The sequence below is a fragment of the Flavobacterium sp. genome (genome assembly GCF_013822155.1).
Taxonomy (GTDB): domain Bacteria; phylum Bacteroidota; class Bacteroidia; order Flavobacteriales; family Flavobacteriaceae; genus Flavobacterium.
This window is the reverse complement of the sequence record NZ_PNJW01000002.1, coordinates 1-115,343: the sequence shown is the minus strand read 5'-3', so window position 1 is coordinate 115,343 and position 115,343 is coordinate 1. Positions and strand designations below refer to the sequence as shown.

The following is a 115,343-nucleotide window of genomic DNA, read 5'->3' as shown; positions in this document are numbered from 1 at the left end:
TAGAAAACTTCCTTTTTCGAAAGAATTATACATTGAAAGAGAAGATTTTCAAGAAGAAGCAAACAAAAAATTCTTCCGATTGACATTAGGAACAGAGGTTCGATTGAAAAATGCTTACATTATTAAAGGTGAAAATGTAATCAAAGATGCTGATGGAAATATTACCGAAATTCACGCTACTTATGATGTGGATTCTAAGTCCGGAAGCGGAACAGAAGCAAGTCAACGTAAAGTAAAAGGAACTATTCATTGGGTTTCAATTCCACACGCCGTTAAAGCGGAAGTTCGTCTATATGATCGATTGTTTACCCATGAAAATCCGGATGGCGATAAAGAAGTTGATTTTAAAGAATACATCAACCCTAATTCATTAGAAGTAATAACCGGATATGTTGAACCAAGTTTAAAATCTGCTCAACCTGAAGATAAATTTCAGTTTCAACGATTAGGTTATTTTTGTGTAGATAAAGATTCTTCCGCAGAAAAAATAGTTTTTAATAAAACGGTCGGTTTAAGAAATACTTGGGCAAAAGTGGAAGCGAAAGAGTAAAATTACAAACTATAATAATATCTTATACAAATCCCGCTTATTAGCGGGATTTTCTTATTATATGTTTTCCTTATAGTTTTTTATGAAACATAGTTTTTTTATATTAAAAACGACTTTCATATTTTGATTTTGAGCTGTTTTTTTATTTTTCACAATAAAATGTATGGATTGACCTGAATTTGTTTATTAGAAGTGATTTAATTGATTTCTGCTCTCTTCAGAGTCATTTTTATGTGTGTTAGTAATGATGTTTGTTTTTTTTCGTAATTTTAAGGTTAGAAATAATTTAATCGCTAAAGTTATGTCAAATAGAACAGGTGATACTTTTATAGCACTTTTAATTGGAGCTGCTATTGGAGTTGGAGTAGGAATTTTATTTGCTCCTGATAAAGGAGCAACTACCAGACAAAAAATTAAAGAGACTTTTGATGAATCCGGGGATGATGTTATAGAAAAATTCAACGACATTGTTTCAAAAATTCAAAATAAAGCAGCTGACACAAAAATTTCTTTTGAGGAAACACTAGAAGATTTAGTTTCTGAAGGGAGTTATAAAACAGAAGAATTAATAACTCTTTTGGAACAAAAGCTAAAAGCTTTAAAAGAAGAAAACGCTAAATATCAAAAATAAACTATGGCTTTTGAAGAAATAAATGAGAATGTAAATCAAATCCAAGAGGAAACCAAAGCTTATTTAGATAGCAGTGCGGCTTACTATAAACTTTGGGGTTTTAAGGTTGCCATGAAATCGGCTTCAACTATTATAAAATTTTCACTCGTTGCGATTTGTTTGTCAATGGTTTTATTGTTTGGTTCTATTGCCGGAGCAATTGCATTGGGGTATGCATTGGATAATTTTGCTTATGGTTTTTTAATTGTAAGTGGGATTTACTTACTAATTACGCTTGCTCTTTTTTTACTAAAAGATAAGATTGTGGAAGGTCCAGTGATGGCAAAATTTTCGGAAATCTTTTTTAACGATTAAGTATGGAATCTAAACAATATACCACATTTGAACAAATTGAACGGGATTTACAGATTCTCAAGTTAGAACGTGAAATTCATCATAAAAAGATTATTTTACATGTTGAACAAACCAAAGAGAGTCTCACGCCCAGAAATCTTTTATCCGGATTATTACATTTTAGTATTCCAAAAAACTTGGGAAGCATTATCAAGCTATTTGCACCATTGCTTATTCAATGGTTTTTCAATAAAAAAAGGGGCTCGTAAGCCCCTTTTGAATTATTGATTTTCTTCGGTTGTTCCAAATTCATCTTTTGGTTCAACTTTTTTATTTGCTTTTTTGATGGCTCCTTTTTTCATAGCCTCTCCCACTTGATTACTTGCCGTAAAACTGGCAACCATGTTATTCAACATGTCACTACCGGCTTGTGGTGAGTTTGGTAACAAAATTAAGTTTGAATTAGCATCCGCTCCAATGGCTTGTAATGTATCGTAATGTTGCGTAACCACAATCAATGCTGAAGCTTCTTGTGAATTAATCCCCACACGATTTAGAACATCTACACTTTCTACTAAACCTCTTGCAATTTCTCTTCGTTGATCGGCAATACCTTGACCTTGAAGCCTTTTGCTTTCTGCTTCTGCTTTAGCTTTGGCTACGATTCTGATTCTGCCTGCTTCCGCCTCGTATTCTGCAGCTGTTTTTTCACGATCGGCAGCGTTGATTCTGTTCATGGCATTTTTCACCTGAATGTCCGGATCAATATCGGTAATCAATGTGTTGATAATATCATAACCATAAGTAGTCATTGCTTCGTTCAGCTCACGTTTAACCGCTACAGCAATGTCATCCTTACGTTCAAAAACATCATCTAATTTTAATTTTGGAACCTCTGCACGAACCACATCAAATACATACGAAGTGATTTGATCATGTGGATATTCTAATTTGTAAAAAGCATCATATACTTTTTCCTGAATTACTTTAAATTGAACAGAAACTTTCATTTTCACAAATACGTTATCTTTTGTTTTGGTCTCAATGATGACGTCTAATTGTTGAATTTTAAGATTTAATCTTCCGGCTACTCTGTCAATTACTGGAATTTTAAGTTGCAGTCCGGATTGTCTCGTACTACTGAATTTACCAAAACGTTCAATTACTGCCGCAGTTTGCTGTTTTACAGTAAAAAAAGAGGCCAATAGTAAAAATACAGCCAATACAATAATAATGTAAGTGGGAATCATAAAAAATAGTTTTATTTGTTATATGTAATTATACGAAAATTCCCGTACGTTTGTTACAACTTAAAGTACTATTCATGAAAAGATATTTTATTACCCTTGTTTTATTAGGTTTAACGAATTTAGTTTCAGCTCAATACGGAAGAGGAGATTACAACCATATTGGATTAAGCCTTGGAATAAACCAAACAAGTTTATATACCGATAATTTTAATATTACACCTAAAACCAGTTGGACCGGAGGTTTAGCGATGCGAGGGAATTATTATAATAGTTTTGCAATGGTTTATGGAATGAATTTTACGGAAAATAAATTTTCTATAGAAACCAATTCTTCATCGGCAACTAAAGAGGTAGATTTAAAGATGATGGCGGTTCAGATTCATTTATTGTTAAGTTATAGAATCGCAGAGAGTGCTTTTTCCATCGATTTTGGTCCGGTACTGCAAGTTAACAGTGAACTGAAATTTGATGAGGCTGATGAAAATAATTTTATCACCGACAATGATTTGTTGCAAGTAAAAGATTTGGAAAAGATTACACCAATAAATTTTAATGTTCAACTAGGAGTTACCGGCGGATTTGAAAATATTCGATTGAATTTGTGTTATCAATACGGCGTGACTAATATTTTGAATAATCTCAACGATCAAGATGAAGTTGCTTTTAAAGCAGATGGTAAATTAAAAGGGAATTTGGGTGTTTTTGCCGGTAATATTATCTTTTATTTTTAAACAAAATTATTCTACAATTATGAAGAAACTTATTTTAGCCATTTTATTGATGGCTTCTTTTTATTGCACAAGTCAAACGGTTATTGTTGATGAAAAATTTCAGAAAGACGATGTCCCGTTGGCATATATTTCTTTATCAAATAAATTTATTGTCCAAAAAGGAAAACATGATGGCGTTTCTAGAAATAGAGAAGTTCATGAATTGTTATCTTATGACTCTAAAGCTGTTAAAACAAAACTTTTAGAAAATGTAAAAGTGATGAATATTCGTTTTTCTCCATCTGGAAATACATTTAAAACTGATGAGTTCGAGAAAATGAGTTTTTCGGGAGATCATAAATATTACAAAAACGGAAAAAAGATAGCAGATTTACCAAAGACTAATAAATTCAGTCTTATTTTAGATGATTTTTTATTTAATATCGGTAATAAATTAGATGGTAATGATTTAAGTTTTACAATTACAGATTTACCTTCTTTTAAAACACATACAAAAAAGTATGAATCTCCAGGTCTTGATAGAATAGTCAATGAAAACAATGTTGAATATGCTAGAGATGTTGTTACAAGTTCAAGAGCATCAAACGATTATTTTGAGTTAATTTCAAAATCAATTTCAAAAGACTATAAGACAACTACTTTATTCAGAACAAGATATAATTATGATGGAAAGAAAATAAGCGATATTGGATATAAAATTGATATTAAAGAAGATTTTTTAATTTATTCAAATAATGGCGGAGGAGAAACTGAAAAAAAAGGATCTGGCGATACAGCTAAACGTATTTTTTCAGATGATTTAAGCATCAACAACTTTAAAGTTGACCCTATTACAAATGAAGTTTATGTTTACGGATTATATGGTAAAAGAGCTGAAAAATCAAATGATAATTCTAATACACCTTTAGGTTATTATGTTTTTAAATTTAAAGAAGATGGCACAAAAATTTGGGAGGTTATAAATGCTATAGATGACAAAGGTGATTTTACAGATAATCAAAACATGACTTATCTTTACGTAGATTTATTTTTAATGGGTGAATCAGTTGTTTTTAGTGCAGGAGCAAAGGAATCATTAGATGATTATATTCATTATATAAAATTAAATTCTAATGGAAAAGTTGATTCAAGTTCTAAAATAACTTTCAAATCAGAATCCAGTGCTTATAACATTTCAAGTTATGGAGACAAAAAATTTCTTCATGCAAATCTTACTAATAAAGAAGATTTGAAGAATAAAAATTTAGATTACAAAACCATTATTGTTTATAACACAAATCAAAAAATTAAAGAATATATAAAAACAGTTAACAATAAAAATAAAACATCTTTTTGTACTACTGTATACAAAGAAAGTATTTGGCTAGTTGAATCAGATAATGAAACATATTACAAAGTAACTTACTTCGAAAACTAAAGAAAAAGCCCTGAATTTCAGGGCTTTTTCTTTTTTATAAACTAGTAATCGCTTTTTTCAATCGCTTGATTGTTTCTTCATTGCCAATCAATTCAATAATATCAAACAAATGTGGCCCTTTTAAAGCACCCACCAGACTCAATCGAAGCGGTTGCATTACTTTTCCCATTCCTATTTCGTTGACTGTCATCCAATCTTTTAGAATCGTTTCAATGTTTAAGGATGTAAAATCTTCTATCGATTCTAAAACTTTTATCACTTGTTTCATCAAAGCAGGCGTTTCTTCTTTCCAATTTTTGGATGCTTTTTCGTCGTAAGTTGAAGGTTCAACAAAGAAATAATCGGCTAAATCCCAGAAATCAGAAACAAAATTCGCTCGTTCTTTTATAGAAGAAACAATTTTGATTAGTTTATCATTTTCTACAGAAATAGCTTTTTCTGTTAAAATAGGGGTAAAGATTTTTGCCAATTCTTCATCACTTTGTTTTTGCAAATACTGATGATTGAACCATTTGTTCTTCTCAGGGTCAAATTTTGCTCCGGCTTTGTGCACACGATTTAAATCGAATTTATCCGCTAATTCTTCTAAAGTAAATAACTCTTGGTCGGTTCCATCATTCCATCCTAATAACGCTAAAAAGTTAATGACAGCTTCCGGAAAATAACCTTTTTCACGATAACCGGAAGAAATTCCTTCTTCCGTTTTCCATTCCAAAGGAAAAACCGGAAAGCCCATTTTATCACCATCTCTTTTAGATAATTTTCCATTTCCGATAGGTTTTAAAATGAGTGGTAAATGTGCAAATTCAGGTGCTTCCCAACCAAAAGCTTTGTACAACAAATGATGCAATGGAAGCGAAGGCAACCATTCTTCGCCACGAATCACATGCGAAGTTTCCATCAAATGATCATCTACAATGTTGGCTAAATGATAGGTTGGCATTCCATCGCTTTTAAATAATACTTTGTCATCTAACAGGTTGGTGTCAAATTTTATATCACCACGAACAATATCTTTTAATTCTAAAATTTCATTTACTGGCGTTTTAAAACGGATGACAAAATCTTCACCGGCCTCTATTCTTCTGTTTGTTTCTTCTATTGACATCACCAACGAGGTATCTAATTTTTCGCGGTTATGCCAATTATAAATAAATGTTTTTCCTTGTTCTTCGTGCTGTTTTCTGTGTAAATCCAAGGCTTCAGCCGTATCAAAAGCATAATATGCCCAACCGGAATTAATCAATTGGTCAGCATATTGCTTGTATAAATGTTTGCGTTCGCTTTGACGATAAGGACCAAACTTTTCATTTTTTCCAACGGTTTCTGACGGTGAAATTCCCAACCATTCTAAAGCTTCAAAAATGTATTGTTCTGCACGGGGTACAAACCTGTTTTGATCGGTATCTTCAATACGTAAATAGAATACACCGTTATGTTTTTTAGCAAATAAATAGTTAAATAAAGCTGTTCTAACACCACCAATATGTAAAGGTCCGGTTGGACTAGGGGCGAAACGAACACGAACAGGTTTTGACATGATTTTTCAAATTTTGAGCAAAGATAACAAGTTTGAATGAGTGCGGAAGTTATGAGTAGATTTTAATTCATTTTTGTCTATTTTTAAGCGTTTTCATTAGAGAATATTTAACTTTTGACTAAAAAATAAAATTGTACTTTTATCGGTTATAAATAAAGTCCATTTAATGTTGGAAACAAAATCATTGATATATCAAAAGTTAGAAGTATTTATCAAAAAATATTATACTAACGAACTCCTCAAAGGATTAATTTTCTTTGTTGGTTTGGGTTTGATATATATGTTTTTTACGCTATTCATTGAATATTTCCTTTGGTTAAAACCAACAGGTAGAACCATCTTGTTTTGGTTGTTTATATTGGTGGAGTTATTTCTTTTGGCTCGATTTATATTGTTTCCTTTATTTAAATTAATCAAACTTCAAAAAGGGATTGATTATACGCAAGCTTCCAAAATCATTGGCAATCATTTTACGGAGGTTAGTGATAAACTGACTAATTTTTTACAATTAGCGGAAGATAACAGCAAAACGGAATTACTTATTGCCTCGATTGAACAAAAGGCGAAATCTTTACAACCTATTCCGTTTAGTAATGCTATTAATTTTAAAAAGAACACAAAATATTTACCTTGGGCAATTATTCCTTTGTTGTTTTTGTTCTTTTTTATATTAACCGGGAATAGCGATATTATTGCCGAAAGCATGAATAGAGTAGTTCGTTATAATGAAAAATTTTTACCGCCGGCACCATTTTCTTTTGTAATATTAAACGATAATTTACAAACAGAACAAGGTCAAGATTTTATATTACAAGTAAAATCCGAAGGTAAAATTGTTCCCGAAAACGCACTGATTTTTATTGGTGATGAAAGTTATTTTATGGAAAGCACCAAGCCCGGAGTTTTTGAATATATCTTTTCTAAACCAAGTAAAAATGTCACTTTTCATATTGAAGCAAACGCTGTTTCATCTTCAGATTATGAATTAGCGGTTGTGGCTGTTCCAACTATTTCAAATTTTGAAATGACTTTGCAATTTCCAGGCTACTTGAATCGAAAAACAGAAATCATTAAAGGTTCCGGTAATGCTATTGTGCCAGAAGGAACCAAAGTGAGCTGGAAAGTCGAAGCTTTTGCTACTAATCAAATTCAATTTTCTGATGGCCAATTGCTTACTGCTTTTTCAAAAGAGGAGAATTTATTTAAATATACTAAAAACATAAATCAAAATACAGAATATCAAATACTTACATCAAATTCTAAAGTCAAGAATTACGAAAAATTAAATTATCAAATCACAACCGTTAGAGATCAATATCCAACTATTACCGTAAACAATGCTCCTGATAGTTTGCACGTTGACAAAAATGTAATAATTGGTCAAGTCTCTGATGATATTGGTTTACATAAACTTCAGATTGTCTATTATCCTCAAAACAATGATAAAGCAGCCTTAAAAGCTGTTCTTCTAGTTAAGAAGGATGTTTTCGATCAATTCATTTTTACTTTCCCAGGGAATCTTCCTGTGGAAGAAGGTGTTTCTTATGAATACTATTTTGAAGTTTTTGACAATGATGCTTTGCATAATTTTAAGAGTTCAAAGTCATCTACTTTTTCAAACAGAATTAATACGGAAGAAGAACGACAAGATGAGCAATTGAAACAGCAAAATGATAATATTAATAGCCTTCAAAAATCGCTTAAAAATCAAGATAAACAATTGTCCGAGTTGGATAAAATCCAAAAAATGGGCAAAGAAAAAAACAACCTGGAGTTTAAAGACAAACAAAAAATTAACGATTTCATCAAACGACAAAAGCAACAGGAAGAAATGATGAAAGAGTTTACCAAAAAACTCCAAGAAGACCTCAAAAACGCTAAATCAGACAATAAAGATGAGTTTAAGAAAGAACTCGAAAAACGAGCAGAGAATGCTGAAAAAGAAGCTGATAAAAACCAAAAATTATTAGATGAACTCGAAAAATTGGCCGAAAAACTAAATGATGTGGAAATGTTTGATAAAATGGACAAAATCAAACAAAGCACAAAAAATCAAACCAAAAACTTAGAACAGTTGGTTGAGTTGACTAAGAAATATTATGTAGAAAAAAAGGCGGAGCAATTAGCAAGTAAGCTTGATAAATTAGCTGAAAAACAAGATAATTTAGCTAAGCAAGAGAAAGAAAATACAGCTGAAAGACAAAATGATATCAATAAAGAATTTGAGAAGATCCAAGAAGAATTACGTGAATTAGAAAAAGACAACAAAGAACTCAAAAGCCCTGTTGACATTCCTTCTGACGAAAAACAAGAAAAAAGCATAAAAGAAGATATGCAAAAGGCTTCAGATGAACTTCAGAAACAACAAAAAGAGAAAGCTAAGCCAAAACAAAAAAGTGCTTCTCAAAAGATGAAACAAATGAGCCAGCAAATGATGGAATCTATGGCTGGTGGTGAAATGGAACAATTAGAAGAAGATGTAAAAATGATGCGTCAAATTTTGGACAATTTATTAGCTTTTTCTTTTTCACAAGAAGATTTAATGAAACAATTTAAAAGTTTAAAAAAAGGTGCTCCATCCTATAACAAATACTTAAAACAACAACAAGATCTAAAACAACAGTTTAAGCATGTTGATGATAGTTTATTTGCGATGTCTTTGCGAAATGCTATGATTACAGAAAAAGTTACAGAAGAAATCGGCAATGTTCAATACAACGTCGATAAATCCCTAGAGTCATTAGCGGAAGTAATTATTTCAAAAGGAGTCTCACATCAACAATATACGGTTGCGGCTTCTAATCGCTTGGCTGATTTCCTTTCGGATGTTTTAAACAGCATGCAAATGTCCATGTCAGGTGCTGGAGCCGGAAAACCAAAACCCGGTAAAGGTCAAGGAGGAATGCAATTGCCGGATATTATTCAAAAACAAAAAGGATTGTCTGATAAAATGAAAGAGGGAATGGAAAAAGGAGATAAACCTGGAGACAAATCAGGTGAATCACCAGGCGAAAAACCCGGAGATGGCAAAAAAGGTGATAAAGGTGAGAAACCCGGAGGTAAAGAAGGTGAAAAAGGTAAAGGAAATCAAAAAGGGAATAAACCTGGTGAAGGTTCAGGTGGCGGTGGTCAAAACAATAGTGACGGAGAAGAAAATGCTCGTGAATTAATGGAAATTTATCAAGAACAAAGACGTCTACGGGAACAACTTCAAGATGCTTTAGAGAAACAAGGATTGACACCTAGTGGTCAAAAAGTTTTAGATCAAATGAAGGATGCAGAAAAACAAATGTTGAACAAAGGATTCAAAAATGAGGTTTTGCAACGTATGTTAAACATTAATTATGAAATGCTTAAGCTAGAAAAAGCACTACAACAGCAGGGTGAAGACACTAAACGTCAATCTGAAACGAATAAAAAAGAATATAACAACGCCGTAAAACCCCTTTCTCCTGAATTACAACAATATTTAAATAGTGTTGAAATATTAAATAGACAAAGCTTACCTTTGCGGCCCAATTACAACCAAAAGGTTCAAGAATATTTTAAAAAAAATGATTAGCTTTAATTACGAAACAGATTTTGAATTAGGAGACGAAACGTTGTTTTCAAATTGGATAACCAATATTATTACATCTGAAAACAAATTGGAAGGAGAGATTAATTACATTTTTTGTGATGATGATTATCTACATAAAATCAATTTTCAGTACCTAAACCATGATACGTTAACAGACATCATTAGCTTTGATTATAGCGAAGGAAATTTTTTACAAGGCGATATTTTCATTTCTATCGAAAGAGTAAAAGACAATGCAACGGATTTTAATATTTCTTTGTTAGAAGAGCTAAAAAGAGTTATGGCTCATGGTATATTACATTATTGTGGCTATAAAGACAAAAGTCTTGAAGAAGAAAAAGTAATGCGTCAAAAAGAAGAAGAAAAAATGAAGATGTTCCACGTGGAACAACCATAAATATATTTTGTTCTACGGGATGTTTCACGCGGAACAATTACTTTAACTAAAACTATGTTTCAAGAAAAATATGATGTAATTGTTGTTGGAGCCGGTCATGCGGGTTCAGAAGCTGCTGCAGCTGCCGCTAACATGGGCTGTACAACTTTGTTGGTTACGATGAATCTTCAAACTATCGGTCAAATGTCTTGTAATCCTGCTATGGGCGGAATTGCAAAAGGGCAGATAGTACGTGAGATAGATGCATTGGGTGGATATTCAGGCATTGTTTCCGATAAGACGGCAATTCAGTTTAAAATGTTGAATAAATCAAAAGGTCCTGCCATGTGGTCACCACGTGTGCAAAGTGACAGAATGCGTTTTGCAGAAGAATGGCGTTTAATGCTAGAAAACACGCCTAATGTTGATTTTTATCAAGAAATGGTAGCGGGACTTATTATTGAGAATAACGTTATTAAAGGAATTCGAACTTCTCTTGGAATTGAAATTAAAGCCAAAACAGTTGTGCTTACCAATGGGACTTTTTTAAACGGATTAATTCATATTGGAGAAAAACAATTTGGCGGTGGACGAGCTGGAGAAAGTGCCGCTTACGGTATTACAGAAGATTTAATCAAGGTTGGTTTTGAGTCAGGAAGGATGAAAACCGGCACTCCACCTAGAGTAGACGGTCGTTCATTAGATTATTTAAAAATGAGAGAAGAGAAAGGTGATGAAAAACCACATAAATTTTCTTATTTAGATTCATCAAAACCATTAGTGGAACAAAAATCATGTTGGATGACATATACCTCATTAGATGTTCATGCCATACTTAGAGAAGGTTTTGACCGTTCGCCAATGTTCAATGGCAGAATTCAAAGCACAGGTCCAAGATACTGTCCGTCTATTGAAGATAAAATTAATCGTTTTGCTGATAAAGACAGGCATCAATTATTTATTGAGCCAGAAGGGTGGAATACGGTTGAAGTATATGTTAATGGATTTTCTACATCATTGCCGGAAGATGTTCAATTTAAAGCTTTGCGTTCTGTCGAGGGATTTGAAAAAGTAAAATTTTTCAGACCTGGTTATGCTATTGAATATGACTATTTTCCACCTACTCAATTAAAACACACATTAGAAACCAAGTTGGTTGAAGGTCTGTTTTTTGCCGGACAAATCAATGGTACAACCGGATATGAAGAGGCAGCCTCTCAAGGTTTGATGGCGGGTATTAACGCCGCCTTAAAAGTGCAAGAACGTGAGCCTTTTATTTTAAAAAGAGATGAAGCTTATATTGGTGTTTTAATAGATGATTTAATCACTAAAGGAACTGAAGAACCTTACCGCATGTTTACCTCTAGAGCAGAATACCGCACTTTATTACGACAAGATAATGCAGATGAAAGACTAACGCCAAAAGGTTTTGCTCTAGGTTTAGCCTCTCAAGAGCGTTTAACACGGATGGAATATAAGTTTAAAGAAGCTGAGAAGATGGTTAATTTTTTCCGCGAAACTAGTATTACACAAGCAGAAGCTAATCCGGTTTTAGAAGAAAAAGGAAGTGCCTTAATGGTGCAATCTGATAAAATGTATAAAGTATTTTCCCGTCCTCAAATTGAATTAGAAGATATTGTAAAGTTTGAGAAAGTAAAGGAATATATTTCAACAAACCAATTGGATGACGAAACGGTAGAACAAGCTGAAATCCAAGTTAAATATAATGGTTATATTGAAAAAGAACGAAACAATGCAGATAAATTAAAACGGTTAGAAGATGTGAAAATTCCTGAAAATTATGATTTTGATAAAATCAAATCACTGTCATATGAAGCAAGAGAAAAGTTCAAAAAGATTCGTCCGGTAACTGTTTCTCAAGCTTCCAGAATAAGTGGAGTTTCTCCTAGCGACATTTCTATTTTATTAATTTATATGGGAAGGTAAGGAGTAAATAGTTCTCACTTAATTGATAAATTTGAATTTTAATAAAATTGTTCCACGTGAAACTATTTCAATAAACCTAACAAACACAAGTGTTGCAAGTATAAAAATACTTTATTTATTACAATGAATTTTTTAAAAAAAGCCTACATTAAAGTAAAAGATCATTCTGTTTCAGGAGAAGAATTTGAATTGTTATTAGATGAAAATCTCCAATTACTGAAAACCTATCCACAGCCTTCTTTAGAATTGCTTCCTAACTATTATGAAAGCGAGGATTATATTTCCCATACAGATGGACAACGAACTTTGTTTGAAAAAGTTTACCAATTTATTAAAAAGAAAGCTTTAAATGATAAAGTAAAACTTATTGAATATTGGCACACAGGAAAAGGAACGGTTTTAGATATTGGTGCAGGAACCGGAGATTTTTTATTAGTTGCCAAAAGTAAAGGATGGAAAGCTGTAGGGATGGAACCTAATAGTAAGGCAAAGACCATCTCAAAGAAAAAGGGAATATGCATTGTAGATAATTATTCAGCCTTAGAAGACCATTTTTTTGATGTAATTACTATGTGGCATGTTTTAGAACACGTTCCAAATTTAGAATTTCAAATCAAAGAGTTAAAACGATTGCTTAAACCTAATGGTACGATAGTTATTGCGGTACCTAATTATAAATCATTTGATGCAACACATTATGGTAAATTTTGGGCTGCCTATGATGTCCCAAGGCACCTTTGGCATTTTTCTAAAGTAGCGATGGAAAAACTTTTTATAAGAGAAAATTTAAAATTAAAAAAAGTTATGCCTATGTGGTTTGATAGTTTTTATGTCAGTTTACTTTCAGAAAAATATAAAACCGGAAAAATGAATCTGTTCTCCGCTTTTTGGGTTGGATTACAATCAAATCTCAAAGGAAGACAAACAAAAGAATATTCATCCCATATTTACATCTTTAAAAACAATTAAAACTTATTTTAAACGCAAGTAATCAACTTTTTTACAAAAAACCAACAAATCCACAATAGTTTTAAATTTGTTGATTTAATTCAAAACAGGAAGGCTGTTTCTCATCACTAATACTAATCAAAAGTATTAAAAGCATCAAAATTAATTATACTATAAAAATTATTAAAATAAATCAAATTTGTTAGTTCACTTGGAATTACTACTTTTACCAAAATTTAAATATTAGACAAACAGAATGAAAAAATCAATTTTAGTTTTTGGCTTAATTTTAGCCCTAGCATCTTGTGAAAAAGCAGCCGAACAAAAAGATTTCAAAACGGCTTATGTTGATACTTCAAATCTTCTTGAAGAATATACCGAAGCAAAAGATATCGAAGCAAAATATAAATCAAAAGGGGAAGAAATGGGCAAGCAATTAGAAGCAGAAGTCGCTCGTTTTAGAAGTGAAGCTTCTAGTTTTCAAAAAAATGCTCAAACTTACGGACCGCAATGGGCTCAACAAAAAGGAGCTGAATTACAGAAAAAAGAACAAGAGTTGTCTTATGCTCAACAAGCTATCTTACGTCAATTGCAAGAAGAAAGCGGAAAAGAGATGGATAGCTTAGTAAAAGATGTAAAAAAATTCATCAAAGATTACGGAAAAGAAAAAGGATATAACTATATATATGGCACGGGTGATGCTGCTTCTGTTTTGTATGCAAAAGAGGAATATGATATCACAAAAGAGATTATTAAATTGCTAAACGATAAATACAAAGCAAAATCTTCAACTGAAACGAAGAAAGAAGATACTGCTGAAGCAAAAAAATAATTGAAATATTGTTTCAACACTTAAACCTCTCCTCGTCGAGAGGTTTTTTGTTTATTGATGTCAAAAATAATTTCTATTTAGTCAAAAATTTGTATTTTCACATTTCTAAACTCAACGCCAAATGGAAATTACAAACGATGCACGCCAAGTACTTCAATTTATTAATCAAACACAACGGTCTGTTTTTCTGACCGGAAAAGCCGGAACAGGAAAGACTACGCTGTTACGACAAATTATTCAAACTACTCACAAAAACACCGTGGTAGTTGCTCCCACGGGAATTGCCGCGTTGAACGCAGGAGGAGTTACGATTCATTCTATGTTTCAATTACCGTTTAGTGGTTTTATCCCAGAATATATTCCCGGTTCAAGCATCTCTGATTATCAAAAATTTGAAACCAAAAACACGTTGGTCAAGCATTTTCGAATGAGCGGACAAAAGAAAAGTGTTATGCTTAACATGGAATTGTTAATTATTGATGAAGTCAGCATGTTGCGGGCCGATTTGTTAGATGCAATTGATTTTACACTTCGAAAAATAAGAAGAAAAGATTTTCCTTTTGGAGGTGTTCAAGTTCTATTTATAGGTGATTTACTGCAATTACCGCCCGTTGTAAAAAATGAAGAATGGCGGGTTTTAAGAAATTATTACCGAGGAATTTTCTTTTTTAATGCAAAAGTAATTCAAGAAAGCCCACCGCTTTATATTGAATTAACTAAGATTTTCCGTCAATCTGACGAACGGTTTATATCGGTATTAAATAACTTGCGAAACAATATGATTTCATCACAAGATATGATGATTTTAAATGATTTTGTAAATCCAAAATTTGACATAAAATCTAATAAAGGTTATATTACATTAACCACACACAATGCAAAAGCAGACGAAATAAATGCAGCTTCTTTAGACGAAATTAAAGAGAAATGTTTCCGATTTAAACCTGAAATTGTGGGAGATTTTCCTGAAAAAATTTATCCGGTTGAAGAAATTCTGCAATTGAAAGTTGGGGCTCAAATCATGTTTATTAAAAACGATTTGTCTCCTGAAAAAAATTATTTCAATGGCAAAATGGGCTTTGTCAAATCATTGTCTGAAGGAGAAATAATTATTCATTTTCCGGAAGAAAACAAAATCATAGAAGTCGAAAAATATGAATGGAAAAATATTCGGTATTCCGTTAATGAAAACACAAAAGAAATAGACGAAGAAGTACTTGGTACGTTTGTGCATTTCCCAATTAAATTAGCTTGGGCGATAACTGTTCATAAAAGTCAGGGATTGACGTTTGACAAAGCTGTGCTTGATGTCTCGCAGGTTTTTTTGCCTGGACAAGCATATGTTGCTTTATCGCGACTTCGCTCGTTAGACGGGCTGATTTTGCTTAAACCAATTCAAATGAATGGTATTTCAAACGACCAGGAAGTAATGCAATATGCAGAAAATAAAGCCGATGATGAAACCATTGTAAAAACGCTACAAAAAGAAACGCAACGATTCATTCATGAATACATCAAAAACAGTTTTGATTGGACTGAATTAGCACAAGATTGGCGAAATCATCGTTTTAGTTATTTGGCAAATGCGGAAAAATCGGAGAAAAGTAAACATCAAAAATGGGCTGAAATTCAAGAAAATGCAATTAGCGAGTTAGAAGAACCGGCAAAAAAATTCCGATCGCAATTAAATCGTCTTTTCCAAGTGGAAGAAGTTGATATTTTGTTTATTTCAGAACGAATTAAAGCAGCGTTTGATTATTTTTTTCCAAAAACAGATTCGGTTTTGTTCGATTTACTATTGAAAATGGAAGAAGTAAAAAGGAAAAAACGTGTAAAAGAGTACTTTACTGAATTAAGCGAATTGGAAGAAAACCTAACCAAATCAATTCTTCAATTGTTTAAGGCTGTTCGAATGATAAAAATCCTTACGGATGGTAAAGAAATCAATAAGGAAAATTTGTATTCTGAGGCCATTAAAAATTACCGAAGTTTAAAAATGAAAGCAGTTCAAGAACATTTTAAAACCATTAAAGTTGACTTAATTGCTGAAGAAGAGGAAGTTGACCCTTATCAATACCTTAATAAAAAGAAAAAAGCAAACACAAAAGAACCTAAAAAATCAACGGTTCAGGAAACGTTTGAACTTTGGCAACAAAAAAGGACTATTGAGGAAATTGCTAAAATTCGGCTATTAACGCCACAAACTATTCAGAGCCATTTAGCTAAGCTAATTGAAACCAAAACCATATCCATCACCGATGTGCTATCTCAAACCAAAATAGAGGAATTATCAGCTGCATTTAAAGGTTACAATGAAGAAAGTTTGCATGCTTTAAAAGAAGAAGTTGGCGATCAATTTACGTGGGGTGAGTTAAGGATATTTAAGGCGAGTTTGAATCAATAATTTTAATTCAGCCAATAAACTACCAGAACAGCCGGAACAAAGTAAATCACAATAGTTCGTGCACCGTCATAGTCCTTTGCTAATCGTTGTCCGAAAAGTAAAAAAATCAACGTAACACAACTCATCACACCTGCATAAAAACCGTATTCACGTTCACCGTTGTAAAGTAACTGAACCATCCCTGCGATGGCTAAAATTCCTGAAATAAGTTCTAAAACCAGTATTTTAGCCAAAGCTAACGGAACCATATTTTTGAGAATTGTTTTGGAAAAATGGCCTTTCAACCATCCTAAATTATCGTTCCAATAAAAGAGTTTATCGTAACCGGATTGCAAAAAAGTAATCGCTAAAAAAAGTAATATTAAAAAAGAAGCTGGATTGTTCATAGGTTTATTTTTTATGTATTAAACGGGTTAGTTTGATAGATAAATCAGTTAAAATAATTTTTGCATTCCCATTGCGTTCAATGTGGTAAATAGCATCGTTTAGTTCTTTGTAAATGTCTATAATGTTATTGCCGTTTACAAACGGGGCAAAGTTTTCCAATTTAAATTTTTCAACTTTTGGTTCTAAATAAACCAATGAAGTTGCTTGATAGTTTAACAATAAGGCTTGACGAAACATTTCCAAACAATACGTCAAAAATTTCTTTTGCGTTTCACGACCCATTTTTGCTATTTCCTCACTCCATTCAATTAATTCATGAATAGCCGCGGCATTTCCTTTCGCTTTAAAAGCAGCACGAACCCAGATTACAAACCATTGTTCAAAAGGTAAATCCTCGTTGTCTTCACTAATTAATTTCAGAGCTTTATTGTAATTTCCCTGTGCTTGGCGAGCAATTTTTGAAGCAGTATTTTGGTCTAATTTCTCTTGTTTCACTAACGCTTCAGCAATCACTTGTTCAGGTAATCCGTTAAAGTCCAAAACCTGGCAGCGTGAGCGAATTGTTTGAATTAAGTCTTCTTCCTTTTCGGTAATTAGAATGAAAACAGTTCTATCAGTGGGTTCTTCTAAAATTTTCAACAATTTATTGGAGGCTTCAATATTCATTTTATCGGCCATCCAAATAATCATGACTTTATAACCGCCTTCATATGATTTTAGAGAAAGAGATCTAACAATTTCCTGAGCATCGTCAACCCTAATTTCTCCCTGTTTGTTTTTAACATCCAGTATTTTAAACCAATCAAAGAGGCCGCCGTACGTATTCAGATTTAAAAACTCTCGCCATTCCTGAATAAAATCAATACTTTTGGGTTTAGATTTTACCTCTTCAGTAGTAACTGTGGGATAAATAAAATGTAAATCAGGATGAGCAAAATGAAGAAATTTTAAATTACAAGATTCATTTCCGCCAGAATTTTCAACTCCATTATTCGAACATAATAGATATTGAGCATAAGCTATAGCCATAGGCAAAGTGCCAGACCCTTCAGGACCCACAAAAAGTTGAGCATGCGGAATTCTTCCCAATTGAACACTTTGAGTAAGGTGGTTTTTGATATGTTCTTGTCCTAGTATTTGTGAAAACTGCATAAAGCAAATATAAACTATTTTTTTGCCTAAAAAAATGCTGTGTTAAACAGATTCAAACTTTAAAATCTAACTTAAAAAGTCAATTATATAAATAGCTAATACACAAAAACACATCATTTTCTTACTTTAATCTACAAAACAAGCCTTTTTGTCGTTCGTCTTTATTACCTTTGTAACCGTGAATGTTGAACCCCAAAGCTTTATATCATTCAAATATGAGTACGTATATGAATCTAAAAAGATGTAAGAACGCACTTTTTATTGTTTTTTTAATTTTCTCCTCTTGGAGTAACGCACAATTGGCTGTTCCGTTTAAAGAACGTTACAAAGTCAATGTAAAAGGCGATATGACTATTATTGCCAATTCTGTACTGAATAGGATTGATAAAAAAAATTCTACAAATATGCCATTTAATGACAAAACATTTGAAACACTTTCAAATGATGAAATGGATATGGAATATATCGATATTGATACAGATAAGGAAACTTTTTCTTCCAGTAGTGCCGCATTGTTTTTGAAGAATGAAGAATCAAAAAAAATCATTTATGCCGGTCTATATTGGTCTGCAACCTATAAATATGAAAGTGGCTATAAAAAAGGAGAAGATAAATTTGTTGCTTTTGATAAAACAAGAGAGTTTTTTGATGAAGTTTTGGTCAAATTTCCAACGCAAAAAGAATATAAATCGATTAAAGGAGAAATTATTTTTGATGGAATAAAAGATAAAAACCTCAAAGAAGTTGCTCCTTATACTGTATATGCTGACATTACACCCTATGTGAAAGAAATAGAAAACCCATTTGGGTTTTATACAGTTGCAAACATAAAAGCTACGCAAGGCACATTAATTGGAGGTTCAGCTGCAGGATGGACAATTATTTTTGTGTATGAAGATTTATCCATGACCGAAAAGTATATTAGTTCCTACGATGGTTTTGCAGGAGCATCCGGTGAAAGAGTTGACATTAATTTTAAAAATTTTGAAACTCAACCGGAAGGAGATGTTGTTGTAAAACTTGCCTGTTCTGCTTTGGAAGGTGATTTTAATGTGGATGGAGATTTATTAATGTTTAGTTCCTCTACAAATACCAGTCTTTCAAATATTAAAACCGGAACACGAAAATACAGCAACTTTTTCGACAGTTCAATTACAATTGAGGACGAAAATTTTCAATATCGAATTCCGGACAGTAAAAACACGTTGGGTTATGATGCGTTGATTACAACTTTACGCAATCCAAACAATTCTAAAATAGGCAATAATGCTAAAGATGCCAGAGTTAGCTTCAAATCTTCAGGCGATGTTTTTTATATGTTCTTCTGTGCGTTAAACATTGAAATCAAACCTTCTAAAATTCAAATTGAACAACCGCAAGACAATACTAAAGTAGTTTTTGAAGACAAAAAATTCAAATTGGTTGATAAAACCACCAATAAAGAAATTATTCAGGAACCAAGTCCTCAAACAATTGCTGAAAATGCATTTAAGCCAAAAGTTGATGAAACCGAGACAAGTTTGAAACCAGAGGTAAAAGCGGTAACAAAAACAAAGGATAAGTCAGCAAAACCAAACGCAACTTCAGTTCCAAGTACAACTGATATTGTGGCAAACACAAATTCAAAGCCTAAGGAAAAGGAAGTTGCTAAAACATCACCTGAAGCAAAAGTTGTGACCTCATCCGGTACTATAAATTCAGAGAAAAGCGAGAATCTTTCTGCTCAATCAAAACAGAAACAAAAACCGGTTGATCCTAAATTAGTTTCTACTACCGATTTGAAAAAGGAAGATAAAAAATCTAATTTTCCTGAAAATTCAGTCAATAATTCAGTTCAACGATTAAACAACATTGACATGCCAAAAGGCTATTATTTAGTAGCCAATGTTTTTAACGAAAGAGTAAATGCCGCTAAATTTATGATGAAACTAAGGGATAGCGGACTCGACCCTAATTATTTTACCAGTCCTGAAAATAACTTTATGTATGTTTATCTGGATTTTGTAAATACGAGAGCGGAAGCAGACGCATTGCGGGAATCTAAACTAAAAAACACATATTTTGAGGAATTGTGGATTTTAATTGTCAATATTACAGAATAAAACCAAAACATGATTTATATCAAATATAGTTATTTTTTAAAAAATTATATTTGTGAAAATTTGACATAACAACTAAAATTTATAAAAATGAAAACCCTTTTTGATTTTAATTTCAACAACAAAAAAGCATTAATTAGAGTTGATTTTAATGTGCCTTTAGATGAAAAATTTAATGTAACGGATGCCAACAGAATTGAGGCTGCTAAACCTACGATAGATAAAATTTTAGCAGATGGCGGAAGTGTCATTTTAATGTCACACTTAGGTCGTCCAAAAGGAGTGCAAGACGAATTTTCTTTACGTCATATTGTGGCAAAAATTTCAGAAGTTTTAGGTGTTCCGGTTCAATTTGCGTCAGATTGTATTGGTGAAATTGCTGAAAAAGCGGCTAATAATTTAAAAGCAGGCGAAGTATTACTTTTAGAAAATCTTCGTTTTTATAAAGAAGAAGAAGCGGGAGATTTAGAATTTTCAAAAAAATTAGCTTCTTTAGGTGATATTTATGTGAATGATGCATTCGGAACTGCTCACAGAGCTCATGCTTCTACGACCATAATTGCTCAGTTTTTTCCAAATCAAAAATGTTTTGGCATGTTGTTGGCTAAAGAAATTGAAAGTTTAAATAAGGTTTTGAAAAATAGTGTAAAACCGGTAACAGCAGTACTTGGTGGTTCAAAAGTTTCATCAAAAATTACGGTCATCGAAAATATTTTAGACAAAGTTGACCACATGATTATTGGAGGCGGAATGACTTTTACTTTTATCAAAGCATTAGGCGGAAAAGTAGGAAATTCAATTTGTGAAGATGATAAATTACAATTAGCATTGGATATTTTACACTTGGCTAAAGAAAAAAATGTACATATCCATATTCCGGTTGATGTAGTTGCTGCAGATGCTTTTTCAAACGACGCTAACACACAGATTGTTGATGTGCGTGAAATTCCGGACGGATGGCAAGGATTGGATGCCGGACCAAAATCATTGGAAAATTTTAAAGCCGTGATCATGAATTCAAAAACCATTTTATGGAATGGTCCTTTAGGTGTTTTTGAAATGGAAGCGTTTGCTCATGGAACGATTGCTTTAGGAAATTATATTGCAGAATCAACCGCTCAAGGTGCATTTTCATTAGTAGGTGGAGGCGATTCTGTCGCTGCGGTTAAACAATTCGGATTAGAAGATAAAATGAGTTATGTTTCTACCGGTGGTGGAGCAATGTTGGAAATGCTTGAAGGAAGAACCTTGCCGGGAATTGCGGCAATTTTAGATTAAAGAGCACTTTTAACAATAAATAAACAGTTTTTATCGTTGTATATAATTATGTTTGCAAGAACAGATAATCATCTGATAAATAAAAGATTACCAATAACAATGAATTTACGAAATACCACACTCGCCACCGTTTTACTTTTTTCTACTTTGTTTCATGCTCAAGATTCTACAATTGTGAGCATTAATCAAAAAGTTGAACCTAAAATTTCTTATTTAGATTCTATTAAGCAAAGCTTTGTTAAGCATGAAGTTGCTTCTTGTGTAGACGAACGTTGGATGAGTGAATTAAGCAATCAGGATTTGTTTAACGAAATGATTGCAGATATCCAAAATGTAAATCCGGAAAATAATGTAGACTATGATTTATCAACCGATTTATTGAAAGAACGGTTGAAAATTTTAGATTCTAAATCGGCTTTTCACATTGAATACAACAAGGGTTTAGAGAATATCATTAAGCACTATCTTAAAAATAGAAAAAAAGCATACGAGCGATTGATGTCATTGTCTCAATACTATTTTCCAATTTTTGAAGAGTCATTAGCTAAATACAATGTTCCCCTAGAAATTAAATATTTAGCCGTTGTTGAATCAGCTTTGAATCCATTAGCTGTTTCTAAAGCCGGGGCTACCGGTTTGTGGCAATTTATGTACGGAACCGGAAAGCAATATAATTTAGATATTACAACCTATACAGATGAACGAAGCGATATGTTGAAAGCTACAGAAGCGGCTTGTCAATATATGGTGAATATGTATGCCATCTTTGGCGATTGGGATTTGGTTTTGGCGTCTTATAATGCCGGCCCGGGAAATGTAAGTAAAGCAATTCGCCGTTCCGGTGGAAAACAAAATTATTGGAACATCAGACCCTATTTACCTCAAGAAACTCAAGGTTATGTACCGGCTTTCATCGCAACTATGTATGTGTTTGAATTTCACAAAGAACATGGTATAAAACCCAATAAAGCAGTTGTAAATCATTTTGAAACAGATACCATAATGGTTAAAAACAAAATGACTTTTAAACAACTATCGGATTTATTGAGTATTTCAGTAGAGCAATTGCGATTTTTAAACCCACAATACAAACGCGATTATGTGCCTTATATGGTTGATAAAAAGCATTTTGTGAGATTACCAATTGATAAAGTGGCAGTTTTTACTTCAAATGAAAGTAAAATTTATGCTTACACTGAGTATGATTTTAATAAAAGAGAGAAACCTTTTACTTCAAACCAAGCATATGTTTCAGAAGGAATGGTTTCTAAAACAAAATACCACAAAGTAAGAAAAGGAGAATCATTAGGAGGAATTTCTAAAAAATATGGTGTTACTATTTCTGAATTAAAAAAATGGAATAAATTAAAATCAAATAAGGTAGCAACCGGTAAAAGTTTGAAAATTATAACGGATGAAGCTGTGGCAGTAGCTCCTAAGAAAGCAGCTGATAAATCAGTAGCTATTTCAAACGATACCATTAAATCAAAATCTGAAAAAGAAAAGGATTCCACTAAATTTCATTTAGTAGAAAGAGGAGAAAATTTATATAGCATTGCTCAAAAATACAGCGTTACTAAAGAGGATTTAAAAGAATGGAATAACCTAAAAGATGAAAATATTCAACTTGGTTCAAAATTATTAGTTTCGGCGGATATAAATCAAGAAAAAACCGAAAATTATGTTGTACAAAGCGGAGATAATTTAAGTACAATCGCCAAAAAATATGGAGTAGGTATAGATGATATCAAGAAATGGAATAATTTAGAGGATTATAATGTAAAATTAGGGTCAACTTTAAAAATTATCGTTCCGGAAAAAGAAGAAATAGTAGCCGAGGTTAAAACTCAAAAACCTGAAAAACATTCTACTTTTAATAAAGAAGATATTTATATTGTGAAAAAAGGCGACTCTTTGTTTAGTATTTCTAAAAAAATAAAAGGTGTTACAGTCTCTGATTTAAAAAAATGGAACGGTATTAGTGGTGGAAATATTAAACCGGGAATGAAACTAAAAATCAGCGGATAAAAATTGCCCATTCCTATTAAAATACTATCATGAAAAATATTTTTATTCTCCTTTTTTGTACCACTTTTATAGTGTCTTGCAAAGAGGAAAAGTCCGGAACGGTCTATAAAGAATCATCCGGTAAAATTAATCACCTTTCTGTGATTATTGATAATCAATTGTGGAATGGCGAAGTGGGTGACAGCATTCGTAATAAATTTGCCGCTCCGGTTGATGGTTTGCCTCAAGAAGAACCTTTGTTTACAATCAAACAATATGCTCCCAATTTATTTGAAGGTTTTATGACCAACAGCAGAAATATTTTGGTGGTTTTAAAAAAGGAGAACAACGCTTTTGAACTAAAAGAAAACGAGTTTGCACAACCTCAAAATGTGGCTCATATTTCTGGGGGTTCTGTTTCTGAAATTATCAAATTATTAGAAACTCATTCGCAGGAAATAATTAAAAAATTCAAGAAAACAGAAATAGCTGAAAACCAAAAACGTATTGCAAAATCGTTATTAAACGATACGAAAATAAAAACCAAATTTAAAGCGAGTTTAAAATTACCTTCGGCGTACCGTTATATTATTGAAGAGGAAAAGTTTTTTTGGATTCGAAAAGAGCTTACCTCCGGAAATGCTAGTCTATTGATATATGAAGTTCCCCTGAGCACTATTCAGAAAGATTCGAATACAATGACCAATATCATTCAAATGCGTGATTCTATTGGTCAAAAGCACATTCAGGGAACATTGCCAAATACGTTTATGGTTACTGAAGCAGCGTATTCACCCTATTTTTTTTACACAATTTTAGATGGTAAAAAAACCTATGAAACCAAAGGAACCTGGGAATTGAAAAACGATTTTATGGCCGGACCGTTTATTAACTATGCGATAAAAGACGAAAAAAACAATCGTTATTTAATTATTGAAGGGTTTTGTTACAATCCATCTCAATCAAAAAGAGATTTAATGCACGAATTAGAATCGATAATTAAATCGATTAAACTATTATAAATTTACGGGAAGTTTTAGCTTCCCTTTTTTTATGCAATTAACATTCCAAATAAAGCGTTTTAACGAGCTTTCGCTAACTGAACTTTACTTCGTGCTACAATTGAGAAGTGAGGTCTTTGTAGTGGAGCAAAATTGCGTTTATCAGGATATTGACGGGAAAGATGAAAAAGCCATTCATCTTATCGGAACATTTAACAATGAAATCGTTGCTTATGTCCGAATTTTTAAACCCGGTGATTATTTTGAAGCCGCCTCTATTGGCAGAGTAGTTGTCAAGCAAGCTTATCGCGACAGAAAATGGGGTTATGATTTGATGCAGGAAGCCATTGAGGTGACAAAAACGGTTTTAAATGAAACTAATATCACGATTTCAGCTCAATTGTATTTGAAAAAATTCTATGAAAACTTGGGATTTGTTCAAACCAGCGAAATGTATCTCGAAGATGATATTCCGCATATTGAAATGAAAAAAAGCTAAAGTTTCGTTATCACTAATTCTACCCGACGATCCAATTCCGGACTTTTACCTAACGAAACCGTATTACCATATCCCTTAAAAGTTAATCGGTCTTTGGCAATTTTTTTACTAATCAAGTATTTATAAACGCTTTCAGCTCGGTTTTGAGATAATTTTCTTTTTTTAGTGGCTTTATCAATTGCTTCTTTATGGTTGGGAGGGGTACAACAAACATGCCCTTGTATTTCGATATGGAGATTTTTGTATTTATTTAGAAGTTTGGCCATTTTGTCTAATTCATTTTTGCATTTCACTGTTAAAACACTGCTTCCTCTTTCAAAAAGCATATCAGAAAGCACAATACGATCGCCAACAATATTGTCTTTAGTAAACGTTGGATAAACTCCCGGAATTTTTAAATCTTCCTTAGGCAACGGCTTTAAATTTAGTACCACATCAACACGTCTGTTTTTTGAACGAACAGCCGGAAGGTTATCAACAATATCATCCTCAATTAAGATTCTTCCTTTCCCTTCTATGGTGACAATGATTTTATTGGTAATACCGTTGTCGATAATTTTCGATTTTACTTTATTGGCTCTTTCAGTTGATAATTTTCTGTTATAATCATCTTTTCCAACATCGTCGCAATAACCAAAAATTTGAATACTTTCAATCCGTGTACTGTCAATTTTTTTAATGAAATCAACCATTTGTGAAGTTTGTTTTAAATCAACATCCGATTTATTCGTATCAAAATAGATGGATTGTACCATTTCCTCTTGAGCATAAAGTGAGAAACTGATGAAAAGCAGAAAAAATGCAAACCCGTGTTTTATCATTTTTTAAGTATTTTGTTATACTCTGTTTGATTGGCTAAAATCGAAGTTGCTTTTTTAACCTCACTATTATTTTGAATATAGTATTGATAAAGTCCTTCTTTATATTGGTAACGTTTTATCAATTCGTCTAGTATGAGTTTTTTAATTTCAGTCTGATTTTTATTCAATTGAATTTCTTCACTTTTGTGTAAAGCGGTCAATAAATTTTGATATTCAACCTTAATGTTTTCGTCTATTTTTTCCTTTTGAGCCGTTTCTAATGTTTTTTTCAATTGTTTTTCAGTCTCGGTATCAAAAGAGAAATTTTCTTTCTTTAAAAAGGTTTTAAAATCTATAAAATCTGCATCAGAAACTGTTGGAATTTTATTTCCTAAAGCAGGATTTTTATAATAATAGGAAGTCGCAAAATTAAATATAGCATCGTTTTTTTGAAGTGCTTCCGCAATGGAACTTAATTTAGTTTCTTCTAATTCCACATCCGGCTGAATACCTCCGCCATCATAAACCGTTCTTCCCTTTTTGGTTTTAAAAGCATTAAAGTTTTTTGCTTCCGTTTTTATGGCTTTTCCTTCTGCATCTTTTTTGGAATAATCCAATGCTTGAATACATCTTCCGGAAGGTGTATAATATCTGGAAATAGTTACTTTTACTTGTGTTCCATAGGTTAAATCTAATGGGCGTTGAACTAATCCTTTACCAAAACTTCGACTTCCAACCACAACTGCACGATCCAAATCTTGTAAAGCACCGGAAACAATTTCACTGGCGGAAGCACTTTTTCCATCCACTAAAATAACCAATGGAACATCTAAATCAATTGGATCACGGGTCGTTTTATAGGTTTGATTGTGTTTTTCAATTTTTGATTTAGTCGTCACTATAATTTCGCCTTTGGGCACAAAAAGATTACAGATATTTACGGCTTCTCCTAATAATCCGCCGGGGTTTCCTCGAAGGTCTAAAATGATTTTTTCGGCTCCTTGGGTTTTTAAATCCATTAGAGCAGCTTGGGTTTCAAAAGTGGCTTTTCTGTTAAATTGAGAAAGCACAATATAACCCGTTTTTTCATCAACTTTCCCATAAAATGGGACCGCTTTTACTTCTACTTCATCTAAAATTAAGGTGGCAGTATTCATTTTGCCTTGTCGAATGAATTTTACTTCCACTTTTGCATTTTTTGCTCCTCGCATTAAAGCCGAAGCATCTTCTTTGTAATCTTTTAATTCTACGTCGCCAATTTGAATAATTTCATCGCCTGCTTTAAGCCCTGTTTTGTCGGCAGGATAATTTTTATAAGGTTCTTTAATAATGATTTTTCCTTCTTTACGGGTAATCATTGCACCAATTCCCGTGTATTCGCCCGTGTTGTTGATTTTAAATTTAACCACATCAGCTTCGTTGAAATAATTAGTATACGGGTCTAAATCGGCTAGCATACTTTTGATGGCTTTATCCATCATTTCACCCGGATTGGTTTCGTCTACGTAGTTCATGTTAACCGTTTTAAACAAATTGGTAAAGATTTCAATTTGTTTGGCAATTTCAAAAAAATCTTCTTTGAATCCGACTCCTATAAATAAAAATCCGGAAAGAATAACCGGAATAATATAGCGTTTTTTAAATCTTAAAAGCATGAGAAATAATGGTATTATTTTTTTAATATTTTTTACAGAAAGAATAGGGCAACTAAATTAAGAATTAAATTGAGATAAACTGTTGTTAATACGTTAAACCCTTTTTCGAATAATTGAAAGCACAAATAACAAGCCAAACATTAGGCGGATTTTATTTCCTTAATAAATTTTTCAAAAAGCAAAACGGTTTTTTTATTCATTTCCTCAAATGGCATGGCTTCTTTTGTTTGGTAGAAAAACATAATAGCATATGGTTTATCTAAATTTTCCAATAAAAGATGTTTATTCAAACGATAACATTCACGAAGCAAGCGTTTATAATAGTTTCTGTCGACAGCAAGTTTAAAATGTTTTTTAGAAACCGAAACACCAAATTTAATTTTTTCCTCATCTTCTAATTCTACAGGAACGTAAACCAACCGCAACGGATATTTTGACACTGTTTTTCCTTCCGAAAAAAGTAAATCCAGCTGCTTTTGGCTTTTGAGTTTTTCGTGTTTGGGATAAGAAAATGACATTTGAATTCGATTACTTTGAAAAGCAAAGGTAATCAGAACGAATTAAATTTTGCCAAATGAGTTTTGAGGAATTAAATTACGGGTTAGAACTCGACGGGAATTCACTATTAATAAAGTTTTCTAATAAATCTCTTTCCGCAAAATCAGGGAATTTTTGTAAAATTTTTACCGCTGTTTGTTTCGCTTTTATGGTGTTTTTGTTCTTAATATAAAATTGAAATAATTCAACATAATATTCTTGAATTAACGGGAAATTTTGAACTAATTGATTAAAATAATTCTCAGCTTGTTTTTTATTCCCTAGGTAATCATAAATTTTAGCAAGATTTAAAATGATTCTATCATTCGGAGTGACATTGTTTTTTGCTTTTTCCAAATAAACAACGGCTTTTTTATAATCACCATATTCAGCTATTAGCAATCCAATATCAAAATAAGCATAACTGTTTTTCGGATTATTTTGAAGATAGGTTTCTAAAACGGATATGGCTTCACTTTTTTTATTGGTATTGTTATATAAATAAGCTAAATTGTAATACGCTTGCGTTAATTCTTTATCTTGGTTTATGGTTTTTAAATAATAATTTTCGGCTTTTTTGGAATCATTTTGACTTAAATAATAATTACCCAAATTTAATTTTGCATCCGGAAAATCACTGTTATAAGTCAGTATGGCCAAGTATTCTTTGATGGCTTTATCATAAGCAGATTGATAAGCAGCCGTTAAAAAACTTTTGTTTTCTGCAATTTTTATGGCGGCAGTTGAACGAATTCCTTTAATTGGGTCTTTTAATAAAGCCAATAGTTGTGATGAATTTGTGTTATCTATTTTTGAATTAAATACACTTTGGTAGCGTAATGCTGTTTTTTTATTAGTAAGAAACGGGTTTAAAATAGGCTGGCTTTGTTCTGGATAATTTAATCGTAAAACATCCATGGCGGTTTGTCGGACAATGATCGGTTTTTGCTCATCATTGATGATAATTTTTAGTTCATCTATTGCAGACGGATCTTGTAACTCGGCTTTATGGAATGTAAAGCCGTAATGGTCTTTTGTTTTTGTTCCATACCAAAGACTTGTTTTTTCTACAGCCCAATCAACCGATTTATCTTTGTGACACGAATTACAAGCATTAGGTGAATTTGTAACTTTAGAAATATCCGGTCTTGGAATTCGTAAACTGTGGTCTCGTCTGAAATGTCTTCCCATAAAATATTGACCGGGCATGTGGCAATCAACGCAGGAAGCACCGGGTTTATTTTTGTCGTGATGATGATGTTTTTCGCTGTCATATTGAGTTGGAAGATGACATTGGGTACACAATTGATTGTCTTGAAATTTCACTTTTCCCGAATGAACATTATGACAATCAGTGCATTTCACACCTTTTTCATGCATTTTGCTTTGGCTAAATGAACCGATTTCAAAATCTTCTTCTTTGATTTGACCATCTGAATGATAATTTGGGAAGCCAACGGTCGCAATAGCCATTTGTTCATGGGTATGCTCCCAATTGTAGTCGTAATCACCATAAATACTTCTACGCGAATGGCAACGAACACAGGTTTCTATTTGCGACTTATTATCACTGTTTTTAAATTTTTTAACAAAACCATAATTAGCAATATCCATTTCTTTATCAGCAGTCCATTTTAAATGAAATTCTGCCGGGCCATGACAAGCCTCACAATTCACACTCAATTGGCTCCAAGTAGTTTTGTAGGAATCCGTTTCGGGATTATAGTTTTTTTTGAGATTTGTGGTGTGACATTCGGCACACATACTGTTCCAATTATAGGCTTGATTAGTCCAATGGAGCCAATTACCATGATCTATACTTAGATTTTTATAAACCTCATCAGACATGTAATACCATTCTTTTTTTACAACATCCCAGGTTAACGAAAGGACTTGAAGCCTGCCTTGTTCAAATTCAACCAAGTATTGTTGAATTGGATGATAACCAAAAGTGTATTTTACCTGAAATTCTTGCATGGTTCCGTTTGGCCCATCGGTGATAACATAAAACGCATCATTTTTTTTAAACATTTTATGCGTTTGACCATTTCTAACCAATTGAGCGTTGTTAAAATCAGCTAAAACATTTGCTTCGTTCACTTCCAGCATTGCTTTAGCATGGTGTGAATGTTCCCAGTCTTTAACTTCTTTTTGATGACATCCAACACAAGTTTGGTTGCCCACAAATGCAGCTTTTGCGTTATGCAAATCTACAATGGCAACATATTCATTTGATTTATTGCAGGAAATTAAACCCACCAATAAACCAAAAAGAACAAACAACTTTAATTTCATGAAATGAATTTAATAACAAACGAGTAAGAATCAAATCTACAACTTATTCTTAATTAAAAGAAAGAAGGAATTTAAAATACCTATTTCTTTTCAAATAAGTTATTTTCCTTATTCACATCAGCCATCAAGCCACTCGGGTCAATCACCACCGATTTAATTTTGGCTTTTCCTTGCGAAAGCGTGAATTCATAGGTTGGATACGCCCAATGCCAGCCTTTCAAAACGGTTCTTTTTATTTGTGGATACGGATTTTCTTTTTCCCAACGCATCAGAGGATTAGGAATATAAAAACTTTCCACAGTACCATCTTCATAGGCAACTAAAATATCTAACGGCATTGGCATTCTTCCGATGCGTTCTAAAGTAATTTTACCGCTGTTATCAATGTTTTTAATACCATAATCAATTGTGTTGGTGGTTTGGGTCCAATCCACTAAATACCAATCTAAAACAGCACCGGAAACACGCTCTGCGGTGCGTTTAAAATCATTTGGAGTTGGATGGGTAAATTGGTAATCATAATAAAATCGTTTTAAGGTTTTCATCATGTTTTCAATACCAATCACATAACCCAATTGTGTCAAAAAAACGGTTCCTTTACTGTAAGATGAAATACCATAAACCATGTTTTCGTCGTAACGGTCAGCATGTGTGGATTGTGGCTGTTCTTTACCGGAAGTAACCATGTAAAAATAATTGTTGTAGCTACTTAAAAACGGATTTTCATCGTCTTTTTTATTTTTAGAAGGCATTACTTCAGTCATTGCTAAATCTGAAATGAAAGAAGTAAATCCTTCATCCATCCATTCATGTTTACTTTCGTTGGTTGCCAAAACATGTTGAAACCAAGAATGAGCCATTTCGTGAGCTGTTACACCAACTAAACTTCCAACGGAACGTTTTCCGGTGATTAAGGTGCACATCGCATATTCCATACCACCATCACCACCTTGAATAACAGAATATTGTTTGTATGGATATGGTCCTATATTTTTATTAAAAAAAGAAAGCAATTCAGCAGTTTTGGGCTGCATAGCTTTCCAATTTTCAACATATTCTTTATCGTTTTTATATAAAAAATGAAGTTCAACACCATTTTCTCCAATAATTTTATCATGTAAAAAATTATTATCGGCACCCCAAGCAAAATCGTGCACCATAGGAGCCACAAAATGCCAAGTTAAGGTTTTGGTTTTTTTAGCATGTTTGACTTCAATTCCTTCGTCTTGATAGCCGTGACCGATTTCGTTTTTGTTTTGCAAATAACCGGAAGCTCCGAGGGTATAATTTTTATCAATTGTAATTTTTACATCATAATTTCCCCAAACACCATGAAATTCTCTTCCGATATAAGGATCAGCATGCCAACCTTCAAAGTCAAATTCACAGATTTTTGGATACCATTGCGTCATCGAAAGTGCTACACCTTCTGAGCTATTTCTCCCGGAACGACGAATCTGTTCAGGAACTTGCCCGTCAAAATTTAAGGAAAATATAGTTTTTGATTTAGGCAAAATCGCTTTAGCTAAAGTTACTTCTAAAATGGTTCCGACTACTTTTGTTGTAGCCAATTGACCATCTTGTTTAAAATTTAAAATTTTTAAATAACCAATTTGTTCCGGTTTTAAGGAAGAAATTTTACTTTCTTTTACTTCTTTATCCGCAACTTTAAATGATTTAACCATTCGTTTATCAGGATCTTTGATGGTTTGCAGTCGAATGTCCATTTCACTTCCGGGCTGAAAAGCATTGGGATACAAATGAAAAAATACTTTAGTCAAAGTGTCATTTGAATTATTGGTGTATTCTAAAATTTGATTTCCGGTATATTGAAAAGATTTAACATCCATCTCCACTTCCATTTTGTAATCAGCCTGTTGTTGCCAATAACCCGGATTTGGATTGTTTTGTGCAGAAAGAATGTTAGCAAAAGATAATGTTATTAAGAATGCAATTTTTTTCATAGAATTTATTTTGACATTTTATCAGCCATTAAAAGGGCGTTGTAGGCATTCACAATTTTTCCGGTTACAGATAATTCGTTAAAAGGAATTTTATTTGAAGCATCTCCGCCCACAATAACTGTTTTAGAAATTGCAACACCACTTTCTTTCAATATTTGTTTTACTTGAGCAGCTGTTAATTTTGGGTAATATGAACGAATTAAAGCAGCCACACCGGCAACATTTGGTGCCGCCATGGATGTTCCTTGTTCGAATTTGAATTGATTATTTGGTATTGTAGCATATATTTTTACACCAGGAGCAAAAACATCAACATCGGTTTTTCCATAGTTTGAAAAATCAGCCACTAATTTTGAACCATATTCATAATTTAAGGCTCCAACTTTGATATAATTTGTAGCAATTTCTGTTTCACCAATGCGATCGTTTGGATAACTTTCTACCTCATTCAAATCTTCAGCATCATTTCCGGCAGCATGAACAAATAGTACATCTTTGCTTGCAGCATATTTAATAGCGTCATAAACCCATTCTTTGTGTGGAGAAAATCCTTTTCCAAAACTACCATTAATAACTTTAGCTCCATTATCCGCGGCATATCGAATAGCTAAGGCAATATCTTTATCATATTCATCACCATTTGGAACAGCTCGAACAGCCATTATTTCAACATTGGTGGCCACTCCGTCTCCACCTAAATTGTTCCCTCTCACTTGAGCAATGATTCCGGCTACATGAGTTCCATGCATGGCATATTTTTTATTTGGTCCCCAAACTTGGTTGTTTCCGTAGGATGTTTTAGAAATATCCTCCGCATTATCACCTAATATTTTTCGCCCGTCATACTCCAAGTTCAAGTTGTAATTCAATTGATCATAGATGTAATCTTTAAATTCATCTAATTCTTTCACAAATTCCTCACGCGAAGTAGTTGCTAAAACCTGCATCATAACCATTTTATAATTTCCCAACGTTGGGTTAGTTGTCAAAATGGATTTTACCTCTTCTAGCGTGTAATTTTCTTTTTTTAAATGTTCCGCTATGCCTTTGTCAGCGGCTAGAATGAAATCTAATTGTTGTTTGTTACCAAGAGCTTCTTGTTTTTTCTCATCCATTTTTTTCTGAGCATTTTTGAATGTTTCAGAACCATCATCTCCTTTTTTCAAAATTCTAGTCAATTCCAGGTTTTCATGAATCACATCACCTAAAAAATTCCAACCGTGAATATCATCAACATACCCGTTTTTGTCATCATCAATTCCATTACCTGCAATTTCTTTTGCGTTGGTCCAAACACGACCTTTTAAATCCTCATGTTCAATATCCGAACCACTGTCGATTACAGCAACAATTACTTTTTGACTTGGTTTATTTTTCAATAGTTCATTGTAAGCACGGTCAACACTCATTCCGGGAATGGTATCTTTAACGATGTCTAAATGACTCCAACGCAATAGTTCGGCATCAGAAATTTTACCGTTTTTCAACGGAACAGTTTCTGCATTTATTGGATTGATTTGAGTAAAAGAAACAGATTTTGTAGGTCCACAACCGGTTAAAATTAAGCCGGAAACGACTACAATAGAAAAAGATTTAATGTAATTCATGTTAAAAAATTTGAGGTAAAAATATAATTTTATAAAAGGATAAAAACGAGATTAACACTATCTTAAGACATCTTCCCATTTGAAAACCTCTTTTAGACGAACGCCTTTTTCTGTTTTTTCAACGGTAATGATTTCGTTGTGAGCATCGTGTTCTAAAAATAAATAGTAATTATTTTCAGCGGCAGCAATCATAAATTTTGCTTTTTCATCTAAAGTTAAAAGAGGTCTCGTGTCATAGCCCATCACATACGGTATCGGAATATGACCGGCTGTAGCTAACAAATCCGCACAAAAAACAATCGTTTTGTCTTGGTATTTGATGTGTGGAAGCATTTGTTTTTCGGTATGACCATCAGCGTAAAAAATGCCAAAATTTAATTCTTCTGAAAAGCCAAAATCAGCATTTGGTCTTTTGATAAAGTTCAACTGACCACTTTCTTGCATTGGAATGATGTTTTCATGTAAAAAAGAGGCTTTTTCACGCGAATTGGGTTTTGTTGCCCATTCCCAATGGTTTTCATTGGTCCAAAATTTTGCATTTTTGAAAGCGACTTCATATCCGGTCTTGTCATTGTTCCAATTCACACTGCCACCACAATGGTCAAAATGCAAATGCGTCATAAAAACATCCGTTACATCGTCACGATGAAATCCAAAATTTGCTAAGGATTTATCCAGTGAATGTTCACCCCAAAGAGAGTAATATCCAAAAAATTTATCCGATTGTTTGTTGCCCATTCCGGTGTCAATTAAAGTTAATCGTTTTCCATCTTCAATTAACAAACAACGGGCCGCAATGTCGATGAGGTTGTTTTCGTCGGCTGGATTTGTTCGGTTCCAAATGGTTTTCGGCACAACACCAAACATGGCTCCACCATCGAGTTTAAAGTTTCCGGCTTCTATGGGATATAATTTCATAATAGTTATGTTTTGATAAAATGTTTCGCAAATTACTAAAAACATACGTTTTACAAGGCCTATAATAGTTATTTTCTATCAAAACATTAGTTATAAAAATGTTATAAATTGTTTTAATTTTCTTGTTTTGGTGTATATTTGCTCTTTATTTAGACAAAATCAAAATAGCAAATGATAAAAGTTTCAGATACAGCTAAAAAGAAAATCATCGATTTGATGCAAGATGATGGCTTTGATGCCGCTCGGGATTACGTTCGGGTAGGGGTTAAAAGCGGTGGTTGTTCCGGTTTGTCTTATGAATTAAAATTTGACAAAGAAATAGGAGAAAACGATAAAGTATTCGAAGACAACGATATAAAAGTAGCCGTTGAAAAGAAAAGTTTTCTCTATTTAGCCGGAACAATTTTAGAATTTTCAGGAGGACTTAACGGCAAAGGATTTGTTTTCAATAATCCAAATGCGAATAGAACATGTGGTTGCGGTGAAAGTTTTTCACTTTAAAATTAAATTATTTTCAACCCTGATAGAGTTCAAAACTCTGTCAGGGTTAATATAAAAAAAAATGGCAAAATATACTGAAGACGACTTAAAAGTCGAATTAGAAACCAAAGAATACGAATACGGATTTTACACCGAATTAGACTCGGAAACGTTTCCTATTGGTTTAAACGAAGATATTGTTCGGGCGATTTCTAAGAAAAAAGAAGAACCACAATGGATGACAGATTGGCGTTTGGAAGCGTTTCGAGCTTGGGAAGAAATGATTGAACCGGAATGGGCAAATGTCCATTATGAAAAACCTGATTTTCAAGCAATTTCCTATTATTCTGCTCCTAAGAAAGCCGATCCTAATAAAACATTAGATGATGTTGATCCGGAATTACTCGCGATGTATAAAAAGCTTGGAATTTCAATTGATGAACAGAAAAAGATGAACAATGTAGCGATGGATATTGTGGTCGATTCGGTATCGGTGGCAACAACTTTCAAAAAAACATTGAACGAAAAAGGGATTATTTTCTGTTCTATTTCAGATGCAATCAAAGAACATCCTGAATTGGTTCAAAAATACCTTGGAACTGTTGTTCCGCAAAAAGACAATTTTTATGCCGCTTTAAATTCAGCCGTTTTTTCAGATGGAAGTTTTTGTTACATACCAAAAGGAGTTCATTGTCCGATGGAATTATCAACCTATTTCCGAATTAATCAAGCCGGAACAGGTCAGTTTGAACGAACCTTATTGATTGCAGATGAAGGCAGTTATGTATCTTATTTAGAAGGTTGTACCGCTCCAAGTCGTGATGAAAATCAATTGCATGCCGCTGTCGTTGAATTAATTGCAATGGATGATGCTGAAATTAAATATTCAACGGTTCAAAACTGGTATCCCGGAAATAAAGAAGGTAAAGGTGGCGTTTTTAATTTTGTGACTAAACGTGGTATTTGCGAGAAAAACGCAAAAATTTCTTGGACACAAGTGGAAACCGGTTCTGCCATTACTTGGAAATATCCTTCCGTAATTTTGAAAGGAAACAATTCGATTGGCGAATTTTATTCGATTGCCGTAACCAACAATCACCAACAAGCCGACACCGGAACGAAGATGATTCATTTGGGGAAAAACACTAAATCAACTATTATTTCTAAAGGAATTTCTGCTGGAAAATCAAATAATAGTTACCGTGGTTTGGTTCGAATTAGTGCCAATGCCGACAATGCCCGAAACTTTTCGCAATGCGATTCGCTTTTGATGGGAAATAATTGTGGAGCACACACGTTTCCGTATATCGAAAGTAAAAATACAACTGCTAAAATTGAACACGAAGCAACAACTTCTAAAATTGGAGAAGACCAAGTTTTTTATTGTAATCAACGTGGTATTCCAACCGAGAAGGCAATTGCGTTAATTGTAAACGGTTTCAGTAAGGATGTATTGAATAAATTACCGATGGAATTTGCCGTAGAAGCTCAGAAATTGTTAGAGATTTCGTTGGAAGGCTCTGTTGGATAATTTGAAAATGAGATAATTTGAAAATTTGAAAATGGAAGAAAAAGAAAACGTAATTATAAAATTAACTTTTCAGTTTGCCTTAGATGTTATAAAGTATTCAGAAGGTTTACAAGAAAACAAAAAATTTGTAATTGCTAATCAGCTTTTAAAATCAGGTACTTCAATTGGGGCAAATATCAGAGAAGCTCAAAACGCTGAGAGCAAAGCAGATTTTATTCATAAGTTTAAAATAGCGGCGAAAGAAATTGAAGAAACGATTTACTGGTTAGAACTCTGTAAGTTTTCAGAAAATTATCCTGACGTAAGTCAATTACTAGAACAAATTAATAATATATCAAGAATAGTCAATAAGATAATAATAACATCAAAACAAAAATAAACTTGGAATTTCCAAATTTCCAAATTATCTAATTTCCAAATTAATTATGTTATCAATAAAAAATTTACACGCTTCCATCGAAGACAAAGAAATATTAAAAGGAATCAATCTTGAAATCAAAGCCGGAGAAGTACACGCCATCATGGGACCAAATGGTGCCGGAAAATCAACACTTTCCTCTATTATTGCCGGAAATGAAAATTACGAAGTAACTGAAGGCGAGATTTTATTAGAAGGTGAAGATATTTCTGAATTAGCTCCTGAAGAAAGAGCTCATAAAGGTATTTTCCTTTCTTTTCAATATCCGGTCGAAATTCCTGGTGTTTCAGTAACGAACTTCATGAAAACAGCCATTAACGAAAGCAGAAAAGCCAACGGGAAAGAAGAAATGCCGGCCAATGAAATGCTGAAACTCATCCGTGAAAAATCAGAATTATTAGAAATTGATCGTAAATTTTTATCCCGTTCATTAAACGAAGGTTTTTCGGGTGGAGAAAAAAAGCGTAACGAAATCTTTCAAATGGCAATGCTGGAACCCAAATTGGCCATCTTAGACGAAACCGATTCCGGTTTAGACATCGATGCGTTACGAATTGTTGCCAATGGTGTAAATAAATTAAAGAGCAATGACAATGCGGTTTTAGTCATCACGCATTACCAGCGTTTATTAGACTATATCATCCCTGATTTTGTACACGTTTTGATGGACGGAAAAATCGTAAAATCCGGCGGAAAAGAACTTGCTTTGGAGCTAGAAGAAAAAGGTTACGATTGGATAAAAAGTGAATTGGTTTAAAATTTGTTTCAAGTTTCAAGTTTCAGGTTTTTAACCGTCAATTTAGTATAAACCATTTGAATATATATAAGCCATGGCAACAATTACAAAGTTTGAAGATTTAGAAATTTGGCAAGAAGCCAGAAAACTAGCAAAAGAAATTTATATAATTTCTAAAGAGACTGATTTAAAAACAGATTTTAGATTTAAAGAACAAATAAAAGCATCATCAGGTTCAGTGATGGACAATATTGCAGAAGTATTTGAAAGAGATGGAAACATTGAATTTCGTCAGTTTTTATCCATTGCAAAAGGGTCTGCCGGAGAATCAAGGTCACAATTTATAGACTTTATGATTACGAATATATTTCAGTAGAAAAGTTTGAAGATTTGAAAACGAAATATGAAAATTTAAGTGGTAAGATAAAAAACTTTATAACTTATTTAAACAAAAAAGATTTTAAAGGTAACAAGTTTCAATAACCTGAAACCTGAAACCTGAAACTTGAAACCAACAAATGGAACTAAAAGAAAAACTCATATCATCCTTCATGGCTTTTGAAGAAAAAGTTGACGTAACGGCACAGTTACACGACATTCGAACTTCTGCCATAAAAAACTTTGAAAATAAAGGTTTCCCAACCAAAAAAGAGGAAGCTTGGAAATATACATCACTCAATTCCGTACTAAAAAACGATTTTTCTGTTTTTCCAAAACGGGAAAATTCAATTGAATTCAAAGACGTAAAGAAATTTTTTCTACACGAAATTGACACGTACAAATTAGTGTTTATAGATGGGAAATTCAGTTCGTTTATGTCGTCAACAACGCACGAAGGAATTGACGTTTGCTTACTTTCTTCAGTATTGACAAAGCCAAAGTATAAAATGGTTTTGGATAATTTTTTTAACAAAATTGCCAGTAAAGAAGAAAGTTTAACCACGTTAAATACTGCTTTTGCACAAGAAGGAGCGTTCATCAACATCCCTAAAAGTAAAGTGGCCGATAAACCAATTGAAATCATTCATTTTTCCACCGGCGTCGAAAGTGCGTTGATGGTTCAACCTCGAAATCTGATTATCGTGGGCGAAAATGCTCACGTGCAAATCATCGAACGCCATCAATGTTTGAACAATAATCCGGTGTTGACCAATTCGGTGACGGAGATTTTTGCTCAAAAAAGAGCGATTGTCGATTATTATAAAATTCAAAACGACGAACAAACGGCGAATTTGATTGACAACACTTATATTTCTCAAAAACAAGAGAGTAGAGTGGCTGTTCATACTTTTTCTTTTGGCGGAAACATTACCCGAAACAACTTGAATTTCTTTCATTTTGGTGAGCGAATCGATTCCACCTTAAAAGGAATCACGATTATTGGCGACAAGCAACATGTAGATCATTACACTTTAGTGAATCACGCGACACCCAATTGTGAAAGCCATCAAAACTATAAAACCATTTTAGGCGGAAGTTCCACCGGTGTTTTCAACGGAAAAATTTTCGTAGAAAAAGAAGCTCAAAAAACCGATGCTTTTCAGCAAAACAACAATATTTTGTTAAGCGACAAAGCCACGATTAACGCCAAACCGCAATTGGAAATTTTTGCCGACGATGTCAAATGTTCACACGGTTGTACCATCGGTCAGTTAGACGAAAGTGCAATGTTCTACATGCAACAACGCGGCATCCCGAAAAAAGAAGCCAAAGCGTTATTGATGTACGCATTTTCCAATGAAGTCATCGAAAGCATCAAAATTCCAGAACTAAAACAACGTATCACGAAGATTATTGCAATGAAGTTGGGAGTTAATTTGGGGTTTGATTTGTAAAATTTAACCGCAAAGAAAAATAAGATTTACGCAAAGGACGCAAAGTTTGGATAAATAAGCTTTGCGTCCTTTGCTGATTTTTACTTCGTGTTCTTTGTGGTTAAAAATTACTTAACACTTGAAATAATGCCGCTCATCATCCCATTAAAATCAAAATCTTCATCTTCCGTTAAACCAAAACGAACAATCACCAGATCTTTAGACGGAATAATAATCACTTTCTGACCTTGAAATCCACCACAGAAATACATGTCTTTCGGTACATCAGGATATTTTCCGCCGGCGTTCAACCAAAAATGACCACCATATTCTCCCTTGGAAGTTGGTGTAGGAGTCGCCACATACTTCGCCCAACTTTTATCAAAAAGCTGTTCGCCATTCCAGTTGCCTTCATGTAAATAAAGTAAGCCAAATTTAGCCCAATCACGAGCTGTTGCCCAGCCGTAAGAAGAACCAACAAAGTTTCCGAACATATCAGGTTCAATCAACATCGAATGCATTCCGATTTTATCAATTAAAGACGAATACCAAAAATCTAAATAATCCTGATGATTTTTAAATTGTCGTCGCAAAATTCCCGAAAGCAAATTGGTCGTTCCGGAAGAATAATTCCAATGTTTGTTGGGTTCAAATGCAGCCGGTTTTTCTAATTGTACTTTCGCCATATCATCAGCTAAAAATAGCATTTTAGTCACATCTGAGATATTACCATAATCTTCATTCCATTCCAAACCGGAATTCATTTGAATCAAATTATGCAACGTAATTTTAGAACGTGAATCATTAACCCATTCAGTTATTGGAGCAGGTTTATTAATGTCTATTTTCCCTTGGTACTGCAAAATTCCAAAGTAAGTAGCTGTAATACTTTTGGTCATCGACCAACCCAAAAATTTTGTGTTTTTAGAAAAACCCTCTTCATACTGTTCAGCAATAATTTTGTCTTTATAAATCACTAAAAGAGCTCTTGTTCGTTTGATTTTTTTACCTTTTTGATCAAAAGCATTAGCAACGGCCAGATTTAGTTTTTCATAATTTACCTCTGGCAACAGTGAGTCTTTTGGCTCAAGATTTCCATATGGAAAAGGTAAGTTAGTTTCAATTTTTGTACGTTTTGGAATCAAATACGGTTTTGTTTCATCAAAATCATCATTAATCAAAGTAGCTCCTAAGCCTTCTCTGTAAATTGCTTTTCGTTTTTTCAGTCCAAAAGCAGAGGAAATTACAAATTTATCTTGTTCGTTGATTTCATTGGTTGCCAGTCGAACATTGTCAATATCATTGTCGCCATTTTCGATGATTTCCAACGAACGCCCATCAATAAAATGGCCGGAAGCAACACTTTTTGCCGAAAAACCGGAAACAATATCCAATTTTGGATATGTTGTTATGCCAATGTAAATAATAAAAAGTAAAATGGCGATACCAAGAAATTTGAAGAATTTTTTCATTTGAAATTTATTTAATGCAATGTATAAAATTATCTCAAATGAAAACTAAAACTTGAGATTTTCACTTGACACAATTCATAAAAATTCGTGAATTGGTGGTAAATAAGGAATCCTTTTTACTACTTTTGTATTTAGAATTTTTCTAAATAAAGAAATGTTAGACATCTATAAAATAAGAGCCGATTTTCCGATACTATCTCAAAAAGTAAATGGAAAGCCACTCGTTTATTTCGATAATGCAGCTACTTCGCAAAAGCCAATTCAAGTCATTGAAGCTGAAGCGAATTATTATAAAGAAATTAATGCCAACATTCATCGTGGTGTTCACACATTGAGTCAGTTGGCAACCGATGCCTATGAAGCTTCACGATTAAAAATTCAAAAACATATTAATGCCAAATCAAGTCACGAAGTGCTTTTTACTTCCGGAACTACGCATGGAATTAATTTGGTGGCTAATGGATTTGTAAGCTTTCTCAAATCGGGAGATGAAGTGATGGTTTCGGCTTTAGAACACCACAGCAACATCGTTCCGTGGCAAATGTTATGTGAAAAAACCGGAGCCAAATTAGTTGTTATTCCGATGAACGAATCAGGAGAATTGATTCTTTCAGAGTATGAACGTTTACTTTCAGCCAAAACGAAAATTGTAACGGTAAATCATATTTCCAATGCGTTGGGAACAATAAATCCAATCAAGTGGATGATTGAAAAAGCCCACGAGGTTGGAGCAGCAATTTTAATTGATGGAGCTCAAGCAACTCCGCATTTAATACCCGATGTTCAAGAATTGGATTGTGATTTTTATGTTTTTTCAGGACATAAAATTTGCGGACCAACCGGAACCGGAATTTTGTATGGAAAAGAAGCTTGGTTAAATAAATTACCGCCTTATCAAGGTGGTGGTGAAATGATTGCGACAGTTACGTTTGAAAAAACAACCTATGCCGAATTGCCACATAAATTTGAAGCCGGAACACCCAATATTGCAGGTGGAATTGTACTTGGAACGGCTATCGATTATCTAAATGAAATCGGTTTTGACAATATTGCAGCCTACGAGCAGGAATTGTTAGAATTTGGAACCAAACGATTATTGGAAATTGAAGGTTTAAAAATATACGGTACGTCAGCACATAAAACTTCAGTAATTTCGTTTAATGTTGGCGATATTCATCCGTATGACATTGGTACGATAATTGACAAATTAGGAATAGCAGTTCGCACCGGACACCATTGTGCTCAACCGATTATGGATTTTTATAAAATTCCGGGAACATTAAGAGCTTCGTTTGCTTTTTATAATACAAAAGAAGAAATCGATGCATTAGTGGAAGCGGTAAAAAAAGCTCAAATGATGTTGAGTTAACCTTTAAATAAAATAAAAATGAAAACAATTTTTACTATTTTTTTAACCGTTTTTTTAGCCAAAAGCTGTGCTAATGAAAATGGAGATATAGACAAAGCGGTTGTTGAATATGAAGCAACGTCAAGAGGTTTTTATAAAAATATAAAAATTGAAGACAAAAAGCTTTTTGTCATAAACAACAGAAATGAAAAGCCGGTTGAAGTTTCGCTTTCAAAAAAGGAATGGAATGAATTAGTGGATGCATTCAAAGAGATTAATCTGGAAGAAATGAAGAATTTGAAAGCTCCCACTGAAAAACGATTATACGATGGTGCTGCTCATGCAAATATTACAATAATATTAGATGGGAAAACCTATACCACAGATGGTTTTGACCACGGTTATCCACCAAGTCAAATTGAGAACTTTATCAGTAAATTAATTTTTTTAACGATCAAGGAATAAGTATGACCATCAAAGAAATACAAAATGAAATTGTTGACGAATTTTCAATGTTTGACGATTGGATGCAACGTTATGAGTACATTATAGAACTCGGAAAGGCGTTACCCTTGATTGATGAAAAGTTCAAAACGGAAGAAAATATTATCAAAGGTTGTCAGTCGAAAGTTTGGCTACAGGGTGAAGAAAAAGAGGGCATAATTGTTTTTACAGCCGATAGTGATGCTATCTTAACAAAAGGTATTATTGCTATTTTAATTCGGGTTTTTTCTAATCAAAAACCAGCAGCAATTTTAGAAGCAAACACAGATTTTATTGATGAAATTGGTTTAAAAGAGCATTTATCGCCAACTCGTGCTAATGGATTGGTGTCAATGATAAAACAAATTAAAATGTATGCTTTAGCTTTTGAAGCGAAGCATTAAAAATTTCTTACCATATAAGGCATTTAAGGAAGTATAAGATTTATGAATTATACAAAAAAAGACTTAAAGGATTTAATTTATCAAGTAAATGGAGCTGCGATTGAAGTTCATAAAAGCCTTGGTCCCGGTTTACTTGAGAGTGTTTATCATAAATGTCTTAAACACGAACTTGAATTAAGAGAAATTAAATTTCAATCTGAATTATTAATACCGATTCAATATAAAGGTATTGAAGTTGATGCCGAATTAAGATGTGATTTTTTAATCGAAGACAGATTAATTGTCGAATTAAAATCTGTCACGGAAATGAAACCGATTTTTGAAGCTCAAATTTTGTCTTATATGAATTTATTAAAAATACCGATAGGGTTATTAATCAATTTTAATGTAACAAACATTTACAAAGAGGGTCAAAAAACGTATATAAACAATTTATATAATCAAATTTGGGATTAACTTATATTTCCTTATATGACTTATATGGTTAATAAAAGAGCTAAATTTAAATAAACAAAATGGAAGAATTTAAAGACGACATAAACCTAGGCGAGAATGTAGTAAAGGTACTTAAGGGAATTTACGATCCTGAAATTCCCGTAGATATTTATGAACTTGGATTAATCTACGACGTAATGATTAACGAAGACAATGATGTAAAAGTATTAATGACGTTAACGTCACCAAATTGTCCTGTTGCGGAAACATTACCTCAGGAAGTACAAGAAAAAGTAAAATCATTGGATGCTGTAAAATCATGCGAAGTAGAAATTACATTTGATCCACCTTGGACAAAAGATTTAATGAGTGAAGAAGCAAAATTAGAATTAGGGATGCTGTAAATTTGGTTTGAAGTTTCAAGTTTTTGAACCTGAAACTTCAAACCTGAAACAAAAATACATGGACGAAATCATCAACAAAGTAGCCAATTCCGCACTCGAAGTTTTCGATTTGGAAGAGTATTATCCTTCCGGAATTAGAACTGAAATTGATATTGCACAATGGCTTGAAGAGGGTTTTTTGTTGAAAGAAAAAGACTTCCGCGAAGCATTGAAAAATCATGATTGGTCTCAGTACCAAAATCAATTTGTTGCCATTTTTTGTTCAACTGAGGCCATTTTACCGGCTTGGGCAACTATTTTGGTTACTGTTTATCTTCAGCCGTTTGCCAAAAAAATAATTTTAGGAAAAAGAAGCGAGATAGACACCTTATTATATCTTGAAATTTTAAATCAAATTGACTATTCGATTTATTTAAACAAACCTGTTATTTTAAAAGGTTGCTCAAAAAGACCGGTACCGGAATCGGCTTATGTTTTAGCGGTTCAACATTTACAACTTTTTGCCAAAAGCATTATGTTTGGAGAAGCTTGTTCTGCAGTTCCGTTATTCAAAAAAGTAAAGTAAAGTAGCTTTCTTATTATCAGCTTGTTATATTATTTGCATGAATCATTTCAAATGTTAACTTTGCATCGCAAAATGTAAATTTAACAAAATATGAAGAAAATTATTCTTGCTTTATCAGTGTTTACCTTTTTTTCTATGCAAGCTCAAAAAGAGGTTGTGAAAGAAATTGAAAAAGTAACCAAGGCGGTTGAAGACACCACACGAACTCATGGATGGACTAAAAATGGAGAAATTACTTTCCTATTAAATCAATCAAGTTTTAGTAATTGGGCAGCCGGCGGCGAAGACAATCTTTCCGGAAATATCGGAATTAACTATGGTTTTAATTATAAAAGTTCTGATTGGTCTTGGGACAACAGAATAATTGCTTCCTATGGATTAGTCAAAACTCAAAATGCTGCTTTTGAAAAGAAAACAGACGACCGATTGGAATTTAATTCCTTAGCGGGAAAAAAAGCAAAAGGATATTGGTATTATTCATTTATCTTAAACTTTAGAACCCAGTTTACACAAGGTTATGACTATTCTACTGATGCAAACGGACAAGAAATAAGAGTTGAAAACACAAACTTTATGTCGCCGGGTTATTTAACTTTTGGTCCGGGTTTGTTATGGAAAAAGAGTGATAATTTTAAATTCAATTTAGCTCCACTTACCTCTAAAATGACTTTTGTAGACAACAGTTATACGTCTGGAGTGGGATATGTTGACGGAACTTATTTTGGAGTTGATGCCAATAAAAGTTTTCGTTATGAACTAGGTTTTTATGCCTCAGGATATTACAAATTTAACTTATTTGAAAATGTATCTGCCGAAAACTTTTTAACCTTGTATTCTAATTATTTAGAAGATCCACAAAATGTTGACGTTGATTATCAATTAAATTTGGTAATGACTATCAATAAGTTTTTATCAACCAATCTTTCCTTTCAAACCATTTATGATGATAATGCGTTCAGAGGATTTCAAATTCGTGAAGTTTTTGGTTTAGGGGTTAATTATAAATTCTAATTTTAGTTAAAAATAAAAAAATGGCTCTCAAAATTGGAGAGCCATTTTCTTTTTATCTAGATTTTAATCTTCAACGGCATCTTTGTAATCCGGATACAAGAATTTATTGTATGGGAAACGAGTGATGTGAATTTCTCGAACCGCTTCATATACAATTTCTTTGAATTCTTCAAAATTTTCTTTGTTAGTAGCAGAAATAAACAAGGCATTATTTTTACCTACATTACTCATCCATGTTTTTTTCCATTCTTCTAAAGAATAATGTTTAGAGGTTCTTTCGGTAACTAAATCGTCATCTGCTAAATGAACGGGCTTGTATGCATCTATTTTGTTGAAAACCATGATGATAGGTTTATCAGCACTTTTAATGTCCTGCAAAATTTGATTTACAGAGGCAATATGATCTTCAAAATCCGGATGCGAAATATCAACCACGTGAAGTAACAAATCGGCTTCACGAACTTCATCCAAGGTACTTTTAAATGATTCGACCAATTGAGTGGGTAATTTTCGAATAAATCCAACCGTATCCGATAATAAAAAATGCAAGTTTCGAATCACGACTTTTCGAACCGTAGTGTCTAGTGTCGCAAATAATTTATTCTCTACAAAAACATCGCTTTTTCCGATTGCATTCATCAAAGTTGATTTTCCCACGTTAGTATAACCTACTAAAGCGACACGAACCATAGCTCCGCGATTTCCGCGTTGTACCGACATTTGTTTGTCAATGGTTTTGATTTTTTCTTTCAACAAGGCAATTCGGTCACGAACTATTCGGCGGTCCGTTTCAATTTCTGTTTCTCCCGGTCCTCTCATTCCGATTCCACCTCGTTGACGTTCCAAGTGTGTCCACATTCCTGATAACCGAGGCAACAAATATTGACATTGAGCAAGTTCCACTTGTGTTCTTGCATAGGAAGTTTCTGCCCGTTGAGCAAATATGTCAAGAATCAAGTTAGTTCTGTCTAAAACTTTACAATCTAAGATTTTAGTGATATTTTTTTGTTGTGCAGGCGACAATTCATCGTCAAAAATGACGGATGAAATTTCATTTTCAACAATGTATCGATGAATTTCTTCAATTTTACCGGTTCCTAAAAATGTTTTCGGATGAGGTTTTTCTAATTTTTGCCAAAAACGCTTTACAACTTCACCACCGGCGGTAAAAGTAAGGAACTCTAATTCATCTAAATACTCGTTTAATTTAGTTTCATCTTGCTCTTTCGTAACAATTCCTACAACAATTGTTTTCTCAAAATTTATTTTTTCTTTTTCTAACATATCCTATAAATGTCTTGCAAAATTAGGCAATTCAAGCCGGTTTAAATCGAATTTTAACCATTAAAACAAATAATATAAAGGATGAATTTAGTTAAAATATAAAAAAAAGTTATCCAATTCTTAAATTTTGTTAAATTTGACGTTCTAAACCTACAAAAAATTAATCAAAACAACCTAAACTTTCATTTTATGAAAAGAATTACATTAGTTATACTATTGTTTTTACTGACGGGAGTGGGATATTCGCAGTTCAATCAGAACTTTGAAAGCGGTATTCCGGCAACATGGGCAGTATTTAACAATGGTTTAGGTACCAACACATGGACCACAACCACTGCGGTTACTACTCCGCCAACGGTATGTGAAGGTACAACAGCAGCCTTTATGAATGCTCGTCAAAACATTGGAGCGGGCAACACGTCTCAGAACTGGTTAGTTACCCCTCAGGTACTAGTACCGGCAAACGGACAGTTGTTCTTTCAAACGAGATCAACCATTAGTGGGCCAAACGATACAACGTATGAATTACGTTTATCCACAACTTCACAAACTAACACTGCAAGTTTTATCACTATCCAGTCATGGACAGAAGCAGAACTTAATGCAACATTTAATATTTGTGAGGAGAAACAAGTAAATTTAGCTGGTTTCGCTGGCACAAATGTTTACCTTGCTTTTGTTATCGTGATGAACCAACCTGCTGCCGGACTTACCGGTGACCGTTGGATTGTTGATGATGTACGTTTAGTAGAACAATGTATTAATCCTGAAAACATTACTGTAACCGGGATTACACAAACTAGTGCTATTATAAATTGGGATAATCCCGGAGGTGCTACTCAATTCGAAGTTTCAGTTGTTCCGGCTCCTGGTACTCCGGTTGCAGGTACTTTAGTAGGGCCAAGTCCTTACTTAGCAGAAGGATTATCACCTACTACACAATACCAAGTGTATGTTAGAGCAAAATGTGAATTTAGTTTTAGTGAATGGGTTGGACCGGTGAACTTTATCACTACAACGCCGGGAACAGCGTGTAATTCGGCGATACAAGTGCCGTCATTACCTTATTCAACTACGGATAACACTGCAAATTATCAAGATGATGTAGATGGAAGTCCGGGAGCATCCGGTTGTGGAACAACAGGAAATTTTTTAAACGGAAATAACGTTTATTATAGTTATACCGCAACAGCTACCGGTGTTATTAATTTAACTATGACACCAACAGGAAACAACTCTGGTATGTTTGTTTACAATAGTTGTACGAATGTTGGAGTAAGTTGCATCGCGGGTACTGTCAGTACTGCTGGTGCTCCATTGGTTATTGATTTACCGGTTGTCGATGGACAAACTTATTATATTGTAATTTCTACCAATGGTAATCCTAACACGATTCCATATACTTTATCTATTCAAGTTGTAAACTGTGCACCTCCAACCAATTTAGGAGCGGTAGGTGGTCAAACCAGTGCGGTTTTGAATTGGGATGCAAACGGAGCAACATCTTGGGAATATGCAGTTCAGGTATTGGGAGGAGTTATTCCAACCGGTGCAGGTGTTCAAACAAATGCTTTCCAAAATGTTAACGTAACAAATTTATTAGACGGAACCCCTATTCAAGCGGCAACTCAATATCAATATTGGGTGAGAAGAGATTGTGGTGACGGAACATTTAGTGCATGGGCAGGACCATTCTTGTTCAACACGACTATTTGTGACCCGGGTGATCAATGTATCTACACGTTTAGAATGAGAGATAGTTTTGGTGACGGATGGAACGGTGCCAGAATGCAAATAAGACAAAATGGAATTGTAATAGCAACTATTGGAGAAACGTTTACCGCAGGTGCAGGTCCGGTTGATATCCAAGTTTCTTTATGTGATGGAATACCATTTGATTTATTCTGGAGTGTGGGTGGAACTTTCCCTACGGAAGTTCGTGTTGAAATTTTCAACTCACCGGCTTTCAATCAATCATTGTATGCCATGACCGTGGCTTCTGCCGGCTTAGTAAATTCTGTTTTATATGCCGGAACAGTTGATTGTAATAACCCGGCTTGTTTGCCACCAACGGGAATTGTAGTAAACAATATTGGCGATACAAGTGCCAGTGTAAGTTGGACACCAATAACCGGTGTAACGCAATTTGAAGTAATAATTTTACCGGCTGGTTCTCCTGCTCCAACGGCAGCAAGCACCGGAACCGTAACTTCAGATAATCCATTTGCACTTCTAGGGTTGACATCAGCTACATTATATGATGTATATGTAAGAGCAATATGTTCTACACCAATACCTAGCAATTGGTCAGCTGTAACAACATTTAATACAACTATATGTCAGATTTCTGAACAATGTAACTATACTTTCAGAATGACAGATAGTTTTGGTGATGGATGGAACGGAGCCAGAATGTTAGTAAGACAAAACGGAATAACGGTTGCCACTATTGGAGCAACATTTACTGCAGGAGCCGGACCGGTTGATGTAGTGGTGCCATTATGTAATAACCTTCCTTTTGATTTATTCTGGAGTGTGGGTGGTACTTTCGCAAATGAAGTACGTGTGGCTATCATCAATGATTCAGCCCAACAAGTATTTAATATGAACGTGGCTTCTGCTCCATTAGTAGGAACCGTTTTATATACTGATACCTTAGTACAATGTGGTATTCCGGAATGTTTACCACCGTCTGGAGTTGCTATCAGTGCGATTGGGGATACTTCTGCTAATGTATCTTGGAATCCAATTCCGGGAATTACAGATTTCGAAGTAATTGTATTACCTGCAGGTTCTCCTGCACCAACTGCAACAAGTACAGGTACTGTTACTTCGGATAATCCTTTCACCATGTTGGGATTAACTGCTGCTACTCTTTATGATGTATATGTTCGAGCAATTTGTACAGAATCACCTAGTAGCTGGACTCCTGTAACTACTTTTAACACTACTATTTGTGCAGTTGTAGATCAATGTCTTTATACCTTTAGAATGAGAGACAGTTTTGGTGATGGATGGAATGGAGCCAGAATGATAATAAGACAAAACGGAATACCAGTTGCCACTATTGGAGCAACTTTTAATGCAGGTGCCGGACCGGTAGATGTACAGGTTCCATTATGTAATGGTGTTCCTATTGAATTATTCTGGAGTGTAGGTGGAACTTTCCCAACAGAAGTTCGTGTGGAAATCATCAACCCTTTTGCTCAGTCTTTATATAATATGACAGTGAATTCAGCTCCACTAGTAGGAACTATATTATACACAGGATTAGCAGATTGTATTAACCCTGAATGTATTCCACCATTAGCGATTGTAACTTCTAATATTGGAATCAATCAAATAAGTGTTGGCTGGAATCCAAATGGAGGAACAACTTTTGAAGTAATTGCATTACCGGCAGGTTCTCCTGCTCCAACGGCAGCTACTCCGGGAATATTAGCAACTTCAAACCCATTTGTTGTAACTGGTTTAGATCCAAGTACAGCATATGATTTTTATGTAAGAGCTTTGTGTACAGGACCAAACCCATCGAGTTTATGGGCAGGACCGGCAACAGCGACAACATTGCCGACATGTCCAGCACCAATTAACTTAATAGTAATAGGTGCAGATACAAATACAGCAACAATATCATGGACTAACATTGCTCCTGCTACTCTTTTTGAAGTAGTGGTTCAACCTGTTGGTTCAGGTATTCCAACTGTTGCGGGAGTTATTACATCAAATAACCCTTATGTCGCCACAGGTTTAAGTGCAGGATTTTATGAGTTTTATGTTCGTGCAATTTGTTCTTCAACAGATTTAAGTGCATGGGCAGGACCTCAAACTTTCTTTATCTTAGCATCATTGCCTGGTTGTGCAGGAGTTGATATTGATTTACAAACATCAACACCTGGTGTTCTGAATTTATGTCCGGGAGAAAGTTGTGTAGATTTATCAGCAACCTTCTTTGAAACGGGAGATACTACTACTTACAATGTTTCTTCAATACCATTTACACCACCATTCCCGTTTACAGGAGGTATTCCAACCTCAGTTGATATTGATGACAGATGGTCTAATGTAATTGATTTACCTTTTAATTTCTGTTTCTTTGGTCAAAATTATACCAAAGCATTAGTAGGTTCAAATGGTGTAATTTCATTTGATATACAAGGTGAAGTTCCTGGTGGAGCTCAAATTCCTGATGGATATTGTGCTTGGCCATTTACTCAAACTATTCCAAATGCAGCCTTCCCAATTAAAGCAGCTATTTATGGTCCTTACCAAGATATTAATCCGGCTGTAACGACACCTCCTGCACAACCAAGCATTAACTACCAAGTTTTAGGTACGGCTCCTTGTCGTGTTTTGGTCGTAAACTTCTCTGAAGTAGCACAATTTAGTTGTAATACAAGTGTGCCGTTACAAACAAGTCAAATTGTATTGTATGAAACGTCTAATGCTGTTGAGGTTTATGTTCAAAACCGTGTTCCTTGTTTAACTTGGAACGGAGGTAGAGCTGTTATTGGTATTCAAAATCAAGCGGGTACTCAAGCACATTTCCCTCCGGATAGAAACACCGGTACTTGGTCTGCTTCTAACGAGGCTTGGAGATTTACTCCGGCAGGACCATCAAACGTAACTTTCTCTTGGTTGAAAGATGGTGAATTTTACAGTAATGATTTAAGTATTAATGTTTGTGTTTCAGAAACAACAAGTATGACAGCTCAAGCTATCTATACAGCTTGTGGAGGTGAACAAACAATTACAACAGATACAGTTTTACTTAATGTTGTTGGTACAGAATTACCGGTACAAGACGATGTTACGGTTTGTGCAACGGTTGGTTATGAATTACCTACTTTGTTAGTTGGTAATTATTTTACAGAACCAGGCGGACAAGGAACACAATTAAATGCTGGTGACATTATAACTACAGATCAAACTATTTATGTTTATCTAGTAATTAATGGAACAAATGGAAATTGTACAAGCGAAGGAAGTTTTGATGTAATTACAACAACTGAAATTATACCTGAATTTGATCCGATTCCAAGTATTTGTTTGAATGGAACAGCTCCGGCACTTCCTCCAACTTCATTAAATGGAATAAACGGACTTTGGACACCATCAACTATAGATACTTCTGTTGAAGGAACTATAGATCTTCTCTTTGAACCTTTCGGATCTGAAGAATGTGTAACAAGTTATACTACTCAAGTAACTATTCTTCCATTTGATGATGTATTACCAATTGAAGATGTTGTTGCTTGTAACAGTTATATTTTACCTGATCTTGCTGCTGGAAATTACTATACTGAATCAGGTGGTTTAGGATTGCAAATACCATCAGGAACGGAAGTCATAGAATCAACAACTTTATATGTTTATACGGAAAATGGAGTGTGTAGTGATGAAGAATCATTTACGATTACTATTAATTCTGTAACAGGAGATGTGCTTCCAAACGTTTCAGCTTGTGATAATTATACATTACCAACATTATTGGCCAATAATAATTATTTCACAGAACCTGGAGGTTTAGGAACACAATTAAATGCGGGAGATGTTATTACAACAACGCAAACCATTTATATCTATACAGAATCTGGAACCACTCCAAATTGTGTAGCTGAAAGTAGTTTTGTTGTGACGATTGGTTCTCTAGTTCTTGATCCAATTGCTGACGTAGTAGCTTGTGATAGCTATATATTACCAGCTTTAACACAAGGTAATTATTTCACAGAAACAGGAGGAACTGGAACGCAATTAAATGCTGGAGACACAATTGATACTAATCAACTAATTTATGTTTATGCAGTTGATGGAACTTGTATCGATGAAATAAGTTTCACAGTTACTATTAATACTATAAGTGTTGATGTAATTGCGGATCAAACGGCTTGTGATAGTTATACTTTACCGGCTTTAAGTGCAAATAATTCATATTACACACAAGCGGGTGGTTTAGGAACCCAATTAAATGCAGGAGATGCAATAACTTCAACCCAAACTATTTATATCTATGCTCAATCAGGCACAACACCTAATTGTGTAGCAGAAAGTAGTTTTGTTGTAACGATAGGTTCACTAGTGCTTGATCCAATTGCTGATGTAGTTGCTTGTGATAGTTATTTGTTACCGGCATTACCTCAAGGGAACTATTTCACAGAAACTGGAGGAACAGGAACCCAATTAAATGCGGGAGATAGTATAGAGTCAACACAGTTGATTTACGTATATGCGGCAGATGGAACTTGTACAGATGAGATAAGTTTTACGGTTACGATTAACACTGTAAGTGTTGATGTAATTGTTGACCAAACTGTTTGTGACAGTTATGCTTTACCGACTCTAAGTGCAAATAACACTTACTATACTCAAGCGGGTGGTTTAGGAACACAATTAAATGCGGGAGATTTGATTACTTCAAATCAAACAATTTATATTTATGCTCAATCAGGAACTACACCAAATTGTATTGCGGAAAGTAGTTTTAATGTAACAGTTAATATTACACCACAAGTTGTTCCTGCTTCAAATGTGACAGTTTGTGACAGTTATACTTTACCGGCACTTACCATTGGTAATTATTATACCGGAATGGGAGGAACAGGAACTCAGTTAACTGCGGGTCAGACATTAACAACGACTCAAACTATTTATGTTTATGCTCAAACAGCAACAACTCCAAACTGTTTCACGGAAACTAGTTTTGTATTGACTGTAAACAGCATTGTGGCTGATACTAAGCCAAACGTAGTTGTTTGTGACAGTTTTGTATTACCTTCCTTAAATGCTAATAATGCTTATTATTCTTCTCCAGGAGGAGTAGGACCTTTAGCGGTTGGTTCATTGGTAACTTCAACACAAACGATTTACATTTATGCACAAACCGGAACTACTCCGAATTGTACGGCAGAAACTAGTTTTACAGTTACTGTAAATGTTACTCCTACAGCTGATGTAATACCAAATGCAACAGAATGTTTAGCAGACGGTGGATTTATTTTACCAGCTTTAAGTGCAGGGAATAATTATTATACCGGCTCAGGTGGAACAGGACAGCAATTAACGGCAGGTGATGTAATTACATCAGATCAGACAATTTACGTTTTTGCTCAAACCGGAACAACACCAAATTGTTTCAACGAAACAAGCTTTACGGTTACAATTGTTAATGTAACGGCACAAGAGTTATCAGACGTGGAAGAATGTGGAAAATATACATTACCGGAGTTAAATTCAGGGAATGCTTATTACACAGGGCAAAACGGTACAGGAACTCAATTACAACCTGGATCAGATGTAACTACTTCACAAGTGATTTATGTTTACGCTACAGTTGGTGATTGTTCAGCTCAGACAGAATTTGAAGTAACAATCAATTCTTGTTTGATTCAAAAGGGTATATCGCCGAATAACGACGGTAGTAACGATTTCTTTGATTTAGTTAACTTTAATGTAAGTAAACTTGAAATCTTTAACCGTTATGGTACAAAAGTATACAGCAAAAATAATTATGAAAACGAATGGTACGGTCAAAGCGATAAAGGTGACGAATTACCGGACGGAACATATTATTATGTTATATATTTCACAGAAGGTACTAATACTACAGGATGGATTTATATCAATAGAGTACGTTAATTAGAAAATAAGCTAGCCGGTTGGCTTTAAAACCCAACCGGAAATGCTTTAACCCTACAAAAACAATAAAAATGAAGAAAATATATTTTGCACTACTGATAGTATTAGTAAGCATAGCAGATGTTTCGGCCCAGCAAGATCCTCATTATACACAATACATGTATAACATGAACGTGATAAATCCCGCTTATGCAGGTAGTAAGGAAAACTTGTCTTTTGGCTTACTCTACAGAAAACAATGGGTAGAGATTGAAGATGCTCCTACAACGTTTACCCTTTCCGGTAGTTCACCGGTTGGTAAAAATGTAGGTGTCGGACTTTCATTAATTTCGGATGAAATAGGTCCTGTAACAGAGAAAAATGTATATGGAGATTTCTCTTATACATTAAATCTTGGTGGAGAACACCGTTTAGCTTTAGGTTTAAAAGCAGGGGTTACGTTTCATGATGTAGACTTTACTAAAATTATACCCACTTTGCCTGATCCGGGAGATGGTGTATTTGCCAATAACATAAATAATACATATTTTAATTTTGGTACGGGAATTTTCTATTATACTGATAAATATTATTTGGCATTTTCAGTTCCTAATATGATAAATTCTAAACACTTAGATTATGATGGGAGAGAATATGGTAGTGAAACCACTCACTATTTCTTTACCGGAGGTTATGTGTTTGATTTGTCTGCCAACGTGAAGTTTAAACCATTCTTTATGGTTAAATCAGCATTTAGTGCTCCTACTTCGTTAGACCTTTCCACAAATTTCTTATTTAATGAGAAGTTTGAAATTGGAGCAACCTATCGATTAGAAGACAGTTTCGGTGCCATGGTTAATTATGCTATTTCTCCAAGTTTGAGAATTGGGTATGCTTACGACCATATCGTTTCTGATTTGAATATAACAACACCAGCCTCACATGAGATTATCTTGTTGTTTGATTTGAATTTCCCGAAAAAGGTATCACGTTCATCACGATTTTTCTAACCTAATAAGCAAACCAGACGATGAAAAAAGTATATATATTTTTACTTAGTATTGTGATGTTAAGCATTACTCCATTAAGTGCACAAACCAAAGACACTAAAAAAGCAGATAAGCTTTTTAAGCAATTTGACTATTTTGAAGCGGCAGAAGAATATCTAAAATTAGCAGAAAACGGTAAAGGTGACGGCTATGTTCATAAACAATTAGCGGATAGTTACTATAATATGTTCAATGCTGCTGAATCCAGTAAATGGTATGCCAGAGCTGTTGAAACACCACAAGATGCCGAAACATATTATCGTTATGCTCAAATGCTTAAAGCACAAGGGAAATACGAAGAAGCTAACAAACAAATGCAACAGTTTGCAACTAAAGTTCCTAATGACCAAAGAGCAAAAGATTTTAAAGCTAATCCAAACTATTTACCAAAATTGTTAGATAAACAGAAACAATTTGATGTGAAGGCTTTAGAATTGAACAGTGACAAGTCTGACTTTGGAGCTGTATTACACGAAAACTCATTGTACTTTGCTAGTGCTAGAAATGGAGCTAGAAAAACATATGGTTGGACTGACGAGCCTTATTTGGACATATACAAAGCAAACTACAATGTTGACGGAACAATCACCAATGCTGAGCCGGTAGCGGAAGTAAATTCAAAATGGCATGATGGTCCAGTAACGTTGAGTGCTGATGGTAATACAATGTATTTTGCCAGTGAAAGTTTCAAAGAAAAAAGTTTTGAAAAAGATAAAGTTAACAATACTAGATTGAAATTAAGTCAAGTTAACCTTTTCAAAGCAACCAATGTAAACGGTAAATGGAGTAACATTACACTATTACCTTTTTGTAGTAATGCTTATTCAACCGGAAATCCCTATTTGAGTAAAGATGGTAAAACGTTGTATTTCTCTTCAAATATGCCAGGTTCTTTGGGTGGAAATGATGTTTGGAAAGTAGCTGTAAACCAAGACGGTGGTTTTGGAACTCCTGAGAATTTAGGAGCTAAAATCAATACAGAGGGCGATGAAAGCTTCCCTTACATGTCTGATGATAACAAAATGTTCTATTTTGCTTCCAGCGGAAGACAAGGTTTTGGTGGTTATGATGTGTTTGTTTATGATATGGCAAAGGGAGAATCCACTAACATGGGTAAACCAGTTAACAGTGAGAAAGATGATTTTGCTTTTACATTCAGTAAAGACAAAAACATTGGATTCTTGTCCAGTAATAGAGCAGGTGTTGATAATATCTATTTAGCGACTCCGGTTTGTGGAGTTGAAGTTACTACCATCGTAACAGATGCTAAAACAGGAGCTATTTTAGTGAATGCTAAAGTTGCTATTGTTGATGATAAGAAAAATGTTATCGCAACTGAAATGAGTAATGCTAAAGGTGAAGTTACTTATTATGTTGAATGTGATAAAAATTATACTGTTCAAGCATCGAAAGATGGTTATGAAAGCAATACTTTCCCAGTTGGAGCAAGCAAAGGGCCACAAAAGAGAGTGGATGCACCACTTAACCCAATTGATGTTATTGTAACAGAAACAGAAGTAATTTTAAATCCAATCTTCTTTGAATTTGATAAAAGTAATATCACGCAAGAAGGAGCCTTTGAATTGGATAAGTTAGTACAAGTAATGCAAAATAACCCAGAGATGGTTATAATGGCTAAATCACACACAGACAATCGTGGTAGTGATGTGTACAACTTAAGTTTATCTGACAGAAGAGCTAAATCTACGGTTCAATATATTATTTCTAAAGGAATTTCTAAAGATAGAATCTCTGGTAAAGGAATGGGTGAAACAGAACCTAAAGCAGATTGTAAAGAAGCTTGTACAGAAGAACAACATGCTTCAAATAGACGTAGTGAATTCTTAATTGTGAAAAAATAGCAATAGAAAAAACTTGAAATAAAGAAAACGGGCTTTCGAAAGAGAGCCCGTTTTTGTTTGTCAAAGAATTGAGTTTGTTTAGAATTAAAATAACTTACCAATGCTAGAAAAATACCGATCTTTACAATATATAATCCGTATTGATGAAATTTGATTCTTTACTATTTAATAAAGCCTGAAGAATTTCATTGTTATAGGCATTGTCTTTTGAGGCTACAAAAGTTCGAATAGAAAATGACCGCAATGCATCATGAATGCTCAACGTCCCCACAGCTGAATCTTTTCTGCCAGTAAAAGGATAAATGTCCGGTCCGCGTTGACAAGAACTATTGAGGTTCACCCGGCAAACTAAATTGACTAACGTATCAATTAAAGGGGCAATCGTTTTGATGTCTTTTCCAAACAAACTCACTTGTTGACCATAATTAGATTCTGCCATATCATTTAGTGGTTCCTGAATGTCTTTGAAAGTCATGATGGGAATAACCGGGCCAAATTGCTCTTCATGATACACCCGCATTTTTTTATTAACTGGGAATAAAACAGCCGGGAAGATATAATTTTCAGTCTGAATACCACCTTTAGCATTGAGGATTTCTGCTCCATGCTTTTGAGCATCTTCAATTAATTCCTGAATGTATTTTGGTTTTTCTTTTTCGGGTAAAGGCGTTAATAAAACTCCTTTTTCCCAGGGATTACCAAAAGGTAATGCCTCTACTTTTTCTGCAAATCTTCTGTTGAATTCGGCAGCAATACTTTCATGTACATACAAAATTTTTAATGCTGTACATCGCTGTCCATTGAAGGAGAGAGTTCCGGTGATACATTCCTGAATAGCCAAATCTAAATCTGCATCCGATAGAATAATGGCAGGATTCTTTGCTTCAAGGCCTAAAATTATACGTAATCTGTTTTTGTTGGGATGTTGGTCTTGAAGTGCGATAGCGGATTTACTATTGCCAATTAAAGCTAAAATAGCTATTTTCCCAGATTTCATAATTGGTGAGGCTACATCTCGACCACGACCATAAATGATATTAATTACTCCTTTAGGGAAGCTACTTTGAAAGGCTTCTAACAAAGGAGAAATCAATAAAACCCCATGTTTTGCCGGTTTAAAAATCACGGTGTTTCCCATGATAATAGCAGGAATTAGCAAGGCAAAGGTTTCGTTTAGCGGATAATTATACGGACCTAAACACAAGACTACACCAAGAGGGCCGCGTCGAACCATGGCATTTACACCCTGACTTTTAGTAAAACGAGCACTGTTACGATCCAATTGTTTATAATCTTCAATTGTGTCGTAAACATATTCAACTGTTCGGTCAAATTCTTTTTCGGAATCGGGCAATGATTTTCCAATTTCCCACATCAAGAACTTCACGACCTCATTTCGTGTAGTTTTCATTTGGGTAACAAAATCTTGCATACACTTAATGCGGTCTGACACTTTCATAGTAGGCCACAACCCTTGACCATTGTCATAAGCCGCTTCTGCTGCTTGAACTACTTCTTCAGCTACTTCTTCAGCCATCGAAGGAATTGAGCCAATCAATGTTGGAGCATAAATAGTTGTTGATGAAATAGTTGAATAAACCGGTGTTGTAGCTCCGGTCCATAATTTTAATTTCCCATTAACTAAATAAGTAGTTTGATGTAATTGCGTTTTTATTTGAAATTCGGCAGGAATTGTATTCATAAATTTATTTTTTCTATAAATTTAGCATTTCTTCCATAACCTACAGTATCCTTTTTGATAAAGAAATTAACTAAAACGATGTATTAAAATTCTTTTATCTTCGATACTTAAAAAATATCATAAATAAGGATTCTGTTCTCCAAATCAATTGTGTGTTTAATTAGATTATCCGTTTTTCTATTTCACTCAAAAGAAGGTTTTCAGTAACAATAAAATGAATTATGTTATGCTTCTTTAAAAGTGTTTTTTTTCTTATTTGCATAGGCAACTAAAGACAACATCACAGGCACTTCTACTAAAACACCCACTACACAAACTAATGCAGCCGGGCTTTCTAATCCGAAAAGGGCTATGGCAACCGCAACGGATAGTTCAAAGAAATTACTTGCTCCAATCATTGCTGCAGGAGCACAAACCGCATGAGAAAGGTTCATTTTTTTTCCGGCATACCAAGCCACAAAAAAGATAAAATAGGTTTGGATGATTAAAGGGATTGCAATAAAAATAATAATCAGCGGATTGTTGACAATATTTCCACCTTGAAAAGCAAATAAGAAAATCAATGTCAGTAGTAAAGCAATTATGCTTATAGGTTTTAATTTAGGCAAAAATACAGTCGTAAACCAAGTTTCTCCTTTTGCTTTAATTAGGGTTCGACTCGTGAGGTAGCCAGCCACTAAAGGAACAACTACATAAATGACGACACTTAAAATAAGGGTATTGTATGGAACCGTAATGTTAGTAATACCTAATAACAATCCAACTATAGGAACAAAAGCAATCAATATGATTAAATCATTTACAGAAACTTGCATGAGTGTATAATTTGGATCACCATCACTTAAATAGGACCACACAAAGACCATTGCGGTACAAGGTGCAGCTCCTAATAAAATAGCCCCCGCAATGTATTCTCCGGCCAATTCAGGGGAGATAAATGCACCGTAGATATTAGAGAAAAATAACCAAGCAAAAAAGGCCATTGTAAAGGGTTTGATGAGCCAATTGATAACTACAGTTAAGACAATTCCTTTAGGTTTTTGTGTTACTTTTTTTAGGCTCGAAAAATCGATTTGCAACATCATTGGATAGATCATTAACCAAATTAAAATAGCAATAGGAATGTTTACTTTTTCAATTTCCAGTTGGCTTAAAAGTGTCATAGATTCATTGGCGACGTTGCCGAGAAGAATTCCTAATCCAATGCACAAAGCGACCCATAATGTGAGGTAACGTTCGAAAAAGGCAATTTTTTTCGGAGGCGTTGAAGTTACGTTTGGTTCTGTTTGTTTCATGTTATTTTTTAATTTGTGAAAAGACATAACTCATTTCAGTCGCAATCTGTAAACTGCGTTCTTCATATTTTTCGGCTTGTTGTGGAGTGTTGTCAAATGCTTTTGGATCTTCAAACATGATTGGGATTCGCTTTTCTGCTCCTTCTATAAAAGGACAACCGCCGTCTGCCTGTGAGCAAGTCACAATAGCTGCAAATTCACTTTTTGGATTGAAAGCATCGTCATAAGTTTTAGAAAAACCAATAATTGGTTGAGCGTTCTCAGCATATTTTATGGCATAAATCGGATTGGTTCCATTGGCTATGGTTTGGATTTGAAATCCTGCTTTTTCTAATGTTTTAGCAGCCATTGGGAACATTGCCGTTGCTTCTGTTCCACCGGAGTAACAAAACACATTTGGTATGCCATAATATGTGGCAGCTGCCTGAGCCCATACTTGTGATAAATGGCTTCTGCGGGAGTTATGGGTACAAATGAAATTCAAACGAATTTCTCTTTGATTAATGACTTTTAATTGAATATAATCGATTAGTGATTGTAATATTTCTTTTCGTTCGGCAGAGAGACTATTAAAATTTAGGTTTTTTAAATTAGTTTCGATTGGTGGGAATAGGGATTGTGTTTTCATCTTTAAGTTGCTGAGGTTTAGAATTACTGTGCTTGTTTGCAATTAAATGTTTTCAAAGTTCACTTTGTACTCATTTAGTTAGAGCTCCGAGCTTTTTGATTTAACAACATCCACCACCAGGAGTGCAACAACTCGGTTCATTATTCATCTCTGACAAGCGAACTTTTGGTTTTTGGGAGGGAATTCCACATTGGTCTTGAGCTAAACAAGCTGTTTTTTTATTGACCAAAACAAATGAATCACCCTTAAAATCTAAATCATATTTACCAATTGTTTCACCTTGGTATTCTACTTCCACTTCATAATCTTCGATGCCTAACACTTTTTCAGACAAGGCTATAATATTGGCTAATTTTTGTGGTTTTAATCGGTGATCATAATCATTTGCATCCCACAATTGGAAGTTTGCAACGGTTTCTTTGCGGATGGTTCCGCCACAATCGATAAAGTTTTTAGTGATTGAGCCTACTTCCGTTACGTGAAAATGTTCGGGAACAAAAGTCCCATTTGGTAATTGAAATGTTACGTTTTCCAATGTAGAAAGTACGTTTTTGATTTGTGATAGTTTCATTTTTTAAGTTGTTTAATTAGTGATTTATGAAATATTTTAACAACATTGTTTTCTCTTGTCATTCAAATGGTTATTTATTTTTTGAAAGAAGTCTTTGATTTTATCAAAACCTATTTCATTTAGGCAATAACAAATGGAGACACCATCAACATTACCTTTGATTAATCCGGCGTTTTTGAGTTCCTTGAGATGTTGGGAAACGGTAGGTTGAGCTAATGGTAATTCATTGACGATATCGCCACAGATACAAGAATCAACTTTTAGTAAATATTCAATAATGGCTATTCGGGCAGGATGTCCAATTGCTTTTGCTAAAATTGCAAGTTCGTTTTGTTGGTCAGTAAAGTAATCTGATTTAGTAATTCCCATGCTTATATATTTATATTGCAATATTACGATATATTTTTTAGTTTAGAAATTGTAAGTATGTTTTTTTTATTGTTGGTTTTTAAGTAAAAAGATATAAAACACTAAATTTGTGATGTTTAGTGATTTAATAAAAATGAGAATAGTAGTTTTTTCTGTTTTTAAAGTAAGCTTCTGCTTAAATATTATACTTATATTTGTTTAACCATCAAAAATTTTATAGCAATGAATACTAATATAATCTGCTGGTTTGAAATATATGTTGACGATATTGAACGAGCAAAAAAATTTTATTCGGAAGTGTTGGGAAATAAATTTACAGATGCACCGTCACCGGAAGGAAGTGATGATTTTAAAATGTCTTTTTTTTCAACTGCCGAAAACCAGGGTGTTAGTGGTGCTTTAGTAGAGATGAAAGAAGCAAGAAATAATGATTCAGCAAATACTTCTACAATTGTTTATTTTCCATGCAATGATTGTAGCGTTGAAGAAAGTCGGGTAGCAAAAGCAGGCGGTCAAGTGTTTCGTTCTAAAATGTCAATTGGAGAGTACGGATTTATCAGTCTTTGTCTCGATTCAGAAAATAATACATTTGGTTTATATTCCATGCAATAACTAACTTTTAAACTTTATGAAAATAATCAAAATCATTCTTTCTGTTTTATTTGGGTTGATGTTCATCAATGCTGGTTTGGATAAATTTTTACATTATATGCCCATTCCTCCTATGGATCCGGAGGTGGTTAAAGTGACTGAATCTTTTATGTCTATAACATGGCTGATGCCACTAGTTGGATTTGTAGAGCTGTTAGCCGGATTGTTTTTTCTGTTTCCTAAAACTCGCTTGTTGGGAGCTTTGATGATTTTTCCTATTATGATTGGTATTCTGTTACACAATATGGTATATATGCCTTTCGGGCTAACAATTGCAGGAGCGTTATTTCTAATCAATCTATGGGTATTGTATGACAATAGAGATCTAGTAAGAAAGTTGATTCTTTAATTGATTTAAAGGGATAAAAAGCCTCTTTTTTTTAAAATTAAAATAGCAATGATTTCCACCATCCAATATTATATTGATGCTTTAGATGATGAAAAACATCAAACAATTTGTCATTTATTGAACCAATTTATAATTGAAAATTTGTCGTTTACCGAAAGTAAAATATGGCACTCACATCCGGTTTGGTTTATCGATGGAAATCCCATTGTTGGATTTAGCAAACAAAAAGCGGGTATCCGATTGATGTTTTGGAGTGGAGCTGATTTTGATGAAAATGATCTAAACATCAAAGGAGTTAAGTTTAAAGATGCTTCTGTTTTTTACAATGCTGTTTCTGAAATCAATTTAGAAGATGTGAAAAGATGGCTTCAAAAAGCAGAAAATATTCAATGGGATTACAAAAATATTGTGAAACGAAAAGGGGTTTTAGAACGGTTGAAGTAGCTTTTTTTAAGATAATCTCTTTTTGAAAACAGAATTCTGAAATTGTAAAATCGTTAAAATTCTGATAAAGAGATGTTTTTATATAATTTTAAAATAAATATTGATGTAATACAATCCGGTAATTACAAAAGTAAGTCCAGCAATGAATCGCATGACTTTCTCTACTTTTTTGATGGCATTGAAATATTTCCCTAGTTTTTCAATGCTGAAAGCAATAATAAAAGCAAAAAGTAAAACGGGTAATCCTGTTCCTAAAGAAAATACTACCGGAATGGCTAGTCCTGATTTGGCAGATAAGGTTAACGGAATCAACATTCCAAAATACAATGCTCCACTATATGGACAAAATGCTAAAGCAAACAATGCTCCCAATAAAAATGAACCTAGCAACCCTTTATCTTTGAATTTTTCAGTTAATTTATCGGTTAAGTTTCCGCTTGAAAGCCAATTGAATTTGATAACATCCAGCATAATCAAACCAATCACAATCATAATTGGGCCTATGAATTTTTCGCCATTACCTTGAAATAATTTAGCTACATGAAATTTACTGGCTCCAAAATAAATGATGGCAGCAATTCCGGTATAGGAAAACAAACGTCCCATTGTATACAACAAACCACTCAGGATGACTTTTGACTTACTGTTGATGGTTTTGGCAATATAAGCAGTTGCTGTGATGTTCGTTGCTAACGGACATGGACTCACGGCTGTTAGTAATCCCAATGCAAAAGCAGCCAAGAGCGGAATTTCTCTGTTTTGTGCTATATTGGTTAACCACTCCATGTTATGATTTTAGAAAAAGATCTATTTCTTTTTTTAGTTCTTTTTTAAATTTTGTTTCATCACCGGCATTCATAAAAGCCATATCGGTTAAATCTTTTTTCTTTCCTGTTTTTGGGTTATAAAGAAATAATGCTGTTCCGGTTGCTTCAAATTGTTCGGATTTTTTTTCATTTTTAGCATCATCAACATTGACTAGCGAAAAAGGAATAGCAGGATAACTTTTTAAGGTTTCACGAGTTATTTTTTCTATTTTATTGCAAGTCATGCAACGGTGTTCTGAGTGAAATTGAATGATTTCAATAGTGCCTTTAGCAGTTGTTCTTGTTGTTGTTTTTTCGGTTTGTGAATTTCCGTTACAAGAAACAATTAGTAACAAAACAGTTGCGAAAACGGAGGTTAAAATACTTTTTTTCATTTTAATATCTATTTTAGATTCCATATTTAATTATAATAGCCATTTGTCCAGCGTGATAAGCCGTGTGTGAAACAATTCTACCAAAGGCTTCGGCTTTTGTTTTGGCACCAAATTCTTTCGTGGTAATTTCGGTTTCCCAATCTTCATCAGTTTGTATTTCTACGATTGATTTTAAAGTTTCATAAGAAGTAGCAACATATTGTTTTAATCCTTCAAGGTTTGTCCATTCACCACTGTCAAATTTATCGATAACGGTTTTGGCAACTACTTTTACATCAGTGGCTCCAAAAACATTTTTAGCAAAAAGCAATTCGACATCGCCTATATGACGGATTAGAAAGCCAACAGAATTTACAGACGGGTCTAACTTTTTTGTTAAATCATTTTCGCTTAATGTAGCCAGTTGATTGGTGAATCGTGTTCTTGATTCAATCCAAAGTTCTAATAATAGTTGCGTTTTTGTTTTCATTTTATAGTATTAAATTGAATAAATAACCCGAGATGATAATAAAAACAGTAACCACCGTAAAGAAAATAGCAATCAGCTTTATTGTCATGACCTTTTTAAGCAATGTAGCTTCCGGAATTGACAAACCAACCGTTGCCATCATAAAAGCAATTGCGGTTCCAATCGGTACTCCTTTTGCTACAAAAACCTGGATTACCGGAATGATTCCTGCCGCATTAGCATACATTGGAACAGCCAAAATAACTGCTAACGGAACGGTCCACCAAGCTCCGGTTCCTAAATAATCGGCAAAAAACTGTTCGGGAACATATCCATGCATGGTGGCTCCAATAGCAATTCCGATTACGACATATAGTAAAACCCCTCGCACGATTTCCCAAGCACTACGTGTAATTTCAGGTAAACGTTGTGTTAAAGTTGTTTTTTCTTCTTCGTATTCTTCAGCTATTTTTTGAGATTTTGCAAGCATATTCTTCACCCAATCGGTTAAAAGAGGTTCAAGTTTCATTTTTCCTAAGAGCCATCCGCCAAAAGTTCCTAATAAAATTCCACTTCCGGCATAGATTAAAGTTGCTTTGAGTCCGAACATTCCAAAGAACATCGCCAATGCGACTTCATTTACCAAAGGAGAAGTAATTAAAAAGGCAAAGGTGACACCCAGCGGAATTCCCCCCCGAACAAAACCAATAAATAATGGGACAGAAGAACACGAACAAAAAGGTGTAATAGCTCCAAAAAGGGAAGCAAAAAGATATTCCAAACCAAAGAGTTTGTTCTTGGCTAAAAAATTTCGAAGTCTATCAATGGGTAAATAGGAATTAACAATTCCCATGATAAATACGATGACAAATAACAATAACAGAATTTTGATGGTATCATAAACAAAAAAATCTATTGCTTTTCCTAAATGGGAAGCAGCATCAATTCCGAAAACAGAATAAATGAGCCAATCTGCGAAGTTTTGAATCCAATCAAACATAATTATTGTATTGTGGCAATATGAAAATGGGGTAATTTATTAACAACAATTATTTTCGCTTGAACTGTCACAACAAGATTGCGAAGCATCTTTTGGAGTATTTGATCCACAACAACTCGATTCTTGAGCATTTCCTAAGACGGAAGAAGTATCTCCTTTTGTCGGAAATCCTTTTTGAGCCCATCTAATGATACCATGTTGCATATTCACCACTTTATCATAGCCGTGATTGACTAAAAATCCGGCTGCACGCAAGCTTCTACCACCACTTTTGCAGACCATCACTACATTTTTGTCTTTAGGAATTTCTGTAAAACGTTCTTCAAATTCACTTAAAGGAATATGTAGTATATTGGGCACATCAAAAGCCAATTGTTTCACTTCATTTTCTTCGCGAACATCAACTAACACAGCTCCTTCTTTTACCCAACCTTGTGTAGTGGTTGGACAGATTTCTTTTACCAAGGTTTGATTTTCCATGAATTAATTTTTTAAAAGTTCAATAATTTCATTTGTTTGTGCAATTCTTCCTTTTATTTTAATAACCTCATCAATCATTAAAACAGGTGTAGTTAACACATTATAAGTCATCATTTCTTCGATGTCTTCAATTTTGATGATGTTGGCTTCAATGCCTAACTGTTTCACTGCTTCTTGAGCATTTTGAAAAGTTGTTTTACATTTTGGACAACCGGGTCCGAGGACTTTTATTGTTTTCATTTTGTTATTTTTAGTTATTAATCATTCGTAAAACCACGAATAGAAATATTAAATTTTTTTACTTCAATAAATTGTTTAATAGAGTTTTTGCTACAGCATAATTTTCTCTGTTGATGCAATATTTTACGGTTGGCGGTGTAATGGTCCCCTGAATTAATCCGGCGTCTTTTAATTCGTTGAGGTGTTGTGATAAAGTTGATTTGGCAATGGGAAGTTCTTCAGCCATGTCTCCATGATAACAGCAAGCCTGAGAATTAAGCAACTCTAGAATAGCAATTCGAACCGGATGACCCAAAGCTTTAGCAAATCTTGCCAAATCTGTTTGTTCAGTCGTATACTTTTTTTTCTTAGTAATTATCATAGTGGATATATTATTCGCAAATATACGAACAATATTATTTAGTCGTTTATTTTTCTTTGTTTTTTAAAATATCTTTCGCTCGTTCAATAGCTTTTCCGATGTTGTCCTGAATATTGTGTTTACCCAGTTTATTATATAAATCAGCTTTCAACAGTTCAATTTTCACATCATGGTTGGCTCCTGAAATAATGATTGTAGTTCCCTTACTGTTCAATTGTTGGCATATTTCTTTTAGGCGATTAATGCCCGTAGCATCGATAAAAGGAACATTTCGCATCCGAAGAATTAAAATTTTAGGTTGTTGTTTTAAGTCGGTAATAACTTCCTGAAATTTCTGGGAAGCTCCAAAAAATAGCGGCCCATTGATTTCATATAATAAAACTCCTTTTGGAATTTCAGGAATTTCTTGTTCAAATAACATTTCACTACTTTCATCATCTGATTTAAACAGATTGGACGCATTTTGAATGGAAGTAGCTTCACTCATACGTTTCATGAAAATAAAACTTGACAGTATCATTCCTATTTCAATAGCTAAAATCAAATCAAAAAAGACAGTTAGAAAGAAAGTTGTCAGTAAAACAATAATATCCATCCAGTTACTTTTCAGTAAAGCAAAGAAATGGTGCCATTCACCCATGTGCCATGCCACTACAACCAATATTCCGGCCAAGCAAGAAAGAGGAATAAGTTTGGCAACGGGTGCAAAAAGCAACATGATTAACAACAGAACCACTCCGTGAACAATTCCGGCAATAGGTGTTCGCCCACCATTTTTAATATTAGTAGCTGTTCTTGCAATAGCACCGGTAGCAGGAATACCGCCAAACAAACCAGAAAAAATATTAGCGGTTCCTTGGGCAATCAATTCCATGTTAGAACGGTGTCGTCCACCCATCATTCCGTCTGCTACAACAGCAGAAAGTAATGATTCAATGCTTCCTAATAACGCTATCACAATGGCTGGTTGTATCAGTTTTTTGATAATGGCAAAATTAATTTCAGGAAAATCAGGAAATGAAATGTGATTGGGAATTTCGCCAAATTTACTTTCGATGGTTTCTACGGGCAATTCAAAGAAATAAACCACCAAAGTACTCAAAAGAATCGCGATTATAGAACCTGGTATTTTTGATGAAATTCGGTTAAAATTCAATGCTATTAAAACAGTACCTCCTGCAATTACTAAAGAAATCCAATTTATTTGTTGAAAATGGGATCCATAAGCTATCCATTTGTCTACAAAATCGACAGGAACATCATTCATTTGCAATCCAAAAAAATCTTTAACCTGCGAAGAAAATATGACTAATGCGATACCACTGGTGAAACCTACAATCAGCGGATAGGGAATAAATTTAAGGTAGTTTCCCAGTCGTGCCAATCCCATGGCGATGATAATGAACCCAGCCATAAAGGTCGCAATAGTGAGGCCTCCGATGCCATGTTCCTGTACAATACCATAAATAATAATGATAAAAGCACCAGTTGGGCCACCAATTTGTACCCGACTTCCACTTAAAACAGAGATAGTAATTCCGGCAATCACTGCTGTAATTAATCCTTTTTCCGGAGAAACCCCTGAGGCAATAGCAAAAGCAATGGCAAGCGGAAGAGCAACAATCCCGACAATCACTCCGGCAAGTACATCTTTGCTTAATTGTTTTCTGGTAATACCTTCTTTTAAAAGAGTTATTAATTTAGGCGTAAATTCGGTATTTTTCATAATTTGAGTATATTGATTTCCAAACATCTGACTTTAGAACGATTAATATCAAATCATAGAAAAACCTATATAATTTGTTTCTGATATCATTGGGATTAATTTTTCAAGAATTAAAAAAAGTGAAATCTTATAAAAAAGGTGTTTAAATACACAAAATTAAGAGAGAACACTTTTTTAAGAAATAATGAATATTGTACAAAAATGAATGTTGCTTTTTTTTAAATGGAAGAGATTATCAAATAATTACAAACCCTAACTTTAGCTAGGGTTTGTAACGAAAAAGGTATTTTTATTTCGCAAATGAACCTTCATAATTAAGTAATTTGCTAAAAAAATCTTTGATGTAAGCCAATATTTGTTTGCTTGTCATTTTATCGGCATCATGAGTTTCAATGTAGATTTTGCTGAATTTAGGATCTGCTTTAATCCGATTATATAAAGCAGTTTTGGCTTTGGTTGGACCAAAAAGCAATACTTCATCATAACCTTTTATCAACTCAATTAAATCTTTAAAATAGGCCTGATCCGTTTGATTTTCTTTGTTGTGGAGCAAACTTTCACTATGCAATTTTACATCTTGTTTCACAGGCATTGCAAAGTTAGATTCTAATGTGGTCAATAAATACTCACCACTCGCATTTTCGTAAATTTGTGCACTGGTGTAATCCATCCAAATGCCGATTCTTTTTTTCGCTTTCATGATTTCTTTTCTTAAGATTATTTAATAGTATAGCAAGACAACAAGAATACTAATTCCTAAAGTTACGAAATTTTACAAAAAAAGGAAGGGTTTAGGGTTTAATTAACGTGATTTTTAACGCTAAAGGACAAACGATTTTTATTCCTTCCAACAAAAACAAATAACTTGCACACTTCCTTCCTAAATCCTACTTTTATCTCATGCAAGTCAAAACCAAAGCCATTGTTATATCGGCATTGAAATATCAGGAAAAATCGCTGATAGTAAAGTGTTTTACCCAATCAGACGGGTTGAAAAGTTACTTTGTAGCCAATGCTTTTTCATCCAGAAAAAATCAACAGAAAATTGGCTATTTTCAACCGTTGACAATTTTAGAAATTGAAGCAACACATAAAAACAAAGGAACTTTGGAATATTTTAAAGAAATACGCATGGGATATCCTTATGTTTCCATCTATAATGATATTGTAAAAAGTTCCATCGTTTTGTTTTTGTCGGAAGTATTGCATCATTCTATTCAGGAAGAAGAAAAAAATGAAGGTTTTTATACTTATTTAGAATCGGCTTTGCATTGGTTAGATGAACATGATAAGGCAGTTAATTTTCATTTAATTTTGTTGTTAGGTATGACTCGTTTTTTTGGATTTTATCCCGATGTTTCGAAAATGGAAGCTCCTTTTTTTGAAATTACGGAAGGTGTTTTTACTACTTATCATGGCGTGAGTTGCCTGAGTGAAAACGAAACTGTTTTATTCAAAAAACTGATTGAACTTAGATTTGATAGTGAATCAAAATTTTTTGTTGCTGCAGAACGTCAGATTTTGCTGAGAATCATGATGGATTATTATGCTGTGCATTTGGATGGATTCAGAAGGCCAAAATCGTTGGAGGTTCTTGGTGAGGTTTTTTCTTAAAGAGTTGTTGAGGTAATAAGATGATAATTACCCTGAAACCGAAGATTCTATGATCAATTTTGCCTCTTCAAGTCTAATTAATAAATCTTTCAACCGTTACTATATTTATTCAAAAATCCTTACTTTCGCAAATTGATTTTTAGCACCCTAAAACATGAGCACGAAATTCACGGAATACAAAGGACTTGACTTGCCTGTAGTGGCATCGGAAGTATTGGCGTATTGGAAGGAAAACCACATTTTTGAACAAAGCGTAACTTCACGCGAAGGAAATAAACCCTATGTTTTTTTTGAAGGGCCGCCTTCAGCCAATGGTTTGCCGGGAATTCATCACGTGATGGCTCGTGCGATTAAAGATATTTTTTGCCGATATAAAACACAAAAAGGATTTCAAGTTAAGCGTAAAGCCGGATGGGATACACACGGTTTACCGGTCGAATTAGGAACAGAGAAAGAATTAGGGATTACGAAAGAAGATATTGGAAAAACGATTTCCATTGAAGAATACAACGAAGCGTGTAAACGAACCGTCATGCGTTATACTGATGTATGGAACGATTTGACCGAAAAAATGGGTTATTGGGTTGATATGGAAGATCCATATGTGACTTATAAATCCAAATACATGGAAACGGTTTGGTGGTTATTAAAACAAATTTATAACAAAGATTTATTATACAAAGGCTATACGATTCAACCGTATTCTCCTAAAGCAGGAACCGGTTTGAGTTCACATGAAGTTAATCAACCGGGCAGTTATCGTGATGTCACTGATACTACTGTAGTTGCACAATTCAAAACAAAAAAAGATACATTACCAAGCTTTTTACAAGGTTTTGGCGATATACATATTTTAGCTTGGACGACAACACCTTGGACGTTGCCCAGTAATACAGCTTTAACTGTTGGACCAAAAATTGATTATGTATTGGTGAAAACATTCAACCAATATACGTTTGAACCGGTACAAGTGATGTTGGCCAAAAATTTAGTCGGCAAACAATTTGCAGGGAAGTTTGTTTTAGCAACAAGTGAGGATGATTTTACCAATTATAAAGCAGATGATAAAAAGATTCCGTATCAAGTTTTAGCCGAATGTAAAGGTTCAGATTTAGTTGGCATCCGTTATGAACAATTATTGCCTTGGGCTTTACCGTATCAGCATCCGGAAAATGCGTTTAGAGTAATTTCAGGTGATTTTGTCACGACAGAAGACGGAACAGGAGTTGTTCACACGGCCCCTACTTTCGGTGCGGATGATGCAAAAGTAGCGAAAGAAGCATCGCCAGAAGTACCACCGATGCTAGTACTTGATGAAGCAGGAAATCCCGTTCCATTAGTTGATTTACAAGGAAAATTTATTGAAGGATTAGGCGATTTTTCAAGCAAATACGTGAAAAATGAATATTACAATGACGGCGAAGCACCTGAACGGTCAGCCGATGTTGAAATTGCCATTCAATTAAAAGAGGAAAACAAAGCGTTCAAAGTTGAGAAGTACGTGCACAGTTACCCACATTGTTGGAGAACAGACAAGCCGATTTTATATTATCCTTTAGATTCTTGGTTTATCAAAGTAACGGAGATAAAGGACAGAATGTTCGATTTGAACGATACTATCAATTGGAAACCAAAAGCTACCGGAGAAGGACGTTTCGGGAATTGGCTAAAAAATGCGAATGACTGGAATTTATCACGTTCAAGATATTGGGGAATTCCATTACCAATTTGGCGAACGGAAGATAAAACAGAAGAGGTACTCATAGGTTCAGTGGAAGAATTGTACACAGCCATTGAAAAATCAATCGCTGCGGGATTTCAAAAAGTCAACCCTTTTAAGGGTTTTCAAATTGGAAATATGAGCGACGAAAATTATGATTTGGTTGATTTACATAAAAATGTAGTCGATAAAATTGTTTTGGTTTCTGCATCGGGTAAACCAATGAATCGCGAATCTGATTTGATTGATGTGTGGTTTGACAGTGGAGCGATGCCTTACGCACAATGGCATTATCCGTTTGAAAACAAAGAATTAATTGATGATAATTTAGCTTTTCCGGCTGATTTTATTGCGGAAGGAGTTGATCAAACACGTGGTTGGTTTTATACGTTGCATGCAATTGGAACTTTGGTTTTTGATAAAATAGCTTATAAAAATGTGGTTTCAAACGGATTAGTTTTGGATAAAAACGGACAAAAAATGTCCAAACGGTTGGGAAATGCCGTTGATCCATTTGTAACATTGGCTCAATATGGTCCGGATGCTACCCGTTGGTATATGATTGCCAATGCAAATCCGTGGGACAATTTGAAATTTGACATTGAAGGTGTGGCGGAAGTGCGGCGAAAATTCTTTGGCACCCTATATAATACTTATTCTTTCTTTTCGTTGTATGCCAATATTGATGGGTTTACATTCAAAGAGGCAGAAGTTCCTTTATCAGAAAGACCTGAAATCGACCGTTGGATTTTATCAGAATTGCAAACGTTAGTGCTGTTAGTGGATGAAAGTTATGCCGATTATGAACCGACGAAAGCAGCAAGAGCTATTTCTGACTTTGTACAAGAGCATTTGAGCAACTGGTACGTACGTTTGTGTAGAAGAAGATTCTGGAAAGGGGAATACGGCACAGACAAAATCGCGGCATATCAAACGCTTTATACTTGTTTAGTGACTGTTGCAAAATTGTCGGCACCAATAGCTCCTTTCTTTATGGACAGGCTTTATCGAGATTTAACGCAAGCAACACATTCAGAAAATTTTGACAGTGTACATTTGGCTGATTTCCCTAACTATGTTGAAAAATATGTTGATAAATCGTTGGAGAGCAAAATGATGAAAGCACAAACGGTTTCTTCACTGGTTTTATCCTTGCGTAAGAAGGAGATGATTAAGGTACGTCAACCGTTGCAAAAGGTTATGATTCCTATACTTGACGAAAATCAACGAGCTGAAATTGAAGCGGTTTCTGACCTAATAAAAGCAGAGGTAAACGTGAAAGAAATCGTGTTATTAGACGATGCGTCCGGGGTTTTAGTGAAGCAAATCAAACCTAATTTTAAGACGTTAGGCCCTCGTTTTGGGAAAGATATGGGATTGATTGCCAAAGAGATACAAAGTTTTACGCAAGAGCAAATTAATGAAATTGACCAAAGCGGGAGCTACACGCTTGTACTTTCAGGAAAATCAATAACTTTAGCACAAGATGATGTAGAGATTTCCTCGCAGGATATTCCGGGTTGGTTAGTAGCAAATGCAAATGGAATTACGGTTGCATTAGACATTACCATCACGGAGGATTTGAAGAATGAAGGAATTGCAAGAGAGTTAGTAAATCGTATTCAAAATTTACGTAAAGACAGTGGATTTGAAGTTACGGATAAAATAAAAGTTCAATTAGAAAAGAATGGGAATTTAGAACAAGCGATTACCGCTAATTTAGACTATGTTCAGTCTGAGACCTTAACTAAATCACTCGTCTTTGAAGAAAAAATAGAAATTGGTACAGAAATTGAGTTTGATGACATTAAAACAAAAATAATAATTTCAAAATAGATTAGATTATGACAGATGAAGTAGTAAAGTTCTCAGAAGCCGATTTGGCAGAGTTCAAAGAAATTATCTTAAAAAAAATAGAGAAAGCCCAAAATGATTTGGAACTTATCAAAAGTGCTTATATGAATGATTTAAATAATGGAACAGACGATACGTCACCCACCTTTAAAGCATTTGAGGAAGGCAGTGAGACGATGAGTAAAGAAGCCAACTCGCAATTAGCCATTCGTCAGGAAAAATTTATCCGCGATTTGAGAAATGCTCTTTTTAGAGTAGAAAACAAAACCTATGGTGTTTGCAAAGTGACCGGTAAATTGATATCAAAAGAACGATTGAAATTAGTGCCACATGCTACAATGAGCATCGAGGCAAAAAACATGCAGCGTTAATATGTATTTAAATAGTTTAAGAGGCCTCGCTTATGCGAGGCTTTTTTTGTGAAAAGAACATTGAATTGAAAAAAGTGAATATAAAAAAAGAGAGACTATAAGGTCTCTCTTTGTTATCGATGAAAAGTATTAAAAATTCACCACACTAATTTGTTCCAACGTATGGTTTGCTCCATAATTGTATTGGATAATTTTGTTGCTTCCCACAGCTATAAGATGTGAATTTAAAGGAATTACGTCTTGCACACCATCTGAGTAGGTGTTTTGAAGTGTTAACTCTGCCGGATTTGTGGCATTAAACACATTTAGGTTTCCGGCAGCACAAACATATAAAACATTATCTTTTATACCCAATCCACGAGGATCACCCAATAAATAGGTAGAAACTAAAGTTGGATTCGAAATATCCGTGATATCAATTACGTTTACCTGGTCTTCAATAGCACCACAAGTAGAACCACCTCTAACCGTAATATAGGCTGTATTTGCAAATACTACAACCGGATCACAAGCAGTAGCATGCGAGAAACCAGACACGAAATAAGGATTAAACTCATCTTGGGCATTCACAATATACATTCCGTTCGTGGACCCCACAAATAAGAATTCTTTTTGTTTGAAGAGGGTTTCAAATTGCCCTCCGCCAAGCCATTCGGTCATATATACTGCTTTATCAAAAAAAGCTTGAGTTGGATCACTGATGTTAAACACATTAAGTTCATAACTTTCTACGGCATAAAGAGCATTGTTGTTAATTTGAAATTTCGCATAAGAGCCACCTGTTCCCACAGAACCTGCAGCAGAACTCTCAAAACTAGCCAACGCATCGTTTGCAAAAATTAAATCCTGACCTTGTGGTCTGCTTCGGTTCTCAATACGATATCCCACAATAATTTCATTAGTAGTAGGATACACATCAAAGGCATAAAATTCTGCATCATCCGGATAGGAAGGATAAAATTCAAAGGCATTTTCAACGGTTTGAACAACGGTAATATTAGAAAGATTAGAAAGGTCAAAAACAACCAAGTCAATAAAATTATCGGCATAAAGATAATTTCCTTTGACAGCAATGTCGTGAACGCCCTCTAAGTTGATAAAAGCCGTATTTTGTGGACTTGCAGGGTTTGAATTGTCAAAAATGTGAATACCGGATTCTTGAGCAACATAAAATAAGAGATTTTCAGCAACATAGACTTTTCCGTCTGCATTTGTTTCTTGAGCGGAAGTTACGTTTATACTACTGCGAATAGTTGCTAATGATTTTATTTCAGGAACGGCGAATTTTGCCATTTCGCTGTTGTCATCCTCGTTGTTACAAGAAGCAAAAAAGCTAAGAATAAAAGCAACAACAATAATTTTTACTGTTTTCATTATATATTGAATTAGGTTTAACAAAATTACTGACTTTTTTAATACAATAGTCATAAACTTCAGATGCAAATCAAATAAAAAAGTTGCGTGAAAGATTAAAAAAAACCTAAAATTTGAGACAAGCCAAGGAGAATGTATTTTTTGATGGATAATATTCCTATTTTTGCACGATAAAATTTTAAAAATGACTTTAAAAAAGGCCTATCTGATTGTCTTTCTGATTCTTTTAGCTGATCAGGTCTCAAAATTATATATAAAAACCCATTTTATTTTAGGGGGTGAAATAAAGGTGTTCGATTGGTTTAGGATTCATTTTATAGAGAATGAAGGAATGGCTTGGGGAACTGAAATCCCGGGCGATTATGGCAAATTAATTTTAACCCTTTTCCGAATTGTTGCTGTTTTTGGTATTGGTTATTGGTTGTGGGATTGTGTTCGAAAAGCGAGTTCTACCTATTTAATTGTTGCTGTTTCCTTAATTCTAGCCGGAGCTTTCGGAAATATTATAGACAGTGTTTTTTATGGGGTGATTTTCAACGATAGTTATAATGCTCCTTCGGTATTTTTTTCTGAACAACCTTATGGAACTTGGTTTCATGGAAAAGTTGTCGATATGCTTTATTTTCCAATTTGGAAAGGAACTTTACCGGAGTGGCTTCCTTTTATTGGGGGTAAATATTTCACTTTTTTTAATGCAATTTTCAACATTGCTGATATGGCCATTTCAACAGGAGTGGGAATATTAATTGTGTTTAATAAAAAAGCATTTGGGACAACTGATAAAACAGAAGAATCAAAAGAAGCTTTGGCTTAAATAAAATGATACACTTTTAAGGGAGTTACAACATAATCTAACAGAACATCAGATTCATTAATTCCTTCAATAGTTTCTTCGGCTTCAAAAAAAGACAAACCTATTTTAATGGTTTCCCGATTACAAGCTGATAAAAAGCGATCATAAAAACCTTTACCATATCCCACCCGATGCCCTTTTTTGTCGAAGGCTAAAAGCGGCACGAAAACGACATCAATTTTTGAAACAGGCACTTCTAAACCATTGATTGGTTCCGGGATGTTGCATTCATTTTTTTTAATTTTAGTATTGTCTGTCAACAGAAAATGAGTCATTTCCCCGTTTTCAAAATTACTTTTTGAAAGAACAATTTCTTTGTCTTTTCCGGCTAAAACCTGAAGAATAAATTCTGTGTCAATTTCTTTTTGTTCCTCGATAGAAAGGAATAAATGGTAATAGGTTTTGTCCCAAATGACAACATTCAAAAGTTGATTGGCAATTGCTAGACTTTTTTGTTCTCTTTGTTCGTTAGAAAGTTCGGCTCGAAGAGTTTTATATTGCTTGCGTAAATCGTTTTTATTCATCGTATAAAAATAACAAAATTATTTTCGTTGCACCTCATTTGAAAATCTTAATTATCCAATTAACTTTGTTACATGAATAATCCTTCACTTGAACTCCAACTTCAAACACTTCCCGACAGCCCGGGAGTTTATCAGTATTATGATAAGGAGGAAAAAATTCTCTATGTAGGAAAAGCCAAAAACCTCAAGAAACGAGTTTCTTCATATTTTAATAAAACGCACGATAATGCCAAAACAAACGTATTGGTTCGCAAAATTGTCACTATCAAACACATTGTTGTTTCTACCGAACAAGATGCTCTCTTGCTGGAAAATAATTTAATCAAAAAATTACAACCACGTTACAACGTAATGCTGCGAGATGATAAAACCTATCCTTGGATTTGCATTAAAAAAGAACCTTTTTCCCGTATTTTTTCAACCCGAAAAATGATTAAAGATGGTTCAGAGTATTTTGGACCCTATACCAGTTTTAAAACGGTTCATACCTTACTTGATTTAATTAAAGAACTGTATCCGTTGCGAACTTGTAATTATGATTTAAGCGAAACTAACATTAATAGCAATAAATATAAAGTCTGTTTAGAATACCATATCGGTAATTGTAAAGGACCTTGTGAAGGATTAGAATTATTAGAAAATTACCAAAAACAAGTTGATGCAATCCGACAAATCTTGAAAGGGAACTTTAAAGAAAGTTTAAAAGATTTTAAAATGAGAATGCAGGAGTTGGCTACAGACATGGCATTTGAAGAAGCTCAAAAAGTCAAAGAGAAGATAGCAGTTTTAGAAAATTACCAAGCAAAATCAACTATTTTGAATCCGAAGATTTCTAATATTGATGTGTTTTCTATTGTTTCAGACGAAACGATGGCGTATGTCAATTTTCTCCAAATTGCTCATGGAGCGATTATTCGTTCCCATACTTTGGAATTGAAAAAGAAACTTGACGAAACGGATGAGGAGTTGTTGGAGTTGGCCGTTGTAGAACTTCGGGAGCGTTTTCATTTAACTTCTAAAGAACTTATTTTACCTTTTGAGCTTGACTTCGGAGACAAAATAAAAGTCACCGTTCCACAAGTGGGCGATAAAAAGCAAATACTGGAGCTTTCTCAACGCAATGCCAAATACCACCGTTTAGAACAACTAAAGCAAATTCAAATCGTAGACCCTGAGCGGCACACAAATCGAATCATGGCTCAAATGCAAAAAGATTTGCGACTTTCAGTAGAACCAAGGCATATTGAATGTTTTGACAATTCAAATATTCAAGGAACAAATCCCGTCGCGGCTTGTGTGGTTTTTAAAGATGGAAAGGCCAGTAAAAAGGATTATCGTCATTTCAATATCAAAACAGTAGTTGGCCCGGATGATTTTGCTTCGATGGAAGAGGTGGTTTTTCGGCGATACAAAAGGATGTTAGATGAAAATCAACCGTTGCCACAACTCATTATCATTGACGGTGGAAAAGGACAATTGTCATCAGCTTTAAAAAGTTTGGATGATTTAGGCTTACGTGGAAAAATTGCAATTATAGGGATAGCCAAACGATTAGAAGAATTGTTTTATCCCGGTGATTCTGTTCCTTTGTATTTGGATAAAAAATCGGAAACCTTAAAAATAATTCAGCAGTTGCGGAATGAAGCACACCGATTTGGGATTACGCACCATCGGGAAAAAAGGAGTAAATCAGCCTTGCAAACCACACTTGAAACAATTCCAGGAGTAGGCGAGAAAACGATGGTAATGTTATTAAAACACTTCAAAAGTGTTAAAAGATTAGCACTGGCTTCAGAAAATGAAATTTCAGCTGTGGTTGGAGTAGCAAAAGCCAAAAAAATTTACGAATTTTACAAGGCAATAAATAAATAAATTGTTTTGAAGCGAATTGTTCAGACCTTTTTGGTTACAATTTTTACCTTTTCCCCTTTGCCTTTTTTGAGATTACCAACTCGGATTAGGTACATCAGTTTATATTTACTATTTCCAATTACCTTTTGCCTTTTGCCTTTTACCGCTTTTTCTCAAGACACGATTCAACGACCAAAAATTGGACTTGTTCTTAGCGGAGGAGGAGCGAAAGGATTGGCTCATATTGGGGTTCTAAAAATGATAGATGAAGCCGGTATAAAAATAGATTATATTGGAGGGACGAGTATGGGAGCTGTTGTCGGCGGGTTATATGCATCCGGTTATACCGCGATACAAATCGACAGCATATTTAAAGCGGCTGATTATGATGCAATTATACAAGATTATACGCCAAGAGTTTCAAAAGATTATTATGAACGAGAGAATAATGATCGTTATGCGGTTACTTTACCTTTTAATAAATTTAAATTAGGTGTCCCGATTGCACTTTCCAGAGGTTTATATAATTATAATTTAATGACACGGTTATTGGATCATGTTAGGCATGAGCGGGATTTTAAAAAATTACCCATTCCATTCGTGTGTATAGCTACTGATATAGAAACAGGACAGGAAGTCTTTTTAGATCACGGATTTTTGTCTCAAGCTATCGTCGCGAGCGGGGCTTTACCAACATTATATGCACCGGTAATTATTGATGGTAAATTTTTAATCGATGGCGGAGTATTAAATAATTTTCCGGTAGAGGAAGTTAAAAAAATGGGAGCCGATATCGTTATCGGTGTTGATGTTCAATATGAATTAAAAGAAAGAGAAGAACTTACGGAAGCAACAAAATTATTGGTTCAAATATCGAATTTACAAATGATTAAGAAGATGGAAGAAAAAAAACATCTTATCGATATTTACATCAAGCCCAGCATAAATGATTTCACAGTTGTTTCTTTTGATAAAGGTCCAGAAATAATTCAAATTGGTGAAAATGTTGCTAAAGAGTTTATGGATGAATTCAAAAAATTAAGTACAAATTATAAAAGACCAATAACAGTTTTTCCAAAAACAGAAGTAGACAGTTTATACATTAGTTCAATCAAAATCAACCCACTTGAAAATTATACAAAGTATTATGTTCAAGGAAAATTAAGATTTAAACCGGGGCAAAAAATAAGCTACGCCGACTTAGTAAGGGGTATTGATTTTTTAAATACTACTCAAAACTTCAGTTCGTTAAGTTACACGTTAGAAAAAGAAGAAGAAGGCGATCAATTAAATCTTTTTTTAGTTGAAAACCCTACCAAAACGTATTTAAAGTTAGGACTTCATTATGACGGATTGTTCAAAAGTGGCATTTTAGTGAACTATACCAAGAAAAAATTATTATTTAAAAATGATGTGTTTTCCGCAGATGTTGTGTTGGGTGATAATTTTAGGTATTTCATAGACTATAATGTTGATATTGGTTATAATTTGAGTGTTGGTTTTAATTCTAAATTTTATCAATTTAATAGAAATATAAATACTAATTTTAGTGAATGGGATGTTTTAAGAGAAGCCGGTACTAATTCAATAAATGTTGATTACAGGAATTTTACAAACCAATTATATATCCAAACACTTTTTGTTCAAAAATTCAGTGCAAAAATAGGGGTAGAGCTGATGAATCTTAAAATCCATTCAGAAACACTTTCTAATTCAACGGCTATTTTTGATAATGGAGATTATTTATCTGTTTTTGGCAATATGAATTTTGATTCGTTTGATAATAAATATTTTCCAAAAAAAGGATGGTATTTTAATGGAGATGTTCAATCATTTTTATATTCTTCCAGATTTGAAGATATTTTTTTAATGCACACTATTTTCAAAGCAGAAGCGGCATATGCTCAAAAATTATTTAGAAAAGGTTCGTTTATTTTAAAATCAGAAGGAGGGTTTACCGTTGGTGAGCAAAGTATTCCTATTTTAAACTTTTTTATTGGCGGGTATGGTTATAAGCCGTTTAACAATTTTAGACATTTTTATGGCTATGATTTTGTTGGGTTAACCGGAAATAGTTATGTGATGGGCAGCCTAAGTTTTGATTATGAAATCTTCAAAAAAAATCACTTAAATGTAACTGCAAATTATGCCAATATGGGGTATGATATTTTTGTGAATGATGGATGGTTAAAATTACCGACTTATTCTGGTTATTCCATTGGTTATGGTTTGGAAACCATTTTTGGCCCCGTTGAAATTAAACAAAGTTGGTCCCCTGAAACCAAAGATTCCTTCACTTGGTTTGGCGTAGGTTTTTGGTTTTAATTTTACATATTATTTAATATTTTTTACGATATTTGTATATTATATAAAAAAAACAGCAAAATGGTTATAATTCTAGGGTTGTTATTAGCTTTTGCATTAGGAATTATTGTGGGAATTAATATTAAGAAAAACAACTGAAATAATATCATTCTTCATGAATAAATCATTTTGGCAAGGGATGTTAGAGTATCTTCATTTTCTTCAAAAGAGAAATCCGGAGTGATATTTTTGTTGAATCGGTAAATCAACTAATTCAACTATCCGTTTTTATTAATTATCTAATTTTAAAATTATGCCATTTTATCATAAACTTGGAAATATTCCACCAAAGCGTCATACACAATTTCGTAAACCAAACGGTGATTTGTATTACGAACAACTTTTCGGTACGGTAGGTTTCGACGGCATGTCGACTAATTCATATCACGAACAACGACCTACACAAGTAAAAGAAATTCGTTCACAATACAGTATCGCTCCGATAATCGCTAAATCTAACAATATTCAGTCATACAAATTGAGCGGTTTTGATGTGGCTCCTCAAGACGATTATTTGGAAAGCAGAAAAATTGTGCTCACTAATTCAGACTGTCATATCGTGTTAGCCGCTCCTAGAAAATCAACCACGGATTATTTTTATAAAAATACAGATTCCGACGAAATGATTTTCATTCATAAAGGTTCCGGTAAATTGAGAACAATCTATGGGAATCTTGATTTTAAATATGGAGATTACCTTATCGTTCCCCGTGGGATTATATACAAAATAGATTTTGATACCGAAGATAACCGCTTGTTTATTGTAGAATCGCACGCTCCAATATATACTCCAAAACAATATCGTAATTGGTTTGGACAATTGTTAGAGCATTCTCCGTATTGCGAACGTGATATCCGTCGCCCGTATGAATTAGAAACAAATAATGAAAAAGGTGATTTTATCATCAAAGTAAAAAAGAAAGACGAAATTTTTGAAATGGTTTACGCTTCACACCCTTTTGATGTCGTAGGGTATGATGGTTACAATTATCCTTATGCATTTTCCATTCATGATTTTGAGCCAATTACCGGTCGAATTCATCTTCCACCACCAATACATCAAACTTTTGAAACAACTGCATTTGTTGTCTGTTCATTTGTGCCTAGATTATACGATTATCATCCATTAGCGATTCCGGCACCTTATAACCACAGTAATATTGATGCAGATGAGGTTTTGTATTATGTTGATGGTGATTTTATGAGTAGAAACGATATCAAAGCCGGTAACATTTCCTTACATCCTGCCGGAATTGCTCATGGTCCTCATCCCGGAGCTGCGGAAAGAAGTATTGGAAAAAAAGAAACACTTGAGTTAGCCGTAATGGTTGACACGTTCAAACCTTTAATGGTAACAGAAGAAGCGATGAAAATTGCTGATGATAACTATTTTCAAAGCTGGTTGTAGAAATTAACAATAAAACCCCGCTAGGGTTAAAAAAATATTTTAAAAATGAGTAAAGAAGTAAAATCCGTTGAATACGGACTGGAAAAAATATTTGAAGGAGCACAAGACTTCCTTCCACTTTTAGGAACAGATTATGTTGAGTTTTATGTAGGAAACGCAAAACAATCGGCACATTATTACAAAACCGCATTTGGTTATCAATCACATGCCTATCGCGGATTAGAAACAGGATCAAAAGATTCCGTGAGTTATGTATTAAAACAGGATAAAATTCGATTGGTATTAACAACACCATTAACGAGTAATTCACCTATCAATGAACATCTTGTCAAACATGGAGATGGAGTGAAAGTGATTGCTCTTTGGGTGGAAGATGCCCGTTCAGCTTGGGAAGAAACCACTAAGCGAGGGGCTAAATCATTTATGGAACCAACCGTTGAAAAAGATGAACACGGCGAAGTTGTCCGTTCCGGAATCCATACTTATGGAGAAACGGTTCACATATTTGTAGAAAGAAAAAATTACAACGGAGCCTTTTTACCTGGTTTTGTAGAATGGAAATCAGAATATAATCCGGAGCCACTTGGATTAAAATATGTAGACCACATGGTAGGGAATGTCGGTTGGGGCGAAATGAACCAATGGGTCAAATGGTATGAAGATGTGATGGGATTTGAAAATTTCCTTTCTTTCGATGATACACAAATTCACACCGAATATTCTGCCTTGATGAGTAAAGTAATGAGTAATGGTAATGGAAGAATAAAATTCCCAATTAATGAACCTGCGAAAGGGAATAAAAGATCTCAAATTGAAGAATATATTGATTTTTATGAAGGGTCTGGAGTTCAACACTTAGCGGTTGCCACAGATGACATTATTAAAACCGTTGCCGGATTAAAAGCCCGTGGAGTAGAATTTCTTCCACCTCCACCACAAGCTTACTATGATGATATTCCACGTCGCTTAGGTGTTCACATGGATATGATGAAAGAAGATATTAAAGAATTACAAAGACTTTCCATATTAGTAGATGCGGACGAAGACGGTTATTTATTACAGATTTTTACCAAGCCTGTTGAAGACAGACCAACGTTGTTTTATGAAATTATTCAACGAATGGGAGCAAAAGGATTTGGAGCAGGTAACTTTAAAGCGTTATTTGAAAGCATAGAAAGAGAGCAAGCTTTAAGAGGAACGTTATAAAACAATACAAAAATTACAGATAATGAAATTTTTGACCTATAAACTGCTATTTTTTTACAAATATTTAGTTAAAGTTGAATTTTCATTAAAAATAATACAACTAACAGATTACCTTTGCACTCGCAAAAGAAGGAGTGGTTACCTTCTTAGTGTAATATAAATTTTTCATAATTTATAGTTTTTTGGTTAGTTAATAGCATACAACCCAATCGGTAACGGTTGGGTTTTGTGTTTTTAGTACCGAAACTTCGGGATTGGCTTTAGAAAAGTCTTTCTATTTTTCAGATTCTTAAAAAAACATTAAAGTCCTCACATTTTTTGAGGTCTTTTTTAGTTTTAGTACATTTGGAACAGAAATTGATTTATCTATTGAAAAATCAAGTAGTGTTATGAAAAATTTTCTCTTAATCGTTTTGTTTTTATCGACAGTAAGTTTCAATTCCCAGGCTAATTTAGCAAGGAAGGAAGAAGCTTTTGAAGTGGGAGAATGGTTTAAATTCCGCATACATTATGGCCTAATAAACGCCGGTTATGCAGAACTAGAAGTGAAAGAAGCTGTTCGCAATAATAAAAAAGTTTTTCATGCCAAAGGCCGTGGTTATACCGTTGGAATGACTAAGTTCTTTTTTGAAGTGGATGATGATTACCAAAGTTATTTTGACAAAGAATCCGGAAATCCATATCAATTTGTTCGAAAAATAGATGAAGGGGGTTATACAAAAAACCAAGAAGGGTTCTTTAATCATAAAAATAAAACCATTTTAGTCAAAGATTACAAGAAAAAAACGGAAAAAACCTTTGAAGTTCCTGATAATACCCAAGACATTTTATCTACCTTTTACTATTTACGAAATCACCCTAATGTTGACAAACTGAAAGTGGGTGAGTCAATTAATGTCGATATGTTTTTTGATGATGAAACGACTAAATTTAAGTTGAAATTTATTGGTCGTGAAGATTTAAAAACTAAATTTGGGGTAATTTCCACAATGATATTTAGACCTTATGTTCAAGCCGGTCGTGTTTTTAAAGAACAAGAGAGCTTAACTGTATGGATATCAGATGATGACAACAAATTACCCGTTCGAATTAAAGCCAGTTTAGCTGTAGGTTCAATAAAAGCAGATTTGGAACAATTCAAGGGACTAAAACACACATTTACCGTTAAAGCAAAACCGTAATGAATTCAATAGCACACAAAGAAATTTTAGAACAGATAGAACAAAAATTTCAGGCAATAAATCAAAAAACTGATACACATTTAGAAGGACTGTTGTGGGCAAAACCAATAACCTATTGGGATTATATCCAAACGGATGCCTTGCTTAATCTTCAAACCCAACGAACAACTTTACCGGATGAAATGGTATTTATTATGTACCATCAAGTGAATGAATTATTGTTTAAAATGATTCTTTGGGAAATTGAACAACTCTGCCAAACGGAGCAACCTGAAACAGATTATTTTACTGAAAAATTAATGAGAATCAGTCGTTATTTCGACATGTTGACAACCTCTTTTACCATTATGAAAGAAGGAATGGACGTTGAACAATACATGAAATTCAGAAATACGTTAACACCCGCCAGTGGTTTTCAAAGTGCTCAATACCGATTTATTGAATTTTCATCAACTGATTTGATTAACTTGATTGATTACCGTTTTAGAGCAACGATAGATAGAAATACGCCCTATGAACATGCGTTTGAACACTTGTATTGGCAAGCAGCCGGGAAAGATTACCAAACCGGCGGAAAATCTTTTTTAATTTTAGAGTTCGAACGAAAATATAAAAAGGAATTTTTGCGTTTTATGGAAGAATATAACACCACTAATTTGTGGCGAAAATTCAAACAATTACCTGAAAACGACCAAAAAAATGAAGCATTAGTTAATGCGATGCGACATTATGATTACACCGTCAACATAACTTGGGTAATGGGTCATTATCATGCAGCAAAAAAATATATTGAAAGCGGACACGGAACCGGAGAAGCAACAGGTGGCAGTGATTGGAAAAAATACATGTTGCCCAAATACCAACGAAGAATTTTCTTCCCTGAACTATGGTCTGCTGAGGAATTGGCCACTTGGGGAGAAAAAGAAAGTATATAATTGATTTAAAGAAAAAACATTGAAATTTAAAATAGTAACGATATCTCTAATCACTTTACTCTTATTCGCCTGCGAAGAAAAAGATAAAAAAGTTGTTCCTAAAGAAGTTATTAAAGAAGAGCCAATCATTGTTGAGTTTGGGTTTACGTACAATGATTATTTAGTAGTTCAAGATACAGTTCAAAGCGGAGACACATTCAGTAAATTATTAGAAGAAAATAACATCGGTACTTTTAAAGTGCATGATGTCACAGAAATGGTAAAAGATAGTTTTAATCTTCGGGATATTCGAATTGGCAAGCCTTTTACCCTTTTAAAATCAAAAAAAGCACCTCACCAATTACAGGTTTTTATTTATCAGAAAGATAATATTCATTACAGTGTTGTGGATTTCAGAGATACTGTGGTGATTGCTTATAATAAACAAAAACCCATCACTATAAAACGAAGAACTATTGCTACGTCAATTAGTGGATCATTGTCGGAAACATTAAGTAAAAATGGTGTCGATGCTTCAATGGCAAATAATTTAGCAAAAATTTATGAGTATTCAATTGACTTCTTTAAGATTCAAAAAGATGATAAATTTGCGGTAACGTTTTATGAAAAATATATCAACGACAGTATTTATGCCGGTGTAGAAAGAATGGAAAGTTCTTTTTTTGAACATAAAGGCAAAAAAATCTACGCTTTTCCATACAAATTAGACAGTTTATCCAAAAAAGTGGATTATTATGACGAAGAAGGAAAAGGATTGAAAACCATGTTTTTGAAGGCTCCGTTGGATTATTTTAGAATATCTTCTCGTTTTTCACCTAAACGTTTTCATCCAGTCCAAATGACTTGGAAAGCTCATAAAGGAACAGATTATGCGGCGGCACAAGGAACTCCTATTAAAACAACAGCTTCCGGAGTTGTTGAAAAAACAGGATATACAGCTGGAAACGGGAACTTTGTAAAAGTAAAACACAACGGAACTTATTCCACTCAATATTTACATATGTCCAAAATTTTAGTAAGACAAGGGCAACGTGTTGAACAAGGTCAGGTGATTGGAAAAGTGGGAAGTACAGGTTTAGCCACCGGTCCACATGTGTGTTATCGCTTTTGGAAAAATGGTGTTCAAGTTGATCCTTTATCACAAAAATTACCAAATACTGAACCGATGAATGAAAAACACCGGAAAAATTATTTAACTTATATCGCTCCTTTAAAAAGGGAGTTAGACAGCATTGCAACACTACAGTTTAAAAAATAAAATTGATATCATGGCTTTAAAAAGTACCAATCCTTCAGGAACAGCAGCTTGGCAAAATTTGAAAAAGCATTTTGAAGAAATGCAACATGTTTCTATGCAAGAACTTTTTGCTAAGGATGCTAGAAGAGTAGAAAAATTTCATATTCAATGGAACGACTTTTTAGTCGATTATTCTAAAAATATTCTTACTGAAGAAACAAAACAATATCTTTTGGCTCTAGCGAATGAAGTTGATTTAAAAGATGCTATATCGAAATATTTTGCCGGTGATTTAATTAATCAAACAGAGAACAGAGCCGTATTACACACAGCATTAAGGGCTTCTTCTAATGCAAGTATTTTGGTTGATGGGGTAAATGTGATGCCGGAAGTAGTGGCCGTAAAAAATAAAATCAAAAACTTCACGGAAGAAGTGGTTAACGGTGAACGAAAAGGTTTTACAGGAAAGCCTTTTACGGATGTGGTAAACATTGGTATTGGTGGTTCTGATTTGGGCCCAGCAATGGTAGTTGAAGCCCTTCAGTTTTATAAAAATCAACTGAATGTCCATTTTGTTTCAAATGTGGATGGTGATCATGTGAACGAAGTTATAAAAAAAGTAAACCCCGAAACAACTTTATTTGTAATTGTTTCTAAAACGTTCACTACTCAAGAAACCTTATCTAATTCCGAAACAATTCGCTATTGGTTTTTAAAAGCAGCTAAGCAAGAAGATGTAGCCAAGCATTTTGTCGCCGTTTCTACCAATATTCAAAAAGTGACAGAATTTGGAATTCATCCCGATAACATTTTCCCAATGTGGGATTGGGTTGGTGGTCGATTTTCGCTTTGGAGTGCTGTTGGATTATCCATTAGCTTAGCCGTTGGTTATGAAAATTTTGACAAGTTATTGATTGGAGCTCACGACATGGATGAGCATTTTAGAACAACACCGTTTGAAAAAAACATTCCGGTTATTTTAGCTTTATTAAGTATTTGGTATAATAATTTCTTTGGTGCGGAAAGTGAAGCTTTGATTCCGTATACGCAATATCTTCAAAAATTAGCTCCTTATCTTCAACAAGGAATAATGGAGAGTAACGGAAAGAGCATTGACCGTGAAGGAAACCCGGTGAATTATCAAACCGGAACAATAATCTGGGGAGAACCGGGAACAAATTCTCAACATGCTTTCTTTCAATTAATTCACCAAGGGACAAAATTGATTCCAACTGATTTTATTGGATTTGTACATTCGCTTTATGGAAATCAAGATCATCATGATAAATTAATGTCTAACTTTTTTGCACAAACCGAGGCTTTATTAAACGGAAAACCTGCAGAACAAGTCATGGCTGAATTTGAAAAACAAGGAGTTTCTGGAGAAAAGGCAGATTTTTTATTACCGTTTAAAATATTTTCAGGAAATAGACCTACAAATACTTTTTTAATTACCAGTTTAACTCCGGAGACTTTAGGTTCTTTAGTTGCCTTATATGAACACAAAATATTTGTACAAGGTGTTATTTGGAATATTTTCAGTTATGACCAATGGGGTGTTGAACTAGGCAAACAATTAGCCAATTCAATTTTAGGGGAAATTACTTCCGGTAAAATTAAAAACCACGACAGTTCAACCAACTTTTTATTGACACATTTTTTAAACCAAAAATAAAAATCGAAACCCTATCTGCTTGATAGGGTTTTTTATTTTACTATATTTGTTTTTCATAAAAAATCACCTATGTACGAATTATTACAAAAATTGCATTCTTGGTGGGCCTATTTGGCTCTAATACTTCTTTTTTTAGCTGTTATTAATGCTATTTTAGGCTATACCGGCAAAAAATTATTTCAACCCAAAGATTTACGCATTTCACTTTTTGCGTTGATTTTTACTCATATTCAATTGTTATTAGGGCTTATTTTATATATAGTTTCTCCTTTAGGATTAGATTCGTTAGGACAAATGAAAGACCCGGCTATCCGATTAACATCGATGGAACATCCATTAATCAACATCATAGCGATTATATTAATTACAATTGGATGGTCAAAACATAAAAAAGTAGCCAACAACCTTAAATTTCAAAAAATTATGGTTTTTTACGGGTTGGGATTATTACTTATTTTAATTCGAATTCCTTGGAGTTCTTGGTTAGGATAAAAGTTTAAAACCACGTTTTTTCGTGGTTTTCTCATTTTGGAACACTATTTGTTAATGATAAACGCACTTAAAATCTGGATTATGAAACATAAAACCGAGCTGATTGTGTTTGGGCTGTTTGCCTTATTGTTTTTCAGTAGTTTTTCTTTTGAAACAAAGCATTTCGAAAAACCATCATTAAATAGAATTATCCATAGAGATACTACTAAAAATGATAAAACTGCCATCGATAGCATTGCAACAGAAGGTAATTTTACCTTTAAATTGTATAAAAAAGGAGCTCATGCCTCTTATTATGCGGATAAATTTACAGGGAAAAGAACTGCAAGCGGACAAGTTTTTGACAATCAAAAGCACACGGCTGCACACCGGAAATTCCCATTTGGAACAAAAGTTAGGGTAACCAATGAAGCCAATGGAAAATCAACTATTGTAACAATCAATGACCGCGGACCCTTTACGAAAGGAAGAGAAATTGATTTGTCTAAAAGAGCTTTTCAGGATATTGCCCGACATAACGGATATGGCTCGATGAAAGTGACGATTGAATTAGTTGAAGAAATAAAAGACACAATAAATTGAGTTAGCTCCAGTTTTTAAAAGGATTTCTGCTTAAATAAGCATTGTAATAACGTTCGTCGTTGGTTACTTCTTCTCCCAACCAAGAAGGTTTTTCGAAAGCTTCTTCTTCTGATTCTAATTCTATTTCAGCCATAATTAATCCTTCATTTTCGCTGGAGAAAACATCGACTTCAACGACATGATTACCGACTTTGATATCGTAACGAATTTTGTCGATAATTCCTGTTTCACAAAGTTTTAAAAGTTTTTCTGCATCGGCTACAGAAATTTCTTTTTCCCATTCCAAACGCGTTAAACCCGTTTCATTTCCAATGCCTTTGATGGTTATGAAAGCTTTATTTCCTTTGATTCGAATGCGAACAGTACGTTCAGGATGTGAATTTAAATAGCCTTGTACAATTCTCGATTCCTGAAAAGCTTCTTTTTTAAATTGTGGAGAAGTAACTAAAAATTTTCGTTCAATTTCTATCATAATATTTTCATATAATATGAATGCAAGGTAGATATAAATATTTTTGATTCGTATTTTTACAAAACAAATATACCAAATGGCTGTATCCTTTACTAAAAAGAAAAAAGTAACGACGATTGATGTTTTAACCGATTATTTCGATAATAATAAACGGTGGGAAGCAACAATTGACCCGTTAGAAATTCTAGTTAAAATTGTAGCTTCAATTCGGCCTAAAAATCTAAAAAAAACAGATGAAATAGACCTTACGGATTTACTACTGTTTTTGAAGAAAAATAAATCAATTACAAATCAATTTTCAAGTTATCTGAAGGGTTTACTTTTTGAGAAAAAAATCAGTAGAATATTATCAGATGCTGCTATACTTCAGGATGTGGATTTTTTATTTGAAGTTAAAAAACGAATTTATGCCCGAATTTTGCCCTATCAACATGAACCAGATACCCTAGAATTTGTTTTGAATCAGGTTTTTTATTTAGATTCTGACCCGATTTGGCTGTTAAAAATCCCAATTAATCAAATTGAAGATTTATATGAATTAGTAGGGTTTACCTCGCTCTATGAATCGGTTGAACAAAATTCTGTTTTATCGGAACTAATGATGTCAATGTCGTTAATTGCTCAACGAATGAGTGGGCGGGCATTAGAATCGGATGTGTTGAAAATGGTTCCGGAGTATTTTCATTTTGAAAGTCCTTTCGCGGCATTCGAAAAAGAACTTTTATCAATTCAGGACAAAATTAAAACAAAAGACAACAATCATTTTACAACGTCCGAAAGTTTGTCCTATAAACAGCTTTTTGTTTTGCATAAACAATGTGAAGAATATGTAGAAAAAGCATTTCAAAATTCTTCTAAATTTGGTATAACACTTCGGGTGAATCAAAGTTTACTCCGAATCAGGCAACAGTTATATCGATTAAAAATTCTTATTCCGCTTTTAGTAGTAGATGTTGAAACGGATAAGAAAAAAAACAGTATCCGATTGGCCTACAAATTAATTAAATACAATTGTACCCGAAATAATGTTCGAACATTTATAAAAGAAAGTACCCAATTGCTTTCCTATGAAATCACACAACATACAGCTAAAACCGGAGAAAAATATATCACTCAATCCAGATCCGAATATTTTAAAATGTTCAATACAGCTTTGGGAGGTGGATTAATAGTCGGGATTTTGTGTGTCATTAAAGTTTTGCTCTCAAAAGTGGAAACCAGTGATTTTGGCCATGCTTTTTTGTATAGTATGAATTATTCTTTTGGGTTTATTGCTATTTATGTTTTAGGATTTACATTGGCTACAAAACAGCCCGCAATGACCGCTTCCGCTTTAGTTAAAGTGCTGGAAGACGAAATAAAAGAAAACGGAAATTCGAACCAAAAACACCAAGGATTTGCTGTGTTTTTTGCTCGCGTTTTCCGTTCACAATTCATTGCCTTTGTTGGGAATGTTATCATGGCTTTCCCGATATCTTTATTGGGAATTTGGCTTATTGATTTGGCTTTTCACTATAATATTGCCGAAACGAAATGGAATACTTTAGTGACAGATTTAAGCCCGGTTCATTCAATGGCTATTTTTCATGCGGCTATTGCAGGCTGCTTTTTGTTTTTGTCGGGAATCATTTCCGGAAGTGTAGCTAATCGCGATAAACATTATCAAATTTATCTCCGAATTAAAGAACATCCATTTTTAAAACGCAGTTTTGGGAAAGAAAAAGCCGAAAAATTTGCTCACTGGTATGAAAAAAAATGGGCCGGCATTATTTCAAATTTTTGGTTTGGTATTTTTATGGGTTCCACCGCCTCAATAGGCGTCTTTTTCGGTTTAAATTTAGATATCAGACATATTACTTTTGCCAGTGGAAATCTGGCTCTTGGACTTTATGGTTCAAATTACACCTTGGATAATTGGATGTTGTTTTGGGGAATATTTGGCATCGGAATCATCGGGTTGGTTAACTTTATGGTTAGTTTCGGTTTATCTCTTGGTTTAGCTTTTCGATCAAGAGCTATTCCGCTTTCTGAATTTAAACCAATTTCCGCTTCTATTTGGAGACATTTTAAAAGCAAACCATTTTCTTTCTTTTTCCCAACAGGAACAATAGAAGTGCATCATGAAGGAGGAGATAAAATACCGTAAGATAATTCATGTTGACATGGATGCGTTCTATGCTTCTGTAGAGCAGCTTGATTTTCCGGAATTAAAAGGAAAGCCTTTGGCTGTTGGAGGAAGTGAAATTCGTGGAGTTGTTTCTGCGGCCAGCTATGAAGCCCGAAAATTTGGAGTTCGAAGTGCAATGAGTGGCGTTCTAGCCAAAAAGCAATGTCCCGATTTAATCTTTGTTAGACCTCGATTTGATCGATATACCGAAATTTCTAAAATTATCCGAAAAATATTTTACGAGTTTACGGACTTGGTTGAACCGCTATCACTAGACGAAGCCTATTTAGATGTGACTCAAAATAAAAAAGGTAATCCCAGTGCGACCTTGTTAGCTCAGGAAATTCGTAAGCGTATTTTTGAAGAAACAGGCTTAACCGCTTCAGCGGGTATTTCTATCAATAAATTTGTCGCGAAAGTAGCTTCAGATTATAATAAACCAAACGGGCAAAAAACGGTTAATCCGGATGAGGTGGAAGCTTTTTTGGAAGCGTTAGACATTCGCAAATTTTATGGCATCGGTAAAGTTACGGCCGAACGAATGTATCAATTGGGTATTTATTCCGGGAAAGATTTAAAAACCCGCAGTTTAGACTTCTTAGAACAGCATTTTGGCAAGAGCGGCACACATTATTTCTATATTGTACGGGGCATTCATAACAGTCCGGTAAAACCGAATCGTATTTCAAAATCGGTGGGAGCTGAACGTACGTTTAATGAAAACCTATCTTCTGAAGTTTTCATGGAAGATCGTTTAGAGAGTATTGCTAAAGAACTCGAACGCCGTTTGCAAAAACACAAAATTGCCGGAAAAACGGTTACATTAAAAATTAAGTACTCTGATTTTTCTCAACAAACCCGTAGCAAAACCTTGCCTTATTTTATTTCAGATAAAGCATTATTACTCGAAACGGCCAAAGAATTATTATACCAGGAAAAACTAAAAGAATCCGTTCGTTTGTTGGGGATTTCATTAAACAATTTGAATACTGAAGTGCAGAAAACCGTGGTGGTACAATTGAAGTTTGAGTTTTAAATTTTTTTAATTTTCGCTAAATAATTGTCAAACTACCCAAATCTTATAGTATATCAAATGATTGTTTTTGTTCTTAATCCTCAACAAATACATTCCTTTTGAAAATGCGTTTAAATCCAATCGCATTTCAGTTTGTTGATGATTTTCAAATAGGGCTAATTTCCTTCCATTTAAATCAAAAAGTTCCACGAAATTGACTTCATCCGTATTTTTTAGATAGCAAACAGACTTGTCATTTTCAGGAAAATAAACAACAATTTCCAGTTGGATGTTTTTAGGATTAGATAAGATAGTCGGTTCACAAGCAGTCACTTCCGGAGTTAAATTAGAATAAAATAACGTGCCATTTTTAAAGAAACAGTTCAAAAGGCCAACACCATTGATGTCAGGATATCCACCGGGAGCATTTATCATGGATAAAGAACCAACACCTTCCACCCAAATGGCTTTTTGAGAGCTGATTGTATTGGATTCATGCGGAGAAAAATAAAAATGTTTGCGAAGTTCACCCTCCCAAATAGGAACTTGTCGGATAGAATCTAACACAAACAATCCACCCTGATTCGGAAAAGGTGAGATGGGGTTTTTCATTTCAAAAGTATCACCTTCAACTAACGAAAAATCATATAATAGGTATTCATCGATATGATTTGCGGTAATTTTAGTGAGATATACCTTTTTTTGCTCTACATTTTCGGATAATAAAAATGAACGAGAGATATAGTGAAAACCATCCAAAATTTTATGTGTTTTATTATTTACGATAGTATCACCATTGGTATAGTAAATATCTGTAAGACAACCTTCATAGCAATTTGTAAAATGCCATTCATTCTGATTATCTAACAAGGGGATATAAGCTTGTCCGAACATGTTCATGCAAGACAATAGAAACAGAAGGAGTGTTTTTTTATTCATAAGCGATTCAAATATATTAATTTTTTGTATTTTATTTACTTTTATACAAGTGTTCAACAATCGTTAAACTTTAGTTGAACAAATTGCTAGTTGAGATAAAAAGCTAATTTTGAACTCAAATTATCTTAAAATGCTTGAATTTAAACACTACGACGAAGGAATATCGACTTATTTAAGTCAATTAGATGCCAAAAAAATGCCCTTGCTGACATGGGATTTTTATGGAGATTATTTAAATCAACTTAGTAAAACAATAACAGACCAACATCAACTTACACTTTTAGCCCTTTTAAATTCTTGGGAATCAAATACAGCGGTGAAAACGCAATGGGATGTTGATACTGTAGTGGTGGTTACTTGTCCTAGTTTAAAAATTGTATTCGCTTCACAAAACATGGTTCGAATGAATGGGTATCAACCGGAGGAAGTTATTGGTCATTCGCCAAAGTTATTTCAAGGAAAAGCGACTTGTTTAAAAACAGCAAAGGAAATAGGAGAAGCAGTTCGAAGCCAAAAGCCCTTTGAAAAAAAGGTAATTAATTACAGTAAAGACGGGTCACTATATAATTGCCACATCAAAGGTTTTCCAATTTTTAACCAAAACGGCGAATTGATTAATTTTATCGCTTTTGAGAAATCGGCATAAAAAAAGGAGCTTTTAAAGCTCCTTTTTTATATGAATTGTAATTAATCTCTACTCGATATTTTTGATAATAAACGGAGGAATTCGACATATAACCAAACTAAGGTTATCATTAATCCCATGGCTCCAAACCATTCCATGTATTTGGGCATTTGTTTTTCAGCCCCTTTTTCAATTTGATCAAAATCAAGAAATAAATTTAAGGCAGCGATTACGATAACTAAGACACTAATTCCTATACTCATTAAGGAATTTCCATAATGAACCGGTTGGAAGCTTGTAAACATACTCAACAACCAAGTGATAAGGTAATAGATAGCAATGGTGATGGTGGCTCCAATCACAATAGATTTGAATTTCTCCGTAACGGTAACCACTTTGTATTTATATAACATGAAACACACTAAAAATGTTGTAAAAGTTGCTCCTACTGCCTGAATCACGATTCCAGGGTACATGGATTCGAAAAGAGCAGATAAAGCTCCAATAAATAATCCTTCAAATAAAGCATAACCCGGAGCTAAATAGCCGGAAAGATGTGGTTTAAAGGAGGCTACAACAACTAAAATTAGTCCAACAACAGCACCACCAATTAAGAATGGCAAGGGATTATAACCACTTGCGGTCATCATCCAAGTTAAGGTAGCCGAGGCAACCAATAATAAAAGCATTATTAAACTTTTATTAATAGTTCCTGAAACAGTCATGGTTTCATTGTAATCAATTAGTACCGAACGATTTCCTTGTTCATCAACCTCTACTGTTTGAGGTTTGTTGAATGATTTACTTTTAAAAAATGGATTGTTTGATGTCATTGTGATTTATTTTTTTGTCTTTCAAATATAAAAAAATTTATGGAATATCAGAAACACGTAAGGTATTCACCATTCCTTTATCCGCAATTGGCATGGCTGCTAAATTAATAACCATGTCACCTTTGTCAACGAATCCTTTCGCTTTGGCAATCATATTTACATCTTCAACGGTATCGTCAGTGCTGGCAAATTTGTCATAATAAAACGAGCGAACTCCCCATAATAAATTCAATTGGGTTAAAATTCGTTTGTTTGAAGTAAACACTAAAATATGAGCACTTGGCCGCCAAGCTGAAATTTGAAAAGCGGTATAGCCACTGTTAGTCAATGTAGAAATAGCTTTCGCTTTAATTTCATTTGCCATAACGGCAGCATGAAAACAAATTGATTTTGTGATGAATCGTTTGGTGCGAACATGAGGCGGGTTGTGTGGAACTTGAATAAGCGGACTGTCTTCTACTGATTTGATGATTTTGGTCATGGTTTCAATAACTTCAACCGGATAATTTCCAACAGAAGTTTCGCCTGAAAGCATAACGGCATCGGCACCATCCATGACAGAGTTGGCTACGTCATTTACTTCAGCTCTGGTTGGTGTTAAACTCGTAATCATAGTTTCCATCATTTGAGTAGCTACAATAACAGGAATTCTGGCTGTTTTGGCACGATGAATCAATTTTTTCTGAATTAACGGAACTTCTTCTGCCGGAACTTCTACACCAAGGTCACCACGGGCAACCATTAAACCATCACAGAAGGCAACAATTTTATCGATATTTTCAACGGCTTCCGGTTTTTCTATTTTTGCTATGATTGGAATTTTATGTTCTGAATGTTTGGCAATCATATCTTGTAATTCTTCCAAATCTTTTGGTGTTCTCACAAAAGATAGAGCAATCCAATCTACATTGTTTTCAATGGCAAATAAAGCATCTTTCACGTCTTTTTTAGTTAAAGCCGGTAAAGAAACTTTTGTATTTGGGAGGTTAACCCCTTTTTTAGATTTCAATGGACCGCCTTGAATAACACGACAAACCACTTCTGTTGTTCCGTTTGTTTCCAAAGCTTCAAACATCAGTTTTCCATCGTCTAAAAGTATTTTTTCTCCGGGCTTAACGTCTCTTGGAAATTCTTTGTAATTCATGTAAACCCGTTCGGCAGTTCCCGGAATGTCTTCCGCTGTTTGAAAGGTGATAATGTCGCCTTTGCTGACTACAACGTCTTCTTTCATGACACCTACTCTTAATTTAGGACCTTGAAGGTCGGCTAAAATAGCAGTTGTGTATCCAAATTCCTCATTTAAACCACGAATAATATCAATTCGTTCTTTCACATCGGCATAGTCTGCATGAGAAAAATTGATTCGGAATACATTTACTCCGGCATCAATCATGTTTTTAATGATTTCTTTTGAACTGCATGCTGGCCCTAGGGTGGCAACAATTTTAGTTTTTTTGTTGGTTGGCATATTATTTAAAAAATTAAATTGTTTTTAGATTTTAGTTGACTTTTTTTCACTGGATAAACCGTGGTGACTTGGTCAATGGTTTTTAGTTTATTTGTAATTGATATGGTATTTATTTGTTTTTCATCCCCTTCAATTTTGAGGAAATAATCTACTTTTTTTAATTCAGGTAATAAGTAATAGGTATTCGTAAATTCCTGCTGTGCATCGAATAGATTAACAGTATTGTTTTTTTGAAGAAGGCTGATTTCTTTCTTGTTTTCAATTAATGTCCAAAAAACTGATTTCTTTTCATCTTCAAAATTAAAATGAGTAAATGCAGTTTTTTGTTTATCTGTTTCAATCAAGATGTCTTTTTTACATTTGCTTAACAGAATAGGTAATTTTTGGTTGATATAGTATGCAATTCGAAAATCATCTAACGTTGTATGAATAGCGATAAGCTGGTAATCAACCTCTTCGAAGTCATCGATGAATAATTTGTGAATAGTCATTTCTCATTAAAACAAGATGTAAATATAGTATTTTTGGAGTAGATTCGAATTTCAAATCCGGAACTTAACGATAATTTATTAACGAAAACGATATAGTTTTAGAAGATTCCTAAAATTTTGCATCCATTTTTTCTTGAAACGCAAAATAAGCACGTTTTGAAGCAATTTCTTCTGCTTTCTTTTTAGAGGTTGCTCTTGCTTTAGCAATTACTTTATTATCAATGCTCAATTTAACACCAAAAAAGCGTTGGCCATCATTTCCATTATCATCAAAAACGTCATAATTAAAAGGTTTTTTTTCTTTTTGACACCATTCAATTACCAAACTTTTATAACTAATTACTTTTCCTTCTAATTTAGCAATATCGACATAGGGCAAAATCACTCTTTTATGAATGAATTTTTCACAATAAACATAACCTCTGTCTAAGAATATAGCACCAACTAAGGCTTCGAAAATATTTCCGTGGATGTTGTCGCCAAAATGTTGAAAAGGCACTTTGCTATCAACTAATTGAATTAAGTTTAAGTCCTTTCCTAATTCATTTAAGTGTTCTCTACTCACAATTTTTGAACGCATTTTGGTTAAGTAACCTTCATCACCGGAAGGAACAACATTAAACAAATGCCCTGCAATAACAGCACTAAGCATTGCATCACCTAAAAACTCTAACCTTTCATAATTGATTGGATTCCCCTTTAAATCTAATTTATTTGAGGACCGGTGTGTAAAAGCTTTTCTGTAATATTCGATTTCATTCGGTTTAAATCCAAGAATTTTATGAATTGCATCAAAAAAAATCCCGCCTTCAAGAGGACGGGATTTGGTAAATATTTTTTTAAAAAGACTCATTTAAGTTTACTCTTCCAATTTTTTAAATAAAACGCAGGCATTGTGTCCTCCAAAACCAAAAGTATTGCTCATCGCTACCTTTATGTCTCTTTTCTGTGCTTTATTTAATGTTAAATTCAGTTCCGGATTAATATTCTCATCTACGTGAACATGGTTAATCGTTGGAGGAATAATTCCATGTTCAATTGCTAAAATGGAAGCAATTGCTTCAATTCCACCAGCGGCTCCTAATAAATGACCGGTCATTGATTTGGTAGAATTGATATTGATGTTTTTAGCATGCTCGCCAAAAACAGCACTGATTGCTTTTAATTCAGCGACATCACCTAATGGTGTTGAGGTTCCGTGTGTATTAATGTGCTCTACTTCTTCTGGTTTCATATTGGCATCTCGCAAGCAATTATTCATTACCGCAATTACGCCAATTCCTTCCGGATGTGGAGCCGTTAAATGATAGGCATCAGAGGACATTCCACCACCACCAACTTCACAATATATTTTTGCTCCTCTGGCTTTTGCGTGTTCATATTCTTCTAAAACTAATGCTCCGGCACCTTCACCTAAAACAAAACCATCACGGGTAACATCAAAAGGTCTAGAGGCTGTTTCCGGGCTTTCATTTCTGGTTGACAAAGCGTGCATGGAATTAAATCCACCCATTCCGGCAATAGTTACAGCAGCTTCTGAACCGCCTGAAATAATTACATCACATAAACCTAAACGGATGTAATTAAAAGCATCTATCATTGCGTTTGCCGATGAAGCACAAGCTGAAACAGTTGTATAATTTGGGCCCATGTAGCCATTTCGCATGGAAATATGAGCCGGGGCAATATCAGCAATCATTTTTGGAATAAAAAAGGGATTAAATTTTGGAGTTCCATCACCTTTGGCATAATATAAAACTTCTTCCTGAAAGGTTTCTAATCCGCCAATTCCTGCTCCCCAAATAACTCCAACGCGGTATTTATCTACATTGTCAGCAGTGATACCAGCATCTTTGATAGCTTCATCGCTGGCAACAATTGCATATTGAGCAAATTTATCCATTCTTCTTGCTTCTTTGCGATCAATAAAATCTTCAATGTTGAAATTTTTTATTTCGCAAGCAAACTTTGTTTTGTGTTTTTCAGTATCATAATAGGTAATTGGAGCAGCTCCACTTACGCCGTTGATAAGGGCGTTCCAATATTCCTGAATATTATTTCCTATGGGTGTTAATGCACCTAAACCGGTAACAACTACTCGTTTTAACTCCATTTTCTTAAAAATTTATTGGTACGAATATAAACAAAAAAACCCTGATTTTTATTGAAAAGTAAAAAACAGGGGTGATTTTTTGTATATGTGTTTGATTGAATGTCAATCAGTAAATTAATTTTTTAGTAAAAATAATAACACCCGTTCTGAAAAAGACAGAACGGGATGTTTGTAGTTATTATTTTTTTGCTTCTTCGATGTAAGAAATAGCTTGACCTACAGTAGCAATGTTTTCAGCTTGGTCGTCCGGAATTTGAATGTCAAATTCTTTTTCGAATTCCATAATTAGCTCAACAGTGTCTAATGAATCAGCTCCTAAATCGTTTGTGAAGCTTGCTTCTGTTACAACTTCATTCTCGTCAACACCTAATTTGTCTACGATAATCGCTTTTACTCTTGATGCAATGTCTGACATAATCTTTAAATTTTAGTTTAATTGTTGGCAAAAATAAAAAACTTTATTTTAAAACAACATTTTAGTTAATAAATGTGACTACGAATTTAAAAAATTTATTTCACAATAGTGGCTCAATGGTTATAAAATCTCATAATTAATTCGTTTTTTTGTCTAATAAATTTATCAGAAAATATGCAGAACATTGTGATTTTTGCCTCTGGAGCGGGTTCCAATGCGGAAAATATCATTCGTTATTTCAAAAATAACACCAAAAAATCGGTAGTCGCTGTTTTCTCAAACAATGCAAATGCCAAAGTGATTGAGAAAGCAAAAAATCTTGATGTTCAAACGATTGTATTCAATAAAGACGAGCTTTACGGCGATTTTGTGCTTAAAAATTTAAAAGAGTTAAACCCTGATTTAATTGTTTTGGCGGGCTTTTTACTCAAATTTCCAGAGCATATTATTATAGAATATCCAAATAAAATTATAAATATTCATCCCGCTTTGTTGCCAAAATACGGTGGAAAAGGAATGTATGGGAAGCATGTTCATCAAGCTGTTTTGGACAATAAAGAAAATGAAACAGGAATCACTATTCATTATGTAAATGAACAATTCGATGAAGGAAGAATAATCTTTCAAAAACCGACCTCAATTTCAAATTGTAGTACACCCGAAGAAATTGCAAATAAAGTTCACGAGCTAGAACAACGTTTTTTTCCGGAAGTAATTGACCAACTTTTAAACTCGTAACCCGTAACCTTCAAACCCGCAACTAAAAAATGAATCACGAAGTCCACATCTACACTGATGGAGCAGCCAAGGGAAATCCGGGGCCAGGCGGCTATGGTGTGGTCATGGAATTAGTTGGCTCACCCTATAAAAAAGAGTTCTACGAAGGTTTCAGGTATACCACCAATAACCGCATGGAATTGTTGGCTGTTATTGTAGGTTTGGAAAAACTGAAAAACCCCAATACATCGGTTTTGGTTACATCCGATTCAAAATATGTGGTGGATGCTGTCGAAAAAAGATGGGTTTTTCAATGGGAAAAGAAAGGCTTTGCCGGAAAGAAAAACCCCGATTTATGGATGCGTTTCCTGAAAATTTATCGCCATCATAAAGTTGACTTCAAGTGGGTAAAAGGGCACAATAGTCATCCGCAAAATGAACGTTGTGATGAATTGGCTGTTTATGCTTCTAATTTACCGAACCTTTCTGTGGATGCTTTTTATGAAAAGGAGGAAGGGAAGTTGTTTTGATAAAAACACCAATAATCTCAAGGCTTTTCAGTTTGTTAGAAATGAAATGACATCAAAATTTTTTTCAAAACCAGGTTTTAATTTTTTTCAAATTTAATCATATTGATTTTTATGTCAAACAATTGTGAAAAGTGAGTTAAATTACCACAGAACTTGCTCTTTAATTGTTAATATTACTATAAAAAATCATGAAAATAAAATTTACCTTAACCATCTTATTGTTGAGTTTTGTCGCCTTTGCTCAACAACCCTTTATTACGACATGGAAATCCGTTTTTGGCTCTACTAATATTACTTTTGGAACAGTCACAACAGGACCTATAGCTTATTCTTGGGAATCATTACCTCCTGCTGCACCCTCTTCCGGTTCAGGCACATTCCAGGGTCCAAATGTAAATATTACAGGTTTACCTTCTGGGGAAAGAATTCGTTTAACCATTCAACCTCAAAATTTTAAAAGGATATTTGCAGAGGGATTTTCATTTACTATTACCGAGATAAACCAATGGGGATCTGTTGAATGGATTAGTATGGAAAATGCGTTTAATATCGAAGGTTTGTTTTTCCCGAATGGTATTCAATTGGTCAACGCAACCGATATTCCGAATTTGTCTAATGTAACAAGCATGGCTAATATGTTTGCGGGTAGTTCACAATTAAACGGACCATTCAATATTAATTTTTGGAATATTTCAAATGTGACCAATCTATCCGGAATGTTTAAAGGTTGCCTTAATTTTAATCAAGCGTTGAGTTTGTGGAATACTGCTAATGTAACAGATATGTCGAGTATGTTTGATGGAGCTCGAAGTTTTAATCAAAATATCGGTAATTGGAATACAAGTAATGTTACCAATATGAGCAAAATGTTCAAAGATGCTTTTGATTTTAATAGAAACATTGGGAATTGGAACACGGTAAATGTTACTGATATGTCTGAAATGTTCAATGGTGATATTAATTCTGGACCTCAATATATATTTAATCAAAATATAGGTAATTGGAATGTTTCAAATGTTACAAACATGTCAGCCATGTTTAAAGGAGCTATTTCTTTCAATCAAAATATTGGTAATTGGAATGTTTCAAATGTTTCAAATATGTCAGATATGTTTAATCAAGCATTTTCATTCAACCAAAATATAGGCAATTGGAATACGTCAAACGTAACCAATATGGCACGAATGTTTAGGAGTGATTTTGTAAATTTCACAGTGCCTTTCGCTACGACATCTCTTTTTAATAATGGGGGAAGTACTACTATTCAAAACTGGAATACCTCGAATGTAACCGATATGTCCGGAATGTTTTTTAGAGCAGAAAATTTCAATTATAATTTGGGGAATTGGGTCTTAAATCCGGCAGTTAATTTGGAAGAGATGCTTGATCGCTGCGGGTTAGACTGTAAGAACTATTCTCAAACTTTAATTGCTTGGAACAGTAACCCAAATACACCTAACAATAAAATCTTAGGAGCTACTTTTATGGAATATGGACCAGAAGCCATTTCATCCATTAATAATTTAATTTTTAATAAAGGGTGGGGTTTTTCCGGACATGATTTTCTGACTGTTGTTCCGGCATTTGATTTAGATACTAGTTACTGTGAAGGGGCAACAATTCCCGCACTTCCAACTGTTTCTGAAGATGGTATACCCGGCTCTTGGTCACCGGAGTTAAATTCAAGCCAAACAACAACCTACACATTTGTGCCGGAAGTTGGTCAATGTGCCGCTACCACTTCTATTACCATAACAATTACACCATTCCCCATCCCTTCAGGTGAATCCAATCAATCGTTTGGCACCAATAGTACCTTGGCTAATATTGTAATAAGCCCAACTACAGTTTTGTGGTATGCCACTTTAGAAGATGCCTTAGCAAATGTAAACCCGTTAAATTTAACCACTCCCTTAGTGGATGGAGCGACATATTATGCTGTGAATGACAATGGCGAATGTAGAAGCCAACCTTTTCCCGTCACCGTTTCGTTAAATTTAAGTGTTGACAGTAACGATTTTTCAAACTTCAATTATTATCCAAATCCTGTACTTTCTGAATTAACTATTTCTGCTAATAGCGAAATTAAAAAAGTGGAAGTTTATAATCTTTTAGGGCAACTTTTAAGGAATGAACAATTTAGTGACAATTCTGTTTCAATAGACTTGAATGACCTACCTAAATCAATTTATATCATTAAAGTAAAAACGGAGAATTTATCTAGAGAATTCAAAATTATAAAACAATAAAATTTTTGATGCTAGCAAAGTTTATTGCTTGTCAATTTTTTGGCGTTATTGTCTACATAAAGATTTGAAAGCTCATTATATAATAACAGCAAATGTAAAAATAGCTACCGCGATAAATAATACTATCGTTCTGGATTAGCACTAATGTTGGCCTCGTAACTCGACGAACTTTCGGTGGATGCGTTTTATGAAAAGGAGGAAGAGAAGTTGTTTTGATTTTTGATAAAAAATCAACAATTGTCACTCATTTTAGACTTATTTTACGAGAAGTTCACAATCTCAAATTCAAAATTCAAGTTCAAAAACATATTGCATGTCTAACGATTTTTTAAAAATCATCCAACATACCAATTATAAAATTTTATCACAACCCAAAGCAGAAATATTAAAAACACACCTACAAATAAAGTTACTAACAGCGAAGTAACGTAAACAGTTATCCCAACAATCACATTACGAATAATTTCGCCAAAGAAGTTGGCTATTTTTCTTAAAAATGACATTTCTTCATTTTTTAACAATTTTTCATTAAAGGGTAAGAAGCTGTTTAAAAAAGAAATTTAAAAATAGTTTGCCTTTTTAGTCCCTTTGATTTTGAGCTAATCAATTGCGGTCAAATTTAGTTTTTTATTTTAACAATATCTTCTGAACATAGAAATTTTCAAACTTCAAACTTATGAAGTATCTTTGCACCTTATTTCAAGAAGAGAATCATGAACAAACTTTTAATTGTAGGTACCGTTGCTTTTGATGCAATTGAAACACCTTTCGGAAAAACAGATAAAATTTTAGGTGGAGCAGCTACTTTTATTGGGCTTTCTGCTTCTTATTTTGATGTGGATGCAGCTATTGTTTCGGTAGTTGGAGAAGATTTTCCGCAAGAATATTTAGATTTATTATCCGAAAGAGACATCGATATTTCAGGAATAGAGATTGTAAAAGGTGGGAAAACCTTTTTCTGGAGTGGTCGTTATCATAACGATTTGAATTCAAGAGATACCTTGGAAACTCAATTAAACGTATTAGCGGATTTCCAACCTAAAGTTCCTACTGAGTATAAAGATGTAGCTGTGGTGATGTTAGGCAATTTACATCCGATGGTTCAAATCAGTGTGCTGGACCAAATGACCGCTAAACCAAAATTAGTAGTATTGGATACGATGAATTTTTGGATGGACTGTGCCTTGCCGGAGCTTCACCAAGTGATGAAACGCGTAGATGTGATTACCATTAATGATGAAGAAGCCCGTCAATTGTCCGGCGAATATTCATTGGTAAAAGCAGCAGCTAAAATCCACACTATGGGGCCAAAATATGTTGTGATTAAAAAAGGAGAACACGGAGCATTATTATTTGAAGGAAAAGAAATTTTCTTTGCTCCTGCTTTACCATTAGAAGAAGTTTTTGATCCTACCGGAGCCGGTGATACTTTTGCAGGCGGTTTTTCAGGATATATTGCACAAAGTGAAAATATATCCTTTGAAAACATGAAAAACGGTATCATCTATGGTTCAAATCTAGCCTCTTTTTGTGTCGAAAAGTTTGGCACGGAACGAATGGTTGACTTAGAAAAGGAAGAAGTATACGACAGATTAAAACAATTTCGTGCCTTGACACAATTTGATATAGAAATAGAATAAAAATCTGTGCCTCGAATTTTCGGGGCATTTTTGATTAAACAACACCGCAAATTTGCAGATTTGATATTCTTATAAGAATTAATACAATACAAAATTCTCGGTAAAAACAACACAACAACTAAAAGAATACCATGAGTGACAACTTAAAACACGAATGCGGCATTGCCCTTTTACGATTAAAAAAACCGCTTCAATATTACAAAGATAAATATGGAACTGCTTTTTATGGGATACAAAAAATGTATCTTTTGATGGAAAAGCAGCATAATCGCGGACAAGATGGAGCCGGTTTTGCCAGTATAAAATTTGATGTTGAGCCCGGGCAACGCTATATCAGTCGTGTTCGTTCCAATCAAGCTCAACCCATTCAGGATATTTTTGCTCAAATTAATGAGCGAATAAACGAAGAACTTTCTACTCATCCGGAATACCAAGATAATGTAGCTCTTCAAAAAGAGCATATTCCTTATATCGGAGAATTATTTTTAGGACACGTTCGGTACGGAACTTTCGGTAAAAACAGTATTGAAAGTGTACATCCGTTTTTACGTCAAAACAATTGGATGCACCGAAATTTGATTGTAGCCGGTAATTTCAATATGACTAATGTAAAAGAACTTTTTGACAATTTGGTTGAATTGGGTCAGCATCCGAAAGAATTGGCAGATACAGTAACCGTTATGGAAAAAATTGGGCACTTTTTAGATGATGAAGTGACCGATTTATACCAAGAATGTAAAAATAATGGTTTATCTAAAAGAGAAGCATCCCCTGTGATTGCAGAAAAATTAGACATTGCTAAAATATTGAGAAAAGCTTCTAAAAACTGGGATGGTGGTTTTGCCATGGCCAGTCTTTTAGGACATGGAGATGCTTTTGTTTTTAGGGATCCGGCAGGAATTAGACCCGTATTTTTTTATGAAGATGAAGAAATTGTGGTGGTTGCATCAGAACGACCGGTAATTCAAACTGTTTTTAATGTCCCTTTTGAAAAAGTACAGGAATTAGACCCGGGGAAAGCCTTGATTGTTAAGAAAAATGGTGATTTTTCTATTGAAGAAATACTTGAACCATTAGAAAAGAAGGCTTGTTCCTTTGAACGTATTTATTTTTCCAGAGGGAGTGATGCCGAAATTTATAAGGAACGTAAAATGCTCGGGAAATTAATCCTTCCCGCTGTTTTGGATTCCATTGAAAGTGATACAGACAACACGGTGTTCTCCTACATTCCAAATACAGCGGAAACTTCTTTTTATGGAATGGTTGAAGCCGCACAGGATTTTTTAAATCAACGAAAAAATAAATTTATTTTAGATAATCGGAAAACGTTGACAAAGGAAAAGTTAGAAGAAATACTTTCTGTAAAAATTAGAACAGAAAAAGTAGCTATCAAAGATGCTAAACTTCGAACTTTTATTACGGAAGACAGCAGTAGAGATGATTTAGTTGCTCACGTTTATGATGTAACCTATGGAGTGATTAAACCAAGTGATAATTTAGTAATAATAGATGACAGTATCGTTCGCGGTACAACTTTAAAGAAAAGCATCATTCGAATGATGGATCGGTTGAATCCAAAGCGGATTGTGATTGTTTCTTCAGCACCGCAAATTCGCTACCCGGATTGTTATGGAATTGATATGGCAAAATTAGAAGGGTTGGTGGCCTTTAGAGCTGTTTTAGAATTATTAAAAGACACGAATCAATATCATTTAGTAGACAACGTTTATAAAAAATGTAAACAACAGGAAAAGTATAAAGACGGTGAAATTGTTAACTACGTGAAAGAAATTTATGCACCGTTTACTAATCAGGAAATATCAGATAAAATAGCAATCATGTTAAGTTCTTCTGACATCAAAGCGGAGATTAAAATTATATTTCAAACAGTTGAGAATTTACATGTTGCTTGTCCGAATCATTTAGGAGATTGGTATTTTACCGGTAACTATCCTACCCCTGGTGGTAATCGAGTTGTGAACAGAGCTTTTATGAATTTCTATGAAGGAAAAGACGCCAGAGCCTACTAAAAGATGCCAATTTATGCGTTTTAACGACTTTTGGTGCATTTCATCTAATTTTTTTGTTAACAAAATAGTCTTATTATACATTTGTTTCACCATAGCATTAGTAGGTTAAGTTTATGGTAGATTTGGGGCAAAAAGGGTGGAAGCAATTCCACCTTTTTTATTTTTATATAGTTTTGGCTACCTTCAAAGAGTTATCAATAACCCCCCAAAAAGCATCATACACCCTTAAAACCCCAAACGTTAAAATTTAGATTCCAATACAATAGTTTCTGTTAATAAAGCGTTGTATATTTGTAATTACCATAGTACGCACGGTTAAGTTTATGGTAGATTTGGGGCAAAAGGGTGGAAGAAATTCCACCTTTTTATTTTACAAAAAAAGCGACACAAAATGTATCGCTTTTATATAAGAGAAAGTTATTCTTATTTTACTTATCTATTGCATATCTTCTGGAAACTTCTGACCAATTGATAACATTAAAAAAAGCTTCAATATAATCCGGTCTTCTGTTTTGGTAGTGAAGGTAGTAAGCGTGCTCCCAAACATCCATTCCTAAAATTGGAGTTCCACCACAACCAACTCCCGGCATTAGCGGATTATCTTGATTTGGTGTTCCGCAGATATCTAGTTTACCTCCTTTTTGCACACATAAAAAAGCCCAACCCGAACCAAATTGTGTTGCCCCGGCTTTTGCAAATTTGGCTTTGAATTCCGCAAAAGTACCAAAATCTCTCTCGATAGCCTCTGCTAATTCACCAGTTGGTTCGCCACCTCCATCTGGAGTCATGACAGTCCAAAACAAGTTATGGTTATAAAATCCACCCCCGTTATTGCGAACGGCAGCATTTGTTTTATCTAAGTTGATTAGTATGTTTTCAATGGTTTTGCCCTCCAAATCTGTACCGACAATAGCAGCATTTAGATTGTTGGTATAAGCAGCATGGTGTTTGGTATGATGGATTTCCATCGTACGGGCATCAATATGAGGTTCTAATGCATCATATGCATAAGGTAATTTTGGTAATTCAAATGACATAGTATAAATTTTTATGTTCGACAATAGTTGCATCAAATTTAATCAATTAACTTTGGAATAAGAAATTCTATTTAGTTATAGTTTTATTAATTTAAATAATAGTTTTGGACAAACCTGCCTTTTCAATCTACGACGCCTCTGCCGGTTCAGGCAAAACGTTTACTTTAGTCAAAGAATATTTAAAAATCATTCTTACCTCAAGTAAAGAAGATGCCTATAAAAATATTTTAGCAATTACTTTTACCAATAAAGCGGTTGGAGAAATGAAATCAAGGGTAGTTGACACCCTTTCAGAGTTTGCTCAAGTTAATCCGAACACAAAAGCTCAGGAGGTAATGGCCCAAATTCAATCGGAAACCGGACTTTCATTGCAGGATATTCATACTAAATCAAAAGCAATAATTCGAAATATTATTCACAATTATGCTGCTTTTGACATTTCTACGATTGATAAGTTTACACATAAAGTCATACGAACCTTTGCTCATGATTTGAATTTACCATCAACATTTGAAGTATCCTTAGAAACTGAAAATTTACTTACTGAAGCCATCGATGCATTAATCGCCCAAGCCGGTGATGACAAGATGCTTACTGATTTATTAGTAAATTTTACTTTAGAAAAAACAGATGATGATAAATCTTGGGATATTTCCCGGGATATTAAAGAGATTGGCAAACTATTATCCAATGAAAATAATCGAAGCGAGATTGATCATTTTAAAGACAAACAAATTCAGGAATTTATTGAATTAAAGAAGACAATTGCCGGAAAAATAAAAATTATCCAAAAAGAATGTATCGAAACGGCAAAAAAAGCAATGTTTTTATTTGATGAAAATCAATTGGATCAAAAATCTTTTATTCGAGGCGTGGTTTATAATTGGTTTTCAAAAACTGCGAATGGCGAAATCAGTACGAATTTAAAAATACCGGATTATCTTCAAGAAGGAAATCGATATGCAAAAACCCTTCCGCAGTATCAAAAAGATACCGTTGATGCGATTTCCCCACAACTTTTGAGTTGGTATTTTACAATTGCAGCGAATAGCAAAGAATTTTTACTCTACAACGCTTTTCTAAAAAACATTACTCCATTATCATTGCTAAATCGAGTTAGTCAAGAATTACACAAAATTCAGGACGAACAAAATATTCTTTCGATAGCCGAGTTCAATGCAATCATTCATAACGAAATTCAAAATCAACCGGCTCCTTTTATTTATGAGCGAATGGGTGAACGTTACAAGCATTTTTTTATCGATGAATTTCAAGATACTTCTCAAATGCAATGGGAAAATTTGATTCCGTTAATTGACAATGCCTTGTCAAGTGAAGATTTAGGAGGCGAAAGAGGGTCGCTCATGATTGTAGGCGATCCAAAACAATCTATTTATCGCTGGCGAGGAGGAAAAGCAGAACAGTTTATTGAATTGAGTAAAACCAAAAATCCGTTTGTAAATCCGGATAAAAAACTTTTTCATTTAGATACGAATTGGAGAAGTTATTCAGAAGTGATTGATTTTAATAATCAGTTTTTCCAATTTCTATCGAATGAATTCCAATATCCTGATTATAAAGATTTATATGAAAATCATAGTCATCAAAAAGAAAATTCCAAAAAAGGCGGTTATGTAAATCTTTCTTTTATTCCATCAAAATCTGATTGGGAGGAAGATGTTGAAAAAGACGAACTTTATTTACAGGCAATACTTCAAACCATTCAGAAAGTGCAATCTAAAAACTTCACTTTCCGCGATATGGTTATTTTAACCCGAAAAAAAGAACCAGGTGTAAAAATAGCTACTTTTTTAACGGAAAACAGCATTCCCATCGTGTCTTCTGAAACACTTTTGCTGCAAAACTCTTCGGAAGTTAGTTTTATAATAGCCTTGTTGAGGTTTTTGAAAAACGGGGAAGATAAAGAGGCAAAAGCTCATTTTTTGTATTACATCGGAACTAAAAGGCAAAAAATCAGCTCGGTTCATGATTTCATTGCAATGGGCATGAGTTTTATAACAGAATCGGCATTAGAAAACAGGTTGGCTTCTATTAATCTAATTTTCTCCTTTCAAAAATTACGAAAAAAATCATTGTATGAAGTGGTTGAAAGTTGTATAAAAACGTTCATTCAACCAAAACAAACTAACGCCTATTTGCAAGATTTTTTAGACCGAGTTTTAGACCGGGATATTAAAAATCAATCCGGCATTTCAGATTTTTTGGTCTATTGGGATGAGAATGCACATCGGTTCAGTATACCTTCACCGGAAGGCAACAATGCCATTCGAATCATGACTATTCACAAAGCCAAAGGATTGGAATTTCCGGTTGTAATATTTCCATATGCAGAAGAGAATTATGCTAAATCACCTAAAGATAAATTATGGATAGAACCGGAATCTGATTTGATTTCGTTGCCTAAAATATTAGTGGATAATAATAAAAGCGTAGAAGAAATAGGTGATTCCGCTGCACAGGTTTTTCAACAAAAAAAGGAAGAAGAATTATTGGATAATATCAATATTTTATATGTTGCAATGACAAGAGCTGAGGAACAATTATATATTATTTCCGGTATGAATTTAACATCGAAAGGCGAAATTACCCAAAACAATATGTCCTCCTTTTTTCTAAAATATTTAGAAGAGAAAGAAATGTTGGATAGGCATAAAACTACTTATGAATGGGGTTCTGAAAACAGAATTTCTACTTCAGGAAAAAAAACACAAGAATTAAAACCAATACCGTTAGTCCAAGAAGTATTAAATTCTGAATCTATCAAAATTGCTCAACGGGAGAGCTTAATGTGGGGCACATATCAACAAAAAGCCATTGAATATGGTAATGTAATTCATGAAATATTGTCTTATATTAAAACCAGAAATGATATTGAATGGGCTATTTCAAAAGCGATGGAAATCGGATTAATTTCGGTTGCACAAAAAGATGAAGTGAAGAGAATAATCAATCAAGTTTGTTCGCATCCGGAATTGAATTTATTTTTTGATGAAACTAATAAAACACTGAATGAACAAACTATTTTGAGAAAATCCGATTCTATTATTAAACCGGATAGAATTGTATTTAACCAACAAAATCAAGCCATGTTATTGGATTATAAAACAGGCGAACCAAACTTAAAACATCAAAAACAATTAGAAATATACGAAACAGCACTACACAACATGGGGTTTAAAGTTATAAAAAAAGCATTAGTTTATATTGGAGAAACATTGGAAATAGTAACTTTGTAAAAAACAAAAACAATATGTACGGTAAAATACAACAGCACTTACAAAACGAGTTAAAAACCATTGAAGATAATGGGATATTTAAAAAGGAGCGAATTATTACTTCACCTCAAGGAGCAGAAATTACCATTTCAACCGGAGAGACTGTTTTAAATTTTTGTGCAAATAATTATCTGGGATTATCTTCACATCCTGAAGTAATTCAAGCGGCAAAGGATGCTTTGGATTCACATGGTTTTGGAATGTCTTCTGTTCGGTTCATTTGTGGCACACAAGATATTCACAAACAATTAGAAAAAACAATTGCCCATTTTTACGGAACAGAAGACACTATTTTATATGCTGCAGCATTCGATGCAAATGGTGGTGTTTTTGAGCCTTTATTTAATGAGGAAGATGCTATTATTTCTGATAGTTTAAATCATGCTTCCATTATTGATGGTGTTCGTTTGTGTAAAGCAGCTCGTTATCGTTACGAAAACAGTAACATGGCTGATTTGGAACAACAATTAATTAAAGCAAATGAAGAAGGACGCCGATTCAAATTAATTGTGACAGATGGTGTTTTTTCAATGGATGGATTGGTTGCACCATTAGATAAAATTTGCGATTTAGCAGACAAATACGATGCCATGGTCATGGTGGACGAATGTCATGCGGCTGGATTTATCGGAGCTACCGGAAAAGGAACTATGGAAGCAAAAGGAGTAATGGGTAGAGTAGATATAATTACCGGAACATTAGGAAAAGCATTAGGTGGAGCGATGGGAGGTTATACAACTGCCAAAAAAGAAATTATAGAAATTCTTAGACAACGATCTAGACCCTATTTATTTTCTAATTCTTTAGCTCCAAGTATTGTTGGAGCTTCTTTAAAAGTGTTTGAGTTGTTAGAAAAAGACACCACTTTACGCGATAAATTAGAATGGAATACCAATTATTTCAAAAAAGGAATGAAAGAAGCCGGGTTTGATATTATTGATGGTGATTCAGCAATTGTTCCGGTTATGCTATATGATGCCAAATTATCTCAAGTGATGGCAAATGAATTATTGAAAAAAGGGATTTATGTAATTGGGTTCTTTTTCCCTGTTGTGCCGAAAGATAAAGCAAGAATCAGAGTTCAGTTATCGGCCGCACATTCAAAAGAACACCTGGATAAAGCCATTAAAGCTTTCACTGAAGTTGGAAAAACATTGAATATCATATAGTTTTAGTTTAGTATTCTTATTAATTTTTTTAACATTAAATTTTGTAGTTAATTTAAAACACCGTATTTTTGCACTAATTAACAATATATTGTAAATAAAAAAACAAATCAAGTATGAAACATCTTAACAAATTAGTTTTAGCTATCTTTATGTTTGCCGGGCTTAGTTCGCAAGCACAAGATAGTGATAATCCTTGGGCTTTCACCTTTGGGGTTAATGCATTAGACGGTGGCCGAGTAAGTGCTGCTGGTAGTATAGAAGATCAATTTTCACAATATTTCGACGCTAAAGAATATTGGAGTGTTGTACCTTCAGTTTCTTATCTATCTGTTTCCAGATATGTAGGAGATAACTTTTCATTTGGATTAACAGGATCTTTTAACAGAATGGAAAAATTTGTTCAACCTCGTGGAGAAGACGGAAAATACGTGGTAGAAACAGTTGACTTAATGTATTACGGTGTTGATGCTGTAGTTAATTATAGTATTGGAACATTTTTTAAAGCTTTTGAGCCTACTGCACATGTTGGTGGAGGTTACACTTTCTTAGGTGATAACAGTGCCGGAACTGTAAACGGAGGTTTAGGTTTAAATATTTGGTTATCAGAAACAATTGGTCTTGGATTACGTTCAACTTATAAATATTCATTTGAAGACGATAGATCAGTTATGCCAACTCACATGCAACATTTTGCCGGTGTTACTTTCAAATTTGGAGGTAAAGATACTGACGGAGATGGTATTTATGACAAAGATGATGCTTGTCCAGAAGTGTTTGGTTTAAAACAATACAACGGATGTCCTGATACTGACTTAGATGGTATTATTGATGGTAGTGACGCTTGTCCAGATATTTTTGGTTTAGCTGAATTCCAAGGTTGTCCAGATACAGACGGAGACGGAATTGCAGATAAAGACGATTCATGTCCAGAGGTAAAAGGTCCTAAAGAATTAAACGGATGTCCTGATACAGACGGAGATGGAATTGCAGATAAAGACGATAAATGTCCAGATGTAAAAGGTCCAAAAGAAAATCAAGGTTGTCCATGGCCAGATAGAGATGGAGATAAAGTATTTGACAAAGATGACAGATGTCCAGATGTAGCTGGAACAGTTGCTAACAATGGTTGTCCAGAAATTAGCGAAGCAATTCTTAGCTCGTTAAGAGATTATGCTAAAACAATATTGTTTGAATCAGGAAAAGCAACTTTCCAACAAAGAACATTTACTGTATTACAAAATATCACTGGTATCTTAAAAGAATATCCAAATGCTAGATTCTCAATTGAAGGTCATACAGATAGCGATGGTAAAGATGCATCAAACCAAAAATTATCTGAAGATAGAGCTGCAGCCGTTAAAAATTATTTAATTGAAAACGGAATTAACGCTTCTAGATTAGAATCAAAAGGTTTTGGTGAATCAATGCCACTTGATACTAACAAAACTAAAATGGGTAAAGCTAACAATAGAAGAGTTGAAGTGAAATTAATCAAATAATTTCTTTCAAAATAAATATTGAAAACGCCCCGATTTATCGGGGCGTTTTTTTTATTTTTATAAAATGAAGGCAAACTCTTTTTTATCTTTATTGGCTAATCATATTTTGGCTAACCATTCTTTTGAAATGGAAAGTTTAACTATTGTGCTTCCTAATAAAAGAGCTCGGGTTTTTTTATTAGAAGAATTAAAACAAACTATTCAATCCAATAGTTTTGCCCCTAGAATTATTAGCATTGAAGATTTTATTCAGGAAATAGCAAGTATTAGAACTATAGATTCAA

100 protein-coding genes and 1 pseudogene (1 of these 101 running past the window's edge) are annotated in these 115,343 nt (G+C 34.0%); 62 read left to right on the top strand and 39 right to left on the bottom strand.

Features of this window, described 5'->3' with window-relative positions; all coding sequences use genetic code 11:
* From C0512_RS01205 to C0512_RS01190, 4 genes are all read left to right on the top strand, one after another.
* Positions 1–550: the final stretch of a glutamine--tRNA ligase/YqeY domain fusion protein gene (locus tag C0512_RS01205; protein ID WP_290858278.1), read on the top strand. 1,136 nt of this gene lie to the left of the window's left edge; only the last 550 of its 1,686 coding nucleotides appear in the window; its start codon lies beyond the left edge, outside the window; its stop codon occupies positions 548–550.
* A gap of 301 nt (positions 551–851) precedes the next feature.
* On the top strand, positions 852–1,181 hold the full coding sequence (locus C0512_RS01200) for a YtxH domain-containing protein (RefSeq protein ID WP_290858257.1): 330 nt from the start codon (positions 852–854) through the stop codon (positions 1,179–1,181).
* 3 nt (positions 1,182–1,184) lie between these two features.
* Positions 1,185–1,535, top strand: a complete 351-nt coding sequence (locus C0512_RS01195) for a competence protein (protein ID WP_290858255.1) — start codon at positions 1,185–1,187, stop codon at positions 1,533–1,535.
* A gap of 2 nt (positions 1,536–1,537) precedes the next feature.
* The gene (locus C0512_RS01190; RefSeq protein ID WP_290858254.1) at positions 1,538–1,783 is read left to right on the top strand and encodes a DUF6327 family protein; all 246 of its coding nucleotides are present in this window, start codon (positions 1,538–1,540) and stop codon (positions 1,781–1,783) included.
* A 12-nt stretch (positions 1,784–1,795) separates the two neighbouring features.
* On the opposite strand, the gene C0512_RS01185 is transcribed toward C0512_RS01190, so the two are convergent.
* Positions 1,796–2,764, bottom strand: coding sequence for an SPFH domain-containing protein (locus tag C0512_RS01185; RefSeq protein ID WP_290858252.1), 969 nt, complete (start codon positions 2,762–2,764; stop codon positions 1,796–1,798).
* A gap of 74 nt (positions 2,765–2,838) precedes the next feature.
* On the opposite strand from C0512_RS01185, the gene C0512_RS01180 reads away from it, so the two are divergent.
* Both C0512_RS01180 and C0512_RS01175 read left to right on the top strand, forming a co-directional pair.
* Positions 2,839–3,495 carry a PorT family protein gene (locus C0512_RS01180; protein WP_290858250.1) on the top strand — a complete coding sequence of 219 codons (657 nt, stop codon included), beginning with the start codon at positions 2,839–2,841 and terminating at the stop codon, positions 3,493–3,495.
* 19 nt (positions 3,496–3,514) lie between these two features.
* Complete coding sequence (locus C0512_RS01175) at positions 3,515–4,912, top strand: hypothetical protein (protein WP_290858249.1); 1,398 nt, start codon at positions 3,515–3,517, stop codon at positions 4,910–4,912.
* Positions 4,913–4,946: 34 nt separating this feature from the next.
* Here C0512_RS01175 and gltX read toward each other — a convergent pair whose 3' ends face one another.
* Positions 4,947–6,452: a glutamate--tRNA ligase gene (gene gltX, locus C0512_RS01170; RefSeq protein ID WP_290858247.1), complete on the bottom strand. Its 1,506-nt coding sequence runs from the start codon at positions 6,450–6,452 to the stop codon at positions 4,947–4,949.
* A 166-nt stretch (positions 6,453–6,618) separates the two neighbouring features.
* Here gltX and C0512_RS01165 point away from each other — a divergent pair, with 166 nt between their 5' ends.
* From C0512_RS01165 to C0512_RS01140, 6 genes are all read left to right on the top strand, one after another.
* A complete protein-coding gene (locus C0512_RS01165; protein WP_290858245.1) occupies positions 6,619–10,014 on the top strand; it encodes a hypothetical protein in 3,396 nt (1,131 codons plus the stop codon).
* Positions 10,007–10,429, top strand: coding sequence for an rRNA maturation RNase YbeY (gene ybeY, locus C0512_RS01160; RefSeq protein ID WP_290858244.1), 423 nt, complete (start codon positions 10,007–10,009; stop codon positions 10,427–10,429). Before C0512_RS01165 ends, ybeY begins: the two co-directional genes overlap by 8 nt.
* 54 nt (positions 10,430–10,483) lie before the next feature.
* Positions 10,484–12,355 (top strand): tRNA uridine-5-carboxymethylaminomethyl(34) synthesis enzyme MnmG, encoded by a 1,872-nt coding sequence (gene mnmG, locus C0512_RS01155; RefSeq protein ID WP_290858242.1) that lies wholly within the window; start codon positions 10,484–10,486, stop codon positions 12,353–12,355.
* A 123-nt stretch (positions 12,356–12,478) separates the two neighbouring features.
* Positions 12,479–13,324, top strand: coding sequence for a class I SAM-dependent methyltransferase (locus tag C0512_RS01150; RefSeq protein ID WP_290858241.1), 846 nt, complete (start codon positions 12,479–12,481; stop codon positions 13,322–13,324).
* 235 nt (positions 13,325–13,559) lie between these two features.
* Positions 13,560–14,135 carry an OmpH family outer membrane protein gene (locus tag C0512_RS01145; protein WP_290858239.1) on the top strand — a complete coding sequence of 192 codons (576 nt, stop codon included), beginning with the start codon at positions 13,560–13,562 and terminating at the stop codon, positions 14,133–14,135.
* A 121-nt stretch (positions 14,136–14,256) separates the two neighbouring features.
* Positions 14,257–16,539: a helix-turn-helix domain-containing protein gene (locus C0512_RS01140; protein WP_290858237.1), complete on the top strand. Its 2,283-nt coding sequence runs from the start codon at positions 14,257–14,259 to the stop codon at positions 16,537–16,539.
* Positions 16,540–16,541: 2 nt separating this feature from the next.
* Here C0512_RS01140 and C0512_RS01135 read toward each other — a convergent pair whose 3' ends face one another.
* Positions 16,542–16,925 (bottom strand): DoxX family protein, encoded by a 384-nt coding sequence (locus C0512_RS01135; protein WP_290858235.1) that lies wholly within the window; start codon positions 16,923–16,925, stop codon positions 16,542–16,544.
* Between the two features lie 4 nt (positions 16,926–16,929).
* Positions 16,930–18,078 carry a DNA polymerase III subunit delta' gene (locus tag C0512_RS01130; protein WP_290858234.1) on the bottom strand — a complete coding sequence of 383 codons (1,149 nt, stop codon included), beginning with the start codon at positions 18,076–18,078 and terminating at the stop codon, positions 16,930–16,932.
* Between the two features lie 215 nt (positions 18,079–18,293).
* On the opposite strand from C0512_RS01130, the gene C0512_RS01125 reads away from it, so the two are divergent.
* The 5 genes from C0512_RS01125 to C0512_RS01105 all read left to right on the top strand — a co-directional run bounded on the left by C0512_RS01125 (position 18,294) and on the right by C0512_RS01105 (position 24,962).
* On the top strand, positions 18,294–20,180 hold the full coding sequence (locus C0512_RS01125) for an SPOR domain-containing protein (RefSeq protein WP_290858232.1): 1,887 nt from the start codon (positions 18,294–18,296) through the stop codon (positions 20,178–20,180).
* An 87-nt stretch (positions 20,181–20,267) separates the two neighbouring features.
* Positions 20,268–21,455, top strand: a complete 1,188-nt coding sequence (gene pgk, locus C0512_RS01120) for a phosphoglycerate kinase (RefSeq protein WP_290858230.1) — start codon at positions 20,268–20,270, stop codon at positions 21,453–21,455.
* A 99-nt stretch (positions 21,456–21,554) separates the two neighbouring features.
* A complete protein-coding gene (locus C0512_RS01115) occupies positions 21,555–23,483 on the top strand; it encodes a LysM peptidoglycan-binding domain-containing protein (RefSeq protein ID WP_290858229.1) in 1,929 nt (642 codons plus the stop codon).
* Between the two features lie 29 nt (positions 23,484–23,512).
* A complete protein-coding gene (locus C0512_RS01110) occupies positions 23,513–24,484 on the top strand; it encodes a DUF4837 family protein (protein ID WP_290858227.1) in 972 nt (323 codons plus the stop codon).
* Between the two features lie 31 nt (positions 24,485–24,515).
* The gene (locus C0512_RS01105) at positions 24,516–24,962 is read left to right on the top strand and encodes a GNAT family N-acetyltransferase (protein ID WP_290858225.1); all 447 of its coding nucleotides are present in this window, start codon (positions 24,516–24,518) and stop codon (positions 24,960–24,962) included.
* Here the strand turns inward: C0512_RS01105 and C0512_RS01100 are convergent.
* The 7 genes from C0512_RS01100 to C0512_RS01070 all read right to left on the bottom strand — a co-directional run bounded on the left by C0512_RS01100 (position 24,959) and on the right by C0512_RS01070 (position 34,738).
* Positions 24,959–25,783, bottom strand: coding sequence for an OmpA family protein (locus tag C0512_RS01100; protein ID WP_290858224.1), 825 nt, complete (start codon positions 25,781–25,783; stop codon positions 24,959–24,961). The genes C0512_RS01105 and C0512_RS01100 overlap by 4 nt on opposite strands.
* Positions 25,780–27,417 (bottom strand): S41 family peptidase, encoded by a 1,638-nt coding sequence (locus C0512_RS01095; RefSeq protein WP_290858222.1) that lies wholly within the window; start codon positions 27,415–27,417, stop codon positions 25,780–25,782. The genes C0512_RS01100 and C0512_RS01095 overlap by 4 nt, the downstream gene beginning before the upstream one ends.
* A gap of 140 nt (positions 27,418–27,557) precedes the next feature.
* Complete coding sequence (gene rnpA / locus C0512_RS01090; RefSeq protein WP_290858221.1) at positions 27,558–27,935, bottom strand: ribonuclease P protein component; 378 nt, start codon at positions 27,933–27,935, stop codon at positions 27,558–27,560.
* A gap of 76 nt (positions 27,936–28,011) precedes the next feature.
* The gene (locus C0512_RS01085; RefSeq protein ID WP_290858219.1) at positions 28,012–30,249 is read right to left on the bottom strand and encodes a tetratricopeptide repeat protein; all 2,238 of its coding nucleotides are present in this window, start codon (positions 30,247–30,249) and stop codon (positions 28,012–28,014) included.
* An 80-nt stretch (positions 30,250–30,329) separates the two neighbouring features.
* Complete coding sequence (locus C0512_RS01080; protein ID WP_290858218.1) at positions 30,330–32,213, bottom strand: M1 family metallopeptidase; 1,884 nt, start codon at positions 32,211–32,213, stop codon at positions 30,330–30,332.
* A 5-nt stretch (positions 32,214–32,218) separates the two neighbouring features.
* Positions 32,219–33,820 (bottom strand): S8 family peptidase, encoded by a 1,602-nt coding sequence (locus C0512_RS01075; protein ID WP_290858216.1) that lies wholly within the window; start codon positions 33,818–33,820, stop codon positions 32,219–32,221.
* Positions 33,821–33,877: 57 nt separating this feature from the next.
* On the bottom strand, positions 33,878–34,738 hold the full coding sequence (locus C0512_RS01070; protein WP_290858215.1) for an MBL fold metallo-hydrolase: 861 nt from the start codon (positions 34,736–34,738) through the stop codon (positions 33,878–33,880).
* A 171-nt stretch (positions 34,739–34,909) separates the two neighbouring features.
* Here C0512_RS01070 and C0512_RS01065 point away from each other — a divergent pair, with 171 nt between their 5' ends.
* The 6 genes and pseudogenes from C0512_RS01065 to sufD all read left to right on the top strand — a co-directional run bounded on the left by C0512_RS01065 (position 34,910) and on the right by sufD (position 39,738).
* The gene (locus C0512_RS01065; protein ID WP_290858213.1) at positions 34,910–35,239 is read left to right on the top strand and encodes an iron-sulfur cluster assembly accessory protein; all 330 of its coding nucleotides are present in this window, start codon (positions 34,910–34,912) and stop codon (positions 35,237–35,239) included.
* A 61-nt stretch (positions 35,240–35,300) separates the two neighbouring features.
* On the top strand, positions 35,301–36,749 hold the full coding sequence (gene sufB, locus C0512_RS01060; protein ID WP_290858211.1) for a Fe-S cluster assembly protein SufB: 1,449 nt from the start codon (positions 35,301–35,303) through the stop codon (positions 36,747–36,749).
* Positions 36,750–36,780: 31 nt separating this feature from the next.
* Positions 36,781–37,128 (top strand): four helix bundle protein, encoded by a 348-nt coding sequence (locus C0512_RS01055; protein WP_290858210.1) that lies wholly within the window; start codon positions 36,781–36,783, stop codon positions 37,126–37,128.
* 46 nt (positions 37,129–37,174) lie between these two features.
* The gene (gene sufC, locus C0512_RS01050; protein WP_290858208.1) at positions 37,175–37,924 is read left to right on the top strand and encodes a Fe-S cluster assembly ATPase SufC; all 750 of its coding nucleotides are present in this window, start codon (positions 37,175–37,177) and stop codon (positions 37,922–37,924) included.
* Positions 37,925–37,997: 73 nt separating this feature from the next.
* A pseudogene (locus tag C0512_RS01045) lies at positions 37,998–38,386 on the top strand (four helix bundle protein).
* A gap of 35 nt (positions 38,387–38,421) precedes the next feature.
* Complete coding sequence (sufD, locus tag C0512_RS01040) at positions 38,422–39,738, top strand: Fe-S cluster assembly protein SufD (RefSeq protein ID WP_290858206.1); 1,317 nt, start codon at positions 38,422–38,424, stop codon at positions 39,736–39,738.
* Between the two features lie 107 nt (positions 39,739–39,845).
* Here the strand turns inward: sufD and C0512_RS01035 are convergent, their stop codons facing one another.
* Entirely contained in the window at positions 39,846–41,189 is a 1,344-nt protein-coding gene (locus C0512_RS01035) for a serine hydrolase (protein WP_290858204.1), read from the bottom strand.
* A gap of 154 nt (positions 41,190–41,343) precedes the next feature.
* Here C0512_RS01035 and C0512_RS01030 point away from each other — a divergent pair, with 154 nt between their 5' ends.
* The 7 genes from C0512_RS01030 (at position 41,344) to C0512_RS01000 (ending at position 45,839) form a co-directional block, all read left to right on the top strand.
* Positions 41,344–42,558 (top strand): aminotransferase class V-fold PLP-dependent enzyme, encoded by a 1,215-nt coding sequence (locus tag C0512_RS01030; RefSeq protein ID WP_290858202.1) that lies wholly within the window; start codon positions 41,344–41,346, stop codon positions 42,556–42,558.
* Between the two features lie 18 nt (positions 42,559–42,576).
* Positions 42,577–43,002, top strand: a complete 426-nt coding sequence (locus C0512_RS01025) for a hypothetical protein (protein ID WP_290858201.1) — start codon at positions 42,577–42,579, stop codon at positions 43,000–43,002.
* Positions 43,003–43,004: 2 nt separating this feature from the next.
* Positions 43,005–43,424, top strand: coding sequence for a SufE family protein (locus tag C0512_RS01020; RefSeq protein WP_290858199.1), 420 nt, complete (start codon positions 43,005–43,007; stop codon positions 43,422–43,424).
* A 42-nt stretch (positions 43,425–43,466) separates the two neighbouring features.
* Positions 43,467–43,880 (top strand): GxxExxY protein, encoded by a 414-nt coding sequence (locus C0512_RS01015; protein ID WP_290858197.1) that lies wholly within the window; start codon positions 43,467–43,469, stop codon positions 43,878–43,880.
* A 59-nt stretch (positions 43,881–43,939) separates the two neighbouring features.
* Positions 43,940–44,263, top strand: a complete 324-nt coding sequence (locus C0512_RS01010; RefSeq protein WP_290858196.1) for an SUF system Fe-S cluster assembly protein — start codon at positions 43,940–43,942, stop codon at positions 44,261–44,263.
* A 58-nt stretch (positions 44,264–44,321) separates the two neighbouring features.
* Positions 44,322–44,828 carry a DUF2480 family protein gene (locus C0512_RS01005; protein ID WP_290858277.1) on the top strand — a complete coding sequence of 169 codons (507 nt, stop codon included), beginning with the start codon at positions 44,322–44,324 and terminating at the stop codon, positions 44,826–44,828.
* Between the two features lie 90 nt (positions 44,829–44,918).
* The gene (locus C0512_RS01000; protein WP_290858194.1) at positions 44,919–45,839 is read left to right on the top strand and encodes a DUF3078 domain-containing protein; all 921 of its coding nucleotides are present in this window, start codon (positions 44,919–44,921) and stop codon (positions 45,837–45,839) included.
* Between the two features lie 63 nt (positions 45,840–45,902).
* Here the strand turns inward: C0512_RS01000 and hflX are convergent, their stop codons facing one another.
* A complete protein-coding gene (hflX, locus tag C0512_RS00995; RefSeq protein ID WP_290858192.1) occupies positions 45,903–47,123 on the bottom strand; it encodes a GTPase HflX in 1,221 nt (406 codons plus the stop codon).
* Positions 47,124–47,312: 189 nt separating this feature from the next.
* On the opposite strand from hflX, the gene C0512_RS00990 reads away from it, so the two are divergent.
* The 3 genes from C0512_RS00990 to C0512_RS00980 all read left to right on the top strand — a co-directional run bounded on the left by C0512_RS00990 (position 47,313) and on the right by C0512_RS00980 (position 57,648).
* Positions 47,313–54,758 carry a fibronectin type III domain-containing protein gene (locus C0512_RS00990; RefSeq protein WP_290858191.1) on the top strand — a complete coding sequence of 2,482 codons (7,446 nt, stop codon included), beginning with the start codon at positions 47,313–47,315 and terminating at the stop codon, positions 54,756–54,758.
* Between the two features lie 71 nt (positions 54,759–54,829).
* Positions 54,830–55,747: a type IX secretion system membrane protein PorP/SprF gene (locus C0512_RS00985; protein WP_290858190.1), complete on the top strand. Its 918-nt coding sequence runs from the start codon at positions 54,830–54,832 to the stop codon at positions 55,745–55,747.
* Between the two features lie 20 nt (positions 55,748–55,767).
* Positions 55,768–57,648, top strand: a complete 1,881-nt coding sequence (locus C0512_RS00980; protein WP_290858189.1) for an OmpA family protein — start codon at positions 55,768–55,770, stop codon at positions 57,646–57,648.
* Between the two features lie 121 nt (positions 57,649–57,769).
* Here the strand turns inward: C0512_RS00980 and C0512_RS00975 are convergent, their stop codons facing one another.
* From C0512_RS00975 to C0512_RS00955, 5 genes are all read right to left on the bottom strand, one after another.
* Positions 57,770–59,350, bottom strand: coding sequence for an NADP-dependent glyceraldehyde-3-phosphate dehydrogenase (locus C0512_RS00975; protein WP_290858188.1), 1,581 nt, complete (start codon positions 59,348–59,350; stop codon positions 57,770–57,772).
* 224 nt (positions 59,351–59,574) lie between these two features.
* The gene (gene arsB / locus C0512_RS00970; RefSeq protein ID WP_290858186.1) at positions 59,575–60,645 is read right to left on the bottom strand and encodes an ACR3 family arsenite efflux transporter; all 1,071 of its coding nucleotides are present in this window, start codon (positions 60,643–60,645) and stop codon (positions 59,575–59,577) included.
* 1 nt (position 60,646) lies between these two features.
* Positions 60,647–61,273 carry a protein-tyrosine-phosphatase gene (locus C0512_RS00965; RefSeq protein ID WP_290858185.1) on the bottom strand — a complete coding sequence of 209 codons (627 nt, stop codon included), beginning with the start codon at positions 61,271–61,273 and terminating at the stop codon, positions 60,647–60,649.
* Positions 61,274–61,373: 100 nt separating this feature from the next.
* Positions 61,374–61,844, bottom strand: a complete 471-nt coding sequence (locus tag C0512_RS00960; RefSeq protein WP_290858184.1) for a DUF6428 family protein — start codon at positions 61,842–61,844, stop codon at positions 61,374–61,376.
* A 36-nt stretch (positions 61,845–61,880) separates the two neighbouring features.
* Entirely contained in the window at positions 61,881–62,213 is a 333-nt protein-coding gene (locus C0512_RS00955) for a helix-turn-helix transcriptional regulator (RefSeq protein ID WP_290858183.1), read from the bottom strand.
* Between the two features lie 222 nt (positions 62,214–62,435).
* Here C0512_RS00955 and C0512_RS00950 point away from each other — a divergent pair, with 222 nt between their 5' ends.
* The 3 genes from C0512_RS00950 to C0512_RS00940 are packed head-to-tail and all read left to right on the top strand — an operon-like array spanning position 62,436 to position 63,657.
* A complete protein-coding gene (locus C0512_RS00950) occupies positions 62,436–62,825 on the top strand; it encodes a VOC family protein (RefSeq protein WP_290858182.1) in 390 nt (129 codons plus the stop codon).
* A 16-nt stretch (positions 62,826–62,841) separates the two neighbouring features.
* Positions 62,842–63,213: a DoxX family membrane protein gene (locus C0512_RS00945; RefSeq protein WP_290858180.1), complete on the top strand. Its 372-nt coding sequence runs from the start codon at positions 62,842–62,844 to the stop codon at positions 63,211–63,213.
* 48 nt (positions 63,214–63,261) lie between these two features.
* Positions 63,262–63,657 (top strand): DUF1801 domain-containing protein, encoded by a 396-nt coding sequence (locus tag C0512_RS00940; protein WP_290858179.1) that lies wholly within the window; start codon positions 63,262–63,264, stop codon positions 63,655–63,657.
* Between the two features lie 78 nt (positions 63,658–63,735).
* Here the strand turns inward: C0512_RS00940 and C0512_RS00935 are convergent, their stop codons facing one another.
* From C0512_RS00935 to C0512_RS00895, 9 genes are all read right to left on the bottom strand, one after another.
* Positions 63,736–64,443: an aromatic aminobenezylarsenical efflux permease ArsG family transporter gene (locus tag C0512_RS00935; protein WP_290858177.1), complete on the bottom strand. Its 708-nt coding sequence runs from the start codon at positions 64,441–64,443 to the stop codon at positions 63,736–63,738.
* A gap of 1 nt (position 64,444) precedes the next feature.
* Positions 64,445–64,858 carry a nitrophenyl compound nitroreductase subunit ArsF family protein gene (locus C0512_RS00930; RefSeq protein WP_290858175.1) on the bottom strand — a complete coding sequence of 138 codons (414 nt, stop codon included), beginning with the start codon at positions 64,856–64,858 and terminating at the stop codon, positions 64,445–64,447.
* A gap of 13 nt (positions 64,859–64,871) precedes the next feature.
* Positions 64,872–65,327, bottom strand: coding sequence for a DinB family protein (locus tag C0512_RS00925; protein WP_290858173.1), 456 nt, complete (start codon positions 65,325–65,327; stop codon positions 64,872–64,874).
* Position 65,328: 1 nt separating this feature from the next.
* Positions 65,329–66,306: a permease gene (locus C0512_RS00920; RefSeq protein WP_290858171.1), complete on the bottom strand. Its 978-nt coding sequence runs from the start codon at positions 66,304–66,306 to the stop codon at positions 65,329–65,331.
* A gap of 39 nt (positions 66,307–66,345) precedes the next feature.
* Positions 66,346–66,786 carry a rhodanese-like domain-containing protein gene (locus tag C0512_RS00915; protein ID WP_290858170.1) on the bottom strand — a complete coding sequence of 147 codons (441 nt, stop codon included), beginning with the start codon at positions 66,784–66,786 and terminating at the stop codon, positions 66,346–66,348.
* Between the two features lie 3 nt (positions 66,787–66,789).
* On the bottom strand, positions 66,790–67,026 hold the full coding sequence (locus C0512_RS00910; RefSeq protein WP_290858168.1) for a thioredoxin family protein: 237 nt from the start codon (positions 67,024–67,026) through the stop codon (positions 66,790–66,792).
* Positions 67,027–67,084: 58 nt separating this feature from the next.
* Positions 67,085–67,387, bottom strand: a complete 303-nt coding sequence (locus C0512_RS00905; RefSeq protein ID WP_290858166.1) for a helix-turn-helix transcriptional regulator — start codon at positions 67,385–67,387, stop codon at positions 67,085–67,087.
* A gap of 46 nt (positions 67,388–67,433) precedes the next feature.
* Positions 67,434–69,113 (bottom strand): SulP family inorganic anion transporter, encoded by a 1,680-nt coding sequence (locus C0512_RS00900; protein WP_290858164.1) that lies wholly within the window; start codon positions 69,111–69,113, stop codon positions 67,434–67,436.
* 289 nt (positions 69,114–69,402) lie between these two features.
* On the bottom strand, positions 69,403–69,813 hold the full coding sequence (locus C0512_RS00895) for a hypothetical protein (RefSeq protein ID WP_290858163.1): 411 nt from the start codon (positions 69,811–69,813) through the stop codon (positions 69,403–69,405).
* A 200-nt stretch (positions 69,814–70,013) separates the two neighbouring features.
* Between C0512_RS00895 and recO the strand changes: the two genes are divergently transcribed.
* The 3 genes from recO (at position 70,014) to C0512_RS00880 (ending at position 74,672) form a co-directional block, all read left to right on the top strand.
* On the top strand, positions 70,014–70,727 hold the full coding sequence (gene recO, locus C0512_RS00890; RefSeq protein ID WP_290858162.1) for a DNA repair protein RecO: 714 nt from the start codon (positions 70,014–70,016) through the stop codon (positions 70,725–70,727).
* Positions 70,728–70,881: 154 nt separating this feature from the next.
* Positions 70,882–74,283: an isoleucine--tRNA ligase gene (gene ileS / locus C0512_RS00885; protein WP_290858161.1), complete on the top strand. Its 3,402-nt coding sequence runs from the start codon at positions 70,882–70,884 to the stop codon at positions 74,281–74,283.
* A gap of 8 nt (positions 74,284–74,291) precedes the next feature.
* Positions 74,292–74,672: a TraR/DksA C4-type zinc finger protein gene (locus tag C0512_RS00880; protein WP_290858160.1), complete on the top strand. Its 381-nt coding sequence runs from the start codon at positions 74,292–74,294 to the stop codon at positions 74,670–74,672.
* Between the two features lie 129 nt (positions 74,673–74,801).
* Here the strand turns inward: C0512_RS00880 and C0512_RS00875 are convergent, their stop codons facing one another.
* A complete protein-coding gene (locus tag C0512_RS00875; protein WP_290858159.1) occupies positions 74,802–76,046 on the bottom strand; it encodes a hypothetical protein in 1,245 nt (414 codons plus the stop codon).
* 184 nt (positions 76,047–76,230) lie between these two features.
* Between C0512_RS00875 and C0512_RS00870 the strand changes: the two genes are divergently transcribed.
* On the top strand, positions 76,231–76,860 hold the full coding sequence (locus C0512_RS00870; RefSeq protein WP_290858157.1) for a lipoprotein signal peptidase: 630 nt from the start codon (positions 76,231–76,233) through the stop codon (positions 76,858–76,860).
* On the opposite strand, the gene C0512_RS00865 is transcribed toward C0512_RS00870, so the two are convergent.
* On the bottom strand, positions 76,857–77,423 hold the full coding sequence (locus tag C0512_RS00865; protein ID WP_290858156.1) for a 5-formyltetrahydrofolate cyclo-ligase: 567 nt from the start codon (positions 77,421–77,423) through the stop codon (positions 76,857–76,859). The two genes, C0512_RS00870 and C0512_RS00865, sit on opposite strands and share 4 nt — an antisense overlap.
* A gap of 72 nt (positions 77,424–77,495) precedes the next feature.
* Between C0512_RS00865 and uvrC the strand changes: the two genes are divergently transcribed.
* The 10 genes from uvrC (at position 77,496) to C0512_RS00815 (ending at position 90,354) form a co-directional block, all read left to right on the top strand.
* The gene (gene uvrC / locus C0512_RS00860) at positions 77,496–79,295 is read left to right on the top strand and encodes an excinuclease ABC subunit UvrC (protein WP_290858155.1); all 1,800 of its coding nucleotides are present in this window, start codon (positions 77,496–77,498) and stop codon (positions 79,293–79,295) included.
* A gap of 132 nt (positions 79,296–79,427) precedes the next feature.
* Positions 79,428–81,599: a patatin-like phospholipase family protein gene (locus C0512_RS00855; protein WP_290858154.1), complete on the top strand. Its 2,172-nt coding sequence runs from the start codon at positions 79,428–79,430 to the stop codon at positions 81,597–81,599.
* Positions 81,600–81,891: 292 nt separating this feature from the next.
* Complete coding sequence (locus tag C0512_RS00850) at positions 81,892–83,046, top strand: homogentisate 1,2-dioxygenase (RefSeq protein ID WP_290858152.1); 1,155 nt, start codon at positions 81,892–81,894, stop codon at positions 83,044–83,046.
* A gap of 45 nt (positions 83,047–83,091) precedes the next feature.
* Positions 83,092–84,252, top strand: coding sequence for a 4-hydroxyphenylpyruvate dioxygenase (hppD, locus tag C0512_RS00845; protein ID WP_290858151.1), 1,161 nt, complete (start codon positions 83,092–83,094; stop codon positions 84,250–84,252).
* Positions 84,253–84,641: 389 nt separating this feature from the next.
* Positions 84,642–85,433 carry a DUF3108 domain-containing protein gene (locus tag C0512_RS00840; RefSeq protein ID WP_290858150.1) on the top strand — a complete coding sequence of 264 codons (792 nt, stop codon included), beginning with the start codon at positions 84,642–84,644 and terminating at the stop codon, positions 85,431–85,433.
* Entirely contained in the window at positions 85,433–86,368 is a 936-nt protein-coding gene (locus tag C0512_RS00835) for a tryptophan 2,3-dioxygenase family protein (RefSeq protein ID WP_290858148.1), read from the top strand. Before C0512_RS00840 ends, C0512_RS00835 begins: the two co-directional genes overlap by 1 nt.
* A gap of 19 nt (positions 86,369–86,387) precedes the next feature.
* Positions 86,388–87,626: a peptidoglycan DD-metalloendopeptidase family protein gene (locus C0512_RS00830; RefSeq protein WP_290858146.1), complete on the top strand. Its 1,239-nt coding sequence runs from the start codon at positions 86,388–86,390 to the stop codon at positions 87,624–87,626.
* A gap of 10 nt (positions 87,627–87,636) precedes the next feature.
* On the top strand, positions 87,637–89,280 hold the full coding sequence (gene pgi, locus C0512_RS00825; RefSeq protein WP_290858144.1) for a glucose-6-phosphate isomerase: 1,644 nt from the start codon (positions 87,637–87,639) through the stop codon (positions 89,278–89,280).
* 69 nt (positions 89,281–89,349) lie between these two features.
* Positions 89,350–89,772, top strand: coding sequence for a hypothetical protein (locus C0512_RS00820; protein WP_290858142.1), 423 nt, complete (start codon positions 89,350–89,352; stop codon positions 89,770–89,772).
* 81 nt (positions 89,773–89,853) lie between these two features.
* The gene (locus C0512_RS00815; RefSeq protein ID WP_290858141.1) at positions 89,854–90,354 is read left to right on the top strand and encodes a septal ring lytic transglycosylase RlpA family protein; all 501 of its coding nucleotides are present in this window, start codon (positions 89,854–89,856) and stop codon (positions 90,352–90,354) included.
* Position 90,355: 1 nt separating this feature from the next.
* On the opposite strand, the gene C0512_RS00810 is transcribed toward C0512_RS00815, so the two are convergent.
* A complete protein-coding gene (locus C0512_RS00810; protein ID WP_290858139.1) occupies positions 90,356–90,826 on the bottom strand; it encodes a CYTH domain-containing protein in 471 nt (156 codons plus the stop codon).
* Between the two features lie 76 nt (positions 90,827–90,902).
* On the opposite strand from C0512_RS00810, the gene C0512_RS00805 reads away from it, so the two are divergent.
* Positions 90,903–92,972: a recombinase gene (locus C0512_RS00805; RefSeq protein WP_290858138.1), complete on the top strand. Its 2,070-nt coding sequence runs from the start codon at positions 90,903–90,905 to the stop codon at positions 92,970–92,972.
* Positions 92,947–94,029, top strand: coding sequence for a DNA polymerase IV (gene dinB / locus C0512_RS00800; RefSeq protein WP_290858137.1), 1,083 nt, complete (start codon positions 92,947–92,949; stop codon positions 94,027–94,029). Before C0512_RS00805 ends, dinB begins: the two co-directional genes overlap by 26 nt.
* Before the next feature lie 27 nt (positions 94,030–94,056).
* Here the strand turns inward: dinB and C0512_RS00795 are convergent, their stop codons facing one another.
* Entirely contained in the window at positions 94,057–94,947 is an 891-nt protein-coding gene (locus C0512_RS00795; RefSeq protein ID WP_290858136.1) for a T9SS type A sorting domain-containing protein, read from the bottom strand.
* A 130-nt stretch (positions 94,948–95,077) separates the two neighbouring features.
* Between C0512_RS00795 and C0512_RS00790 the strand changes: the two genes are divergently transcribed.
* Positions 95,078–95,593, top strand: a complete 516-nt coding sequence (locus C0512_RS00790; protein WP_290858134.1) for a PAS domain-containing protein — start codon at positions 95,078–95,080, stop codon at positions 95,591–95,593.
* Between the two features lie 41 nt (positions 95,594–95,634).
* Here the strand turns inward: C0512_RS00790 and C0512_RS00785 are convergent, their stop codons facing one another.
* The 6 genes from C0512_RS00785 to C0512_RS00760 form a co-directional block, all read right to left on the bottom strand.
* The gene (locus C0512_RS00785; RefSeq protein WP_367160252.1) at positions 95,635–96,405 is read right to left on the bottom strand and encodes a Bax inhibitor-1/YccA family protein; all 771 of its coding nucleotides are present in this window, start codon (positions 96,403–96,405) and stop codon (positions 95,635–95,637) included.
* A gap of 37 nt (positions 96,406–96,442) precedes the next feature.
* Entirely contained in the window at positions 96,443–97,873 is a 1,431-nt protein-coding gene (pyk, locus tag C0512_RS00780; RefSeq protein ID WP_290858133.1) for a pyruvate kinase, read from the bottom strand.
* A 5-nt stretch (positions 97,874–97,878) separates the two neighbouring features.
* Positions 97,879–98,364 (bottom strand): IPExxxVDY family protein, encoded by a 486-nt coding sequence (locus tag C0512_RS00775; RefSeq protein WP_290858132.1) that lies wholly within the window; start codon positions 98,362–98,364, stop codon positions 97,879–97,881.
* Between the two features lie 109 nt (positions 98,365–98,473).
* Positions 98,474–99,217, bottom strand: coding sequence for a ribonuclease III domain-containing protein (locus C0512_RS00770; RefSeq protein ID WP_290858131.1), 744 nt, complete (start codon positions 99,215–99,217; stop codon positions 98,474–98,476).
* A gap of 6 nt (positions 99,218–99,223) precedes the next feature.
* Entirely contained in the window at positions 99,224–100,477 is a 1,254-nt protein-coding gene (gene fabF, locus C0512_RS00765; protein ID WP_290858130.1) for a beta-ketoacyl-ACP synthase II, read from the bottom strand.
* 178 nt (positions 100,478–100,655) lie between these two features.
* Positions 100,656–100,892, bottom strand: a complete 237-nt coding sequence (locus C0512_RS00760; RefSeq protein ID WP_007137004.1) for an acyl carrier protein — start codon at positions 100,890–100,892, stop codon at positions 100,656–100,658.
* A 174-nt stretch (positions 100,893–101,066) separates the two neighbouring features.
* On the opposite strand from C0512_RS00760, the gene C0512_RS00755 reads away from it, so the two are divergent.
* The 3 genes from C0512_RS00755 (at position 101,067) to C0512_RS00745 (ending at position 104,388) form a co-directional block, all read left to right on the top strand.
* The gene (locus C0512_RS00755; RefSeq protein ID WP_290858129.1) at positions 101,067–101,630 is read left to right on the top strand and encodes a phosphoribosylglycinamide formyltransferase; all 564 of its coding nucleotides are present in this window, start codon (positions 101,067–101,069) and stop codon (positions 101,628–101,630) included.
* Between the two features lie 29 nt (positions 101,631–101,659).
* Positions 101,660–102,139 (top strand): ribonuclease HI, encoded by a 480-nt coding sequence (gene rnhA, locus C0512_RS00750; RefSeq protein WP_290858127.1) that lies wholly within the window; start codon positions 101,660–101,662, stop codon positions 102,137–102,139.
* A gap of 188 nt (positions 102,140–102,327) precedes the next feature.
* Positions 102,328–104,388 carry a BspA family leucine-rich repeat surface protein gene (locus C0512_RS00745; protein WP_290858126.1) on the top strand — a complete coding sequence of 687 codons (2,061 nt, stop codon included), beginning with the start codon at positions 102,328–102,330 and terminating at the stop codon, positions 104,386–104,388.
* Between the two features lie 335 nt (positions 104,389–104,723).
* On the opposite strand, the gene C0512_RS00740 is transcribed toward C0512_RS00745, so the two are convergent.
* Positions 104,724–104,891 carry a hypothetical protein gene (locus tag C0512_RS00740; RefSeq protein ID WP_290858124.1) on the bottom strand — a complete coding sequence of 56 codons (168 nt, stop codon included), beginning with the start codon at positions 104,889–104,891 and terminating at the stop codon, positions 104,724–104,726.
* Positions 104,892–105,101: 210 nt separating this feature from the next.
* Between C0512_RS00740 and C0512_RS00735 the strand changes: the two genes are divergently transcribed.
* Together C0512_RS00735 and C0512_RS00730 are read left to right on the top strand one after the other, a co-directional pair.
* Positions 105,102–106,028 (top strand): PfkB family carbohydrate kinase, encoded by a 927-nt coding sequence (locus tag C0512_RS00735; protein ID WP_290858122.1) that lies wholly within the window; start codon positions 105,102–105,104, stop codon positions 106,026–106,028.
* 131 nt (positions 106,029–106,159) lie between these two features.
* On the top strand, positions 106,160–108,058 hold the full coding sequence (locus C0512_RS00730; protein ID WP_290858121.1) for an amidophosphoribosyltransferase: 1,899 nt from the start codon (positions 106,160–106,162) through the stop codon (positions 108,056–108,058).
* A gap of 428 nt (positions 108,059–108,486) precedes the next feature.
* Here C0512_RS00730 and C0512_RS00725 read toward each other — a convergent pair whose 3' ends face one another.
* On the bottom strand, positions 108,487–109,095 hold the full coding sequence (locus C0512_RS00725) for a superoxide dismutase (protein WP_290858119.1): 609 nt from the start codon (positions 109,093–109,095) through the stop codon (positions 108,487–108,489).
* A 104-nt stretch (positions 109,096–109,199) separates the two neighbouring features.
* Between C0512_RS00725 and C0512_RS00720 the strand changes: the two genes are divergently transcribed.
* From C0512_RS00720 to C0512_RS00705, 4 genes are all read left to right on the top strand, one after another.
* Positions 109,200–112,352: an exodeoxyribonuclease V subunit beta gene (locus tag C0512_RS00720; RefSeq protein WP_290858117.1), complete on the top strand. Its 3,153-nt coding sequence runs from the start codon at positions 109,200–109,202 to the stop codon at positions 112,350–112,352.
* 14 nt (positions 112,353–112,366) lie between these two features.
* The gene (gene kbl, locus C0512_RS00715) at positions 112,367–113,560 is read left to right on the top strand and encodes a glycine C-acetyltransferase (RefSeq protein WP_290858115.1); all 1,194 of its coding nucleotides are present in this window, start codon (positions 112,367–112,369) and stop codon (positions 113,558–113,560) included.
* Between the two features lie 113 nt (positions 113,561–113,673).
* Positions 113,674–115,059 (top strand): OmpA family protein, encoded by a 1,386-nt coding sequence (locus tag C0512_RS00710; RefSeq protein WP_290858113.1) that lies wholly within the window; start codon positions 113,674–113,676, stop codon positions 115,057–115,059.
* Between the two features lie 64 nt (positions 115,060–115,123).
* Positions 115,124–115,343, top strand: a 220-nt coding sequence (locus tag C0512_RS00705) for a hypothetical protein (protein WP_290858112.1), incomplete at its 3' end; no start/stop codon positions are given.

Excerpts from the sequence above, each read along its gene's own strand:
- C0512_RS00905 (WP_290858166.1), bottom strand. The coding sequence starts at position 67,387 with ATGATAATTACTAAGAAAAAAAAGTATACGACTGAACAAACAGATTTG.
- pgi (WP_290858144.1), top strand. The coding sequence starts at position 87,637 with ATGGCTTTAAAAAGTACCAATCCTTCAGGAACAGCAGCTTGGCAAAAT.
- C0512_RS01035 (WP_290858204.1), bottom strand. The coding sequence starts at position 41,189 with ATGAAAAAATTCTTCAAATTTCTTGGTATCGCCATTTTACTTTTTATT.
- fabF (WP_290858130.1), bottom strand. The coding sequence starts at position 100,477 with ATGGAGTTAAAACGAGTAGTTGTTACCGGTTTAGGTGCATTAACACCC.
- C0512_RS00785 (WP_367160252.1), bottom strand. The coding sequence starts at position 96,405 with ATGACATCAAACAATCCATTTTTTAAAAGTAAATCATTCAACAAACCT.
- C0512_RS01005 (WP_290858277.1), top strand. The coding sequence starts at position 44,322 with ATGGACGAAATCATCAACAAAGTAGCCAATTCCGCACTCGAAGTTTTC.
- C0512_RS00725 (WP_290858119.1), bottom strand. The coding sequence starts at position 109,095 with ATGTCATTTGAATTACCAAAATTACCTTATGCATATGATGCATTAGAA.
- dinB (WP_290858137.1), top strand. The coding sequence starts at position 92,947 with ATGAAGGAGGAGATAAAATACCGTAAGATAATTCATGTTGACATGGAT.
- C0512_RS00975 (WP_290858188.1), bottom strand. The coding sequence starts at position 59,350 with ATGAATACAATTCCTGCCGAATTTCAAATAAAAACGCAATTACATCAA.
- sufC (WP_290858208.1), top strand. The coding sequence starts at position 37,175 with ATGTTATCAATAAAAAATTTACACGCTTCCATCGAAGACAAAGAAATA.
- C0512_RS01070 (WP_290858215.1), bottom strand. The coding sequence starts at position 34,738 with ATGAAATTATATCCCATAGAAGCCGGAAACTTTAAACTCGATGGTGGA.
- C0512_RS01135 (WP_290858235.1), bottom strand. The coding sequence starts at position 16,925 with ATGAACAATCCAGCTTCTTTTTTAATATTACTTTTTTTAGCGATTACT.
- C0512_RS00810 (WP_290858139.1), bottom strand. The coding sequence starts at position 90,826 with ATGATAGAAATTGAACGAAAATTTTTAGTTACTTCTCCACAATTTAAA.
- C0512_RS01200 (WP_290858257.1), top strand. The coding sequence starts at position 852 with ATGTCAAATAGAACAGGTGATACTTTTATAGCACTTTTAATTGGAGCT.
- C0512_RS00775 (WP_290858132.1), bottom strand. The coding sequence starts at position 98,364 with ATGACTATTCACAAATTATTCATCGATGACTTCGAAGAGGTTGATTAC.
- C0512_RS01025 (WP_290858201.1), top strand. The coding sequence starts at position 42,577 with ATGAAAACAATTTTTACTATTTTTTTAACCGTTTTTTTAGCCAAAAGC.
- C0512_RS00790 (WP_290858134.1), top strand. The coding sequence starts at position 95,078 with ATGCTTGAATTTAAACACTACGACGAAGGAATATCGACTTATTTAAGT.
- C0512_RS00990 (WP_290858191.1), top strand. The coding sequence starts at position 47,313 with ATGAAAAGAATTACATTAGTTATACTATTGTTTTTACTGACGGGAGTG.
- C0512_RS01150 (WP_290858241.1), top strand. The coding sequence starts at position 12,479 with ATGAATTTTTTAAAAAAAGCCTACATTAAAGTAAAAGATCATTCTGTT.
- C0512_RS01095 (WP_290858222.1), bottom strand. The coding sequence starts at position 27,417 with ATGCTTTTAAGATTTAAAAAACGCTATATTATTCCGGTTATTCTTTCC.
- C0512_RS01055 (WP_290858210.1), top strand. The coding sequence starts at position 36,781 with ATGGAAGAAAAAGAAAACGTAATTATAAAATTAACTTTTCAGTTTGCC.
- ybeY (WP_290858244.1), top strand. The coding sequence starts at position 10,007 with ATGATTAGCTTTAATTACGAAACAGATTTTGAATTAGGAGACGAAACG.
- C0512_RS00835 (WP_290858148.1), top strand. The coding sequence starts at position 85,433 with ATGAATTCAATAGCACACAAAGAAATTTTAGAACAGATAGAACAAAAA.
- C0512_RS01015 (WP_290858197.1), top strand. The coding sequence starts at position 43,467 with ATGAATTATACAAAAAAAGACTTAAAGGATTTAATTTATCAAGTAAAT.
- C0512_RS00930 (WP_290858175.1), bottom strand. The coding sequence starts at position 64,858 with ATGAAAAAAAGTATTTTAACCTCCGTTTTCGCAACTGTTTTGTTACTA.
- arsB (WP_290858186.1), bottom strand. The coding sequence starts at position 60,645 with ATGAAACAAACAGAACCAAACGTAACTTCAACGCCTCCGAAAAAAATT.
- C0512_RS00940 (WP_290858179.1), top strand. The coding sequence starts at position 63,262 with ATGATTTCCACCATCCAATATTATATTGATGCTTTAGATGATGAAAAA.
- C0512_RS01105 (WP_290858225.1), top strand. The coding sequence starts at position 24,516 with ATGCAATTAACATTCCAAATAAAGCGTTTTAACGAGCTTTCGCTAACT.
- sufD (WP_290858206.1), top strand. The coding sequence starts at position 38,422 with ATGGAACTAAAAGAAAAACTCATATCATCCTTCATGGCTTTTGAAGAA.
- gltX (WP_290858247.1), bottom strand. The coding sequence starts at position 6,452 with ATGTCAAAACCTGTTCGTGTTCGTTTCGCCCCTAGTCCAACCGGACCT.
- C0512_RS00960 (WP_290858184.1), bottom strand. The coding sequence starts at position 61,844 with ATGAAACTATCACAAATCAAAAACGTACTTTCTACATTGGAAAACGTA.
- C0512_RS00755 (WP_290858129.1), top strand. The coding sequence starts at position 101,067 with ATGCAGAACATTGTGATTTTTGCCTCTGGAGCGGGTTCCAATGCGGAA.
- C0512_RS00795 (WP_290858136.1), bottom strand. The coding sequence starts at position 94,947 with ATGAATAAAAAAACACTCCTTCTGTTTCTATTGTCTTGCATGAACATG.
- C0512_RS01175 (WP_290858249.1), top strand. The coding sequence starts at position 3,515 with ATGAAGAAACTTATTTTAGCCATTTTATTGATGGCTTCTTTTTATTGC.
- C0512_RS00735 (WP_290858122.1), top strand. The coding sequence starts at position 105,102 with ATGAACAAACTTTTAATTGTAGGTACCGTTGCTTTTGATGCAATTGAA.
- C0512_RS00865 (WP_290858156.1), bottom strand. The coding sequence starts at position 77,423 with ATGAATAAAAACGATTTACGCAAGCAATATAAAACTCTTCGAGCCGAA.
- C0512_RS01185 (WP_290858252.1), bottom strand. The coding sequence starts at position 2,764 with ATGATTCCCACTTACATTATTATTGTATTGGCTGTATTTTTACTATTG.
- C0512_RS01195 (WP_290858255.1), top strand. The coding sequence starts at position 1,185 with ATGGCTTTTGAAGAAATAAATGAGAATGTAAATCAAATCCAAGAGGAA.
- pyk (WP_290858133.1), bottom strand. The coding sequence starts at position 97,873 with ATGCCAACCAACAAAAAAACTAAAATTGTTGCCACCCTAGGGCCAGCA.
- C0512_RS01130 (WP_290858234.1), bottom strand. The coding sequence starts at position 18,078 with ATGCAGTTTTCACAAATACTAGGACAAGAACATATCAAAAACCACCTT.
- C0512_RS01065 (WP_290858213.1), top strand. The coding sequence starts at position 34,910 with ATGATAAAAGTTTCAGATACAGCTAAAAAGAAAATCATCGATTTGATG.
- C0512_RS00870 (WP_290858157.1), top strand. The coding sequence starts at position 76,231 with ATGACTTTAAAAAAGGCCTATCTGATTGTCTTTCTGATTCTTTTAGCT.
- C0512_RS01100 (WP_290858224.1), bottom strand. The coding sequence starts at position 25,783 with ATGATAAAACACGGGTTTGCATTTTTTCTGCTTTTCATCAGTTTCTCA.
- C0512_RS01075 (WP_290858216.1), bottom strand. The coding sequence starts at position 33,820 with ATGAATTACATTAAATCTTTTTCTATTGTAGTCGTTTCCGGCTTAATT.
- C0512_RS00915 (WP_290858170.1), bottom strand. The coding sequence starts at position 66,786 with ATGGAAAATCAAACCTTGGTAAAAGAAATCTGTCCAACCACTACACAA.
- mnmG (WP_290858242.1), top strand. The coding sequence starts at position 10,484 with ATGTTTCAAGAAAAATATGATGTAATTGTTGTTGGAGCCGGTCATGCG.
- C0512_RS01115 (WP_290858229.1), top strand. The coding sequence starts at position 21,555 with ATGAATTTACGAAATACCACACTCGCCACCGTTTTACTTTTTTCTACT.
- C0512_RS01110 (WP_290858227.1), top strand. The coding sequence starts at position 23,513 with ATGAAAAATATTTTTATTCTCCTTTTTTGTACCACTTTTATAGTGTCT.
- C0512_RS00955 (WP_290858183.1), bottom strand. The coding sequence starts at position 62,213 with ATGGGAATTACTAAATCAGATTACTTTACTGACCAACAAAACGAACTT.
- C0512_RS00925 (WP_290858173.1), bottom strand. The coding sequence starts at position 65,327 with ATGAAAACAAAAACGCAACTATTATTAGAACTTTGGATTGAATCAAGA.
- C0512_RS00710 (WP_290858113.1), top strand. The coding sequence starts at position 113,674 with ATGAAACATCTTAACAAATTAGTTTTAGCTATCTTTATGTTTGCCGGG.
- C0512_RS01180 (WP_290858250.1), top strand. The coding sequence starts at position 2,839 with ATGAAAAGATATTTTATTACCCTTGTTTTATTAGGTTTAACGAATTTA.
- C0512_RS00770 (WP_290858131.1), bottom strand. The coding sequence starts at position 99,217 with ATGAGTCTTTTTAAAAAAATATTTACCAAATCCCGTCCTCTTGAAGGC.
- hppD (WP_290858151.1), top strand. The coding sequence starts at position 83,092 with ATGAGTAAAGAAGTAAAATCCGTTGAATACGGACTGGAAAAAATATTT.
- C0512_RS00950 (WP_290858182.1), top strand. The coding sequence starts at position 62,436 with ATGAATACTAATATAATCTGCTGGTTTGAAATATATGTTGACGATATT.
- rnpA (WP_290858221.1), bottom strand. The coding sequence starts at position 27,935 with ATGTCATTTTCTTATCCCAAACACGAAAAACTCAAAAGCCAAAAGCAG.
- recO (WP_290858162.1), top strand. The coding sequence starts at position 70,014 with ATGCAAGTCAAAACCAAAGCCATTGTTATATCGGCATTGAAATATCAG.
- C0512_RS00875 (WP_290858159.1), bottom strand. The coding sequence starts at position 76,046 with ATGAAAACAGTAAAAATTATTGTTGTTGCTTTTATTCTTAGCTTTTTT.
- ileS (WP_290858161.1), top strand. The coding sequence starts at position 70,882 with ATGAGCACGAAATTCACGGAATACAAAGGACTTGACTTGCCTGTAGTG.
- C0512_RS01030 (WP_290858202.1), top strand. The coding sequence starts at position 41,344 with ATGTTAGACATCTATAAAATAAGAGCCGATTTTCCGATACTATCTCAA.
- C0512_RS01080 (WP_290858218.1), bottom strand. The coding sequence starts at position 32,213 with ATGAAAAAAATTGCATTCTTAATAACATTATCTTTTGCTAACATTCTT.
- C0512_RS00815 (WP_290858141.1), top strand. The coding sequence starts at position 89,854 with ATGAAACATAAAACCGAGCTGATTGTGTTTGGGCTGTTTGCCTTATTG.
- C0512_RS00745 (WP_290858126.1), top strand. The coding sequence starts at position 102,328 with ATGAAAATAAAATTTACCTTAACCATCTTATTGTTGAGTTTTGTCGCC.
- uvrC (WP_290858155.1), top strand. The coding sequence starts at position 77,496 with ATGAATAATCCTTCACTTGAACTCCAACTTCAAACACTTCCCGACAGC.
- C0512_RS01000 (WP_290858194.1), top strand. The coding sequence starts at position 44,919 with ATGAAGAAAATTATTCTTGCTTTATCAGTGTTTACCTTTTTTTCTATG.
- C0512_RS00965 (WP_290858185.1), bottom strand. The coding sequence starts at position 61,273 with ATGAAAACACAATCCCTATTCCCACCAATCGAAACTAATTTAAAAAAC.
- C0512_RS01145 (WP_290858239.1), top strand. The coding sequence starts at position 13,560 with ATGAAAAAATCAATTTTAGTTTTTGGCTTAATTTTAGCCCTAGCATCT.
- C0512_RS00900 (WP_290858164.1), bottom strand. The coding sequence starts at position 69,113 with ATGAAAAATACCGAATTTACGCCTAAATTAATAACTCTTTTAAAAGAA.
- C0512_RS00920 (WP_290858171.1), bottom strand. The coding sequence starts at position 66,306 with ATGTTTGATTGGATTCAAAACTTCGCAGATTGGCTCATTTATTCTGTT.
- kbl (WP_290858115.1), top strand. The coding sequence starts at position 112,367 with ATGTACGGTAAAATACAACAGCACTTACAAAACGAGTTAAAAACCATT.
- C0512_RS00985 (WP_290858190.1), top strand. The coding sequence starts at position 54,830 with ATGAAGAAAATATATTTTGCACTACTGATAGTATTAGTAAGCATAGCA.
- C0512_RS00840 (WP_290858150.1), top strand. The coding sequence starts at position 84,642 with ATGAAAAATTTTCTCTTAATCGTTTTGTTTTTATCGACAGTAAGTTTC.
- rnhA (WP_290858127.1), top strand. The coding sequence starts at position 101,660 with ATGAATCACGAAGTCCACATCTACACTGATGGAGCAGCCAAGGGAAAT.
- C0512_RS00895 (WP_290858163.1), bottom strand. The coding sequence starts at position 69,813 with ATGAAAGCGAAAAAAAGAATCGGCATTTGGATGGATTACACCAGTGCA.
- C0512_RS01125 (WP_290858232.1), top strand. The coding sequence starts at position 18,294 with ATGAGTACGTATATGAATCTAAAAAGATGTAAGAACGCACTTTTTATT.
- C0512_RS01010 (WP_290858196.1), top strand. The coding sequence starts at position 43,940 with ATGGAAGAATTTAAAGACGACATAAACCTAGGCGAGAATGTAGTAAAG.
- pgk (WP_290858230.1), top strand. The coding sequence starts at position 20,268 with ATGAAAACCCTTTTTGATTTTAATTTCAACAACAAAAAAGCATTAATT.
- C0512_RS00805 (WP_290858138.1), top strand. The coding sequence starts at position 90,903 with ATGGCTGTATCCTTTACTAAAAAGAAAAAAGTAACGACGATTGATGTT.
- C0512_RS01165 (WP_290858245.1), top strand. The coding sequence starts at position 6,619 with ATGTTGGAAACAAAATCATTGATATATCAAAAGTTAGAAGTATTTATC.
- sufB (WP_290858211.1), top strand. The coding sequence starts at position 35,301 with ATGGCAAAATATACTGAAGACGACTTAAAAGTCGAATTAGAAACCAAA.
- C0512_RS00980 (WP_290858189.1), top strand. The coding sequence starts at position 55,768 with ATGAAAAAAGTATATATATTTTTACTTAGTATTGTGATGTTAAGCATT.
- C0512_RS00910 (WP_290858168.1), bottom strand. The coding sequence starts at position 67,026 with ATGAAAACAATAAAAGTCCTCGGACCCGGTTGTCCAAAATGTAAAACA.
- C0512_RS00740 (WP_290858124.1), bottom strand. The coding sequence starts at position 104,891 with ATGTCATTTTTAAGAAAAATAGCCAACTTCTTTGGCGAAATTATTCGT.
- C0512_RS00880 (WP_290858160.1), top strand. The coding sequence starts at position 74,292 with ATGACAGATGAAGTAGTAAAGTTCTCAGAAGCCGATTTGGCAGAGTTC.
- C0512_RS00730 (WP_290858121.1), top strand. The coding sequence starts at position 106,160 with ATGAGTGACAACTTAAAACACGAATGCGGCATTGCCCTTTTACGATTA.
- C0512_RS00850 (WP_290858152.1), top strand. The coding sequence starts at position 81,892 with ATGCCATTTTATCATAAACTTGGAAATATTCCACCAAAGCGTCATACA.
- hflX (WP_290858192.1), bottom strand. The coding sequence starts at position 47,123 with ATGTTAGAAAAAGAAAAAATAAATTTTGAGAAAACAATTGTTGTAGGA.
- C0512_RS00760 (WP_007137004.1), bottom strand. The coding sequence starts at position 100,892 with ATGTCAGACATTGCATCAAGAGTAAAAGCGATTATCGTAGACAAATTA.
- C0512_RS01190 (WP_290858254.1), top strand. The coding sequence starts at position 1,538 with ATGGAATCTAAACAATATACCACATTTGAACAAATTGAACGGGATTTA.
- C0512_RS01020 (WP_290858199.1), top strand. The coding sequence starts at position 43,005 with ATGACCATCAAAGAAATACAAAATGAAATTGTTGACGAATTTTCAATG.
- C0512_RS00820 (WP_290858142.1), top strand. The coding sequence starts at position 89,350 with ATGTACGAATTATTACAAAAATTGCATTCTTGGTGGGCCTATTTGGCT.
- C0512_RS00945 (WP_290858180.1), top strand. The coding sequence starts at position 62,842 with ATGAAAATAATCAAAATCATTCTTTCTGTTTTATTTGGGTTGATGTTC.
- C0512_RS00935 (WP_290858177.1), bottom strand. The coding sequence starts at position 64,443 with ATGGAGTGGTTAACCAATATAGCACAAAACAGAGAAATTCCGCTCTTG.
- C0512_RS01085 (WP_290858219.1), bottom strand. The coding sequence starts at position 30,249 with ATGAAATTAAAGTTGTTTGTTCTTTTTGGTTTATTGGTGGGTTTAATT.
- C0512_RS01140 (WP_290858237.1), top strand. The coding sequence starts at position 14,257 with ATGGAAATTACAAACGATGCACGCCAAGTACTTCAATTTATTAATCAA.